84 protein-coding genes and 1 pseudogene (1 of these 85 running past the window's edge) are annotated in these 115,343 nt (G+C 64.0%); 45 read left to right on the top strand and 40 right to left on the bottom strand.

The window, feature by feature from the left end:
* Window positions 1–222: 222 nt before the first annotated feature.
* Genes ACXJ1Z_RS00735 through ACXJ1Z_RS00725 form a run of 3 tightly spaced genes read left to right on the top strand, consistent with a single transcriptional unit; the run spans window position 223 to window position 4,787 of the window.
* The gene (locus ACXJ1Z_RS00735; RefSeq protein WP_463778813.1) at window positions 223–1,509 is read left to right on the top strand and encodes an MFS transporter; all 1,287 of its coding nucleotides are present in this window, start codon (window positions 223–225) and stop codon (window positions 1,507–1,509) included.
* Window positions 1,506–3,710, top strand: coding sequence for a beta-glucosidase BglX (gene bglX / locus ACXJ1Z_RS00730; protein WP_463778811.1), 2,205 nt, complete (start codon window positions 1,506–1,508; stop codon window positions 3,708–3,710). The genes ACXJ1Z_RS00735 and bglX overlap by 4 nt, the downstream gene beginning before the upstream one ends.
* Window positions 3,711–3,761: 51 nt before the next feature.
* On the top strand, window positions 3,762–4,787 hold the full coding sequence (locus tag ACXJ1Z_RS00725; RefSeq protein ID WP_463778810.1) for a LacI family DNA-binding transcriptional regulator: 1,026 nt from the start codon (window positions 3,762–3,764) through the stop codon (window positions 4,785–4,787).
* Between the two features lie 18 nt (window positions 4,788–4,805).
* On the opposite strand, the gene ACXJ1Z_RS00720 is transcribed toward ACXJ1Z_RS00725, so the two are convergent.
* The 3 genes and pseudogenes from ACXJ1Z_RS00720 to ACXJ1Z_RS00710 all read right to left on the bottom strand — a co-directional run bounded on the left by ACXJ1Z_RS00720 (window position 4,806) and on the right by ACXJ1Z_RS00710 (window position 8,835).
* Window positions 4,806–5,627: an SGNH/GDSL hydrolase family protein gene (locus ACXJ1Z_RS00720; RefSeq protein ID WP_463778808.1), complete on the bottom strand. Its 822-nt coding sequence runs from the start codon at window positions 5,625–5,627 to the stop codon at window positions 4,806–4,808.
* A gap of 365 nt (window positions 5,628–5,992) precedes the next feature.
* Window positions 5,993–6,735 (bottom strand): annotated as a pseudogene (locus tag ACXJ1Z_RS00715) (DDE-type integrase/transposase/recombinase); the annotation flags it as partial.
* Between the two features lie 414 nt (window positions 6,736–7,149).
* Window positions 7,150–8,835, bottom strand: coding sequence for an arylsulfatase (locus ACXJ1Z_RS00710; protein WP_463778806.1), 1,686 nt, complete (start codon window positions 8,833–8,835; stop codon window positions 7,150–7,152).
* A gap of 305 nt (window positions 8,836–9,140) precedes the next feature.
* Here ACXJ1Z_RS00710 and ACXJ1Z_RS00705 point away from each other — a divergent pair, with 305 nt between their 5' ends.
* Window positions 9,141–11,465: a TonB-dependent receptor gene (locus ACXJ1Z_RS00705; RefSeq protein ID WP_463781132.1), complete on the top strand. Its 2,325-nt coding sequence runs from the start codon at window positions 9,141–9,143 to the stop codon at window positions 11,463–11,465.
* A 418-nt stretch (window positions 11,466–11,883) separates the two neighbouring features.
* On the opposite strand, the gene ACXJ1Z_RS00700 is transcribed toward ACXJ1Z_RS00705, so the two are convergent.
* Together ACXJ1Z_RS00700 and ACXJ1Z_RS00695 are read right to left on the bottom strand one after the other, a co-directional pair.
* Window positions 11,884–12,651: an energy transducer TonB gene (locus ACXJ1Z_RS00700; protein WP_463778805.1), complete on the bottom strand. Its 768-nt coding sequence runs from the start codon at window positions 12,649–12,651 to the stop codon at window positions 11,884–11,886.
* Between the two features lie 4 nt (window positions 12,652–12,655).
* Window positions 12,656–14,743, bottom strand: coding sequence for a TonB-dependent receptor domain-containing protein (locus ACXJ1Z_RS00695; protein WP_463778803.1), 2,088 nt, complete (start codon window positions 14,741–14,743; stop codon window positions 12,656–12,658).
* A 126-nt stretch (window positions 14,744–14,869) separates the two neighbouring features.
* Here ACXJ1Z_RS00695 and ACXJ1Z_RS00690 point away from each other — a divergent pair, with 126 nt between their 5' ends.
* The 3 genes from ACXJ1Z_RS00690 to ACXJ1Z_RS00680 all read left to right on the top strand — a co-directional run bounded on the left by ACXJ1Z_RS00690 (window position 14,870) and on the right by ACXJ1Z_RS00680 (window position 19,015).
* Window positions 14,870–15,655 carry a DUF4198 domain-containing protein gene (locus tag ACXJ1Z_RS00690; RefSeq protein WP_463778802.1) on the top strand — a complete coding sequence of 262 codons (786 nt, stop codon included), beginning with the start codon at window positions 14,870–14,872 and terminating at the stop codon, window positions 15,653–15,655.
* 34 nt (window positions 15,656–15,689) lie between these two features.
* Complete coding sequence (locus tag ACXJ1Z_RS00685) at window positions 15,690–16,178, top strand: EF-hand domain-containing protein (RefSeq protein WP_463778800.1); 489 nt, start codon at window positions 15,690–15,692, stop codon at window positions 16,176–16,178.
* Between the two features lie 317 nt (window positions 16,179–16,495).
* Window positions 16,496–19,015, top strand: a complete 2,520-nt coding sequence (locus ACXJ1Z_RS00680; RefSeq protein WP_463778798.1) for a TonB-dependent receptor — start codon at window positions 16,496–16,498, stop codon at window positions 19,013–19,015.
* A gap of 369 nt (window positions 19,016–19,384) precedes the next feature.
* Here the strand turns inward: ACXJ1Z_RS00680 and ACXJ1Z_RS00675 are convergent, their stop codons facing one another.
* Together ACXJ1Z_RS00675 and ACXJ1Z_RS00670 are read right to left on the bottom strand one after the other, a co-directional pair.
* Window positions 19,385–20,731 (bottom strand): HAMP domain-containing sensor histidine kinase, encoded by a 1,347-nt coding sequence (locus ACXJ1Z_RS00675; RefSeq protein WP_463781131.1) that lies wholly within the window; start codon window positions 20,729–20,731, stop codon window positions 19,385–19,387.
* Window positions 20,731–21,417, bottom strand: a complete 687-nt coding sequence (locus ACXJ1Z_RS00670) for a winged helix-turn-helix domain-containing protein (protein ID WP_463778796.1) — start codon at window positions 21,415–21,417, stop codon at window positions 20,731–20,733. Before ACXJ1Z_RS00670 ends, ACXJ1Z_RS00675 begins: the two co-directional genes overlap by 1 nt.
* Window positions 21,418–21,600: 183 nt before the next feature.
* Between ACXJ1Z_RS00670 and ACXJ1Z_RS00665 the strand changes: the two genes are divergently transcribed.
* The 4 genes from ACXJ1Z_RS00665 (at window position 21,601) to ACXJ1Z_RS00650 (ending at window position 28,905) form a co-directional block, all read left to right on the top strand.
* Window positions 21,601–21,972 carry a hypothetical protein gene (locus ACXJ1Z_RS00665; protein WP_463778794.1) on the top strand — a complete coding sequence of 124 codons (372 nt, stop codon included), beginning with the start codon at window positions 21,601–21,603 and terminating at the stop codon, window positions 21,970–21,972.
* 75 nt (window positions 21,973–22,047) lie between these two features.
* Window positions 22,048–24,687 carry a bifunctional lysylphosphatidylglycerol flippase/synthetase MprF gene (mprF, locus tag ACXJ1Z_RS00660; RefSeq protein WP_463778793.1) on the top strand — a complete coding sequence of 880 codons (2,640 nt, stop codon included), beginning with the start codon at window positions 22,048–22,050 and terminating at the stop codon, window positions 24,685–24,687.
* Between the two features lie 104 nt (window positions 24,688–24,791).
* A complete protein-coding gene (locus ACXJ1Z_RS00655; protein ID WP_463778791.1) occupies window positions 24,792–25,463 on the top strand; it encodes an AcvB/VirJ family lysyl-phosphatidylglycerol hydrolase in 672 nt (223 codons plus the stop codon).
* Window positions 25,464–25,611: 148 nt separating this feature from the next.
* Entirely contained in the window at window positions 25,612–28,905 is a 3,294-nt protein-coding gene (locus tag ACXJ1Z_RS00650; protein WP_463778790.1) for a trifunctional glycoside hydrolase family 18/polysaccharide deacetylase/glycosyltransferase family 2 protein, read from the top strand.
* Window positions 28,906–28,960: 55 nt separating this feature from the next.
* Here ACXJ1Z_RS00650 and glpK read toward each other — a convergent pair whose 3' ends face one another.
* Window positions 28,961–30,460, bottom strand: coding sequence for a glycerol kinase GlpK (gene glpK, locus ACXJ1Z_RS00645; protein ID WP_463778789.1), 1,500 nt, complete (start codon window positions 30,458–30,460; stop codon window positions 28,961–28,963).
* A gap of 199 nt (window positions 30,461–30,659) precedes the next feature.
* On the opposite strand from glpK, the gene ACXJ1Z_RS00640 reads away from it, so the two are divergent.
* Both ACXJ1Z_RS00640 and ACXJ1Z_RS00635 read left to right on the top strand, forming a co-directional pair.
* Window positions 30,660–32,225 (top strand): glycerol-3-phosphate dehydrogenase, encoded by a 1,566-nt coding sequence (locus tag ACXJ1Z_RS00640; RefSeq protein WP_463778787.1) that lies wholly within the window; start codon window positions 30,660–30,662, stop codon window positions 32,223–32,225.
* The gene (locus tag ACXJ1Z_RS00635; protein WP_463778786.1) at window positions 32,222–33,055 is read left to right on the top strand and encodes a DeoR/GlpR family DNA-binding transcription regulator; all 834 of its coding nucleotides are present in this window, start codon (window positions 32,222–32,224) and stop codon (window positions 33,053–33,055) included. Before ACXJ1Z_RS00640 ends, ACXJ1Z_RS00635 begins: the two co-directional genes overlap by 4 nt.
* Before the next feature lie 110 nt (window positions 33,056–33,165).
* On the opposite strand, the gene ACXJ1Z_RS00630 is transcribed toward ACXJ1Z_RS00635, so the two are convergent.
* The gene (locus ACXJ1Z_RS00630; RefSeq protein ID WP_463778784.1) at window positions 33,166–33,378 is read right to left on the bottom strand and encodes a hypothetical protein; all 213 of its coding nucleotides are present in this window, start codon (window positions 33,376–33,378) and stop codon (window positions 33,166–33,168) included.
* A 196-nt stretch (window positions 33,379–33,574) separates the two neighbouring features.
* Between ACXJ1Z_RS00630 and ACXJ1Z_RS00625 the strand changes: the two genes are divergently transcribed.
* The 4 genes from ACXJ1Z_RS00625 to ACXJ1Z_RS00610 all read left to right on the top strand — a co-directional run bounded on the left by ACXJ1Z_RS00625 (window position 33,575) and on the right by ACXJ1Z_RS00610 (window position 39,929).
* A complete protein-coding gene (locus tag ACXJ1Z_RS00625) occupies window positions 33,575–34,150 on the top strand; it encodes a hypothetical protein (protein WP_463778783.1) in 576 nt (191 codons plus the stop codon).
* A gap of 319 nt (window positions 34,151–34,469) precedes the next feature.
* On the top strand, window positions 34,470–35,141 hold the full coding sequence (locus ACXJ1Z_RS00620; protein WP_463778781.1) for a Crp/Fnr family transcriptional regulator: 672 nt from the start codon (window positions 34,470–34,472) through the stop codon (window positions 35,139–35,141).
* 424 nt (window positions 35,142–35,565) lie between these two features.
* Window positions 35,566–38,463 (top strand): PAS domain S-box protein, encoded by a 2,898-nt coding sequence (locus ACXJ1Z_RS00615; protein ID WP_463778779.1) that lies wholly within the window; start codon window positions 35,566–35,568, stop codon window positions 38,461–38,463.
* 308 nt (window positions 38,464–38,771) lie between these two features.
* The gene (locus ACXJ1Z_RS00610) at window positions 38,772–39,929 is read left to right on the top strand and encodes an acyl-CoA dehydrogenase family protein (protein ID WP_463778777.1); all 1,158 of its coding nucleotides are present in this window, start codon (window positions 38,772–38,774) and stop codon (window positions 39,927–39,929) included.
* Window positions 39,930–39,936: 7 nt separating this feature from the next.
* Here ACXJ1Z_RS00610 and ACXJ1Z_RS00605 read toward each other — a convergent pair whose 3' ends face one another.
* The 3 genes from ACXJ1Z_RS00605 to ACXJ1Z_RS00595 form a co-directional block, all read right to left on the bottom strand.
* Window positions 39,937–40,728, bottom strand: a complete 792-nt coding sequence (locus tag ACXJ1Z_RS00605) for a phosphate/phosphite/phosphonate ABC transporter substrate-binding protein (RefSeq protein ID WP_463778776.1) — start codon at window positions 40,726–40,728, stop codon at window positions 39,937–39,939.
* Window positions 40,729–40,754: 26 nt separating this feature from the next.
* The gene (locus tag ACXJ1Z_RS00600; protein WP_463778775.1) at window positions 40,755–41,714 is read right to left on the bottom strand and encodes a fatty acid desaturase; all 960 of its coding nucleotides are present in this window, start codon (window positions 41,712–41,714) and stop codon (window positions 40,755–40,757) included.
* A gap of 78 nt (window positions 41,715–41,792) precedes the next feature.
* On the bottom strand, window positions 41,793–44,171 hold the full coding sequence (locus ACXJ1Z_RS00595) for a TonB-dependent receptor (protein WP_463778773.1): 2,379 nt from the start codon (window positions 44,169–44,171) through the stop codon (window positions 41,793–41,795).
* Window positions 44,172–44,378: 207 nt separating this feature from the next.
* On the opposite strand from ACXJ1Z_RS00595, the gene ACXJ1Z_RS00590 reads away from it, so the two are divergent.
* On the top strand, window positions 44,379–45,200 hold the full coding sequence (locus ACXJ1Z_RS00590; protein WP_463778772.1) for a transporter: 822 nt from the start codon (window positions 44,379–44,381) through the stop codon (window positions 45,198–45,200).
* Between the two features lie 35 nt (window positions 45,201–45,235).
* On the opposite strand, the gene ACXJ1Z_RS00585 is transcribed toward ACXJ1Z_RS00590, so the two are convergent.
* Window positions 45,236–45,796 carry a peptidase gene (locus ACXJ1Z_RS00585; RefSeq protein WP_463778770.1) on the bottom strand — a complete coding sequence of 187 codons (561 nt, stop codon included), beginning with the start codon at window positions 45,794–45,796 and terminating at the stop codon, window positions 45,236–45,238.
* Between the two features lie 178 nt (window positions 45,797–45,974).
* Here ACXJ1Z_RS00585 and ACXJ1Z_RS00580 point away from each other — a divergent pair, with 178 nt between their 5' ends.
* The gene (locus ACXJ1Z_RS00580) at window positions 45,975–46,445 is read left to right on the top strand and encodes a lysozyme inhibitor LprI family protein (protein ID WP_463778768.1); all 471 of its coding nucleotides are present in this window, start codon (window positions 45,975–45,977) and stop codon (window positions 46,443–46,445) included.
* Between the two features lie 16 nt (window positions 46,446–46,461).
* Here the strand turns inward: ACXJ1Z_RS00580 and ACXJ1Z_RS00575 are convergent, their stop codons facing one another.
* From ACXJ1Z_RS00575 to ACXJ1Z_RS00540, 8 genes are all read right to left on the bottom strand, one after another.
* Window positions 46,462–47,352, bottom strand: coding sequence for an NAD(+)/NADH kinase (locus tag ACXJ1Z_RS00575; RefSeq protein WP_463778766.1), 891 nt, complete (start codon window positions 47,350–47,352; stop codon window positions 46,462–46,464).
* A 6-nt stretch (window positions 47,353–47,358) separates the two neighbouring features.
* The gene (locus tag ACXJ1Z_RS00570; protein WP_463778765.1) at window positions 47,359–48,339 is read right to left on the bottom strand and encodes an SPFH domain-containing protein; all 981 of its coding nucleotides are present in this window, start codon (window positions 48,337–48,339) and stop codon (window positions 47,359–47,361) included.
* Window positions 48,340–48,350: 11 nt separating this feature from the next.
* Window positions 48,351–49,511: a sterol desaturase family protein gene (locus ACXJ1Z_RS00565; RefSeq protein WP_463778764.1), complete on the bottom strand. Its 1,161-nt coding sequence runs from the start codon at window positions 49,509–49,511 to the stop codon at window positions 48,351–48,353.
* Window positions 49,512–49,558: 47 nt separating this feature from the next.
* Window positions 49,559–50,914 (bottom strand): DUF3999 family protein, encoded by a 1,356-nt coding sequence (locus tag ACXJ1Z_RS00560; RefSeq protein ID WP_463778762.1) that lies wholly within the window; start codon window positions 50,912–50,914, stop codon window positions 49,559–49,561.
* Complete coding sequence (locus ACXJ1Z_RS00555; protein ID WP_463778761.1) at window positions 50,911–53,727, bottom strand: DUF2339 domain-containing protein; 2,817 nt, start codon at window positions 53,725–53,727, stop codon at window positions 50,911–50,913. The genes ACXJ1Z_RS00560 and ACXJ1Z_RS00555 overlap by 4 nt, the downstream gene beginning before the upstream one ends.
* Window positions 53,728–53,807: 80 nt before the next feature.
* Entirely contained in the window at window positions 53,808–54,461 is a 654-nt protein-coding gene (locus ACXJ1Z_RS00550; protein ID WP_463778759.1) for a DUF3142 domain-containing protein, read from the bottom strand.
* Between the two features lie 59 nt (window positions 54,462–54,520).
* Complete coding sequence (locus ACXJ1Z_RS00545; protein WP_463778757.1) at window positions 54,521–56,656, bottom strand: PA5441 family protein; 2,136 nt, start codon at window positions 56,654–56,656, stop codon at window positions 54,521–54,523.
* A 121-nt stretch (window positions 56,657–56,777) separates the two neighbouring features.
* Window positions 56,778–57,743, bottom strand: a complete 966-nt coding sequence (locus ACXJ1Z_RS00540; RefSeq protein ID WP_463778756.1) for a TauD/TfdA family dioxygenase — start codon at window positions 57,741–57,743, stop codon at window positions 56,778–56,780.
* Window positions 57,744–57,792: 49 nt separating this feature from the next.
* Between ACXJ1Z_RS00540 and ACXJ1Z_RS00535 the strand changes: the two genes are divergently transcribed.
* Window positions 57,793–58,764: a hypothetical protein gene (locus ACXJ1Z_RS00535; RefSeq protein ID WP_463778754.1), complete on the top strand. Its 972-nt coding sequence runs from the start codon at window positions 57,793–57,795 to the stop codon at window positions 58,762–58,764.
* 8 nt (window positions 58,765–58,772) lie between these two features.
* Here the strand turns inward: ACXJ1Z_RS00535 and ACXJ1Z_RS00530 are convergent, their stop codons facing one another.
* A complete protein-coding gene (locus ACXJ1Z_RS00530; protein ID WP_463778753.1) occupies window positions 58,773–59,234 on the bottom strand; it encodes a hypothetical protein in 462 nt (153 codons plus the stop codon).
* A gap of 321 nt (window positions 59,235–59,555) precedes the next feature.
* Here ACXJ1Z_RS00530 and ACXJ1Z_RS00525 point away from each other — a divergent pair, with 321 nt between their 5' ends.
* A complete protein-coding gene (locus ACXJ1Z_RS00525; protein ID WP_463778752.1) occupies window positions 59,556–62,735 on the top strand; it encodes a TonB-dependent receptor domain-containing protein in 3,180 nt (1,059 codons plus the stop codon).
* Between the two features lie 68 nt (window positions 62,736–62,803).
* Here the strand turns inward: ACXJ1Z_RS00525 and ACXJ1Z_RS00520 are convergent, their stop codons facing one another.
* Complete coding sequence (locus ACXJ1Z_RS00520) at window positions 62,804–64,450, bottom strand: tetratricopeptide repeat-containing sulfotransferase family protein (RefSeq protein ID WP_463778750.1); 1,647 nt, start codon at window positions 64,448–64,450, stop codon at window positions 62,804–62,806.
* 78 nt (window positions 64,451–64,528) lie between these two features.
* On the opposite strand from ACXJ1Z_RS00520, the gene ACXJ1Z_RS00515 reads away from it, so the two are divergent.
* Entirely contained in the window at window positions 64,529–64,792 is a 264-nt protein-coding gene (locus ACXJ1Z_RS00515) for a hypothetical protein (RefSeq protein ID WP_463778748.1), read from the top strand.
* Window positions 64,793–64,816: 24 nt separating this feature from the next.
* On the opposite strand, the gene ACXJ1Z_RS00510 is transcribed toward ACXJ1Z_RS00515, so the two are convergent.
* Window positions 64,817–65,989, bottom strand: coding sequence for an aspartyl/asparaginyl beta-hydroxylase domain-containing protein (locus ACXJ1Z_RS00510; protein WP_463778746.1), 1,173 nt, complete (start codon window positions 65,987–65,989; stop codon window positions 64,817–64,819).
* Complete coding sequence (locus ACXJ1Z_RS00505) at window positions 65,986–67,044, bottom strand: hypothetical protein (protein WP_463778745.1); 1,059 nt, start codon at window positions 67,042–67,044, stop codon at window positions 65,986–65,988. The genes ACXJ1Z_RS00510 and ACXJ1Z_RS00505 overlap by 4 nt, the downstream gene beginning before the upstream one ends.
* Before the next feature lie 64 nt (window positions 67,045–67,108).
* On the opposite strand from ACXJ1Z_RS00505, the gene ACXJ1Z_RS00500 reads away from it, so the two are divergent.
* From ACXJ1Z_RS00500 to ACXJ1Z_RS00445, 12 genes are all read left to right on the top strand, one after another.
* Window positions 67,109–68,395, top strand: coding sequence for an aspartyl/asparaginyl beta-hydroxylase domain-containing protein (locus ACXJ1Z_RS00500; protein ID WP_463778744.1), 1,287 nt, complete (start codon window positions 67,109–67,111; stop codon window positions 68,393–68,395).
* A gap of 121 nt (window positions 68,396–68,516) precedes the next feature.
* The gene (gene rpiA, locus ACXJ1Z_RS00495) at window positions 68,517–69,209 is read left to right on the top strand and encodes a ribose-5-phosphate isomerase RpiA (RefSeq protein WP_463781130.1); all 693 of its coding nucleotides are present in this window, start codon (window positions 68,517–68,519) and stop codon (window positions 69,207–69,209) included.
* A 71-nt stretch (window positions 69,210–69,280) separates the two neighbouring features.
* Window positions 69,281–71,368, top strand: coding sequence for a transketolase (gene tkt, locus ACXJ1Z_RS00490; protein WP_463778742.1), 2,088 nt, complete (start codon window positions 69,281–69,283; stop codon window positions 71,366–71,368).
* On the top strand, window positions 71,365–74,172 hold the full coding sequence (locus ACXJ1Z_RS00485) for a bifunctional transaldolase/phosoglucose isomerase (RefSeq protein WP_463778741.1): 2,808 nt from the start codon (window positions 71,365–71,367) through the stop codon (window positions 74,170–74,172). The genes tkt and ACXJ1Z_RS00485 overlap by 4 nt, the downstream gene beginning before the upstream one ends.
* 11 nt (window positions 74,173–74,183) lie before the next feature.
* Window positions 74,184–75,167: a phosphogluconate dehydrogenase (NAD(+)-dependent, decarboxylating) gene (gene gnd / locus ACXJ1Z_RS00480; protein ID WP_463778740.1), complete on the top strand. Its 984-nt coding sequence runs from the start codon at window positions 74,184–74,186 to the stop codon at window positions 75,165–75,167.
* A complete protein-coding gene (zwf, locus tag ACXJ1Z_RS00475; protein ID WP_463778738.1) occupies window positions 75,164–76,588 on the top strand; it encodes a glucose-6-phosphate dehydrogenase in 1,425 nt (474 codons plus the stop codon). Before gnd ends, zwf begins: the two co-directional genes overlap by 4 nt.
* Window positions 76,585–77,403 (top strand): Cof-type HAD-IIB family hydrolase, encoded by an 819-nt coding sequence (locus ACXJ1Z_RS00470; RefSeq protein WP_463778736.1) that lies wholly within the window; start codon window positions 76,585–76,587, stop codon window positions 77,401–77,403. Before zwf ends, ACXJ1Z_RS00470 begins: the two co-directional genes overlap by 4 nt.
* A complete protein-coding gene (rpe, locus tag ACXJ1Z_RS00465) occupies window positions 77,400–78,077 on the top strand; it encodes a ribulose-phosphate 3-epimerase (RefSeq protein ID WP_463778735.1) in 678 nt (225 codons plus the stop codon). The genes ACXJ1Z_RS00470 and rpe overlap by 4 nt, the downstream gene beginning before the upstream one ends.
* A 2-nt stretch (window positions 78,078–78,079) precedes the next feature.
* Window positions 78,080–78,826 (top strand): HAD-IIB family hydrolase, encoded by a 747-nt coding sequence (locus tag ACXJ1Z_RS00460; RefSeq protein ID WP_463778733.1) that lies wholly within the window; start codon window positions 78,080–78,082, stop codon window positions 78,824–78,826.
* A gap of 160 nt (window positions 78,827–78,986) precedes the next feature.
* Window positions 78,987–80,018, top strand: a complete 1,032-nt coding sequence (gene rsgA / locus ACXJ1Z_RS00455; protein WP_463778731.1) for a ribosome small subunit-dependent GTPase A — start codon at window positions 78,987–78,989, stop codon at window positions 80,016–80,018.
* A 3-nt stretch (window positions 80,019–80,021) separates the two neighbouring features.
* Window positions 80,022–80,177: a hypothetical protein gene (locus ACXJ1Z_RS00450; RefSeq protein ID WP_463778730.1), complete on the top strand. Its 156-nt coding sequence runs from the start codon at window positions 80,022–80,024 to the stop codon at window positions 80,175–80,177.
* A 191-nt stretch (window positions 80,178–80,368) separates the two neighbouring features.
* Entirely contained in the window at window positions 80,369–82,531 is a 2,163-nt protein-coding gene (locus ACXJ1Z_RS00445; RefSeq protein ID WP_463778729.1) for a TonB-dependent siderophore receptor, read from the top strand.
* On the opposite strand, the gene ACXJ1Z_RS00440 is transcribed toward ACXJ1Z_RS00445, so the two are convergent.
* Together ACXJ1Z_RS00440 and ACXJ1Z_RS00435 are read right to left on the bottom strand one after the other, a co-directional pair.
* Window positions 82,525–83,940 carry a sensor histidine kinase gene (locus ACXJ1Z_RS00440; protein ID WP_463778728.1) on the bottom strand — a complete coding sequence of 472 codons (1,416 nt, stop codon included), beginning with the start codon at window positions 83,938–83,940 and terminating at the stop codon, window positions 82,525–82,527. The genes ACXJ1Z_RS00445 and ACXJ1Z_RS00440 overlap by 7 nt on opposite strands.
* Window positions 83,927–84,607 carry a response regulator transcription factor gene (locus ACXJ1Z_RS00435; RefSeq protein WP_463778726.1) on the bottom strand — a complete coding sequence of 227 codons (681 nt, stop codon included), beginning with the start codon at window positions 84,605–84,607 and terminating at the stop codon, window positions 83,927–83,929. The genes ACXJ1Z_RS00440 and ACXJ1Z_RS00435 overlap by 14 nt, the downstream gene beginning before the upstream one ends.
* A 97-nt stretch (window positions 84,608–84,704) precedes the next feature.
* Here ACXJ1Z_RS00435 and ACXJ1Z_RS00430 point away from each other — a divergent pair, with 97 nt between their 5' ends.
* From ACXJ1Z_RS00430 to ACXJ1Z_RS00410, 5 genes are all read left to right on the top strand, one after another.
* Window positions 84,705–85,784, top strand: a complete 1,080-nt coding sequence (locus tag ACXJ1Z_RS00430) for an ABC transporter substrate-binding protein (RefSeq protein WP_463778724.1) — start codon at window positions 84,705–84,707, stop codon at window positions 85,782–85,784.
* Window positions 85,781–87,286, top strand: a complete 1,506-nt coding sequence (locus tag ACXJ1Z_RS00425; protein WP_463778723.1) for an OprO/OprP family phosphate-selective porin — start codon at window positions 85,781–85,783, stop codon at window positions 87,284–87,286. The genes ACXJ1Z_RS00430 and ACXJ1Z_RS00425 overlap by 4 nt, the downstream gene beginning before the upstream one ends.
* Before the next feature lie 25 nt (window positions 87,287–87,311).
* Window positions 87,312–88,613 (top strand): CitMHS family transporter, encoded by a 1,302-nt coding sequence (locus ACXJ1Z_RS00420; protein ID WP_463778722.1) that lies wholly within the window; start codon window positions 87,312–87,314, stop codon window positions 88,611–88,613.
* A gap of 18 nt (window positions 88,614–88,631) precedes the next feature.
* On the top strand, window positions 88,632–89,330 hold the full coding sequence (locus ACXJ1Z_RS00415) for an alpha/beta fold hydrolase (RefSeq protein WP_463778720.1): 699 nt from the start codon (window positions 88,632–88,634) through the stop codon (window positions 89,328–89,330).
* A gap of 62 nt (window positions 89,331–89,392) precedes the next feature.
* Entirely contained in the window at window positions 89,393–91,672 is a 2,280-nt protein-coding gene (locus ACXJ1Z_RS00410) for an NADP-dependent malic enzyme (protein ID WP_463778719.1), read from the top strand.
* Between the two features lie 25 nt (window positions 91,673–91,697).
* On the opposite strand, the gene ACXJ1Z_RS00405 is transcribed toward ACXJ1Z_RS00410, so the two are convergent.
* Entirely contained in the window at window positions 91,698–95,822 is a 4,125-nt protein-coding gene (locus ACXJ1Z_RS00405; RefSeq protein WP_463778717.1) for a PAS domain S-box protein, read from the bottom strand.
* Window positions 95,815–96,171 (bottom strand): hypothetical protein, encoded by a 357-nt coding sequence (locus ACXJ1Z_RS00400; RefSeq protein ID WP_463778715.1) that lies wholly within the window; start codon window positions 96,169–96,171, stop codon window positions 95,815–95,817. Before ACXJ1Z_RS00400 ends, ACXJ1Z_RS00405 begins: the two co-directional genes overlap by 8 nt.
* On the opposite strand from ACXJ1Z_RS00400, the gene ACXJ1Z_RS00395 reads away from it, so the two are divergent.
* The gene (locus ACXJ1Z_RS00395; protein WP_463778714.1) at window positions 96,170–96,982 is read left to right on the top strand and encodes an MBL fold metallo-hydrolase; all 813 of its coding nucleotides are present in this window, start codon (window positions 96,170–96,172) and stop codon (window positions 96,980–96,982) included. The two genes, ACXJ1Z_RS00400 and ACXJ1Z_RS00395, sit on opposite strands and share 2 nt — an antisense overlap.
* 10 nt (window positions 96,983–96,992) lie before the next feature.
* On the opposite strand, the gene ACXJ1Z_RS00390 is transcribed toward ACXJ1Z_RS00395, so the two are convergent.
* From ACXJ1Z_RS00390 to ACXJ1Z_RS00380, 3 genes are all read right to left on the bottom strand, one after another.
* Window positions 96,993–99,377, bottom strand: a complete 2,385-nt coding sequence (locus ACXJ1Z_RS00390; protein ID WP_463778713.1) for a DUF3772 domain-containing protein — start codon at window positions 99,375–99,377, stop codon at window positions 96,993–96,995.
* 134 nt (window positions 99,378–99,511) lie between these two features.
* Window positions 99,512–100,399, bottom strand: a complete 888-nt coding sequence (locus ACXJ1Z_RS00385; RefSeq protein WP_463778711.1) for a hypothetical protein — start codon at window positions 100,397–100,399, stop codon at window positions 99,512–99,514.
* Window positions 100,396–101,388, bottom strand: a complete 993-nt coding sequence (locus ACXJ1Z_RS00380) for an isopenicillin N synthase family dioxygenase (protein WP_463778709.1) — start codon at window positions 101,386–101,388, stop codon at window positions 100,396–100,398. The genes ACXJ1Z_RS00385 and ACXJ1Z_RS00380 overlap by 4 nt, the downstream gene beginning before the upstream one ends.
* 145 nt (window positions 101,389–101,533) lie before the next feature.
* Between ACXJ1Z_RS00380 and ACXJ1Z_RS00375 the strand changes: the two genes are divergently transcribed.
* The 5 genes from ACXJ1Z_RS00375 to ACXJ1Z_RS00355 all read left to right on the top strand — a co-directional run bounded on the left by ACXJ1Z_RS00375 (window position 101,534) and on the right by ACXJ1Z_RS00355 (window position 106,003).
* Window positions 101,534–102,469, top strand: coding sequence for a LysR family transcriptional regulator (locus tag ACXJ1Z_RS00375; RefSeq protein ID WP_463778708.1), 936 nt, complete (start codon window positions 101,534–101,536; stop codon window positions 102,467–102,469).
* Between the two features lie 102 nt (window positions 102,470–102,571).
* Entirely contained in the window at window positions 102,572–103,552 is a 981-nt protein-coding gene (locus ACXJ1Z_RS00370) for a sterol desaturase family protein (protein ID WP_463778706.1), read from the top strand.
* Window positions 103,549–105,129 (top strand): tetratricopeptide repeat-containing sulfotransferase family protein, encoded by a 1,581-nt coding sequence (locus tag ACXJ1Z_RS00365; protein WP_463778704.1) that lies wholly within the window; start codon window positions 103,549–103,551, stop codon window positions 105,127–105,129. Before ACXJ1Z_RS00370 ends, ACXJ1Z_RS00365 begins: the two co-directional genes overlap by 4 nt.
* Window positions 105,126–105,551, top strand: a complete 426-nt coding sequence (locus tag ACXJ1Z_RS00360; RefSeq protein ID WP_463778702.1) for a hypothetical protein — start codon at window positions 105,126–105,128, stop codon at window positions 105,549–105,551. Before ACXJ1Z_RS00365 ends, ACXJ1Z_RS00360 begins: the two co-directional genes overlap by 4 nt.
* Window positions 105,552–105,667: 116 nt before the next feature.
* The gene (locus ACXJ1Z_RS00355) at window positions 105,668–106,003 is read left to right on the top strand and encodes a UrcA family protein (protein ID WP_463778700.1); all 336 of its coding nucleotides are present in this window, start codon (window positions 105,668–105,670) and stop codon (window positions 106,001–106,003) included.
* An 84-nt stretch (window positions 106,004–106,087) separates the two neighbouring features.
* Here the strand turns inward: ACXJ1Z_RS00355 and ACXJ1Z_RS00350 are convergent, their stop codons facing one another.
* The 8 genes in view from ACXJ1Z_RS00350 to ACXJ1Z_RS00315 are tightly spaced (at most 34 nt apart) and all read right to left on the bottom strand, a layout consistent with a single transcriptional unit that may run on beyond the window.
* Window positions 106,088–106,993: a Vgb family protein gene (locus tag ACXJ1Z_RS00350; RefSeq protein ID WP_463778698.1), complete on the bottom strand. Its 906-nt coding sequence runs from the start codon at window positions 106,991–106,993 to the stop codon at window positions 106,088–106,090.
* A 34-nt stretch (window positions 106,994–107,027) separates the two neighbouring features.
* Window positions 107,028–108,797 carry an allophanate hydrolase gene (gene atzF, locus ACXJ1Z_RS00345; RefSeq protein WP_463778696.1) on the bottom strand — a complete coding sequence of 590 codons (1,770 nt, stop codon included), beginning with the start codon at window positions 108,795–108,797 and terminating at the stop codon, window positions 107,028–107,030.
* Complete coding sequence (gene uca / locus ACXJ1Z_RS00340) at window positions 108,794–112,390, bottom strand: urea carboxylase (RefSeq protein WP_463778694.1); 3,597 nt, start codon at window positions 112,388–112,390, stop codon at window positions 108,794–108,796. Before uca ends, atzF begins: the two co-directional genes overlap by 4 nt.
* Window positions 112,387–113,019, bottom strand: a complete 633-nt coding sequence (locus tag ACXJ1Z_RS00335) for an urea amidolyase associated protein UAAP2 (protein ID WP_463778692.1) — start codon at window positions 113,017–113,019, stop codon at window positions 112,387–112,389. The genes uca and ACXJ1Z_RS00335 overlap by 4 nt, the downstream gene beginning before the upstream one ends.
* A gap of 10 nt (window positions 113,020–113,029) precedes the next feature.
* Window positions 113,030–113,857, bottom strand: a complete 828-nt coding sequence (locus ACXJ1Z_RS00330; protein WP_463778691.1) for an urea amidolyase associated protein UAAP1 — start codon at window positions 113,855–113,857, stop codon at window positions 113,030–113,032.
* Window positions 113,854–114,333 carry a CopG family ribbon-helix-helix protein gene (locus ACXJ1Z_RS00325; protein WP_463778689.1) on the bottom strand — a complete coding sequence of 160 codons (480 nt, stop codon included), beginning with the start codon at window positions 114,331–114,333 and terminating at the stop codon, window positions 113,854–113,856. Before ACXJ1Z_RS00325 ends, ACXJ1Z_RS00330 begins: the two co-directional genes overlap by 4 nt.
* A complete protein-coding gene (locus tag ACXJ1Z_RS00320; RefSeq protein WP_463778688.1) occupies window positions 114,330–115,160 on the bottom strand; it encodes an ABC transporter ATP-binding protein in 831 nt (276 codons plus the stop codon). Before ACXJ1Z_RS00320 ends, ACXJ1Z_RS00325 begins: the two co-directional genes overlap by 4 nt.
* Window positions 115,157–115,343 carry the end of an ABC transporter permease gene (locus tag ACXJ1Z_RS00315; RefSeq protein ID WP_463778687.1) on the bottom strand. 629 nt of this gene lie beyond the right edge of the window, so 187 of the gene's 816 nt are visible here — the last part of the coding sequence; its start codon lies off the right edge, out of view — the gene reads right to left on this strand; it ends in the stop codon at window positions 115,157–115,159. Before ACXJ1Z_RS00315 ends, ACXJ1Z_RS00320 begins: the two co-directional genes overlap by 4 nt.

Here is a 115,343-nt window from a genome sequence, read left to right as displayed (position 1 = left end):
ATCAATGTCGTGGGGCACCTGCCGCGATCCTCTCACCATGCGCATCCCGGGACGCGTCATTGTTCAACGATTGAAGCAGCAAATGACAATGTTGTCAATCACGATAAACCTGCATTTCCGTTTGACTGCAATGATGATGGCGCGAGCGTTGACAACGTTGCCATGTTCTGAAAAGTCTCGGAGTTAAGGCGTAAGTAGCGCTGCATGGTACTGGAGAGACTGATGGCTGTGTTGCAATCGGCTGCACCCGTGCTCGACGCGGTCGAGCCTGCGAATGCAGGGGCAGAACGCCTCGGGCGAGGGTACATCGCCCTCTACGTGACGGCGCAGATCGCCGCCTACCTCAGCTTCATTCCGCTGCTCTCGATCCTGCTGCCGCTTGCTGCCGCGCGCATCGGTGGGGCGGACAAGGCCGATGTCCTGGCGATGACTGTGTTCTGGGGCTCCATCACGGCACTGTTCGCCAATCCCATTGCCGGCGCGCTGAGCGATCGCACGCGTTCGCGGTTTGGGCGTCGCCGTCCATGGGTCGCGGTGGGCGTGGTCGGCACCGTCATTTCCTATGGCGTGATCGCCGCTGCCGATACGCCCAGTGCGCTGGTGGCCGGGTTCGTGCTGTTCCAGATCATGTTCAACGTCTTCTTCGCGCCGCTCAACGCGCTTATTCCCGATCGCGTGCCCGATGCGCAAAAGGGCTTGATGTCGGGCCTGGTCGGCCTTGGCACGCCGATCGGGTCGGTGATCGGCGTGCTGCTGATCGGGCAGGTGGTTCAGGATCCGGTCGCCCGCTTCGCGGTCATCGGCGTCATCATCCTGGCCGGCGCGCTTCCGTTCATCCTGCTGGTACCCGAAAGGGCGCACGTCGACCCGGCACCTCATGCCGACCTAGGCGAGACGTTGCGAGCGTTCTGGGTCAATCCTCGCAAGCATCCAGACTTCGCCTGGGCTTGGTTGTCACGGTTTTTGATCATGATCCCGTATAGCCTCGTGAGCGGCTACATGCTGTATTACCTCCAGGAGGCGGTCGGCTACGAGACGCTGTTTCCGGGGCACAAGGCCGAGGAAGGCCTGGCGACGCTGACCGTCATCTCCACCGCGTTCAGCGTGTTGTCCACTCTGGGTGGCGGATACCTCTCGGATCGGATCGGACGGCGCAAGATCTTCGTCATGGCGGCCGGGCTGGTCATGGCGATGGCAATCGCGATCTTTGCCGCCTTTCCGACCTGGCCGGGAATGCTCGTCGGCTATGCCGTGTTCGGCCTAGGTATGGGATGCTTTTTCGCCGTCGACATTGCGTTGATCGCGCAAGTGCTGCCTTCGCGCCGTGATGCGGGCAAGCACCTGGGCGTGTTCAACCTGACCAACATGTTCGGGCAGGCGGTCGCGCCGCTGCTCGCGGTGCAAGTGCTCAAGAGCACCGGCGGGAACTACGTGGTGCTGTTCGGCGCCGCGGCCGTGATCGCCGTCATGGGAGCGCTCGGCATCCAGCCGATGCGCAAGGTGCGATGAGCGTGGTGCACGATCTCTTGCGGCAGGCCGGTGACGATGCCGACGCCTTCATCGGTGCGTTGCTGGCGCAGATGTCACTGGAAGAGCGCCTCGGCCAGTTGTGCCTCTACACCGCCGATCCGGACCCGGAGACGGATGCTTTCAACCCCACCTTCGACAGCGCTGCCGAAGGCGATCGTCCCGCGCAGATCCGGCGCGGCGAAGTGGGAGGCATGTTCAACACCACCAGCGCCCAGCAGGCGCACGCACTGCAGCGGATCGCGGTCGAGCACACGCGGCTTGGCATCCCGCTGATCTTCGCGGCCGACGTGATCCACGGCTATCGCACGATCTTCCCGGTCCCTCTGGCGGAGATGGCAAGCTGGGACCCCTCGCTGGCGCAGCGCACCGCCCGGGCTGCTGCCACCGAGGCGAGTGCGGCCGGACTGGACTGGACGTTCGCCCCCGGCATGGATGTAGCCCGCGATGCCCGCTGGGGTCGGACCGTGGAGTCGAGCGGCGAGGACGCACTGCTGGCCAGCCGCTTTGCCGCCGCGCGAGTCCGGGGCTTTCAAGGCGACGACTTGCGAGACCCAACCGCGATCATGGCGACAGCCAAACATTTCGCCGCCTATGGCGCGGCCGAAGCGGGGCTGGACTACACCGCGGCGGACGTATCATGGCGAACCTTGCGCGAGCATTACCTGCCGCCCTTCCAGGCAGCGGTCGAGGCCGGCGTCGGCGCGATCATGACAGCGTTCAACGATGTCGACGGGGTGCCGTGCACGGCCAACCAGATGCTGTTGCGCACCATCCTGCGCGATGAATGGGGCTTCGAAGGGGTTGTGGTCTCGGATTACACCTCCGACTTCGAGATGATCGCCCATGGGTACGCAGCCGATCTCCGTGACGCCTCCTCGCTCTCGTTGAACGCCGGTCTGGACAGCATCTTGCAGAGCGGGTCGTTCGTCCACTACGGCGTCGAACTCGTCCGTTCGGGAGAGGTCGACGGTGCGATCATCGAGCGGGCGGCCGAGCGCATGCTGCGCGCCAAGTGGGCCCTAGGCTTGTTCCACGATCCATACACACGCCTGGCTAAGGCGCCTGCGGTGAGCATTAAGCCGCAAGCGCGGATCCTTGCGCGAGAGGCAGCCGCGCGCAGCGTGGTACTGCTCAAGAACGCGCGGGACACGCTTCCGCTTGCGCCGACGACGCGCATCGCCCTGATCGGACCGCTGGGCGATGATCCGGCGCATCTCAACGGATGCTGGAGCATCTTCGGCTCCACCGCTGAGTCCGTTACGGTTCGCCGGGGGTTGGAGCAGCAATTCGGCGCAGCCAACGTGCGATATGCTCGTGGCTGCGACCTCGACGCCACCGTCGCGGGAGGGTGCGCGGAGGCGATGGCCGTGGCCATTCAAGCCGACGTCGTGATCCTGGCGCTGGGCGAAAGCGAGCGGTGGTCGGGCGAAGCGCGCTCGCGATCGAATATCGGCGTGCCCGCCGCCCAGATGGAGCTAGCTCGCGCGATCCGCGCCTGCGGCAAGCCGGTCATCACGTTGCTGACCACTGGCCGGCCATTACCACTCGAGGAAGTATCGGAGCTGAGCGACGCCTTGCTGGTGACCTGGTTCCTGGGCACCGAGGCCGGCAACGCCGTCGCCGATGTCCTGTCCGGCCAGCAAGCCCCCCGTGCTCGCCTGCCGATGAGCTTTCCTCGCCGGGCAGGTCAGGTGCCGCTGTTCTACAACCACAAGGCGAGCGGCCGCCCTTGGCGCGACGACGGCAACCCGTTCTCGGCCGCATACATCGATGGTCCTCCCACTCCGCTCTACCCGTTCGGTCATGGGCTGACGTACACGCGGTTCCGCTTCGATCCGGCGCGCACTTCGGCCGCGACGATGTCGCAGGACGACGCGATCCTCGTCAGTGCGGATGTCACCAACGTGGGCCAACGCCCGGGCGAGACGCTGGCGCAGCTTTACATCCGCGATGTGACGGCCAGCGTTGTTCGGCCGGTGCGTGAGCTGAAGGACTTCCGATGGATCGCGCTGGAGCCGGGTGAGACGAAGACGGTCGAGTTCACGCTGACCGCGGCGCAGCTCGCCTTCTGGAAGCATGACATGCAGTTCGGAGTCGAACCGGGTCTGTTCGAGGTTTGGGTGGCGGACGACGCGCAGAACGGGCAGAGTGCCAAGCTCACCTTCGTAACCCGGACGTAGTATCGTCCGTGGGCACGATCAAACAAGTCTCATGTGCCAGGAATTCGCGCGTTGAAGTCAGTCACGATCGTCGATGTTGCGCAACGCGCCGGCGTGTCGATCAAGACCGTCTCGCGCGTCATCAACCAGGAACCCAACGTGCGCGAGCAGTTGCGCGAGACGGTCAGGCTCGCGATCGAGGAACTCGGTTACCGGCCCAATCCTGCGGCGCGCAGCCTGCCTGGCTCCAAGTCATACCTGATCGCGCTGCTCTACAAGAACCCGGTGTCGGACTATCAGGGCAAGATTCTGCGCGGGGCGATCGAGCGGGCGCGCAAGTCGGGCTACCAGATCGTCCCCGAGCCGGTCGGCGACGAGGATCGCGAGGATATCATCCTCACGCGGATGCTGCAGCACATCCGTGTCGATGGCCTCATCCTGGTTCCGCCGATCAGCGACAGCCCGCGCGCCCTGGCCGTCGTCGACCGATCGAAGATCCCCTACGTCCGCATATCCCCGCAAGACGACGCCTTCCGCTCCGCCTTCGTGCACATGGACGACGAGCGTGCGGCGTTCGAGATGACGATGCATCTGGTTGCCCTCGGCCATCGCCGGGTCGGCTTCATCGGGGGTGATCCGACCCACGCAGCGTCGCAGCAACGCGAGGATGGCTATCGCCGCGCCCTGTCGTCGAGCGAGATCGCGTGGCGTCCCGAATACGTGCAGCCTGGTGAGTTCACCTTTCGCTCGGGCTTTGAGGCGACCGAGACGCTGCTGTCTCTCGAAGAACGACCCACCGCGATCTTCGGCGCCAACGACGAGACGGCGCTTGGGGCGCTGGCCCAAGCCCATCGGCATCGTCTCGATGTGCCGGGTGATCTGTCAATTGCTGGCTTCGATGATTCCGTTTACAGCTCGGTCGCCTGGCCAAACCTCACGACCGTGCGACAGCCCGTGATCGAGATGGCCGAGGAGGCCACCGCCTTGCTGATCGAGGGACGCGCCGGTGAAGTCGGGGCCGATGGCCATGCGATCAACAAGGTATTGCCGTTTGAGCTGATCGTGCGCGAGTCCACCGCCAGCCTGACTGGGAGCTAGTCGCTTAGAGCAGGGTGATCACAGTCGCCAGCCCTTGATCAGCTTGGCCAGCGCACTGGCGACAGCCGCGTGGCCCGCAGCGGTGGGATGCCACCCGACCTCCGTCGCCGGATATCCTTGCGCCCAGGGCTTTCTCGAGCATGTCTCGTGCCCTTTCGAGAGGGTATTGGCGGGTAGCAGGTATGCGCCTTCCTGTTTTGCCACTCTCGCCGTCAAAGCGGCAAGCCGCCGTATCGTGGCTCGGCCCTGCGCCAGCTGCGGCGCATCCAGCGGCAAGCTGGCGCAGGTCCGGTCTTCTGGTATGACGCGGAGGTATTCGACGAATACCAGTCGGCTCGTCGGCGCACGTTTGCGCACTTCCCTTGCGATCAGGCGCATGTTGGCTTCCAGCACGGCCCAACTCGCTTCGGTCGTCGCGATCGCCGGCGGGCAGCTGGCAGAGATCGCCTCTGCACCGCTCCCTGCGCAAACGGCGCGCATCAGGTCACGCACATAATTCACGTCATTGCCGCCGATCGTCACGGTTACGAGGCGGGTGTTCGCGCCGACGGCATCGATCTGCGCTGGCAGTTCATTCCAGTTCGTCAGGATGTGCTCGGTCGTCGCGCCGCTGCAAGTGACGTCGACGAGATTGAGTTGAGCATGCTGGGCAAGAAGGTGCGGGTAATTATTGACGGTGCGCCCACAACGCTTGGGTGATTCAGGGACTTGCGGTCCAATGCTAATGCCGGCGGCATAGGAGCTACCCATGGCGACGTAGCGCGGCTTGCCAGGTGGTGCAGCCCCTATAGCGAATACAGCCATGCCGACGATTCCGATGGAACGTAGAAGTGCGCGCATCTCACATTCCTTTTCGGACCAGCCCGCGAGAGCTTCCTCATCCTGAGACGCCGTTCCGCACTGGTAGCTTCCACGATCCCCGATCGGATCGTGTCTATGAATGCATTGTATCGACAGACCTGAATTCGTCTACCGCCCTCATTTCGGCCATCAGCGGCCTCCACGGCGATCCCCAAAACGGAACTTCGTTCATGTGGGCTCAGACATAGCTGCGAAAGTCGTGGCCTAGGGCCTTGCAGCCTTTTGCGCTGCGCGGTCTCAACGGCAGCTCCCGCCAGAAGCCGACGTCAACCAGTGGCTTTCGGATCTGAGCGCACAAATGCCTGTGAACCGCCCCGGGATTGTCGGAGGCCATTCGGCTTAAATTATGCAGGCATGGGAGTGTCGTTCAGCATGGCGTAGTAGCGTTCCTTGGCTTATGGGGCGGGATGTTGCCGATGGGCGCGAGGGGTCGGCGATTGTTGACCGGTCCATCCATTCGAGCGTGGCGTATTCAACGGCTTCAAAGGATCGCCACGGACCTCGCCGGTGGATCACCTCGGCCTTGTAAAGGCCATTGATCATCTCCGCCAAGGCATCGTCGTAGCTGTCGCCGAAACTGCCCATCGATGGCTCGATGCCGGCTTCGGCAAGTCGCTCGGTATACTTGGTCGAGACATACTGGCTGCCGCGATCGCTATGATGGATCAGGCCACCACGATGCACCGGTCGCCGATCATGGATTGCTTGATCCAGGGCATCCAGCACGAAGCTGGCATGCGCCGTCCTGCTCACCCGCCAGCCCAGGATATAGCGGGCACGGCGCGGCCTTGTCACTGACCGTCGTCTTCATCGGCTTGCCCAGGATCACGCCCTGCAAGCCCAGCTCGCGCATCAGCCTTTCCACCGTGCAGCTGGCAATGTCGAAGCCCTCCCGCTGCATCTGCCGGCACACCTTGCGCCCGCCGTAGACCTTGAAGTTGGCGTCGAACACGCGCCCGACCTCGGGCTTCATCGCCTCGTCGTGCTGGGTACGTGGTGGCAGACGCGATGGATCGCGGCGCTGTGCCACACGTTCGTGGTAAGTGGATGGGGCGATCGGCAGAACCCGGCAGATCGGCTCTCCACCGCGATCAAGCCGGAGCGTAGCCGTTCGATATCGGGTTTTGCAGCTGCGAGCCATTGTGCCGAGAGAGGATCAGGTTTCGCTGTAGCGTATTCTTTCGGATGGGTGATGGTCCCGTACTTTTGGCGCGGTCGGACCATCTGCATCATTCAACGTGGCCAAAAGCCATTGCGTGCATGACGAGGACTTGGCGCCTTCTTTCGAAGCGCTTCGGCTCGGGGCCCTCTTTCATGATCACGCAGACGCCCGGTGAAGACCGGCAATCGGAACAGCGATGCGTGGGATCTTCGCGAGGCGATCCTGGTCCCAGCCGGCAACGAGCAAAGCCTGTATCATCTGAACGCTATTGCGAACGATGGCACCAGCGATCCAGACTGAACGCTGAGCCAGCTCTACCCGCCAATGCCCAGTCCCCAATTACCGCGTCTGCTCGGGCTTCGGGAGAGCGACGCCCTTGACCGCCGCATAACGGTCCCAGTCGGCCACGAGTTCGGCCAGCTTGCCGGGTTCGGTTTGCGCCAGGTCGCTCGTCTCCGCCGGATCCGTAGCAAGATTGAACAACTGCCACTTGCCTTCGCCGACACCGTCACGCGGGTAAGTCGCATCGCTCTTGGGCAGGTACACCGCCTTCCAATCACCCTTGCGCAGCGCCCGGCGGTAGAACAGCTCGGTGCCGATCGGCTCTGCCGGGCTATGGACCTCGGATGCCTGACCTGACAGCACTGGCACCAGGCTCTTGCCCTCGAACGGCAGGATTTCACGGCCCTTGTAAGTCTGCGGTTGGCTGATACCCGCAAGCGACAGCAGCGTCGGCGCGATGTCCGTCACCGTTATGTACCCGCGCGAGATCCGGTCTCCAGCGATACCCTTGCCAGCGGCGAAGGCCGTGACGCGAGTGCCGCCCTCGGTCGGATAGCCCTTGACCAGCCACGATGGCGAACTGTTCGCCTGCGCCCAGCCCGCTCCATAACCGACATACGATGTCGCCTTGCCGATGTTGGCGAGGCTGTTGTCGATCCCCAGCTTCTTGGCGCCGCCAGGAATGCCACGCACCTGGAACGGCGCATCGATCTCGTTGCCCTCGGGCCCGTTATCCGAGAGGAAGATGATCACGGTATTGTCGTACGTGCCTCGGCGTTTTAGTTCGTCGACGATACGGCCGACGTTCTGGTCCATCTGGTCGACCATCGCGGCGTAGACTTCCATCTTGCGTGCTTCGATCGCTTTCTCGTCCGCCGACAGGCTGGCCCAGGGTTTCACCTTGTCCAGCGTGTGCGGGTGCTGATCGAGCGGGATCAGGCCGAGCTTCTTCTGCCGCGCCAGCCGCTCCGCGCGTAGCGCTTCGTATCCGCCATCGTAGCGACCCTTGTACTTCGCAATGGTCTCCGGTGGCGCCTGCATCGGCCAGTGCGGCGTGCTGAAGGCCATGTAGGCGAAGAACGGCCGGTCCGCCGGCGCCGCGTCGAGAAAGCCGATCATCCGCTCGGCGAAGTAGTCTGCCGAAAAACGACCCTGCGGAAAGCGGACGAACTTGCCGTCCTCACGATAGGTCGCATTGGCCTTTGCCTTCTTCCACGGTCCGTCCTGATCCGCGCCGAAGTGGTTGCCCAGCCCCTGAAGCAGTGCGAAAGAACGATCGAAGCCCCGGGCCGCAGGGCCACGCTCGGCCGTCAGGCCCAGATGCCACTTGCCGGACATGAACGTGCGATAGCCACCTTGCTGCAGCAGTTCCGCGACCGAGGCGACCCGGTCATTGAGATAGCCTTCGTAGCCCGGGCGATTTGCCAGCGACACCGGACGCGATTCCACCATCGTGCCGATACCCGCTTCGTGATTGTCCACCCCGCTCAGCAACATCGAGCGCGTGGGCGAACAAGTCGGGGCCGTGTGAAAGCCGGTGAAGCGCACGCCCCTGGTGGCCAGCGCGTCGAGATTGGGCGTGTCGATCTCCCCGCCGAACGCGCCAAGATCCGACCAGCCCAGATCGTCGGCGACGATCACCAGGAAGTTGGGCCGGCTGGACTGTTGTGCCGCACCCGCCGGTGCCGGGGCGACAGCGGGGCTCTGCTGCGCGACCGCCGGTTGCGTCAAGAGGGTGCTCATCAGAGCGGCGGCAAGAATGGCGGCTTTGCGAGTTAGGGCGCTGCGGATCACGGCGGATATGTTCCGTTCGTCAGATGGTGAAAGACGCAAGGCTAGCGAGCGGCAAGCTACACTCCCACAAAGCTTTCTCTATACCCCATGTAGACAATCTTTCTTGCGGTGGGGATGAGATACTCTACCCAGCGGGTTGATATTTAGCGGAGCGCAGCCGCAAGGCGCTACTCCGCTGTTCTACGGGGATAATGATGGTCAAGCTTTCGCGCGTCGCAGCTTTTGCGCTCTTTTCGACCACGGCCTTGAGCGCGATGCCCGCCTTTGCCGCCGATGCCGCTGCGGACACCGAAGCAGCGCCTCCGGAGGCGGATGGCGGCACCGGCGGCAACGACATCATCGTGACCGCGCGCCGGCGCAACGAGCGCATCCAGGACGTGCCCGTGGCGGCGAACGCCTTTGGCGGCGAACAGCTCGCGGCCACCCGGACCTACAACTTGCGCGACCTGCAGCAGCTGACGCCCAGCCTGGTCGTTACCAACACCAATCCGCGCAATACCAGCATCAACATTCGCGGTTTAGGCAACAACGTGTCCGTCTACAACGACGGCCTGGAGCCGGCCGTGGGCGTCTATGTCGACCAGGTCTATCTTGCTCGGCCAGGGCAGGCGGTGTTCGACCTTTCGGACGTAGAGCGGATCGAAGTGTTGCGCGGGCCCCAGGGCACGCTGTTCGGCAAGAACACCTCGGCCGGCGCCGTGGTCGTCACCACCAAGTCGCCTACCTTCGATCCCGAGGCCGGCGGCGACATCACCTTCGGCAACTACGGCTTTCGGCAGCTGCATGCCTACGCCAGCGGTGCTCTGGTCGATGACGTGTTGGCCGCGCGCCTCTACGTCTCGAAGACCGATCGCGATGGTTACATGACCAACCGCTTCGATGGCTGGGACACGCAGGATTACCACGACCTGGGCGTGCGCGGGCAGCTGCTGTTCACGCCTACCCCCGACTTCAAGCTGCGCGTGATCGGGGACTATGGCCGCCAGCGCTCGAAGACGGCGGCGGCCGTGCTTACCGGGGTGATCCGGCAGTATGATAACGGCACTAATTTCGCCAACAACTACAACGACCGCTCCGCCCGGCTCGGCTACCAGCCGACCCCGATCGCCCCAGATGCGCGGCTCGTCGATGTCAACGCCAACCCGCGCTACAAGATGAACCAGTGGGGCGTCGCCGCGATTGCCGACCTGACGATTCCTGGCAACACCCTGACCTCCGTCACAGCATATCGGGCGTGGAACTGGTATCCGCACAACGATGGTGACGCCACCAGCCTGGATGCCGGCACCGACTTTCATCAGAGCAACGAACAGCGCCAATTCAGCCAGGAACTGCGCATCGCCTCCGAAGGGCCGCGCAAGATCGATTACGTCGCCGGGCTCTACTACCTGTGGCAGTCGATCGATGCTGAGGCGGTGAACGCCTACGGCCGCCAGGCTGCCGCCTGGTTCGTCGCGCCCACCGTCGACCAGACCGCCGCCGCCGCCGCGTTGAACGGCTACACCATCATCGGCCTCTCCAAGCCGGTGACCAACAGCTACGCCGCGTTCGGCCAGGCGATCTGGCATCTCACGCCGACTGTCGATTTCACCGGCGGCCTGCGCTACACCTACGAGACCAAGTCCGGCTTCTTCGACCAGTCCGCCACCGGCGCCAGCCTCGCCGGGTTGAACCCGGCGCAGCTCGCCGCCGCCAACACGATCCGTGCCCGCTATGGCATCGCCAATGCGTACACCGCGCGCACCCGCGAAGGCCGGCTTTCAGGCTCGGCGACATTGTCGTGGAAGGTGACGCCGGACGCGCTGGTCTATGCGACGTATGGGCGCGGCCACAAGTTCGGCGGGCTAAATCTCGCCAACATCACCACCACCGGCCCGTTTGCCGCCGACCCGGTGATCAAGCCCGAGACGATCGACAGCTACGAGCTGGGCGTAAAGACCGCCTGGTTGGACAACAAGCTGACCGCCAACCTCGCCGCCTTCTGGACCGACGACAGCGATTACCAGACGACGGTGGTCGATGTGGACCGCAACAACCAGTCGTTCTTCACCAATGTCGGCGCGGTGCGGACACGCGGCCTCGAAGGCGACTTGCGCGCCAATCCGGCACCGTGGCTCTCGCTCTATGCGTCGGGCGCCTACACCGACGCCAAGTACGTCAGCTATCGCAACTCGCCATGTCCCATCGAGATCATCGGCCAGACGACCTGCGACTTGAGTGGCCAGCGCCTGCCCGGTGTTTCGAAGTGGGCGGCCTCGACCGGCGGTGAGGCCCATGCCGGCGTGGGTTCGGTCTTCGGGCGCGACAGTGAGCTCTACTTCGGGGCCGACTACAGCTACCGGTCGAACTTCTACACCACCGCGAACCTGTCTCGCTATTCGCTGATCCCGAGCTACGCGCTCGTCAATGCGCGCGCCGGCTTGCGCACGCTGGACGGCCTTCTGGATGTCCAGGTATGGGCCCGCAACATCGCGGATTCGCTGTACTACCAGAGCCTGTCGGCGGGTACGACAGGGTCGATCACCGGCACGCTGGGCGATCCACAGACCTATGGCATTACCGTCAGGATGCGACTTTAAGTATCGGTGGCGCCTCACTTTCCTGAGGCAAGCAGCCGTTGCAAGGTGTTCGGCGGCTATTCCTTACCGAGGCGAAGCAGCGGCCAATCGTGTTAAGGTTCTGCTGGTGACCTCACGGCTAAGAGCCCGATGGGTTTTGCTCAAAGGCAACATCAACGGCGTTTGCTACCCCATGCCTCTGCGGCACAGGAGGGGCAGGGAAGGGCGCCTGTCGCCTTCATCGTAGTCATCTGCAGGCCACGATGCCGGACCCGAAAGCGGCCCTTTGTTCATTTCCATGATGGCGCCTGATCTCGTGCCAACGGACGCCAGCTTCGACCTGCCACCATTGGCACTCCAGCTATCGACGATCCGTCAGCTGTGGCTTGCCTACGGCAGGTCGGCAAAGACATTGTGTCGAGAACAATGAGCCGGCTGCTCATGAGGGCAAGGTAAAGGCGATAGGTGCATTGAATTCGATCCGATCACCGGGCAAATCGGCGGGTGCTCGGGGGTAGGGCGAGGAGCGGCGTAACATCGCCTCGGCCTCTTCGTCCAACACGGCATTGCCGGACCGACCCGTCACCGCGCCTTCCAGCAGCACGCCTTCGCGGTTGAGGACGAAGCGGACCTGCACCAGGCCTTCCTCGCGCCGCATGCGCGCACGACGAGGGTAGACCTTGTGGGCGTACAGCCAGGAGCGGACCGCGGCGGCATAGCTGCGGCCGTTGCCAGATGGCGCCTTGACGTTCAATCCATCTACGACGCCTCGCCTCGCCGCAGTCAAATTCGCCGAGAATGACGTCGATGACGTGGAACCGGTAGGCGATCTATGCGGTGCTGCCGGCGATGCTGGGGTGATCGTCGGAGCGGGAACGCTGATCGACGCGGCTGGGGCTGGCAATCGCGCAACGATCGGCAGGGCGGGCGGCACGACGGCGGGGGCCGTTTGTAGCATCGGTTCATCTGGCGGGGACGGAGGTGGTGGACTGGTGATCGCAGGAGAGGCTTGGGCCGGTGCATCCTCCTCGCCGTGATCCTGACCTTTGGACATTGCGAACGAGACCGTGGTCACGTTGGGCGCCTTGGGTCGCTCGTCCGTGCGCCGCATCTGCAGCCCGAGCAGCGCCGCAACGATCAATCCGTTGACCAGCAGCGATGCCGCCGCCGGTCCGCAGATGCGAAGGGAAGGTGCCGTCCGCGCCATCGCGTCAGAACGTGTTCGCGACGGTGAACTTGATGCTGCGCCCCTCGGCCGCCAGCGACGACAGGTGGCGGCGGAACTGCTTGTCGAACACGTTGTCCGCCGCGATCCGGAACTCGAAGCCTTTCGCCGAACCAGCCAGCGGTCGGAAGGTCAGGAACAGATTGTGGACGCTGTACCCGCCGGTGGGCAGGCCCGATCCCGCCGAGGCGAAGGCGCTGGGCGTGACCTTGTCCTGCCGCTCGGCGAACTCGCCGGTCCAGCCGCCGGTCAGCCCGGTGCGCGCGTCGGCGTATCCCAAGGTCAGGCGATAGTCGTTCGCCGGGATCGTGTTGAGATAGGCGCCCGTCAATCGGTCCTTGCCCTCGATGAAGGAGAGGTTGCCGCGTGCGAACAGGCCGCCGATGCCGTACTCGGCCTCGACCTCCAGGCCCTTGAAGCGCGAGCGATTGACGTTCTGGAAGTACGGCGTTCCGGGGGCGGCCGCGACGTTGACGATCAGGTCCTTGACGTCGTTCTGGAACAGCGTTGTCTTGGCGCGGAAGCGGTCGCCCCGGCCCAGCGTGTCGTCGAACGACAGGGTGAAGCCGACCTCGTAGTTGTCGGACTTCTCCGGCCGCAGGTTCGGATTGTTTGGACGCGTGACGCTGCGTGTGAACACTTCGTCGATGTTGGGCATGCGGACGGTGCGCGCGAGCGAACCGAACAGCCCGAACCAGGGGGTGACGTTGTAGAGCGCGGCCAGCTTGGGCGAGACGGCGCTGTCCTTCACGTTGTCGCTCAACACGGTGCCGCCGACCACGGTGGCGCCGGGCTGCAGATCGGTCCAGTCCACGCGGATGCCGGGCATGATCGTCAGCTTGTCGGACCAGACGATCTCGAGCTGGCCGAACAGGCCGTAGCGGCTCATGTCGCCTTCGGGATGGGTGCCCGCGCCCGGCGTGACCACGCCGGTGAGCGAGACGCGCGGGTTGCGCCGCTTCTGCTTGCTCCACTGGCCGCCGACGATCAGGAAGGTCTTCCAGTCGCCGCCCATGTCGAACTCGCTGGTGTTCTGCACTTTCGCTTGCCAGCTCTCGTACGAAAAATTGGAGTAGGCGAGCGGGCCCAGGAATGTCGTCTCGGTCTGGTGGACGTCGGATAGCGAATAGCCCGCCTGCGCCTCGACGTTGAGGACCTTGCTGCCGTCGAAGTCGTTGACGTAGCCCATTACGGCAGTCTTGTCGTGAACGCGGCGTCGCATCAGCGACGCGCCGGTCGCGGCGGAAACCTGATCGTAGACTTGCGGAGCGTCGCTGATCCAGTCCTGGTAGCTAGCCCAGATCGCATGCTTGCGATTGCCGCCGAGAGTCACCCGGCCCTTGACCAGCCAGTTGTCGGACAGGGTGGCGGATGCGGGCACCGTATCGCCATTGCCGCTCTTGTAGTCGTCGCTGCGGCGGTAGTTGTAGCTACCGAGCAGCTCGACACCCTCGACCAGCTCCACCGCGACGATCCCGGACAGGGTATGCGCCTGGGCATTGGTTTCGGTGGCGGCTTTCAGGCGCACCGCGATCGGATCGCCGTCACTTAGAAAATCCGAGGCGTCCTTGGTGGTGAAGTTGATGACGCCCGCCAGTGCGCCGGCGCCATAGAGGGTCGAGGAGGCGGGGCCGCGCAGCACTTCCACCCGCTTGTAAAGCTCGGGCTCGCTGAAGAACGCGCCCATGCGGTACTGCTCGTAGAACTTGGTGATGCCGTCGACGGTGATGAGCACGCGGTTGTCGCTGTCGCCGATCGCGGTGCCCAGGCCGCGGATGTTGAACCCCTGGCCCAACTGACCGACACCGCCCTGCACGTTGACCCCGGGCATGCCTTCCAGCAGGTCGCCGATCGTGGTCGCCTGGGTCTGGTCGATGTCCTCCTGGTCGAGGGTGCTGACCGCCTGCGGCGTGTCGATCGCGACCTTCTCGGTGCCGGCGGAGACGACCAGCCGGTCCAGCGTCATGTGTGTCGTCTCGGGCTTGTCGTCCTCCGTAACCTCTTGCGCCAATGCCATTGCGGGCGAGAGGAAAAGCGCGGAGCCTAGCAGCAGCGTCTGTTTGGTCTTGATCATCGTCCGGCCCCCCTGTCGGCCCATCATCGCCGACGCTGAGGCGCCGAACGACGCCGACCTACCACCTCGATTAATTATTGCAAGTGAGTCGCAATAGCTTTAGATGACAGGCGATAAGGGGGTACCATGAAGTCCATATTTCGATCCGCTGTCCTGATCCTGGCGATGGCCGCCGCGCCATCTGCGCAGGCGCACATGCCCTATGTGCTGCCCACGCAGTTCGACGTCGGCAAAGGTGACCACACGACGGTGCAATCGTCATTTGCCGAAGATGCCTTCGTGCCCGAAGTCGCGATGCGCGACGCGCCGTTCCATCTGGTCGGCCCCGCCGGAGACGCGTTACCAACACAACCGGTCACCCATCTGCGCGATCTGACGGTGTTCGAGGCGGCGTTGCCGCAGGACGGCACCTACCGCGTCACCAGCGGGCAGCGCGCCGGGCGGATCGGCAAGTTGTTCCGGCAAGGGGATACGTGGGCGATGCGCGGCGAAGGTGCCGAGGCCCCCGCCGGTGCCACCATGGTCGACGTGCAGAGCATGACCCTGGCGGACGCCTACGTGACGCGCGGCCAACCCAGCGTCGGCGCGCTCAAGCCCACAGGCACGGGGCTGGAGATCCAGGCGATCACTCACCCCAACGCAATCGTCGCGGGAAGCGGTGCCCAGTTCGTCCTGCTATTCGACGGCAAGCCGCTGCCCGCGACGCAGATCACCCTGTTCCGCAGCGCCGGTGTCTATGACGGGCGCAAGATCGCCGGGCAGGTGAGCAGCGGGGCGGATGGCCGGTTCACCCTCAAGCCCGATGACGCGGGCACCTACCTGATCCTGGTGCGTCACCGCGGCACCGCGCCGGCCGGCTCGCAGACGCCGTACCGCAGCTATACTTACACGCTCGCCTTCGACGCCGCCTGAGCGGCGCACATCCATCTTTTTGAGGATACGGATCATGAAACTGCAGCTATCCCTTGCCGCCCTTTTCGCCCTCGCTCTGTCCGGACCTGCCTGGGCCGCGCCGCACGACGGCGCCGCGTTCATCCACGACTATGATGGCGACCACGACGGCAAGGTCACCCACGCCGAGTTCGATGCCGGGCGCGTCGCGCGCTTCCGGGCGACCGATGCCAATCAAGACGGCTCGCTGTCGCAGGAGGAATACGTCGGCGAGTATCAGGCGCGGTTGGAGCAGCAGCTCGCGACATCGCACCTGGACGAAGAGAAGAAGACGGAGGAACGCCAGCGCCAGATGCGCCAGGCTCACGTCCGCTTCGGCGTCCTCGATCGCGATCACGACACGAAGATGACCCAGGCCGAATACGCTGCCTCTGGCACGCGTGCCTTCACCGAGCAGGACGACGACCAGGACGGCACCATCACCACCGCCGATGTTGCTGCGACGCAGGCCAGGCGCTTGGCCGCGCGTCGTACTGCAGATTGATGGTCCTTGGGGAGATATATTGCCTTAGATTAAGCATCCCAGTCGACAAGTTGCTGGGCTAAGCACCCTGAACTGGTCGCTTGTGGTGGCAAGTGTTGTTTGTCGGCAGCGAGCGTCGTGTAGTTCTGAAGCGGGTCCGTGCCATCACCGCCGCAAACCGGCGGGCGATTGTGGCATCGACTGTGACACTTTCTCTTCGCCTTGGCTGGATAACTGGCCGCGAGCATAAGGGGCTCTTGCCAAGGCAGAAATTGGCCGTATTCGCGCACTGAAATAGCGGCATGAGGCATTTGCCGCTACCAGTGAGGGGAATTTTGATGAGGTACGCATCGGCGAAGCTATTTCTATGTGCGACGACGGCGGTCGTTTTTGCACTGCCGGCGATGGCGCAGGATGCTGGTGGCGATATCGTCGTCACCGCGCGCCGCACCGAAGAGCGTCTGCAGGACGTGCCGATCTCGATCACGGTGTTCAACGACCAGCAGATCAGCAACAACAACATCGTCTCGGGCGCTGACCTTGCCACGTACACGCCGTCGCTTGCCGCGAACTCGCGCTATGGCGCCGAAACCGCTTCTTATGCGATCCGTGGCTTCACGCAGGAAAGCTTCACCTCTCCGTCCGTCGCGGTATACTTCGCCGACGTGATCGGGCCGCGTGCGCAAGGTGGTACCCCGGGCGGTAACGGCGCTGGCGTGGGCCAGTTTTTCGACCTGCAGAACGTGCAGGTTCTCAAGGGACCGCAAGGAACCCTCTTTGGTCGCAACACGACCGGTGGCGCCGTGCTGATCGTTCCGCAGCGTCCGACCGACAAGCTGGAAGGCTACGTCGAAGGCTCTTACGGCAACTACGACATGTACCGCGTGCAGGGTGTCATCAATATCCCGCTGAGCGACACGTTCAAGGTTCGCGCGGGTTTCGATCGCCAGAACCGCGATGGCTACCTCAAGAACCAGAACCCGGTTGGCGCTCGCGACTTTGGCGACGTCAACTATTGGGCCGCGCGCCTCAGCGTGCTGGCGGAACTGACGCCCGACCTCGAGAGCTACACGCTCGCACGGTATAGCCATTCCAAGACCAACGGCGTGGCTGCCCGACTGGCGGCGGCAAATGCTCCGGGTTGCCGTGATGGCATTTCGACGACCGCGTTCCCCGGCGTGCGCGCCGGCACCACCGCGTCGTTTTTGGCCCCGCTCAATTGTCAGAACCTGCAGGCGGCCCGTGCTCGCGGCGACGGATACTGGGATGTCGACACGAGCGCGCCGAATCCCTTCCTCGAGATCGACCAGTGGGGGGTGCAGAACACCACCAGCTGGAACATCAACGACAACATCACCATCAAGAACACCGCGAGCTACCAGGAATTCCGGCAGGCGCAGTCGTTCAACATCGGTTCCGACGCACTGACGATCCCGGCGTTGACGCAGCTTGGCACGCCCAACCAGTACGCGGGCGCGCCGTTCACCTGGGTCGGTCTGAACCCTGATCGCAACTTCGCCAACGTATCGCAATGGACGGCCACCGAGGAGTTGCAGATCCAGGGTCGGACTTCCGACGGCGCTCTCACTTACGTGCTCGGCGGCTATTACGAGAAGAGCTCCAACAACAGCCCGTTCCAGGGTTCGTTGTCGCCGATATCCTATACGGTCCAGGTGGCGCCGAACTTCTTCACGCTGTCGTCGGTTTCTTGCACCGACATCTCGGAATACCAATGCCGCCCGGTGAACACCCTTGGCGCTCCCGGCATTCCGGGGCTCATCCAGAACTCACTGACGCGCTACCAGTACCGCAATGCCGGCTTTTTTGGTCAGGCGTCCTACAACCTGAGTGACAAGCTCTCGGTTACTGGTGGTTTGCGCTACACGATGGACAAGGTCGTGGGTGAGGGTGGTACACGCCAGATCTTCTTCTTCCAGCCTAACACGCCCGTGTTCCAGTGCGCGGCTTTCCCGGGTCGTCCGGCGCCGTCGGGTGAAAGCTGCCTGACCCGGATCGAGCAGAAGTCGAACAAGCCGACCTGGTTGCTCGGCGTGGATTTCAAGCCGACCACCGACGTACTTGTCTATGGCAAATATGCGCGTGGCTATCGTCAGGGCAACGTCAACGCCTCGAACACGATCCCGATCGGATGGGGCCCGGAGAAGGTCGATTCCTATGAAATCGGCGCGAAGACGTCGTTCCGTGGCGCGGTAACGGGGTACTTCAACGTCGCGGCGTTCTACAACGACTTTTCCAACCAGCAGCTGACCGCCAACCTGATCCCCGATACGTCGATCCCGAACAACACGGCCTCGCCCTCGCAGGCGATCGTCAACGCGGGCAAATCGAAGATCCAGGGCATCGAAGTCGATGCCGCGATCAATCGGAGCGGCATTGGTGTGGCGGTCGGCTATACGTACCTCGACACCAAGCTGAAGACGTATTCGCCTCCCGCGTTCGCCGGCTATCTGACGCCAACCACCGGCGCGATCGTCGGTGGCGCCCTGCCGCAGTCGCCCAAGCACAAGATCGTCGTGACGCCTTCGATCAAGCTGCCGGTGGACAACAGCGTGGGCGATATCTCGCTGAGCGCGACGTACATCTACACCGCCAAGCAGGTCGCCGCTGCGGACTCTCCGCTGGGTCTTCTGCCTTCCAACCAAGTCGTCAACTTTAACCTGAACTGGAACAACGTGGCTGGAAGCCGGATCGATGCCGGTGCCTTCATCACCAACGCCTTCAACGAGAAGTACCCGATCTTCGTCAGCAACGGCTGGCAGTCGTATGGCGCGGAGAGCCTGATCCTGGGACAGCCGCGCATGTACGGCGTGCGTCTTCGCGTGAAGTTCGGAGACTGACTTTATCGATCGTGAAAGCGGGCACGTGAAGCTCGCTGGTTTGAGCGAGCGATTAGGCCGGGTGCGTCATGCATCCGGCCTTTGTCGTGCAGACCCGTTGAGTCGACGCGACGTCCCTTGATGATGCGAAGGACGGTGAAACGCAAAACGTCTCGCGCCGCCGATGTCCGGGTGTCCCGGCAGCTAAACGTTCGCGGGGGCGCTGCTTCGCGGAGCGGACGGCCGAACGGGTAAGGTGGTTTCCCTTTGGGGGTGGATCCTCGCCTTGGCGAACCGCCGGCACGCCCGGCACAGGGTCTCAAACCATTTGGGACTGCAAAGCATGCGTTCAGTTGTGCCGCGTTTCGGCGGCTCCCTCACGCCAGGCCGCTAGATGACTGCTGGTTGCGACAAGCCGATGGCGACTTCCAGGCCGGGGTGATTATTGCGCAGTTCGACGTCGCCACCGTGAAGGTGGGCGACGGCCTGCACCAGCGACAAACCCAGGCCTGCACCCCAGCCGCCGCGCGCTTCATCGAGCCGGGCGAACCGACGCAAGGCCTGCTCTTTTTGATGTTCGGGGATCCCGTCGCCTTCATCGGCAACCGCGATGGTGACGCGGCCTTCTTGGGCGCCGATCGAAAGGGTGATGGTCCCGGCGCCATATTTGATGGCGTTGTCGACCAGATTGCCGATGGCCTGATCCATCAACTGGCGATGAATCGAAAGGGTGATCGGTTCGGGCGCGACCATGACGATAGCGCGGCCTTCATCCTCCACCACCGGCGCATAGATCTCGGTGATCGTGGCGAGCATGTCGGCAAGATCCGTCGGCTTGAAGCTTTCCGTGCCCAGGCCCGCCTCGGCGCGGGTGATACTGAGCGCGGTCTCAATCATCGCCAGCAGCCGTTCGCTTTCAGCCAGAGCCTGATCGACCGCGGTTTGCGCGGCGGGTTCGGTCACGATGCGCGCGGTTCGATAAAGCGCGGACTGCATCCGGGTCAGCGGCGACTTGAGATCGTGTGCCAGGCTATCCGTGGCGATCTGCAGTTCGGAATTGAGCGCCTCAACCCGATCCAATGCCTGGTTCACCTCGGTCCCCAGACGAGCGAAGGCGTCGCCGGTGGCATCGGCCGGTACCCGGCGCGACAGGTTGCCTTCGCGCACCAGACCCAGCGTCATGATGGTGGCTTGCAGGCGATTGACGATGAGGCGGGTGGAGACAAACGCGGCGAATGCGGCGAACAGGATCGACAGCGCCAACGCCACCAGTGTCGCATGTTCGAGCAGCGCGATGAACTGCCGATCGCTTTCGACCACGGTGCCGGTGACGAGCAATCCGCCGCCGCTCAGGCGGGTGGCCTGCAGGAACATCGCTTCGGGTATCCGGTGACCTATGCGTAGCGCCTTGGCCAGCGCATAGGTCCTGGTCGGCGGCAGTTGAGAGCGTCCGGCCAGATTGCCGGCTAGCGGCTTGCCCGCCGCGTCGATGACAGAGAGCACCACGGGGCGTCCCGCCGCAGGTGCCGTGCGCACGGTAACCGCGCCTGTCAGCGCGGCCAGGCCGCCTTGCATGTAGATCGTCAGCAGATCGTCGCGCATCGTCTCGGCCACGGCGATCGCCTGCGCCCGGCTTTGCGAGCGCAGCACGGCGCCGACACCGAACAACAGGATGGCGGCGGCAAGGATCTGGAACAGGAAAACGAGCGCTGCGAAGCGGAACGTCGTCGATCGCATCACGGCTCGGCGCCGATCCGATAGCCGGCACCGCGAACGGTATGTAGCAGCGGCCGGGGCTCACCTTCGTCGATCTTCTTGCGCAGCCGGCTTAGGTGAACGTCGATGACGTTGGTGCCGGGGTCGAAATGGTAATCCCACACGCCTTCCAGCAGCATCGTGCGGGTCACTACCTGATCGACATGGCGCAACAGAAATTCGAGCAGACGGAATTCGCGCGGTTGCAGTTCGATGTTGCGGGCACCACGCTTCACGCGGCGCGACAGCAGGTCCATCTCCAGTTCGTCGCAGCGCAGCACCGTCTCCGGTCCGGCGGCCGCGTTGCCCCGGCGGGTCAACAGCCGAATGCGCGCGAGCAGTTCGGCAAAGGCGAACGGTTTGACCAGATAATCATCCGAGCCGCTGGTCAGTCCCTTGATGCGGTCCTCGGTCGATCCAAGCGCCGACAGTATGATGACCGGAGTGGTGATGCCGGCGCCGCGCAAGGCCGCCAGCACCGCCATCCCGTCCAGGCCAGGCAGCATACGGTCGAGAACGATGCAGTGGTAGCTGCCGTCAGTGGCGAGGAACAGGCCGTCGCGTCCCGTCGCCGCCTGATCGACCACGAAGCCTTCCTCGGTGAGGCCGGTCGCGATGAACTCGGCAGTGCTGGCATCGTCTTCGACCAGCAGGATCTTCTGGGACATCGCTAATCCTCGTCATTGCGATACATGCACTGATCGTTCGCACCTCGAGGCAGGTACCTACCAGAGATTGTCTAGGCATCATGTGAGAGCCAGATGAATTTTTGGTCATCTGTTCGCCAGCAGCAAGGTAAATCCGCTTTCGTATGGGGTGCACGCGGCAGGCAGGCGCGGGAGATCGACTCAGTGGTGCACAGCCCGAAGCATGACGAGGCGCGCCACAAGCGCGCGCCCCGCCGGTACGACGATGCGCTGGACGAGCGGACTTGTCGGCTGATCTGTCCCATTGCCTCGGGCATGGTGGGTGTTTGCCTGACGGGCATCGGCCTGTTGCGCGTGGCCTTCGCGATGCACGGGCGGCAGACGTTGGCGGACGATCTGCTGTCCATCGATGCGCTGTTGTTCCTGCTGGCGACGCTGTCGTCGTACTTCGCGCTGCGTTTGCAATCGAACTTGCGCCTGCACTGGCTGGAACGAACCGCCGACGCGACCTTCATCGTCGCCATGCTGCTGCTGACGATTGCCTGCTTCGTAATCACCTATTCCCTGGGCGTCTGACACCTGTGACAAGATTGCCAAAGGTTCACAAAGCGGCGACATGATGGCAAGCTGACGACCGCTATTCCTCGTTCCATGAGGAACCTGTGGCAATCGATCACGCGGCATCGCCGCTTCGTCACCGGCGGCGTCGTGCTGCTGGTCATCGCGCTCGGCTTCGTGGCGCTTTCCCGGCTTACGCACGAGATCCGGTACGACCAGGTGCGTGCCGCAGTCGCGGCGCTCACCGTCCGGCAGATCGCCTTGTCGCTGGGGTTCACCGCGATCAGCTATCTGGCGCTGACGTTCTACGACGTGCTCGCGCTGAGGATCATCGGGCGTCCGCAACCGTGGCGCACGGCCGCACTCGCATCGTTCAGCAGCTACACGCTCAGCCATAACCTGGGCCTCGCGCTGCTGACCGGCGGCTCGGCGCGCTATCGCATCTATGCAGGTGCCGGGCTGGATGGGCCGGACGTGGCGCGCGTGATAGCGATTGCGGCGGCAATGTTCTGGGCCGGCGTACTCACGATCGCCGGGTTGGCGATGGTCGTCCACCAGGGGCCGCTCCAGATCGCCAGCCTGACGATCCCCGAAACCTCGGCCCGGGCGATCGGCATCGTCGTGCTGTTGGCGACCCTGGCGGCGATCTATGCGGCCGGACGCAGGCGCGCTCCGTTCGCGATGGGCGGCATGACGCTGCCGGTGCCGAGCCGTGGCGAACTGCTCGCCCAGATCGCGGTGGCCTCGGTGGACATGACATGCGCGGCGGCCGCCTTGTTCGTGCTGCTGCCCGGCGCCGATCCCGCGCAGCTGCCCGCCTTCGTGCTCGCCTATGGGCTCGGGCTCGTGGCCGCACTGATCAGCCATGTGCCGGGCGGCATCGGCGTGTTCGAATCCGTGGTTCTCGCGGTGCTGCCCAGCGATCGCGCCACGCTGTTCGCCGCGCTGATCGCTTATCGCATCATCTACTACCTCCTGCCGCTGGCGCTCGGCGTGGTCATGCTGGTGTGGCACGAAAGCGTGCGCCATCGGCACGCCGGCAGGGTGATCGGCGGGATGCAGGCCGTGGCCAGCAACCTGTCGCCGCTGCTGCTCAGCTCTGCGGCGTTCCTGGGTGGTGCGATGCTGTTGCTGTCGGGATCTCTGCCGGCGATTCACGCGCGCATGGGGATGCTATCCGCCATCTTGCCGCTGCCGTTCATTGAGGCCAGCCATGTCGCCGCAAGCGTCATCGGAACCGCGCTGCTGCTGCTCGCGCCCGGCCTGTACCGCAGGCTGGACGGGGCATGCCTTGCTACGCGGGTACTGCTGGTGGCGGGCGCGGTATTCTCCCTGGCCAAGGGCATCGACTATGAGGAGGCGACCGTGTGCCTCGCGCTGGCCGGGCTACTGCAAGCCACGCGGCGTGCTTTCTATCGCCGCACCGCGCTGATCGAGCAACCGTTGACGTCCGGCTGGCTGACCGCGATCGCCATGGCGGCGGCGCTGGCGGCCTGGGCAGGTCTGTTCGCTTACCGCCATGTGCCATACAGCGACGACCTGTGGTGGAACTTCGCGCTGCATGGGGATGCTCCGCGCTTCATGCGGGCGACCCTGGCCAGTGCGGTAATGCTGACCGGGTTCACCATCTGGCGCCTGCTCGCGCCGATGCCGACACGCGCGCCCGACAAGATGGGGGATGCGGACTGGCACACGGTGCGGCGGATCATCGCCACCACCGACCGGTCCGAGACGATGCTGGCACTGACCGGGGACAAGCGGTTCCTGTTGTCCGAAACGGGCGACGCCTTCTTGATGTATCAGATCAAGGGCAGCAGCTGGATCGTCATGGGCGATCCGGTCGGCGCGCAAGGATCGTGGGCTGGCCTGCTGTGGAAGTTGCGCGAACTTTCGCACCGGCAGCAAGGCCGGCTGCTGCTGTACGAGGTGTCGTCCGACACGCTCGAACTGGCCATCGGCATGGGCTTGCAGATCGTCAAGTTCGGTGAGGAGGCGGTCGTCCACCTCGACACCTTCGAACTGGAGACGCCGCAACTGCGCAGTGTGCGCAAATCGCAAAGAGTGGCGGCCCGGGCCGGTGCCCGCTTACGCATCGTGCCCGCTGCGGCGGTCCCGGTGATCCTGGACGAACTGCAAAGCGTCTCGGACGAATGGATGTCCGCCAAAAACGCTCAGGAGAAGGGCTTCAGCCTTGGCCGGTTCGACCGTGATTATCTGTGCAACTTCGACATGGCGCTGATCATGGTGGAGGATCGCATCGTCGCCTTCGCCAACTTGTGGCTGACGGCAAACAAGAACGAGGCCTCGGTCGACCTTATGCGCCAGCGCTCCGATGCGCCGGCGGGCAGCATGGACTTCCTCTTCGTCAACTTGCTGCTGTGGGCCAAGGAGCGCGGCTATCGGCGCTTCACGCTGGGGATGGTGCCGCTGTCCGGTATCGAGGGACGACGCCTGGCGCCGACCTGGGCGAAGGCCGCCGCGCTGATCTTCCGCCATGGCGAGACGTTCTACGGCTTTCGTGGCCTGCGCGGCTACAAGGAGAAATTCGCGCCGACATGGGAGCCGCGATACCTCGCAGGGCCGCAAGGTGTTGGCCTGATCCAGGCCTTGCACGACGTCTCGCGGCTGATCGGTCGCGGTCAACCCGGCGCGACGCCTCCACCAGGACCCGATCGAGAACCGGGGGTGGAGATCGCGCCATCTTTTGACACCTGCAAGGAGGAACCCGCATGAACCGGTCTCGATCCAGGCACGCGCCTCGCCTTCGAACCAAGCGAGACAAGGTCCGTCGTACCAGGCGGATCGCGGGGTGGACCGCGCTCTTGTTGGGTGTCCTGATGATGATCGCGGCAGCCGCGCCCATCCTGCGCCTGTTCGGAACGTCACCTTACCTGATCTATCATCCGCAACATCAACGTATCCCGGTGGCGGCGGTGATGCTGTCCGGTGACATCGGCTTTCGCGGCGGCATGAGCGCGCCGGTCGCGACCGCCTTGGCGGATCGGGGTATGACGGTGGTCGGCGTGTCCTCACCCGTGGTCTTCGCGTACCATCACACGCAGGCCGAAGCGGTCGCGATCGTTCAGCAGGCGATACGCTCGGCGATGCGGATCAGCGGCGCCGACAAAGTGGTGCTGGTCGGACAATCCTATGGCGGCGATATCGTGGCGACGACCGCGCCCCATCTTGGCGCCGAACTGCTCTCCCATGTTGCGGCGATCGACCTGCTGGTGCCGGGTCGCAGCGTCTACTTTCGCGCCGATCCGACAGGACTGGAGTATCTTGGCTCTCCCGATGCGCAACCTGCGGCCGACTTGCGTGCGCTGCGCGGCCCACCCGTGGTCTGCGTCTATGGGATAGAGGAGACCGACAGCCTGTGCCCGCTGATGGGTGGCGCTGCCCAAGTGATTGCGTTGCCGGGCAATCACCACCTCAACCACGATCACGTGCTGCTGGTAAAAACAGCGTTGGGGGCGCTGCACCGGTTGATCCCGATCATCCGGCCCTGATCCAGGCCGAGCGATCTTCGCCCCGTTCGGCGCCGAACATGACTATTAATTAAGTCCGGAGTTACGATGCCGGCATGCAGCGTCGTTCATGTGTCGACGCCTTCCATTTCGTCACAATCCCGCAGTCTTTCGGAGTGTCGTCGTCGCCGTGACCAAGCCCATCTTCTTCGATCCCACCGGCCGCCGCAGCCGCTGGTCGCGCCGCAGTCTCTCCATCGCGCTGCTGCTGGTGGTTCTGGGCGCCATCGCCTTCGCCACCACGCTGGTCGCGGTGCCCCGTCAGCGCGAGCTCGACCTGCCGGTGCCACACTTGCACGCGGCTGGCTTCGCCAAGTCGAAGCTGGGGCACAAGCTGAACGCCTGGCTGCCCAAGCTGCAGGGCAAGTCCGGGCAGGCTCCGCTGGCGGTGGGTTTCTACATGCCGAACAACGATGCGAGCTTCCTGTCGCTCCAGCGGCACGGCAACGATCTGGATTGGGTCGTGCCCGCGCTGGTCAATGTCTCGGGGCCGCAACACCATGTCGACATCGCGCAGGACAGTCGTTTCGACCGGCTGGTCACGTCTACATCGCATCGGTTCAAGGTGCTGCCGATGGTGCAGAACTACGGTGATGATCAGTGGGATGGCGCCGGAGCCGCCGCGCTGCTTCACGACCCCGTGCAACGCCGGGCCTTCGCGCAGCAGCTGAGCCAGATGGTGGCGCAGCGTGGCGAGAAGGGTGTGGTAATGGATTTCGAATCGTTGCCCCGCCAGGCCATGGCCGACTACGTCACGTTCCTGCGCGAGCTGCGCGGGCAGATGCCGGACGATTCCCGGATCGCGGTGACCGTCCCTGCGGAGGACAACGACTGGCCGCTCGAGGCGATCTCCGCCGCTTCGGACAAGGTCATCATGATGGCCTACGACCAGCACTGGGAGGGCGGCGAACCGGGCCCCATCGCCCCACAGGAATGGTTCGTTCGCGAGGTGCAAAGTGCGCAGAAACGGATCGGAACCGACAAGATCGTCGTCGCGCTGGGTAGCTATGCCTATGACTGGCATGGCAACACAACCGACGCCCTTTCGATCGACGATGCCTGGCTGGCGGCACATGACAGCGATGCCAAGATCACGTTCGATCAGGCGAGCGGAAACGCCGGGTTCGCCTACAAGGAGGGAGACCAGACGCACACGATCTGGATGCTCGACGCCGCGACCAGCTGGAACCAGCTGAATGCCTTGAGCCGGCTGGGCATCCAGCAGGTCGCAATGTGGCGGCTGGGCATCGAGGATGGCGGGTTCTGGCAGGATCTGCAGGCCTTCAACAAGGGTAGCCGTCCCGATATCACGGTGCCCCGATCGGTCAGCGGTGCGGATGTCGAGGGATCGGGCGAGATCCTGCACATCACCGCGACCCCGCGCGACGGTGCGCGCCGGGTGACGTTCGATGCTGATGGCATGATCCACGACGAACACTACGACGCCTTGCCGACGCCCTACGTGGTTGCGCGCGCCGGTGGCGGCAATCCCAAGCTGCTGGCGCTCACCTTCGACGATGGACCGGATCGCGAATGGACGCCGCGCATCCTCGACACGCTGGAGGCCGAGCATGTTCCAGCGACCTTCTTCGTGATCGGCGAGTACGCCTTGGGAAGTCCCGACCTTCTCAAGCGGATCGTCGCCGATGGCGATGAACTGGGCAATCACACTTATACCCACCCCAATCTGGCGGAGGCCGGCGCACGCGAGACGCAGCTGCAACTGAACGCCACCCAGCGCCTCGTCGAAGCCTATACAAGACACAGCATGACGCTGTTTCGCGCGCCGTATTTCGGCGACGCCGAGCCGACCACGCCCGATGAGCTTGGCCCGGCGCTCAAGGCGCAACAGGCGGGTTACACGGTGGTCGGGCTGCACGTCGATCCCAACGACTGGAAGCGGCCGGGAACCGATGCGATCGTCAATCAGGTGATCGAGCAGGTCCATTCCGCCACTGCGGATCAGTCGATGAACGTGATCCTGCTGCACGATGGCGGCGGTGATCGCTCCCAGACGGTTGCCGCGTTGCCGCGTATCATCCAGACGCTCAGGTCCGAAGGGTATCAGTTTGTCACGGCCTCACAACTGATCGGCATCCCCCAAAGCCGGGCTATGCCCGCGATTTCGACCAGCGATCTGGCGGCGGTCCGGATTGATGTCGCAGCGTTCGTGATCATGATGGCGCTGTCGATCCTGCTGGTATGGTTGTTCTACATCGCGATCTCGCTGGGTATCGCGCGCGCGGTGATCATGGCTGGCCTCGCCTGGTTCCAGAGCCGTCGCCAGCGTGGTGAACCACCGACCTTCGAGCCGCGGGTTTCGGTCATCATCCCGGCCTACAACGAGGCGCGCGTGATCGCGGAATCGGTCGCGCGGGTGCTGGCGAGCGATTACCCCGCGCTACAGGTCATCGTTGCCGACGATGGATCAAAAGATGGCACCAGCGAAATCGTCACCCAGGCGTTCGGCGACGATCCGCGCGTGACGCTGCTGACTCTGGAGAACGGCGGCAAGGCGGCGGCGCTCAACCGGGCGCTGCAAGATGCCAGCGGTGAGGTCATCATCGCGCTCGATGCCGACACCCAGTTCGAGGCCGAGACGATCCGGCGCCTGGTCCGCTGGTTCGACGATCCGCGCATCGGCGCGGTCGCGGGGGATGCGCGCGTGGGCAACCGGGTGAACCTGGTCACGCGCTGGCAGGCGGTCGAGTACATCACCGCCCAGAACCTCGATCGTCGGGCGCTGGCCGGGTTCGATGCGATGACGGTGATCCCGGGTGCCGTGGGTGCGTGGCGTCGCGCGGCGCTCGACGCGGTGGGCGGCTATCCGGTCGATACCCTGGCCGAGGATCAGGATCTGACCATCGCCATTCAGCGCGCCGGCTGGCGTGTTACCTACGATCCGCGCGCGGTCGCCTGGACCGAGGCACCGGAAAGCTTCAAGGCGCTGGCCAAGCAGCGGTTCCGGTGGGCGTTCGGCACATTGCAGTGCTTGTGGAAGCACCGGGCGGTGATCGCGACCGGAAAGCCGCAGGGTCTCGGCCGCATTGGCCTGCCCCAGGCCTGGTTGTTCCAGATCGCGTTCGCCTCGATCTCGCCATTGATCGACCTGGCGCTGATCATGTCGATCGTCGGCACCATTCTGCGCGTACAGGCGCACGGCTGGGCGCAGACCCGGGGCGACGTCGGGCTGATGGGTGCCTATTGGATCGCCTTCGTCACCGTCGACGTGATCTGCGGATGGATCGCCTATCGGCTCGACGGCAACAAGGTCCGCTATCCCTTCCATCTGCTGATCGCTCAGCGCCTCGTCTATCGCCAGATCATGTACTGGGTCGTACTGCGCGCAATCGTGTCCGCTATCGGTGGCTGGGTGGTGGGCTGGGGCAAGCTGGAGCGTACCGGCCGGGTCACGAAGCCGTAACCACAAGGGTCGTGCTTCGTCATGACGTTCGCGTGCAAGATCGGCTTGCCTCACGTCATTCCGGCTGCCGGGTGAGTGTCTTTGCCAGCGCTGTGTGCCAGCCGGCGATCAGCGTTGCGCGTGCCGCCATGTCGATCTTCGGTTCGAAACGGTCGCCGCGAGCCCAGGTTCTGGCCAACGCTGCGAGATCAGGCCACACTCCCGTCGCTAGGCCGGCGTGAAATGCCGCCCCCAGTGCCGTCGTTTCCAGGTGGCGCGGCCGTTCGACTGGAACTTGGAGCATGTCGGCGAGGAACTGGCAGAGCCAGTTATTGGCTGCCATGCCACCATCGACCCGGATGGTCGCGGGTGGATCGCCGCCATCGGCGATCATCGCATCGGCCAGGTCCATGGTCTGATAGCCGACCGCTTCCAGCGCCGCGCGCGCCAGGTGCGCTTGCGTCGTACCCAGGGTTAGTCCGAAGATCGCTCCGCGCGCGTCCGGGTCCCAATGCGGCGCGCCCAGCCCCACGAACGCAGGGACCATGTAGACGCCGTGGCTGTCGGGCACTTGCGTTGCCATGTCGTTGGTCTCGCGAGCATGGGTGATGACGCCCAGTCCATCGCGTAGCCATTTCACCGCCGCTCCGGCGACGAAGATCGACCCTTCCAGCGCGTAAGTCATTTCGCCGTTCAGGCGATAGGCGGGGGTGGTGAGCAGGCGATGCTCGGAACGGACGGCCTGCGTGCCGGTGTTGAGCAGCATGAAGCAACCGGTGCCATAGGTCGATTTGGCCATGCGTGGGGCAAAGCAGGCCTGTCCGAACAAAGCCGCCTGCTGGTCGCCGACCATCCCTGCAACCGGGATCGCGGCATCGAACAGGCCATCGGCAGTGTGGCCGAAGATGTGGCTGTTGTCGTGAACCTCGGGCAGCAACGCGACCGGCACGTCGAACAGCGCACATAGTTCCGCATCCCAGGCTTGCGCATGGATGTCGTAGAGCAACGTGCGACCGGCATTGGTCACATCGGTGGCGTGCACGGCGCCGCCGGTCAGCCGCCACAGCAGGAAGCTGTCGATCGTGCCGAAGGCCAGTTCTCCCCGCTCGGCTCGGGCACGCGCGCCGTCGACATGGTCGAGGATCCATGCGAGCTTCGTCGCCGAAAAATACGGGTCGAGCAGCAGCCCGGTTTTCGCGCGAACGGTCGGTTCATGCCCCGCCGACTTCAAGTGTGCGCAGAGATCCGCGGTGCGACGGTCTTGCCATACGATCGCCCGGTGGATCGTTTCGCCCGTGGCGCGGTCCCAAACCACCACGGTCTCGCGCTGGTTGGTGATGCCGATGCCGGCGATGGCCGCAGCTCCCACACCGCTTGTCGCGATCGCCTCCCGCGCGGTCGCCAGGGTGTCGTGCCAAATGTCTTCGGCATCATGCTCGACCCATCCGGGCTGAGGATAATGCTGGGCGAATTCGGTCTGCGCGGTGGCGAGCGCCCGTGTCTGTACGTCGAACACGATCGATCGCGTGGACGTGGTGCCCTGGTCAATCGCCAGGATGTATTTTTCACCGTCCACGTCTCTCTTTCTCCAAAGTTCGCGCGGCGTCCATCGAGCCGGTTCTTGCCGCCAATCTTCGCGTCGCCAGCGGATTGCTTCACTGCTTGTCATTATGTTTCGAATGAACGTCAATAGTTTCGTTTGAAAGTTCGATTGAGTCACGCCATATTCGTTTGATGAGTTCCCGCCGGCATGCCCGGCCACGACGAGGCGTCCTTTGGTCAATCAAGCATCCAACCGGATTTGCAGAACAGCGCACGATGTCGATCTCCTGATCGTCGGCGGCGGTATCAATGGCGTCGGTATCGCGCGCGATGCGGCGGGCCGGGGCCTTTCGGTCATGCTGGTCGAGCAGGACGATTTGGCCAGCCACACCTCTTCGGCGTCGACCAAGCTGATCCACGGGGGGCTGCGCTACCTCGAATACTACGAGTTTCGGCTGGTCCGTGAAGCGCTGATCGAGCGCGAGCGGTTATGGGCCATGGCACCGCACATCATCTGGCCGTTGGAATTCGTGCTCCCGCAAAGCAATTCGCCCCGGCCCGCATGGCTGGTCCGGCTCGGGCTATTCCTTTACGATCACCTTGGGGGCCGCAAGAAGCTGCCCGCAACGCGCACGGTCGCGCTTGATCGTGATCCTGTGGGGCAGGGGTTGAAGCCGGGCAATCCGAAGGCTTTCGTCTATTCGGACTGTTGGGTGGAGGATAGCCGCCTCGTCGTGCTCAACGCACGCGACGCCACCGATCGCGGCGCGAGGGTGATGACGCGGACGCAACTGGTGGCCGCGCGCCGCGAGGCCGATGGTGCGGGCTGGACCGCCACGATCAGGGATGCAACCGGCAATCATGAAATCAAGGCGCGTGCGATCGTCAACGCCGCCGGTCCCTGGGTGGCCGACGTGCTCGGCAATGTGCCCGATGCACGGCGTGATCGCGGCGTACGGCTTATCAAGGGTAGCCATATCGTCGTGCCCCGGCTTTACGAGGGCGCACACGCCTTCATGTTGCAGAACCCCGATCGGCGTATCGTCTTCGCCATTCCCTATCAGGAACACTTTACGCTGGTCGGCACCACCGACGAGGCGTGGGAGGGGGCGCCCGGCCGCGCGACGATCAGTGAAGCGGAGACCGATTATCTGCTGGACACCGTGTCGCGCTATTTCGAGCGACCGGTGGCGAAATCGGACATTGTCTGGACCTATTCGGGCATCCGCCCGCTCTACGACGATCATGCGTCGAACGCCTCGGCCGTAACCCGAGACTATGTGCTCGATCTTGATGGCAGCGCCGATCGCGCTCCCATGCTGAGCATCTTCGGTGGCAAGATCACCACGTATCGCAAGCTCGCCGAGCATGCGATGGCCGAGCTCGCCCCGTTCTTCCCCAATGCGGGGAAGGCCTGGACGGCTGGCGCGACATTGCCCGGCGGCGACATGCCCGGTGGCGATTTCGCCCGTTATGTCGATACTCTTGGCGCGACTTACCCGGCGATGCCGTCCGATCTGCTGCGAAGGCTCGCGCGCGCTTATGGCACCTGTACCGACGCGCTGCTCGGCGATGCGCGGGTTCCTGCCGATCTGGGTGAGGATTTCGGTGCCGGCCTCCATGCGCGTGAGGTCGATTATCTGCGCACCTGCGAATGGGCGAGAACCGCCGAGGATATTCTGTTTCGCCGCAGCAAGCTTGGTCTGCACGTTCCCGCCAGAGCGGCAGAGCTGATCGACGCCTATTTGGCAAACAGCACCGCCCCCGCAGCCGGTAAACTGGAATCGGCATCGACGTGACTGGCGAAATGCCCATGGAAGGTGGCGGACACGGTGCCATCTTCGAGCAGGAGGCCATGGCGGAAGGCAGCGCCTCGCGTCATCGCCAGATCCTCGAACTGGCTCGCAGCACGGGCAAGGTCGGCGTCGAGGAACTCGCCGAGCGGCTTGGCGTGACGCCGCAGACGATCCGCAAGGATCTCAATGTCCTTGCTCGCAAGTCGATGCTGTCGCGGGTCCATGGCGGTGCGATCGTCACATCGGGCGTCGACAATATCGACTACGACACGCGACGTACCGTCGCGACCGGTGCCAAGGCGGCCATCGGCGAGGCTGCAGCGGCGTTGATTCCCAACGGTGCTTCGTTGTTCATCAACATCGGCACCACCACCGAGGCGGTCGCAAGCCATTTGGTCCACCACCGCGACCTGATGGTGATCTCGAACAATCTCAACGTCGTCGACATTCTGGACAACAACGACGGCATCGATCTTGTCGTGGTCGGCGGGCAGGTGCGCCGCCACGATCGGGCGGTCGTCGGCGCGCTCGCCATGGAGTTCATCCGCACGTTCAAGGTCGATTACGCGCTCATCGGCATTTCCGCGATCGATCCGGATGGCAGCTTGCTCGATTTCGCCGTCGACGAGGTGCAGGTGACGCGCACGATCATCCGGCAGGCGCGCAAGGTGATCCTTGTGGCGGATACGTCCAAGGTCGGTCGCGCGGCCCCGGTGCGTGCTGGCACCCTCGAGGACATCGATTACCTGGTGACGGATCGGATGCTCGACCCGGCACTTGCCGCGGCGTGCCGGGACGCAGGCGTTCACGTCATCGAGACGGATGGCCGATAGTAGTGCCGGAGGGAATCGTGTAATATTCCGGATTCTCGGGTACTTGGACTGTGCACTTCAGGTCGTGTACACGATCGGACGCTCGTTCATTTCTGACTACGTCATGCCGCCTAATTGCGGCGCCCATTTCGAAGAGCCAGCATTCCAAGTCCGATCAACGTCGCGACAATCGCCCCGGGCAGCACGACGAGCCAGAATCGATCGTCGCTGGCGAGGCTCCAGGGGGCGGCGTGACAACTGGCTGCGCCCGGAGCGTGACCGCAAGCGAGGCTGGTCACGAAGCCATATATCAGCAACGCGCAGCCGCCCACGAGGGTCGCCATTGCAAAGAGGAGGTAGGCCAGTACGCGCATAGCGGGTCGCTCATCCGCCTTCATCGGGAAGGGGTCAACCAGTGCGAACGGGCGCAACGGTTGATTTCACATGGCACGGCGTTATGCCCCGCCTCCTTGAGCCATGCGGAGCACCACAATCGCGCACCTGTTTTTTCCTGTCGCGCTCATGATCTCCACGGCCACGATGGCGACCGACGTAGATCCCGACCCATCCCAGACATCAGAGGTTGATGCGATCGAGTGCCGGCTCGATGCGTCCACTTACCATTCCTTTGCCTTCGGAGTTGAGGGCGAGGAGAAGATCGCTCGAAAACGAGGCTGGAAGAAGGTCCGCTCGGCAAACCCCTTGCTTCTCGAATTTGACCTGCCCGCGCCGATTACCGTGGCCAGCGGGTACACCACCCGGCGCATCGCGTTCACTGCGGACGGCATCCTGGCGGTGCTCGATCTGGCGGATCCCAATATTCTGGCGGCACAGGAGAAGATCGCCAACATGATGGGCCCCGAGCCGATGATCGCTGCAATCGTCGCCTCTGGCAAGGCCACCCGCGCCGAAGCGGAAGCCATGATCCAGTTCCGCAAGTTCCTGGGCGAGCAGATCGTGCAGGATGTCGTCGAACCGGCCGCGCAGCCGGGTGGTTACGGCACCCACACCAAGATCGCGCGCACAATCTCGAATGCGACCACCCATCCGGGCAAGACCTTCTACGGCTGCTCGTATCGCATGGACATTCTGGACGAGAATGGCGAGCCTTTGTAAAACGAAGCCGTACGCCGCCGCAGGGGGGGCGGGGAACAAAGGCTCGATCCTCGTCGGTCCGTCATTTTCCTTCGCGCATCTTGAACGCGGTCAGCCTGGCCTTCCTGATGCCCGCGTGAGCGTTTCCTTTACCTGACGGATATTCACGCCACCCGTCTCTCCTTTGCCACAAGGTAAGCTACGCGCTGTAATCAATCGACTTTTGCGAATGATTGGTGAATTAACATCCGGCAATTGACGCTGAAGTTCAAGTTCGTTTTAGGCTGTCTGCTCGATCCGGGGGCCGACTACCATTCCAGACACTCAAGTACTTGCACCCATGGTGCGCAAGCTGGAGGAGCATTCAAGCCTCCAGATTGCCGAACGTAACGCATTGCTGAACCTTCCGCATGAAATACTATGCCGGAAACGTGGCGAAGTGCTTGTGAGGGCAGGCGATACAGTCAAGCACTGCATGGTGGTTGTTGGCGGATTTGCTTTTCGCACTGGCCATATAAGAGGCAATCGACAAATTCTATCCACCCAGATGGTCGGTGACGTCGTGGATATAGAGAGCCATATTTTCGCGAAATCCAGCTTTAACGTAGAGGCCGCAAGTGCCACGCAAGTCGCCATGATTTCGCATGGCTCGATCAAGATGCTGATCGATCGCTATCCGAACATATCGGCAGCATTCTTGACCGACGTGATGGTTGATGCCGTCCAGTTTCGTCAAACGATCGCTCGCGTTGGAAGCGGGAATGCATACCGGCGGATCGCAAACCTGGTCATCGGTGTTGTTCGTCGCCAGACAATCGCGATGTGTAACGATGGTCCGACATACCATTGGCCATTTTATCAGGAGGATATTGGAGCAGCTACCGGCATGACTCACATCCACGTCTCGCGTGTTTTGAAGACGATGAAAAAGGAACAGGCTTTTACCATCGACAGACGATCAATTACGATTGTCGACTGGGAGAGGATGCATAGCTGGGCGGCTTTGGAGTGACTTCCAGGCGATAGGTTGTCGTTTGTTGGTAGCCTGCGCCTTCCCGGCTCAAGGTCGTGGGTGAGACCGTTTGCTACCAAGCGTGCAGAACCTAGCCGAAGTGGGCTCACACCCGGCGACGACGATCCGCTCGATCTACGTCGAAGGTGCCTCGACCGCACATCGCAAGATGATATCAAACCGCGTCAGATCGGTCGTCCAGCAGCAAATCGAGATGCCGACGGATAGCTAACGAAGGCCAGGGCCGGGATATATCGATGCATCCCGAACAGGGCAAGACGGCGGGTGCTCTGCGCCGTCCGCAAGTCATCCGGGCGCAATCGGCCACGAGGTGAGCCATCAGTTTAGATAAAATGTGATGTCGGACAGGCCGTGTTGACCTAGTGGATGTGGGAGCAACGATGTAGGTTCAACTTCCCAGGCTATGATCAAGATGGATGACTCTGAAGCGCAGCGTTTGGCGGTCCTGGCAAAATACGACGTGATCGATACGCCTCGCGAGGCGGCTTTCGACGAGGTGGCGGCACTGGCGGCGAAACTGTGCGATGCACCCATCGCCGTTGTCAATCTGATCGGTGATCGTCGGCAGTTCTTCAAGGCCGAGGTCGGTCTTGGCGTGCGCGAAACGCCGTTCGATAGTTCCTTTTGTGCCAAGGCGATTTTGGAGCAGGATTTCCTGCTCGTTCCAGACGCCACCCAGGATGTTCGTTTTAGCTGCAACCCACTGGTGGTAAGCGATCCCCAGCTGCGCTTTTACGCCGGTGCCCTGCTGAAGACCGAGGACGGCTTTGTCATCGGAACGTTGTGCGTTCTCGATTACCGCCCGCGGCAGCTGAGCGAGCTACAGCAAGATGCGCTCCGCGTGCTGGCACGACAGGTCATGGCGCAACTGGAACTGCGGCGCGCGCTGCAGGAACGCAGCCGGCAGCTCGCGGCGGCGGAAGCAAGCGAGCAACGTCTTCGCCATACACAGATCGAGTTGGCGGATAGCGAGGCACGTTTCCGCAACATGGCCGATAACACCCCTGTGATGATGTGGGTCACCGACCCGGATGGCTATTGCACTTACCTCAATCGCGTCTGGTACGAGTTCACCGGCCAGAAAGAAGAGGAGGCGCTTGGCTATGGCTGGCTCGATGCCACTCACCCCGATGACAGGCTCGTAGCGGAACAGGTTTTCATAGAGGCAAACGCGGCGCGCCGGCCGTTTCGCGCGGAATACCGGCTCCGGCGGTTCGATGGCGCGTATCGTTGGGCCATCGACGCGGCCAGCCCACGCTTTTCCACCGATGGCGAGTATCTCGGTTATGTCGGCTCGGTGATCGACATCGATGAGCGCCGCGAGGCGGAAGATGCCTTGCGCCACGCCAGCACTTTGTTGGCCGCGGTTATGGAAGCTGTTCCCGGCGTCGTTTACGCCAAGGATCAGGATGGGCGTATGATCGCGGCCAATCGCGGGACGGTGGAGTTGGTAGGCAAACCGCTGACCGAGATCATCGGCTACACCGACAAGGATTTTCTCGACGACCCCGCGCAGGGCGAAGAAGTCATGATCAATGATGCTCGAATCATGGCGGAGAACCGTACCGAAGTGCTTGAGGAAGTGGTGAGCCTGCCCGATGGGCGCGCAGCGACCTGGCTTTCGACCAAGGCGCCTTTCCGGGACGCCAGCGGGACCATCATCGGGCTGGTGGGGTCGTCCGTCGACATCACGGATCGAAAGCGTGCGGAGGAGCGGCTTCGGCGTAGCGAGGCCCAGTTGCTGGAGCTTAACGAAACGCTCGAGCGGCGGGTCGAAGCAGCCATGGCAGACCGCGATCGCACCTGGAATAACGCGCGCGATCTCTTGCTTGTTGTCGGGGTGGACGGCATTTACCGGGCGGTCAATCCGGCGTGGACAAAGATCCTGGGTTGGCGGCCCGAGGAACTTGTTGGTCGGTCGTACCTCGACTTCATCCATCCCGATGATCGACTGTCCGCCGCCGATGCCTTGGAGACGGTGTCTGCGCCCGAGATGCCGGTCCACGAAAACAGATACCGGCACAAGGACGGTAGTTTCCGCTGGATCTCCTGGGTTGCCGCCCCGGAGGCGGATCTGATCTATGCCTCCGGACGCGACGTGACGGCCGACAAGGAAAGGCAGATACAGCTCGAACAGGCGCAGGAGCAGCTTCGGCAGGCGCAGAAAATGGAAGCGGTCGGGCAGCTCACGGGCGGAATCGCGCATGACTTCAATAATCTGCTCACCGGTGTGATCGGATCGCTCGACATGATGCAACGGCAGTTTGCCAAAGGCGATATGAGCAAGATGGAGCGCTATACGAATACGGCGCTCACCTCTGCAAACCGCGCTGCCGCGCTTACCCATCGCCTGCTTGCATTCTCGCGCCGCCAGCCGCTCGATCCCAAGCCCGTCAACGCCAACCGTCTGGCGACCGGCATGGAGGAACTGTTGCGCGGGACGATCGGCGAGGCCGTGCGGCTTGAACTCGTTCTGGCGGGTGGATTGTGGCAGACGTTGTGCGATCCACATCAGCTTGAAAGTGCGATCCTCAACCTTGCCATCAACGCGCGTGACGCCATGCCGGAGGGGGGGACACTTACGATCGAGACCTGCAACGCGCATCTCGACGAAGCGTATGCTGCACGCCAGCGCGAGGTAAAACAGGGTCAATATGTCTGTATCTGCGTTTCCGATAATGGCGTGGGCATGACGGCGGACACGATCGGCAAGGCGTTCGAACCGTTCTTCACCACCAAGCCGATCGGTCAGGGGACGGGGCTGGGTCTTTCGATGATCTATGGCTTTGCGCGCCAGTCGGAAGGTTACGCGAAAATCTACTCGGAGCCGGGCGAGGGCACCACGTTCAAACTCTACCTTCCGCGCCATTACAGCGAGGGCGAAGAAGAGTTGGATCAACGGGTCGTGCGGAGCGATGAACACCGCACGGAGCGGGGCGAGGTCGTTCTGGTCGTCGAGGACGAGAGCGCCGTTCGCGCCCTGGTCGTCGATGTGCTGGAAGAGCTTGGGTATCGTGCGCTGGAGGCCGCCGACGGGCCCTCGGGTCTGAAGCTGCTCCAATCGCAGCTGCGTATAGACCTGCTTGTCACCGACATCGGTTTGCCGGGTCTCAACGGGCGTCAGCTCGCCGACGCGGCACGCGAACGCCGCCCCGGCCTGAAAGTGCTGTTCATGACCGGCTACGCCGAGAACGCCACTATCGCTAACGGTTTTCTGGACCCCGGCATGGCGATGATCACCAAGCCGTTTCCCATCGACGCGCTGGCTGCACGCATCAAGGGAATGATCGAGGCGACCTGATCCGATGTCGGTTTCCCCTGGCGCGCGGGTCGTCTCAAGGGACGGGTTCCGGGATCAAACTTGCGCTGTATTGTGAGATCGAATAGCGTCCAGCGCGTTGAACTGACCCAACAAGTCGCTGTTATCAGGGTAGATCGTCGACCGGTGGGGCCAATGTTCGGCAGAACGTAAGAGCATTCAGATGGGCGGCCGATCAATCGGCTGACCTTCGCGTGTTCGTGCCGTCCTCATGGTAAGCCGGTCCCACTGGCAGCATGAGTCAAACCAGATACTGACGAACCGATCCGCGCTAGATAAAGGCGAATACCATGGACGCCGACTTTGACTTCGCGCTGGGAGACAGCGCAGACACCATTCGCGATGTGACCGAGCGTTTCGCCCGCGAGCGGATAGCGCCACTGGCCGCGCGTATCGATGCCGACGATTGGTTTCCCCGCGACGAGCTGTGGACCGCGATGGGTGAGCTGGGTTTGCATGGCATCACTGTCGCCGAAGAGTTCGGTGGTCTTGGTATGGGCTACCTCGAGCATGTGCTGGCTTGCGAGGAAGTGTCGCGTGCTTCGGCCTCGATCGGGCTCAGCTATGGCGCGCACTCGAATTTGTGCGTCAACCAGATCAGCCGGTGGGGCACGCCCGAGCAGAAAGCCCGGTATCTTCCCAAGCTGATTTCCGGCGAGCATGTCGGGAGCCTGGCGATGTCCGAGGTGAATGCCGGGTCGGACGTCGTTTCGATGAAGCTGAAAGCGCAGAAGGTGGATGGCGGCTGGCAGCTTACCGGCACCAAGTTCTGGATCACCAACGGCGCCTATGCCGACACGCTGGTGGTCTATGCCCGGACCGATCCCGACGCCGGATCGCGCGGCATCACGACGTTCCTGATCGAAAAAGGCATGGCTGGCTTCTCGATCGGGCAAAAGATCGACAAGATGGGCATGCGCGGCTCGCCGACGTCGGAGCTGGTCTTCGACGGCTGCTTCGTACCGGACGCGAATGTCATGGGCCGGGTCGGTGGCGGGGTCGGTGTGTTGATGAGCGGGCTCGACTACGAGCGTGTGGTTCTGGCCGGCATCCAGCTTGGCATCATGCGCGCGTGCCTCGACACGGTTCTGCCGTTCCTGCGCGAGCGCAAGCAGTTCGGCAAGCCGATCGGCGCGTTCCAGCTGATGCAGGCCAAAGTCGCGGACATGTACGTGGCGCTGCAATCTGCCAGGGCCTACGTCTATGCGGTGGCGCGGTCCTGCGATGCCGGGCGCACCACGCGGTTCGACGCGGCCGGCGCAATCCTGCTCGCGTCCGAGAGCGCATTCCGGGTTGCCGGTGAGGCCGTGCAGGCGCTTGGCGGGGCGGGCTATACCAAGGACTGGCCCGTCGAGCGTTACTTGCGCGATGCCAAGCTGCTCGACATCGGCGCTGGCACCAACGAAGTGCGCCGGATGCTGATCGGCCGTGAGCTGATCGGCGCCTGATCCGCGCTCAGTCGGCCACCAGGCTACGCGGCAAGGAAACCCCATCGGCGTCGGTCAACGTGGCGAGCGCCTGATACCGTGCCAATGGCACCCGCGCGATGCCTTTCAGCAATAGCGTTTCGCGTGCCTGATGGAGGTCCGGTGCGGCCACCGCCCATTGCAATGCCCGTCGCAGGAGGTCGACCTCAAGGTCGGTCGCCTTTCCGGCTGTCACGAAGGGCAGGCCGGGTGACGACGGAGTGTGGCCGACGACACGCAAGCGGCCGGTAAGATCAGGCATAAGGCGTTGCAGGTGGGCATACGTCACCACATCCAGAGCGGCGACATCGGCATCGCGGTTGGCAACGGCCTCGGCGCTGGCCAGGTGCGACCCGCTGACGATCGCGCCAGCAAAGATCGGCGCTGCGTTCGTCCACGGGGCAAGAGCGGCAGCCAGCAAGTTGCACCCCGAGTTCGAGGCCGGCTCGTTGATCGCAACGGTCGCTCCTCGCAGATCACGAACGTCATCGATGTGGCTGTCGTGCGAGACGACGATAACGCTGCGATAGTCCGGCCCGTCACACCCCGGCGCGTCATAGCACGGGGTGGCGACCAGGCGGAGGCGGCCCTCCCATCTGGTCGCCAGGGGAAAGCCACAAGTTTGCGCCAGCAGCAGATCGGGATCGTCCCAGATGTCGCCAAGCGGGCGACGTCGATCGAGCTGCCACGGAACCTGCTCGACACCATGATCGTGTAGCCATGCGGCGAGCCCACGCCACAGCGCATCGTTGGCTTCGAGCAAACCGGGAAGGTCGTACATCCCGAGCGATGCGGGGCGCTCGACAATCATTGCGGGCTGACGGGACGGTGGTCGGGGTGGATCAGGCTGTCATGCCCTCGAAAGAGGAAGCGGCGTGCGATCTCGCCATAGCCGGCATAAACGAGACCACCGTTTTCCTGTGCGAACCCGGCGCGCCGATTTCTGTAGTAGCCGGGCAGCTTGTACCAGGCGAGGCCGGGCTTGCGATGATGCGCGGCATGCAGGTTGTTGAACAGGAACAACAGGGCGAATGGGCCGGCGCGTTCGACCGTGGCGACACGGTGGTCTGGCAGTGCGGCGGCGCGATGCTCGGCGAAGGAACGCAGCAGCGTCAGCGACAGGCCCGGATAGACGATCAGCAGCGCATATGTGCCGAGGCCGATGCCGCAGCGGTCGAGCCACCACGCTATGGCAGCGACGCCGATGAGATGAGGCACCCAGTCCCGCAAGGTGGAAAACGGCGCGCGAACCAGCCGCTGCAGTTCCTGCGCCAAAAAACGCAAGACCATGATCGCGGGCCCTAGCAGCAGGCGACCCGCCAGAGTTGCCTGCGCCGTCTCCAGACACAGGCTCAGACGTCCCAGGATGCCGCGACTATGCGGAAGATAGCGGGATTCCGGATCATCGAACGGATCGGTTATCGCGGGCGTCGCATGATGCGCGATGTGTGTGCGGCGGTAGATGACGAACGGCAACCATAGCGCGAGCGGCACCGCACCGATCAGCGTGTTTACCGCATGCGAACGGCTGGGGTGGCCATGAATGATTTCGTGCTGCAGCGATCCGTGCCAGGCGATCAGCCAACCACCGATCACCACGACCAGCCACGCCGGGAGGCGGTGCGCACTCGCCGTGAGCACCAGCCATCCCACATAGATCGTCACCGCCAACAACACTGTCGGCCATTCGAGCCGCTTGATCCTGGCCAGCTGCCGGGTTGCCCCGGAGCCGCTTTCGATCCGCGATTTGCCATTCCCACGAGTCATGGGAATTACATAACCAGATAAGTAGACAATGCAAATAGGGCTTAGCTATCGCTTTGCCAAGCAGGTCTATCTGCGCGATCAAAAGCGTGTTGACGCCTCGATTCCGAATTCGCGGGGGCGTCCTGGGGTGAACCGGTCGATGCCGAAGTCTCCGAAATAGCCGAACCGCTGCAGCTGCACCGTCTTATCCAATACGTTGGTACCGAATACCGCGACTTGCCACGGGGCGTTCACCGGCACGAAATCCACCCGGAAACCGAGCAAGGCATAGGCGGGCAAGCGGCAGACATAGTCTGCGCCGGACTGGCAAGCGGGCTTCCTGCCCACGCCGCGCACGTCCACAGTCGGCGTCAGCGTGCCATGCGAACCCAGCTCGATGTCGTAGGACGCGACGGCGCTGAAGGTGTACTTGGGCGCCGAATTGACCGGGGTGTCCTTCGTCAGGGCCACGGCATTTGGGCGAATGCTGTCATATGCCTGCGACAGGTACGATACGTTGCCTCGCAGGGTCAGCGCGCGAACGGGTCGCAAGGTGAACTCGCCTTCGAAGCCGGCTTCGTGAGCGGACGCCGCGCTTTGCACCTGACGGGTCGAGACATTGCCGACCAGCACGTTCACCCCTGCCTGAATATCCGAGTACTTCTGGTAGAAGCCCGAGAGGTTGATCGTGGCGCGACGGTCGAACAACTCGGCTTTGATCCCGCCCTCGTAGGACCACAGCTTCTCGGGGTCGTAGGATGAGGGAAAGCGGCCGTTAGCCGGCTGTGAGCCGAGCTGTTGGTTGAACCCGCCAGCGTTGTAGCCGTGCGCCGCCGTGACGTAACCGAACAGCGCATCGTTGAAACGATAGGACAGTTGCAGCTTGGGATCGAAGCCGTTCCAGCTGGTGCTGTCGCTTGCGGTGAAGGCCGCGCCACCACAGTTGGCGATGCCACCCAGAAAGTCACCGGTGAAATAGCCACACTGGGTCGGTACGCCGTCGTAGAGGAAGGTGTTGGACCTTCCGGCGAAGAATACGTAGCTCGACCCCTTTTTGCGGTCGTGCGTATAGCGTGCTCCCAGCGTCAGTTCGAGTCGCGGGGTGATCTTGTACGATGCCTGTGCAAAAGCGGCATAGCTGTCGTAGTCCAGCGAAGCATCATAGACATAGCCCAGCGGGTCGATCCAGTCGGGACCGGTATCCTGCAGGAAGCTGGTTTTCTGATGGAAGTAGAACAGGCCGGCCAGGAAAGTCAGTTGTTCGTCGTCTCCAAGGCTGCCGCCCAGCGTCAGCTCCTGCGTGAACTGGCTGGTGCGGGTGTCGTCGTATTCGGCGTAGATATCGTCGGGAGCGTTGTTGATCGGGGTGTAGAACTTCGCGCTCGATCGACGGTAAGCGGTAACCGAATGGAGTGCGAGACGATCGTTCAGTTCATAGTTGAGCCGCAAGTTCAGCGTCTTTGCATCGGTGTCGTTGAAGGGGGCACGCCCCGTGTATCGCGCGATGCCGCTCCTCGCATCGCCGCCGGTGGCGATATCGGTGATCGCGGCACTGGTGGGAGCGTTCAGCGTCGCCCCGCCATAGACCAGGTAGTCTTTGCCGAGCACCGGAAAACGAGTGCAGTATGGCACCGCATGCAACGCATCGTAGTTCTGGATGTAGCCTGCCGAGGGCAGGCAGCCGAGCGGGATCGTGGCGCCGCCATCCGTGCGTGAGCGGTTGATTTCACCCAGCAGGTCGGCAGTGAGCGGTCCTTGCTCCGCTCGCAGCTGTAACCGGATCGAGCGATTGTCGATATCGCCGCTTCGCCCATCGTCGAGGACGTGCTTGATGTAGCCATCGACATCCTGCGTGCGGAAGCTCAGCCGCCCAGAAAGACCATCGGCCAAAGGCACGTTGATCGCGCCTTCCGTTTCGAGGCGATCGAAAGAGCCCAGGCGTACCCTGGCATAACCTTCGAAGCGATCGGTAGGGCGCTGCGTCGTCAGCAGCACGGCGCCGGCCGTGGTGTTCTTTCCGAACAGCGTGCCTTGCGGGCCCTTCAGCACCTGAAGATTGGCAATGTCGTAGAAATAGAGGTCGTTCCCCTCCAGCCGGCTGACATACATCTCGTCGACATAGAAGCCGGCCTTGGCATCGGAATTGACCTGATTGAAGGTCTGGCCGATGCCACGAATGGTGAAGCTGGTGCCGCCCGAAAGCAGCGGAACGAGTTCGAGGTTGGATACCGCCCCGCGCAAGTCCTGAAAGCTGCGGACACTTTGCTGCAGCAGATCATCGCCGGAAAGGACTGTCGCCGACACGGGCGTGGTCAGCAGGTTTTCCTCGCGCCGACGTGCGGTCACGGTGATTTCCGCAGATGGCGAAGCCTCTTGCGAAGCGGCCGGCACCGACGTGTCTTGCGCCGCCGCAAGGCTGCTGGTGCCAAGGCATCCGGCTACAAATGTCGTGTACCACGCGGTTCGTGTGCTGATCATGATCGTATTCCCCCTGCTCGCCCGATGGCCTGTAAAAGCTTAATCTACGAGATTGGTAGTGAATTCGAGATCGTTGCCCTTTGTGCACTGAAAGCTGATTTATCACCGCAGGACCGGTCCATCCGCCTATGGATCGGACGTTGGATTCGTTCCTGCTTGATTATGTCTCGATTGTGTCGCTAGGCCTTGGGAGGGGGAAGCTTCACCATGTTCAATCGATCCGCCTTCGCGATCGGCGCCTTGCTGACGCTATTGGCCAGCGCGCCGGCACTGGCACAGCAGTCCGCACCGACGCAGCGTGACTACTGCCCCGACCGTCCCGGTCTGGGCACGCCTGCTTGCATCATCGCGCCGGGCAAGGTGTCGATCGAGACCGGCATCGCTGACTGGACACGAGAGGATACGTCGGACGAACGCGAAGACACACTGCTGTTGGGGGATACACTGATCAGGGTGGGCCTGGGCGATGCGCTTGAGGCGCAGATCGGCTGGACACCGTTCGGACATGCCCGAACGCGCGACAAGGCGAGTGGCGACGTTTCCAAAGTCGATAGAGCGGGCGACGCGCTGATCGGTCTCAAAGCCAACTTCAGCCACCCCGATGGCAAGGGCGTATCGATCGCGGCACTGCCGTTTGCCACCATTCCCGTGGGACGATCACCCATCGGCGCAGGAGACTGGGGAGCCGGTCTGATCGTCCCCGTCAACTTCCAGGTCAACGACGCGGTGAGTCTGCAACTCTCACCTGAGATCGATGCCGCGCCGGATAGCGACCGCCACGGCCGCCACCTGTCCTACGGCGGGGTCGTGGGGCTTGGGCTGGCTGTCAGCAAGACGGTCAATCTAACCGCTGAATTCGCTTCGACCAGGGACAACGATCCCGAGGCGCATGCCACACAAACTTACGCGGCCTTGTCGACGGCATGGATGGCGTCGCCCAATCTCCAGCTGGATGCCGGCTCGACGATCGGCCTCAGCCATGATGCCGCTGATCTGGAAGTCTACGTCGGCATCTCGCGACAACTTTGATCGCCAGCAGAGGGAGGCAGCGAGCCGAAGCAGGCTCAGCGTGAACGCGCCCCGCCGCGACCACCGCCACGATTGCCACCGCCCCGGTTTCCGCCCCAATTACCGCCCCGGTCACCACCATTGCGATAAGTCGCGCGTGGCTGTCCGCTCACGCCGCCGTTGCCGATCACGGCTGGTGGTGCACCCGCGTCGTTTCGCCGGCCTTGCCATTGGCCTGCCGACGGACCACGATCCGGTCGGCGCGGGCCCGCGCGATCGCGGTTCCACCGGCGACCGTCATTGTTGCCGAGATCGTGCCGTCCCGCCCGATAGCCGCCCCGCTCTCCCTGCCAGTAGCGACGTTGACCATCATTCCAGCGAGACCGTCGCCCGCTCCGATCGAAAACGTAGATACCGTTTCCGGGATAATAGAAGTCGTTGTACCAGCCGCCGCCATAGGGGCTGCCGTATGCGATGGAAGGGCCATAGCCGCCATAGCCGCCATAGTAGTCGGAGGCGTAACCACCACCGATACCATAGCCGCCCATGCAGCCGCCCAGCGTGATGCTCAAGCCGAGCGCGGCGATTGCAGCCCAGCGCTTCTTGAAAGAAGCCATGTCCAAGTCCTTGTGTTTGCACATCCTTAGCGGGATGGCGTGCTGACAAGGATTTAGGATCGAACGCGCGCGCTTCAACGTGTCTGTCGTCTTGGCTAGGGGTGCAAATGCCGCGAACGCACGCTTTTCAGAGGGCGTGACGCCGCATAGCGCGCGGGATTGCCTCGCTCCGTCCCGCATGGCAGGTCGGCCTTATCCAACCACGATCGAGGTCGCCGGAGTGCGCGCTTTCACCCTGTTGTTCGGCTTGCCCGGTTTGCTGGCGTCCACGATGACGATAGCGGCGGCGTCGTCCGATGATCTCGCCGAAGTGGAACTGCGCCGCTGCCTGGCTGCGCCGGAGGGTTCGTCGACGAGCGGTCAGACGACCTGCGAGAGCGCAGCGGCCCGCCGTTATGATCGGCGCATGAACGCGGCCTATGTAGCGCTCATGCGCAGGCTTCCTGCTGATGCCGCCGCAAGGTTGCGAACGTCACAGCGCGCCTGGCTTGCATTTCATGTGGCAGAGCAGGCGGCCTTGTCGGCGATGTACGAGACGCGCACGGGCACGATGTACGTTCCCATGCAGGCCGCCGCGTCCACGAGCCTCCTTCGCGATCGCGCGCTTCAGCTGGAGGCATCTTTGCGGGTATCTTCGATCGACGAGTGATCGCGCCGTCATCGTTTCAGCGAACGAGGTGGAGGCACCGGGCCGCCGGCCCGAGCTGCATCCTGCGCCCCCAATCGAAGCTGAGAAAATCCTGCTCGATCCCGTCCGCGAATACCACGCCGCCCTCGTTCATCCGCGACGTGACCGAGAGGCCCGTATCGATCAGCTTTCCGAAGCGCAGGCTGGTGCCGGTCGATATGCTGGGGAAGGGCTCGCGCACGAAGTACGCGACGGCGCGTTCTTCGGAGCCGAGGGCGACCTGCTCACCCGTCGCTTCCATGATCGAACGCGCCCACCCGGTGGCGCCGGTGCCGGACGCCACGATCATCCCGCTCGATGATTGGTATTCGCTGACCTGCGCGACATCGAGGGTGTAGCGCGCGGACTGGTGGCTGCGATGCCCGACGAATATCTCGTTGAGCGATAGCAGCCGCTCGCCGGTGTCGAGCACCGCTTCCACCATCGTGCGTCGCTCGACCGCGATGGCATTCGCCGCGCTGGCGAGCAGGACCGGACCAAGCCGCGCGATGGGTATCCGCACCAGCACGCCGTCATAAAGATCCGGCGCGGGGTTGATGCCGATCACCGGTTGCCCGTCGAGGTACTTGGCGACGTTGGCGACAAGGCCGTCCTGCCCGACGACGACGATCACGTCCTCGGGACCGAACAGGAAACGGTCGAGGTCGTCCCGCCGCACCGTGGCCTGGCGCCAGTTGTCGTGCAGGGAAGCGCGCGCCATCCGCAGCGTCTCTTGAAAGCGATGATGCTGGCGCTCGACGTCCTCGATACGCTGGCCCCGCGTTTCCAGGAAGAAGCGCGCCTGTCCCGGCGTCGCATGGCGGGCCAGCAGCTGCTCGTAGTCGGTGTCGCGGTGGACGAACACCGCGCGGGGGGTGGCCGTCGCCATGAAGCGCTAGATGCGATCGAGGGGGGCGGGCTTGCGGAATTCACCGACGACCGAGGCCAACAGATCGGGCGTGATGTTGAGGTGCTCGATCGTGTCGAGCTTGCCGGCAAATTCGCGCGCGGCAAGACCCATCAGCACGCCCGGTGCGAGGTCGCGATAGATCGCGATGCGGGCCTGCTCGGCCTCGGCCTTCGCGCTTTCGACGGTGCGGATGCGCTCTGCCTCGGCGGCGGCCTCGACCTGGCTGGCTTCGGCGATGCCGGTTGCGCGGGTGCGGGCATTGCCAGCTTCCTCGGCAATCAGCAGCTTCTCGCGACGGGCCAGTTCGGTCTTGTTGGCCAGTTCGTTCTCGGCGATGGCGCGCTCCTTTTCGACCGCGAGCGCGCGACGTTCGAAGGTCGCCTGATCGGCCTTTTGCTGCAGCGCCTCGAAAGTCGGCGTCTGCAGTGCGCGTTCCAGTTCGCTCGACGGAGCCAGGCTCGTGAGCCGCACTGCCGCAACCGCGATGCCGATCCCGGCAAGCGACGGATCTGCCGCCAGCGCCGCCTCCAGCCGCAATCGCAGCGGATCAAGGCCGGCATCGAGTAACGCACGGACCGGCGCCTCGGCAAGGTACTGCAGCGCGGTCTGGTTCACGAGGCCGGTCAGCCGGGTCTCGATCCGTTCGATCGGCTCGCTTTGATACTTGCCGGTGACCAGGCCGATGCTGAAGTCGACACGCTCGGCCAGCTTTACCGGATCGACGACGTGCCACGTCAGCGTGCCTTGCACCGCAAGCGACTGGAAATCCTGGCTACGGCCTTTGACGAACAGCGTCATCTCGCGGTCGTCCATCGGCACTTCGGCGATACTGGCGGTTTCCGGGCGGAACCAGAACACCAGCCCGCGCCCGCTCTGGCGCACCTCGCCGTTACGATAGCGGATGACATAATTGCTGGCGTCGCTGCGCAGCTGAGCCAGGAAGCCCAGGTTCTTCACATAAGCCATGCAGGGCCTCTCTATTGCGGGTGGGTCAGCTTGTGGCGCCTGAACGGATAGGCGAATTGGGCGCGGTACCCGGTGGGTACTTGCTCGGGAACGCCATAGCCCTCCGGCCAGCGACCCTTGGGGAAATGGTAGGTGCCGAACAGGCGGTCGAGCCAGGGAAAGTGGATCGCGAAGTTCACGTCGATCGCCTCTTCCTCGAGCCCGTGGTGCCAGTGGTGAAAGCGCGGCACTACCAGCCATTTGCCGAGCCGATCGAAATCGCCGCGCAAGTTCGCATGGATCAGCGACGAGTAGATGTAGACGACCGCAATGTAAGCCTGCAGCGTCGAAGGCAGGAAGCCCAGCGTCATCATCGGCAAGGCGGTGAAGCCACGCAGCGCCACGATCTCGAAGAAGTGCATCCGCGCACCGGCCAGCCAGTCCATCGACTTCGCGGAATGATGCACCGCGTGAAAACCCCATAGGAACGGCACGCGGTGGAAGGCGCGGTGGAACCAGTATTGCGCCAGATCCGTCAACACCATGATCTCGATGAACTGCACGATCCATGGCTGGCCACCGACCATCGCGCGAAAGCCTGCGAACCCGCCGGTATGCGCCATGACCGCCTTGGACGGCGCAAAGGCCAGGAAAGTCAGGGCCTGCACCATCATCGAACTGATGAGGTAGTAGAACAGATCCTCGCGCCACTCGGTGCGGAACAGCCGCTGGGCGCCCCGGCGTGGAAACGCCCGCTCGATCGGGGCGAACATCAGGCCGGTTATCGCCAGGTTGACGATGAAGAAGTCCAGCCCGAAGAACACGCCCCAGGTACGCATCTCGTCCGCTTGAACATCCGCGCCGCCCAGCAGCGCTGCGACGATGCCAATGCCAAGTGCCGTGAAGCCGATCGCCTTGGCCGGACGCAGCAGCAGGCTGAGCAGCGACAGCGCATAGCTTGCCAGCAGGATGACATGGACCCCGACGCGAAAGCCCGGAAGATCACGCAGCTTGGCCAGTTCCGGCATCGCGAAGATGCCGGGCCAGCGCAATGCCACGACGAAGCCGAGCCCGGCGATCGCCAGGATCAGCGCGAAGAAGCCGGCGAACCATCCACTGCCGAAGCGGCGCGCTTCGATGGGCGCCTGCAGATCGTCGCGCAGGGCGCTGAGGCCAAAGTTTTTGCTCTCCATATCGCGCGTCCTAACCCGAGTTGGCGTCGGAAGCGAGAGGCGCCGGATCAGGCCGCGGGCTGACGTCGCCGTGCAAGCTGCCACACCATCGCCGCCAGCAGCGCAGTGCCGGCGAGCAGCACGCCCCATAAAGCGAGGCGCCGCCACGGCGTGCCCTCGTCCCGCCTGTCGATGGTGACGACGACGGAATCGGCTTGGCCAGCGGTTTGCGCCATCGGTGGTGTGGCTACCCTTGAGCCGCTGGCCTGCATCAAATCCGCCGCTGGCAGGAATACCGATTGCGCATCGGCCTTCCCCACGGCCAACGTGAACGGCGCCGGGCCACTGGCGAGAAAGATGATCCGGACCGGCGCCAGCAGGGCTGCAATTGCCGGTGGCGCGGTGAAGCCAGGCGTGCGTGCATCCGCTTCGATGCGGATGGTTCGAAATCGGCTTTCTCCCATATCGAACTCGGGGTTTGTGAACGTGCGGCGATCTCGGGTGATGCGCGATACCGATCCCGAGGCGATCGGAGTCCACGCGTCTTCTTGCCGGTTGCGGCCCAGTATCCGGATGGGAACGATCGTGTCCTCGCCCTTGGCCCTGATCTGCAAAGCGGAAACGCGCGCGCCAAATGGTATGGTGAACTCGATCAGGCGCGGGTCGTTCAAAGTCGGTATCGCCAAGTGCGCTCGTGGCGGCACGGAACTGCTACGATTGCTTTGCGTGACCACGCGCGCCGAATTGATGGCAACCGGTGACAGTAGTCGGGATGAAGCCGTCCACGTGATGCGCAGGTACTGGTCTTGCAGCGATTGCTCTGAGAACGGGATGGACATGGCGCCCGTCCGGTCGGAGGTGCGATACAACACCTTTTCCGTCAGCGGCTGCCAATCGTTCAGATCGGTACTGCGCTCGATCGTGAAGGTGACAGGCTGACCCGCCGGAATGTCGACGTCCAGCGACAGCGCCGAGGCCGGACCGTGAATATCCCGTGCGTCTAGCAGGACGCCCAGCAATTGGGGGTGGCCGGCCGCCTGCGGCGTTCCATCGACGCGGACGACGCTGGCGCGCTGCCGCTCGTCGATCCGCAGCGACACACCGGTTACCGCCAGCGCGTCTGCGGCTCCCAGGATCGGCATGACACGCAGTGGCACGACGCGGTGCTGGACCGCTGCCGGCACAGTGTAGAGGGCAATGGGAACCGGCTGGCCATCGGCGTCGAACATCCGAATATCCGCCATGTCGGCGCTTTGGGCTGCGATCAGTGCGCGAGCCGGCAAATCGAGCTGTTGCAGGGCCGACCCGGCGGCAGGGGTGACCGGCAGACGGACAGCATAGGATGCCGGCGTGTCGCCCTCCGCTGCCAGCGCAGGGACGCCGCCGATCCAGGCCAGGGCCAGCGCGAACAGTCGGACGATCATGAGACTGGCTCCAGCTGGTCGGACGCCGGCGGCGGTATCGTGGCGGGTGGAATGGCTTTCCTCGGTGGCAATGGAGCGAAGTAGCCGACGACCAGCATCAGCACGCCCACGACGATGAAGGTGACGATGCGCGCGCCGCCGTCCGCATTGGACAGGTCGACCAGTAGCAGCTTGACCACGACCGCCGCCAACAGGCCGCCTCCCGTCAGCCACATCGCACGTAGGCCTCGTCGGTGCGCGATCAGCGTCAACGCCAGCGCGAGTAGCGTCCACAGGATCGACAGGCCAGTCTGCACGACAAAGCTGCCAAGCAGTGCCTCCGGATCCCACGCGACGTCGAGGATGTGATAGGCGAGACGCAGCCACACGGTGTTGATCGCTACGAACGCAAGCGCTGCCACAGCGATCAGCGAACGCCGGTCGGCCAGCCATGCCACGCCTGCGGGGCTCGGCTGCAGTTCCGCAACCATGCGTCGCCACAGCAAGAGCGCGGCCAGCGCGAACGCTACGGACAGATCGACGGGATTGAGCAACGGCAGGTAAGGCAATGGCTGCGTGCGTCCCGCCGCGAACAGCGCGGTGATGAAGGAGCCGACAAAGGTGAGCGCGGCGATAGGGATTGCGGCTCGATAGGCATAATCGACCGCATACTGGTCCAAGGGCCAGCGAGTTCGACGCGCCGCCTTGCCGGCCCATACCGTAAGCACCGTCAGAGCGGCGGTCATTCCCACCAACAGCACGACCGAGGCCCAGGACGTCCGCCACAGGTCGGCGATGTCGCATCCGAACCACAGGCAGTCCAGCAACAGCGCGACAAGCAGCCAGACTCCGCCGATGTGGCTGGCGCGCTGGAGCGGCATCGCCCGAGGTTCAGCGCTCTGGTCGTTCGCCCATAGCAGGCGATAGTGCAGCAGCACGCCGAGCAGCCAAGCGAGCCACTGTGGCGTCTCCAGTACGAACGATCCAGCGCCCCATTGCACGATCAGCGCCAACACGAGCGCAAGCAGGGTGACGCGGCTCGGCCAGGTTGCGACAGGCCAGGATGCCTTGCGGCCGATAACCGCCGCGATGCCCGCGCTCGCGATGAACGCCAGCATCGTCAGCAGCGTGGTCATGTTCGGGTCGATCGCGGGCAGGGGAATTTGACCTGCTATTGCCGGGGGCAGCAGACGATGCAGTTCGAGCACGCAAGCGAGGCACCAGAAGGCAAAACCGAAGAGGAATGCGGGCGTGGCCAGGCCCAACTCGATGGCGGCATAGCCGCGCGCCCAGGCCGAGCCGCTGTGATCCAGCGGGCGACGCAGCCACCAGGCTACCACGAAGGCTGGAAGCGCGATCAGCACCGCGCCCAGCGTGGCGGGGTTCAGCAGAGGCAGCGGCGAAACCAGGTCACCGATCCCCCCGAGGGTGACCAGCCCACCGGCCAGGACCAGAAGCAGCCCGAATGCACGGGGCAACCAGCGAGCCTGTCGCATCCCGACCCAGAACGCGCCCGCGCCCTCAAGCGCCCAGACCGTCGCCGCCCAGCGCACGCCGAGCGCCAGCGGCACTGCCAATGTGACGAACCCGACTGCGACCGCGATCAGCCCATCGGCAAGAACGCGATTGTCACCGCGTCCGCGCCTTGTCACGAACACGGCCAGCGCCAGGTACAGAGCGCCGAAGCCCAGAGCGGAAAAGGCGCTGCCCAGCGGCATGTCGCGTACCAGGCCAACTTGCAGGCCAAAGCCGACCAACGCCGGTCCGAACAGCAGGCTGCTGTCCACGACGTTGCCGAGCCGGGCGGGCGTGTTCCGGGCGTTCAGGACACCGGCGCCGACATAGATCAGCACGAACAGGATGAGGAAGAACTGGCACACCGCGTACTGCGCCGGATCGTACACGAGCACGCCCCACAAGACCGCGATGCCGAAAGTGGCGAAGAAGCCGATCAAGTTGACGATCCGCCACGATCGCCGCCACGCGATGCCCAGGACAGCGAGGTTGAGCACGGTGTAGTACCCGAACAGTCCCAGGGGACCGCCTTCACCTGCGAGCAGAACGGGTACCGCGAACCCTCCGACGAACGAGGTGGCGGCAAGCGTCTGCGCGTTCTGCAGCAAGGCGAGCGCGCACCCCAGTGCGCAGACCACGATCATGATCGGAAAGGCGGCCTCGGGCGCGACGACGGCGAACAGGCGGGAGGCGGCGAATACCGTGAGGTACAGGACGGCGACGCCACCACCTTGCAACGTCAGCGCGAACTCCGGTTTCTCGCGGCGCCGGACAAAGCCGACCCACAGCAATGTGATGCCCACACCGGCGACCATCACCAGCCGCAGTTCGATCGGAAACAGCCCGGCATCGGCGGCGTAGTGTGCCAGAAAAGACAGTCCGACGAAGAGGATGACCAAGCCGACCCGTACGATCGTGTTGCCGCCCAGCAGCCAGCCTACCGCCGCTGCGAACACGCGCTCGATCAGGTTCGGCTTGCGCGGTGGTGCAGGTTTCGGCGGCAAGGTCGGGACTTGGCGCTTCTCGACTGCTGGAGCGGCTGGCTCTGGTATCGCCGGCGCCGGCGCCGGCGCCGGTGCCAGCGCCGATGGCGCCACCGTTGCGGGGGCCGGCGCAGCCGAGGGTCTCGCCACCGGTTGACCCGCCGCCCGAGAAAGCTCCTCGCGCAAGGCATCGATACGCTCAGCCATATCCTTGCGGATGATCGCGCGCAGCCAGAAGCCGAGCAGCGCACCGAGGAACGCGCTGATCGTGGCCGAGCCGAAACCATCCGTCGCCCAGCCCAGCAACGCTCCGCAAACCAAGCCCCAAAGGATCATCTCGCCACTGCTCTCCCCAGCCGGGTTCCAGCCCGACAGGTTCGGACCATACAGGCTTGCAGGTGATCTCCTAATCGCGATCACGCATCTGATGGTCCGAGCAGGAAGACGACGTAGCCGCGAAAGTTCGGGTCGGTGTCGAGTGCCGGTGGTGCAAGCCAGTCCCCGCCTTCCACCAGGCCGATACGATACGGCATGCTAAGCGCGCCCAGGCTGACGAGATAGCGTTCATATCCGGCAATCGTGTGGCGGCCCTGGTAGGTTTGGATAACGATGTCGTCGATGATCGCGGCAAGCCTGCGCAACGGTTTGGGATCTCCGCCCGCGCTCCAGTCCATTAGCCCGGTGATCGAGAGCTTCCATCCTCTGGGTAACCGTGATCTTACCTGCGTCAGGAACGTGGCGTAGCGATCGAGACCGCGCGTGGCCGCGTCGAAATCTATCTGCAGTCCCTCGATTCGGTTGCCGGCGGCCTCCCACCGCGCGAGCGTAGCCAGGATGGCGTCGTAGATCGCGTCCTGCCAGTTCAGCCGTTCGACGCGCACTACCAGCCAGAGGGACGGGCCGGGGACCTTCGGGGTGGCGCGAAGCGGCTCGAAGCGGCTTTCGCGTCCACGGCCGATTTCGCCGGCCAGCACATAGACCGTCTGTGCCTGCCTGAGCCAGGCCGGTGCCGCGACGTGTGGCCACAGGAAAAAGGCGCGATAGCCTCGCGGATCGACCGGCGCAGGCATTCGCTTGCGGCAGCAGGCGAGAAACAAGGCTGAACCCGCCAACAAGAAGGCGCGGCGGTTTACCAGTAGACGGTCAGTTCGCGGGCCCATCGACTGTCAGGATACTCGCGCTTCAGCCGCTTGGACCATGCGCCACGCTGGGCCTTGGGCACGTCCGCCCCGCCGCAATCGTTGTTTCCGCTGGGCGCGTAGCAGCGGACCGAACGATAAAGCGCATACGCGGCCTCGTCGGGTGCAGTCGCGCCACCGGCCAGGATCGTCGCGTACAAGGCCGATCGTGGCATAATCCTGCCCTGAAATTGCGTTGGTGTGCCACCAAGTTCAGCGGCTCCTGGCTTGTCCGCTGCGGTGAGATAGCCGTCGAATCCGTTGAGGCGCCAGAATTCGCCGAGGCATAACCGGGCACGCGCCTCGGCAGGTCGCGCAGCCAGCGTCGCGACCGTGGTTGCAAGCGCCGGGCAGGGGAACTCCTCTTGCCATCTGCCAGCTTTGAACAAGCCCGATGGCGGGGCGAAATCGGGGTCCGGATCCATCCAGCCGCTGTACCAGCCGCCGCTTACGGTTCCCTTGATGGAAGCGCCGGTGCCAACCAGCGCAAGATCCTTTAGAAAGTCTCCATAACGACCTTGCGACAGATTCTTGCTCAGCAAAGTGAAGGTGGCGATCTCGCGCTCCCTCGGTGCGGTTTGGCCAGACCCGGCCTGCTGGCGCAGCAGGTCTGGGCCTGCGACTTGCGCAAGCAGGATGGTGCGGATCTCCGGCTCGGTGATCGGACTGGCGGGAGCGAAGATCGCCGCGAGGTGTCCCCTTCGTTCCCAGTTCATCGCCAGCGCCAGCTGCGCGGCAGGCTGCTGATAGAGGTCGCGAGCACCGTTCGCGATCCGGCGAAAGGCCGCCTCGGCGCTTGCATCGCCAAGCTTTTCGAGAGCCAGCGCACGCAGCATCTGGCGGCTGAACTCGAGTGGACTATAACTCCGCGCATTGGTCGCTTCGGGTATCAGGGCGATCGCCCGGCGATAATCCTTGGTGATGTGGTAGGCGAAGCTCGCCTGGACGAAGGCATAAAGATCGGGCTGTTTGGCAAAGGTCGGTGCCTGCGCGGCAAGATTTGCGGCAGTCAGCGCTGCCGGAGGTTTGTTGACCAGGTACTGGTCCGCCGCCCCTTGCCGCATGCGCAGTAAGTCCCAAGTGGCCAGGAGCAGCGGCGCATCGACGTTTTCGTTTACGCCGAGGCCGAAAAAGACCTTTGTCTCCACCTCGTCGATCAGTTGGGGCGACTGCGCGGGGTCGGCCATCAAGGTGGCGTAAGTCCGTGTCAGCGATCCACCGTCACTCAACAGCCACGCCGCCCGCCGGGTGAGACCTGCCGCCGACGCGGCGTAGCGACCGGTGCGATAAGCGGACAGATAGTCGAGCAGCGCGGTGCGACCACGCTCGGCCGCTGCGCGGTCCACCTTGTCGCCCCCGGCATAGCCACCCCATTCGTCGAACGCATTGGCTTGCGCCGCGGCCAGTTCGTTTCGCGCGATCATGTACCTTGCGGTTTCCGCCAGCCACGGGTCCCGGACCGATACAAGCAGCGCGAAGTGCGCACGCGCCGTCGCGAAATCTTCGGCGTAGAAGGCTTGTGCGCCTTGCAGATAGCTTAGCCAGGCTAGTCCAGCCTTGCCCTGGATGTTTGGCCAGGCGACGCCGCTCTTGTCGCCATCGCACGCTGGCTTTATCAGGTCGCGGGCACCCGAAAGCGCCGCGCGCTCATCCGGCGCAAGCCCCTTTGCTTGCGTCAACGCATCGCGAAACGCGGCATCCCCCGTACCTAGCGTCTGGCAACGGGTGCCGACATATGACTGTTCCTGGGCAGCGATATCTTGAGCCTGGGGCGTTTCCTGCGGCCAGAAGGCGGCTTGCAGTGTATCCCAGGTCATGAAGACATGACCGAAATCGCCATTGTCCCAGTCCCATTCGGGATAGATCAAGCGGCCTTGAGCTTCAGGCTTGATCGGCTTTCGCGCCAACAGCGCCAGGTTCACACGCGTATCGTTACGCGGACCGATTACGGCGGTGCCGACACAGTCGTAGGACGAGACCGCCAGCGACCAGGTCGGCGTACAGCCATAATCCCCACTGGCGCCCGCCATGCCCGGCCAGGCCGACACACCGATCATCAGGGATGCCGCAACTGCCAATCGCCGCAATGAAGCTCTCCTTACCGGCGGTATTCGCGCCACGCCTGCGGATGACAGTACGAAGCCTGAGATTGTTGGCAAGTGATCTGACGCCTGCCGCGCACGACGATAGCTTGCAGAATTCTTCCGATCAGCGAGGCCAATCAGGGGGCAGCGGCGGGGTGAAATCGTGCTGCCGCCATGCCGGTCGCGGTGGCTCTTCGGGATCGCGATTGGCGAACCCGACGTATCCGAAAAACGTGGCGATCATGCGCTCTCCAGGCTCCGTGATCGCAGTGCGTCCATGCATGAACCGCGTGTTGTCGAGCATCAGTACGTCGCCCGATCGCCACGACACCGCCACACCTACCCTCTCGGCGGTAGCGCGGATGGCTTGCAACCACGCCTCGGGCACCGGCCTGCCGTCGTCCAGCAGCGGAAAATCCGGGCGGCGATTGTTGAATCGGGCAAAAAGGAGGAAATTGCCGAACGCCGGCTGGTCGCAGAACATCGGCCGATGCAAGGCCGGCCGCGTGAAGATGCGGACTATTTCGCCATCCAGCTTACGAAAGAAGTAGGGGCAATTCTCTGGCGGCGACAGCAGTTGTGCGTCGCTGGGTGTCGGCGTGCTCAGCCAGAAATCGAGAAGCCCCGGCCATGTCGGCTTGATATACAGTAGGCGGCGCCCTTCCAGCCCGCGTCTTACGACATTGGGCAGGGCGCTCACCAGTTCTACGCCATCGCAGATTGTCGTGGCCCCGCCATCGCGGGGCGCCGACATGCACGCAAAGAATGCCGCGTCCGGCTTCCACGGCTCACGCGAAAGCTCGGGATGGAATGAAAAGGCGCCGGTCCCGCCATCGACCGTGTGCACGTTGCGGACGGCATCGAGGGGGCGTCGTCCCGGGCTTTCGTTGATCACGGAGGTCGCGCAGAACTGGCGGGCGAACTGGCCGAACCGATCGACGTCGACGGCGAAACCACGCAGCAGCAAAGCCCCATGCGTCTTGTAAAGCGAGATGATATTTTCGTGATCAAGGGCGAGGATGTCACGCGTATCGTCCGCTTCTATCAGGACGTACGGTCGAGACGGTGCAGGCAGGCTGACGTTCGGCATGGTCGCAGCAGGTAGCCGCTGATCGGCGATTGTGCCATAACTTCCAACGATGGCCCTTACGCTTGACGATCTGCTTAACTCGCCGGACCTCTACCTGCATTCGTTTGAGGGCGAGGATGCGCTGTTCGTGCCGATGAGCCGCGCGGCCTATCACCGTTCGATCTTCCTGGATGGACGTATCTTGCCGGAAAGCGAGGGCTCGATGCGGGTACCAGTGGCGATGCTGCAGGGGCATGCACGTCCGAATGCGTCGACTGGCTGGATCTTCCACGTGGCGCACTGCGGGTCGACCTTGCTGGCGCGCGCGCTCGATACCTTGCAAACCAATCTTGTCCTGCGCGAGCCGCTCGCCTTGCGCCAAGTGGCGATCACGCCGAATGCCGATCGGCTCGCACTGGTGACGACGATGTTGCAAAAACGGTACCAGCGGTACTTGCCGACCATCGTCAAGGCGAATGTGCCGGTCAACTTCATCCTGCCCCGGTTGATGGCGATCGATCCCGCAGCGCCGACCATCTTTCTTTATCTCGGGCTGCAGGATTATCTTTTGGCGATCCTGCGCAGTCCCGATCATCGCGCCTGGCTTGGGCGGGTGACCCAGCAGCTGGCCGGGCATCTGGGTGACCTCACCGGGCTCGCCGACGCGGAGCGCGCGGCTGCCCTGTGGTCGGCTCAGATCCAGGCTTACGCAGCGGCGCTTCCAAACCTCGATGCAGGCCGTACGCTCAATGCAGAAACTTTCTTCGCCGAACCCGGACGCGTGTTGGCTGCCACGGCAAAGCACTTCGCCGTACCGTTCGACAAGCCGGCAATAGACGCGATAACCGCCGGCCCGCTATTCGGGTCCTACTCGAAGAACCCTTCGCTCTCGTTCGACAACGCCGCGCGAATGGCACGGCGCGAGGCGCTGTTGCCGGACTTGGCGGACGAGATCGCACTGGCGAGAAGCTGGCTCGATCGACGGTCGGTCGACGTGGAAGCGGCATTGGCAGGTCTTGCACGGGCTTCGCTCGACGATTGACGGTCGCTTCAGCGCAGGCGCATTCCCCGTACGGACCGCTGTCCGTCGATCGCGATGAAGTAGTTGCCAAGCGCCCCCTTGCGGATCCGAACCTTTTGCCCCGGCTTGGGGGGAAACGCCACGGGATCGGTCGTCGTCCACAAGGCGTCGCCATCGGCGATCCGAAATTCGATGCGACCGTTCGCCGCGGCCCTGGCAGAGCTTATCGTCGTCTGGATTTCCTTGACCTCGTCGCGCGATGCAGTCCGCGGATCGTCGCTGCGGTCATCCCGATCCCCGCCGTCGAAGAGGCCGATCCGCGGCAGTGTAAATCCGAACAAAGACCTGCGAGCGGTGCGAACCTCCTGGCGATCGACGATCGTGATCTCTTTTGATTGGACGGCCGCCTCCAGTCCATGCGCAGCGGCGTCGAAGCAATCGGCACGATCCGCCGCGGCCGCTATCGCCCGACATTTTGCGAAAGAGTCCATGACGCGTGTGCTCGCTCCCGATGCCGCATGGGCTTCCCTGGTGCAAAAAAGTAGCACTATGCCGGCGGTGATCGTGCGTGCGTGCATCAAAGTGTCCCCTCGTCGCGACACGTGTTGGCTACGCCGCGCGAACGAAGTTGTGAAGCAAGATCAGACGACTGTGACGTCTTTGCTACAGGCCGCGTAATTTAATTCCACGTTTCAGCAATGCCGATTGCGGTCCGATGAAACCGAGGTAGCCTCTGGTCCATGGGGTAACGATAATGGCTGAGAAAGTTCGCACGCGGACCCACTCGCCGGCATCGGACCCAAACAGGGGACATGTTCATGCACATTCGATTCCGCACGCGCTTGCTCAACACAACGCTGCTGGTGGGCGCGGCACTTGCCGCCACGCCGGCCTTCGCACAAACCGCCGATCCCGAGAGCCAGCCCAAGAACGGCGTTCAAAGCTCCGATGCGGCAGCACCTGCCGCCGGCACGTCGAGCCAGGATTCCGCACCGCCAGCAGCAGAGAACAGCACTGGCGACATCGTCGTTACGGGCAGTCTGATCCGCAACCCAAACCTCGTTTCTTCCAACCCCGTCAGCGTCATCGGGCAGGAAGAATTGAACCTGCGCCAGGTCAACAACGCCGAGCAGGTGTTGCGTGACCTTCCCGGCGCAGTGGCCAGCATTGGCTCGGCCGTCAACAACGGCAATGGCGGCGCTTCCTTTGCCGACCTTCGTGGCCTCGGCAACTTCCGCAACGTCATCCTGCTCGATGGAAACCGCATCGTTCCGGCCAGCGCAACCGGCCGCGTCGACCTCAACAACATTCCGCTGGCGCTGGTCGAGCGCGTCGAAACGCTCACCGGCGGCGCTGCGACGACGTATGGCGCAGACGCAGTTTCGGGCGTCATCAACTTCATCACTCGCAGCGACTTTTCGGGCGTCGAGCTGAATGCGTCGGAGCAGATCACCGAGAACGGCGATGGCGAGTACAACCGCATCGACCTGACCGTCGGCAGCAACTTCGACGACGGCAAGGGCAATGTCGTATTCTCGGTCGGCTACCAGAATGCCGATCCTGTCTATCAGTCGGACCGTAAGTTCTCACGCAACAGCTACACCTCGACGTCCGGTGGTGTCGGCGGTTCGGGTACCACAGTGCCAAGCCGTTTCACGGCGGGCGGCCTCGCCGGTGCCTTCCTGGTTCCCCCAACCGAAACGACACCGGGCGTTCCCAATCCGGCCTTCGTCTCGGGTAACCGGCAAATCAATCCTGCTACAGGTGCCTTGGGGGCGGTCACCCCGTTCAACTTCAACCCGTACAACGTCTTCCAAACGCCGTTCGAGCGCTTCAACATGTACGGCGCCGGCCATTATGAAATTGCCGACAACATCGAGATCTACACGCGCGGTCTGTTCTCAAAAAACACCGTCAGCACGATCATCGCGCCGTCGGGTGTCTTCGGTACCGTTCTATCGATCCCGTTCTCGAACCCCTACCTGCCGGCAGCCGCGCGGACGACGTTCTGCAACAACAACCCGACATTCAACGCGGCGGGCGTGCAGCAAGGACAGCTGACCACGGCCCAGTGCGACGCCGCCGCCCTGGCGACAAGCATCACCGATCCCAACTTCCGTTACTTCAACGTCGCGACGAATCGCCGCACGACCGAAGTGGGCCCTCGCCAGTCTGACTACACGACGCAGATCTTCGACTACCGCGCCGGTATCAAGGTTGGCATCACGGAATCGATCAGCCTTGATCTGTCGGGTGGCTACGGCGAGTCCGAGAACCAGCAGACGATCCGGAACTACGTGCTGGCGTCGCGCGCCCGGTCGGCTGCGTTCGCGACGAACACCACCACCTGCCTCGGTGGCGCTCCACAGGGCGCGGCTATCAATGCTGGTAGCGGCTGCGTTCCGATCAACCTGTTCGGCCCGGATGGTTCGATCACTCCGGAGCAGGTCAGCTATCTGACGGCTAACAGCACGTCGACCAATCGGGCGTCGCTGGCACAGGCACGCGCCTTGCTCACGGGCGACCTGGGCGTCACCTCGCCCTTGGCTGCGGACGCAGTCGGCTTCGCACTCGGCGGCGAGTTCCGCAAGTATCGCGCTTCCCAGGATTCCGACATACTGTCACAGACCCCTGGTGAACTTGGCGGTGCAGGTGGCGCCACTCCGAACTTCACCGGCGGCTACCAGGTGTGGGAAGCCTATGGCGAGATAATCGCTCCCCTCATCGCCGATCGCCCTTTCTTCAAGAGCTTGTCGGTCGAAGCGGGCCTTCGCTATTCGTCCTATAAGATCAATGCAGCTGGATCGCCCGGCTACGATACCTGGACTTACAAGGGCGCAGGCACCTGGGAGCCGACGGATGGCCTGAAGTTGCGCGGCACATACCAGCGCGCAGTTCGCGCGCCGAACATCACCGAACTGTTCACGCCGCTTACGACTGCGCTTACCAACTTGTCGTATGACGCGTGCGCGGGCGACGCACCGACCACCAATGCGAACTTGCGTGCAGTGTGTCTTGCGCAAGGTGCCCAGGCATCGCAGATCGGCAACATCCAGCGGCCTACCGCGGCTCAGGCCAACTTCACCGCCGGCGGCAACTTGGCTCTCAAGCCCGAGAAGTCTGACTCGTTCACGCTTGGTGTGGTTTTCCAGCCCACCGTCGTGCCGGGCCTGTCCATCACCGTCGACTACTACAACATCAAGATTACCGATGCGATTTCGCAGCCAACCGCAGGCGACGCCTACAACTTCTGCTTCGGAAACGCAGCGGGAGCCGGCATCACCGCCGCCAGCGCGACGGACCCGTTCTGCACGCAGATCCGCCGCAATCCGGACACGGGCGCTCTTGATGGCGACGCTGCGACGACGCCGGGCTTGTTCATCGAGTCTAGCAACCGAGGACGGATCAAGACCGACGGTATCGATTTGGGCGTGAACTACCGTCGCGACCTCGGCGTGGCGAAGCTGAACCTCAGCTTCCTTGGAAACTGGACCCACAAGTCCAAGTTCCAGGCTACCCAGGTGTCGGATATCCGCAGCTGCGTTGGACTGTATGGTCAGAACTGCGGTTCGCCGGGTTCGGCGGGTCCGAGCTCCTCTGCTGGCTCGCTACAGCCTGAATTCACATGGAACCAGCGCACAACGCTAACGTTTGGCGCAGTCGACTTCTCGCTTCTGTGGCGTCATATCAGCAAGATGAAGGTCGAGGACGGCGTCACCACCTACGAGGGGACGCTCGAGTCGGGATCGCTTGCCGGCAAGGACGTCAACTTCGGGCGCATCAAGGCTTACGACTACTTCGACCTTTCGGCGCGGGTTGGCGTGAGCGACAACTTCGACTTGACGATGACTGCCATGAACATCTTCAACAAGCAGCCTCCCATCGTGGGTGGCACCGTGGGTTCGACCTCGTTCAACAGCGGCAACACCTACCCATCGACGTACGATGCGCTGGGCCGTCGCTTCGCCGTGGGCGCTCGCTTCAAGTTCTGAAGCTGGCTTTTACTGGATACAAGTAAGGGGGTGGGCCGATGGCCCGCCCCTTTTTGTGTCTGCGTCGATCAGGGTTCAAAGCCGAAGCGTGCCACCCAGGGAGCCAGGATCGGCAACGCCGGCGAGAGCTGCGTGGCGTAGCGGCGCCATTGCCCGCGTCCGTCGTACAGGCCACGCCGCACTTGTGTGACGCTCGCCGTCTGGACGCCACGAGCCTGTGCGGTTCGATCGAAGTCGCGGAATGCGTCCGTCCATTCGATGCCGATGAACGCCGCCATGCCGCGCACCGTGCTGTCGAAGTCTGTCACCAGCCGATCGTAGCGAACGGTATGGAAGGCCAGCGGCAGTCGATCGCGACAAATTTCGGTCAGTTGCATGAGCGCGGCGTAGTGCCCCGCCGCCTCCGTCAACTCGCTGAATGCCCATGCGGCGGGGCTCGGCGTGAAATTGATGCGATAGCAGCTCAACACCACGTCGCGCGGGTCACGCCGCATGATCAGGATCTTTGCCGAGGGAAACAAGCGGGCGATGATCGGCAGCTTGGTCCCGCCTAGCGGGTTCATGTCGACGAATATCTTGCCCGCGACATCATCGGCATAGTTGCGGACCCGCTGCCAATAGGCGGTCCGCAGTGCCGTAACGTGCGCAGGCGCCAGCGCGTCGAGATCGGGCATCGTGCCATCGTCCATGACCAGCACGTCGTCCACATCGGCCAGAGTGTCGCGTTCTTCGAGGGCGACGACATTGGGTGCGCTGGCCAGCACGTTCTCGACCAGAGTCGTGCCGGACCGCGGATAGCCGATGAGGAAAACGTGCGTCGCGGCTTCGCCGTCGACCGGATCGACCGTGGGCAACGCCGATCGCGCTGGTGCGGCGGCCACTTGGGCGGTGATCTTCTCGATATACTGCCGGTGAGAGGGGCGACCTGTTCCAGGACCGAGCGCCGAAGTGTAAACCGATCGAAAGTTGGCTTGTGCCTCGTCATAGCAGGCAAAAGCGGCTTGGGGGCGGTCTTGTCGATCGAGTGCGTCTCCCAGCAAGGTCAGGGCGCGGGTGCGATCATCACCTCTGATACCCGTCGCGAGAAGATCGGTCAGCCGGCGCTCAGCCTCGGCGCCTTCGCGCGCCTCGATCTCGACTGTCGCCAAAGCGCAAGTTGCCGCCACGTCGTGGGGCTGGTGTGACAAGGCACGTGTCGCCAGTGCAAGCGCTTCGGCAGTCTGACCGCGCTTTGCCGCTGCGTCCGCGAGCCGGCCAAGCGCGGGCGCAAGCTGTGGATCGATGGCCAAGGCCTGGCCATAGCTGACCGCCGCGCCGGGGGCGTCACGAAGGGCTTCCAGCGTGTATCCACGTTCCAGCCACGCAGCGGCATGCGTGGGCGCGACTGTCACGACCCTGTCGAGCACGACCAGCGCTTCGTCGAGCCGACCTTCCTTGCGCATAACCGCGCCGATCGCACCAAGCACCATGACGTCGCCGGGGGCGAGCGTGAGCGCCTTGCTCAGCAAATCGTGGGCACCGGCATAGTCGCCCGCTTCCTCACGGCGCCAGGCGGCTAGGTTGAGGAGCATCGGATGGGGATTTCCGCGCTTCAGTGCTGCTTCCGCCAACTCGGCCGCGTGTGCGATATCGCCGGTGTGCAGGGCTTGCTCGATCGCGATCAGAGCCTTGGTTCGTGATCCTGTCGAGGACTGGCCCGAGATTGTCTTGCGCACGAGGCGGAGATGCTCCCCTAAACTTTACGGTTCACGCGACATGTCTTAATATAGCGATGGTTTGCAAGGAATACGACCATGTTGCGATCTTTGGCCATTGCCACGCTGATGCTTACCGCCACGGCCGCCGGCGCCGCTCCGGCGCAAAAGCCCGACGAGCACGAAAAGTCCGCTGACGACGCCGAAAAGGTGATTTGCAAGCGTTTCAAGGAAACTGGATCGCTGGTCAGCAGCCGCCGGGTCTGCAAGTCGAAGCGGGACTGGGAGCGCGAACGCGACGCCTTGCGGACGAACAACGGCATCAACTCCTGCGCCAACCAGGTGGGCGCCGGTACATGCTGATCCGGCGCTGACCAGATTGGAAGCTCAGGCGCCGGCCTGATCCTCCGCCGCGCCGCCATAAGCCGCGATGCCTTCGTAAAGCGCGGTAAGGGCGGCACGTTCGGCTTCGTCCAGATCGGCGCGCCAGATTTCGAACAGCAACACGACCCGCATTTCTGTGGAGTCGTTCCAGGCTTCGTGTTCGATGGTGTCGTCGAAGATCAACACTCGGCCTTGCTCGACTGCATGCGTGTGATTGCCGACCCGCAACCGGCATCCCGCGGGTACGATCAGCGGCAGGTGACAGATCAGGCGGGTGTTGATCATGCCATGGTGCGGCGGGATATGCGTCCTACCCCTAAGCGCCGAGAACAGCACCATCGGCGAGCGACCAGCGATATGAGGGATCGGCAGCGCGGCAAGAGCGGCCATCGTGGCGGGGAAGCGTGCGACGTTCTGCGGCACCGGCTCGCCGTTGCGGTACAGATGAAAGGCGCTCCATCGCGGATCGCCGAGCAACGCGTGGCGCTTTGCCGGGCGGTTCGGCTCGGCCATCACATACGGGTCGACCATGTTTTCGTTTTCGAGCAGAGCCAGCAGTTCTTGCCGGATACCAGGCGTTGCTGCCTCCAGGTCCGCCACCCAATCAAATTCTGCGCGTTGGAAAAAGGACCTTTGCGCTAAGCCCGGATAATAGAAGCTCGTGGGTTGCTGCAGCTGCACTTGCGCTCGTCCGGCCAGAATTTCCAGTGCCTCGGTGAAGCATGGACCAGCCGCTCGGGGAACGACGCCGCGAGCGTTCATGTGCTCGTCGAGGTGTGCCTCGAATACCCTCCCGCTGCCAGCGACCGCGGCTTCTGCGCGCCTCAGCATCGTGATCAGATCCCCGCTCAGGCGGCCGGCACGCGGCGCCTGGGTCAGCGCCGCCTGGTACCAACTGACCGCTGCGCGCAGATCGTTGGCCTTGGTAAGCAAGTCGCCGCGCATGATCAGCGCGTAGAGGTTGGTCGGCTCGGTCGCCAAGACGCCGTCCAGGGCAAGGTGTGCAGCGTGAAGGTCTCCCAGCATGGCGCACGCTTGCGCCAGCAACAGGCGCATCTGGTTAGTGGCGCGGCCCGCGGCTTCGATCGGCTGTAATGCGGCGCTCGCGGCCGGAGCGTCGCCCCGTCGCAGTGCGGCGATGCCGGCCTGCAGCGCGGCGACATCATCGCCCGTCAAGCGGAAACCTCCGTGACCAGCGGTGCGGGGGGATTGAGTGCGATACCAAAGGTGTTGGCGACCACCTCGGTCCAGCGCACCACCTTGTCGATCTCGTCGGCATGGGTCTGTTGTGCCAGCCGATGTTCGGCCTCGCGTTCGGGTGCGGCGAATGCCGTATCGAATTTCGAATGTCGGGTGAAGGCCGGGCCGGAGACCACTTCGGCCAGACTCGCCGGGGAGAGGGGGAGCGCGAAGTGCGTGGCCAATCGCGCCATGGCGATCGCCGGATCGGTCATGAGCGCAGCGCTGCTCAGGGTTCTTACACGACCGGGGCCGAACTGCGTCACCATCCGCGCGAAAAGCGCTTGTTGAACGAGCCATCCCACCGCCGCGACCTGAAGATCGCTTTGCCCCAGATGATCGCGTGGGGTGAAGCCCAGATCGATCAGCTTGTCGTCCATCAGGCCGAGCAGCAGCGTTCGCGCCCACAAGCGGCCGTCGAGACCCTTCTTGGCGATGGACGCAAGGTAGGTTCGTAGCGGCGCATAGAGCAACAAGGCATGGGATTCGGGGCGAAGCGTCAGCATGGCTGGCGCCATGCCGTTGGCGATGTTCGATGGTTTCACCACCACAGCTTCGCCGGTGGCGAAGGGGCGCGCCATCAACGTCAGGACATCGTCAAGCACGCTCGCCATATCGGGGCCTTTGCCGCCACGCCGCCGCCAGCCGATAAGATCGTTGAAGATCACCGGCTCCTTCAGGCCCATGGCCCATCCTGGCCTGTCGAAAGCACGCGCCACCAACGTCGAGCAGCAGTAGGCCGAATGGAACACGAAGTGCAGCGGCGCTGGCTCGGAAGCATGGGCGACGGCATCGCCGCGCCGGACGACCAACGGTTTGGCGCCTGCAGGAAGGAACTCGTCGGTCAGAAAGGTCGCGCTGCGATGCGCTTGGCGCGGTACGGCCAGGAAATGCACGGCATCGTGCCCAGGATCGTAGCGGTGCGCGAGCCATTCGGCATCGGCGAGCAAGGGGCGATCCGAGGAGAGGGTCGAGTTGAAACCGCCGGGCATCGCCCTTGGTTCGCAGGACCACGCGGGTTTGTCCAGTCGCACAGACCGGGCTATAGCCTTGGCGATGAACCGACCAGAGATCGATGCCATCTTGCGTGCCGCAGCCGACATGCAGCGGGCAGGGCGGCGCGACCAGGCGGTGCGGCTTTATCACGATCTGCTCGATCGTCACGGAGAGCATCCGATCGCATTGAATGCCCTGGGTGTCCAAGCTCTGGCCAGCGCCGACTTCGGCGTCGCGGCCGACTTGTTCGCGCGCGCGATTGCGGTCGATCCCAAGGCCGTCGATCTGTGGTTGAATCTGGCGACAGCCCACCGCCGAGTGGCGGACCTGGCTGGCGAGCAGGCCGCATTGGAAGGCGCGCTCGCGCTCGATCAACGCCACTTCATGGCCTTGGTGCGGATGGCGGAACTTCTGGAGCGATCCGGCTCCCATGCGCTTGCGGCCGAGCGCTGGAGCGGTGTCCTGGCGATGGCGCCGATGATCGATGAGCGCACGCCGGCGTTGGACGCCATGCTCGAGCATGCGCGTGACTTCGTGGCTCGTCAGCGATCGCAGTTCGCCGAGGCGATCGACGCCGGTCTTGCAGATCTGCGCGAGGCGCGACAGCCCGAAGAATTGCGGCGGTTCGATGCCTGTATCGATCATCTGGTCGGCCGGCGCCAGATTTACGCGAACGTTTGCGCCGGCTTGCATGTGCCGTTCCTTCCCGCCGACGAGTTCTTCGATCGGCGTCATTTCGCGTGGCTGGATCGGCTGGAGCAAGCGACCGAGACCATCCGCGATGAACTGACGTCGCTCCTTGGCGGCGTCGACACCGGCTTTGCGCCCTATGTGGCGATGGAGCCCGGGTTGCCGGTCAACAAATGGACACCGCTCGACAATCGGATGGACTGGAGCGCTCTCCACCTGTGGCGCGATGGCGTGCGCAACGATGCCGCTTGCGCCCGCTGCCCGGTGACGGCGAGTCTGGTGGAGGCGCTGCCGCTGGCCCGCATCCCGGGGCGGGCACCGACGGTGTTCTTCTCGTTGCTGCAGCCAGGTACGCACCTTCCGGCGCATACGGGGGTGAGCAATATGCGCACGATCATCCATCTTCCCCTGGTGGTGCCGGAAGGCTGCGCTTTTCGCGTGGGCGGCGAGACGCGTGAGTGGCGCGTCGGCGAGGCTTGGGCGTTCGACGATACCATCGAACACGAAGCCTGGAACCGATCGCAAGAGCTTCGCGCGATCCTGATCTTCGATGTCTGGAACCCGCATCTGACGAAGACCGAGCAGGATCTGCTTTGCGCCTTCTTCCCCCTGGCCGATCGCAATGGCTACAGCGCTTCTGGGGGCTCGGACCGATGATTTCACGCGATAACGGGCGCGGCCCGGCGGATCGGATGCAAAAATACGAACGATATGCCGGATGATTTCGTGCCCAGGTCAACCGAAGTGCGAGCCCGGAAGTTCAATGACGATGAGCACCATGACACCTGCCGAGCAACAGAAACGCGCTGCCGCGATCGCTGCGGTCGACGAGGTCGCTTCGGGAATGCTCGTGGGCCTGGGCACCGGGTCTACCGCCGCATACGCTATCGCCGAGATCGCGCGCCGGGTGCGTGAGCAGAACCTGTCCATTCGTGCGGTGGCGACATCGGCGCGAACCGAGCAGATGGCGCGGGCGGCCGGGATCATCGTCGTAAACATGGAGCCGATCGCCATCATCGACCTGGCCATCGACGGCGTGGACGAGATCGATCCGCAACTGCGGGCCATAAAGGGTGGGGGCGGTGCGATGCTGCGCGAGAAGATCGTGGCAGACGCGGCGCGGCGCATGATCGCGATCGCGGATGCTTCCAAGCGGGTGGCCCGGCTTGGTCGCAGCCCGGTGCCCGTCGAAGTGCTGCCGATGGCTGCGGCACTGGTCCTGCGCCGGGTGGCGGAACTGGGCGCGTCGGCTGCGATCAGGATCGCCGCAGGTGAGCCATACCGAACCGATCAGGGCAATCTCGTCATCGACTGTGGTTTCACGGCGATCGACGATGCGGCCGATCTTGCCGATCGATTGTCGCGCATTCCCGGCGCGTTGGGGCACGGGTTGTTCCTGAGCGAGGTCGACACGATATACGTCGGCGAAGCGAACAGCGTCGAACGGTGCGACAGGCTCGACAAAAAGTAGGATCGTGGCACCGCAGTGCGGCATCCTTCCTTGTCATCCATCGTTTGACCCCCGAAACCGCAAGGATCCTCATGGCCGACATGCCCACATCCACCGATGCCATTCACGAGGATGGCTCTCCGGACCGTCTCGCCATCGATACCATCCGCACCTTGTCGATGGATGCGGTGCAGAAGGCGAACTCCGGCCACCCCGGTACGCCGATGGCGCTCGCACCAGTTGCCTACACCTTGTGGAAGGACTTCATCCGCTACGATCCGGCAACCCCGGACTGGCCGAACCGTGATCGATTTGTGCTGTCGGTAGGCCATGCCTCGATGCTGCTGTACTCCGTCCTGCACCTTGCCAGCGTCGAGGAGATCGACGCGGACGGCAACAAGACCGGAAAGCCGGCGGTCAGCCTCTCGGACATCGAGCAGTTTCGCCAGCTCGGATCCAAAACCCCGGGTCATCCCGAATATCGCATGACAACCGGGGTCGAGACCACCACCGGTCCGCTGGGTCAGGGTTGCGGCAACTCGGTCGGCATGGCGATCGCGGAGCGGGCTCTGGCATCGCGCTTCAATCGCGAGGGTTTCGAACTTTTCGATCACGACATCTACGTGCTGTGTGGCGATGGCGACATGATGGAGGGCGTTTCGGCGGAGGCGGCATCGGTCGCCGGGCATCTCGCTCTGTCGAACCTGTGCTGGATCTATGACAGCAACCACATCACCATCGAGGGCGGTACCAGCATCGCCTTTACCGAGGACGTCGGCAAGCGGTTCGAGGCGTATGGCTGGAACGTCATCCACGTCGACGACGCCAACGAAACCGCCGCATTCGGCGCGGCGATCGAGACGTTCAAGGCGACCGACGATCGCCCCACCTTCATCGTCGTCCACTCCGTGATTGGGTGGGGCAGCCCGCGCGCAGGTAGCGAAAAGGCGCATGGCGAGGCGCTGGGCGAGGAAAACGTCCGCGCCACTAAGAAGGCATACGGGTGGCCGGAGGACGCGCAGTTCCTGGTTCCCGATGGCGTCAAGGAACACTTCACGAAAGCCGTTGCCGGCCGCGGCCAACCCGCGCGCGAGGCATGGGAAGCATCGTTCGAGAAGTATCGCGAGACGTTCCCGACCGAAGCTGCGGAACTGGATTTGCTGCGCAAAGGCAAGCTGGCGGATGGCTGGGATGCCGAGATTCCGACGTTCCCGGCCGATCCGAAGGGTGTGGCCTCACGCGAGAGCGGCGGCAAGGTGCTCAACGCGATCGCGCCTCATGTGCCCATGCTGATGGGCGGCGCGGCCGATCTGGCGCCCTCGACCAAGACCAACCTGACATTCCAGGGTGCGGGATCGTTCGAGCCGAATGATTACGCGGGCCGCAACTTCCACTTCGGCGTGCGTGAACACGCGATGGGCTCGATCGCGAACGGTATGGCCTTATCCTATCTGCGGTCATACACCGGTACGTTCCTGGTCTTCGCTGATTACATGCGCGCGCCGATCAGGCTTGCCGCAATCATGGAACTGCCGGTCGTCTTCGTGTTCACCCACGACAGTATCGGCGTCGGAGAAGATGGGCCAACCCATCAGCCGATCGAACATCTGGCAACTCTGCGCGCGATCCCCGGCCTGGACACGATCCGCCCCGGCGACGCCAACGAAGTCGCGGCCGCTTGGAAGGTCGCGCTGCAGCATGCGAACGAACCGACGGCACTCATCCTGTCGCGCCAGGCGATCCCCACGCTCGATCGGGAGAAGTATGCCTCGGCCGACGGCCTGGAGAAGGGCGGCTATGTTCTGGGCGATTGCGAAGGAGACCCGGAGATCATCCTGATCGGGACCGGCAGCGAACTGCCGATGGTCGTCGCCGCGCACGAGAAGCTTTCCGGCGAAGGTGTCAGATCCCGGGTCGTCTCGCTGCCAAGCTGGTACCTGTTCGAGAAGCAGGACGATGCGTATCGCGAAAAGGTGTTCCCCAATGCCGTAAGAGCGCGCCTTGCCGTCGAGCAGGCCGGATCGATGGGCTGGGATCGCTATGTCGGCCATGATGGCGGCACCATCACCATGAGCACGTTCGGGGCCTCGGCTCCGCTCGCGAAGCTGCAGGAAAAGTACGGCTTCACCATCGACAACATCTGCGCCGTCGCGCGCAAGCTTATCGAGAAGAACGCATGACCAGTCGCCTCAAGCAGCTCTCCGATCTCGGCCAGGCCCCCTGGCTTGATTTTGTCGACCGCAAGTTCCTCGCCGACGGGGGCTTGCGCAAACTTATCGAAGAGGATGGCGTGACCGGCGTTACGTCCAACCCGTCCATCTTCGAAAAGGCGATGGGGCATGGCGAGGCCTATGACGAAGGGTTCGACGCCTTTCTTGGCAAGGCCGATGCCAGCGTCGCCGACACTTACGAAAGCCAGGCAATCGCGGACATCAAGGCGGCGGCCGCCGATCTTCGCCCCGTTTACGACCGGCTCGATGGCAAGGACGGCTACGTCAGTCTCGAGGTTTCACCCTATCTTGCCAACGGTACCGAAGAAACGGTCGAGGAAGCCCTCCGGCTATGGAAGGCCGTCTCGGAGCCGAACCTGATGGTGAAGGTGCCGGGGACCAAGGCCGGTACCAAGGCGATCCGCACGCTGATCGAGGATGGCCTGAACATCAACGTCACGCTGCTGTTCTCGGTGGAGGCGTATCAGCAAGTCGCCGAGGCTTATATCGCCGGGCTTGAAGCGCGCGTGAAGAAGGGCGAGGCGATCGACCGGATCGCCAGCGTCGCCAGCTTCTTCGTCAGCCGGATCGATGCCGTGATTGACAAGCAGGTCGACAAGCGCGTCGAAGCAGGTGACGCCGAAAGCGATACGCTCAAGGCCTTGCGTGGCAAGGTGGCCATCGCCAACGCCAAATTGGCGTACGTGTGGTATCAGGACATGATCGCGTCGGACCGTTGGCAGGCGCTTGCGACCAAGGGCGCGATGCCGCAGCGGCTGCTGTGGGCTTCTACCGGCGTCAAGGATCCGGCGTATCCCGACACGCTCTACATCGATACCTTGATCGGACCCGACACGGTCAACACGATGCCACCCAAGACGATGGACGCGTTTCGCGATCATGGGGCGGTCGCGGACGTTCTCACCACGGACGTTGACGCCGCACGCCATGTCATCGACGAGACCAAACGTCTTGGTCTCGATCTGCCTGGTGTCACCACCGATCTGGTGGCGGCGGGTGTCACGCTGTTCGCCGATGCGGCGGATGCCTTGTTGGGCGCCGTCGCCGAAAAGCGTGCGACGTTCTTGGGCGACCGTCTCAATAGCATGGAGGCGATCCTCCCCAAGCCGTTACAGGATGCGGTCGATGCGCGGCTCGAGACGGCACGCGCCGATGCTTGGTCACGTCGCCTGGCAAAGGGCGATGCTTCGCTGTGGACCGGCAAGGACGAGGGCAAATGGCTCGGCTGGGTTGCTGCGGCGCGCGGCGAGCAGGTCGATCCTGACGCGTTGAAATCGCTTGCCACCGATGCGCGTCGCTTCAAGGACGCGGTGCTACTGGGCATGGGGGGCTCCAGCCTCGGGCCGGAGGTTATCGCGCTGATCCTCGGTTCGACCGAAGGCGGGCCCAGGCTGCACGTGCTCGACACTACGGATCCGGGCCAGATCGGCACCGTACTCGCGGCGATCGATCCTTCGAACACGCTGTTCATCGTCTCGTCCAAGTCCGGTTCGACACTCGAGCCTGAATTGCTGCGCGCGTTCTTCTGGGACAAATCTGGCGGCAAGGGCGACCACTTCGTCGCCGTTACCGATCCCGGATCGAAGCTGGAGAAAACTGCGAAGGATGACGGCTTCGCGCGCGTGTTTCCGGGCGATCCGGAAATCGGTGGGCGGTATTCGGTGCTATCGGCATTCGGAATGGTGCCCGCAGCGGCGATGGGTATTGACGTCCACGCCTTCTACGAATCGATCGCGCCGATGGTTTTCTCCTGCGGTGCCGACGCGCCCCCGGCGCACAACCCCGGCATCAAGCTTGGTGTGATCATCGGCGAGGCGGCCGTGTCCGGCCGTGACAAGTTGACGATCCTTCCCTCCAAGAGCCTGGTGCCGTTCGGAGCTTGGTTGGAGCAATTGCTGGCGGAGTCGACCGGCAAGCAGGGTAAGGGTATCGTTCCGGTTGACCTCGAGCCGCTGGGCAAGCCGGAAAGCTATGGCGACGACCGGCTGTTCGTGCATTTCCATCTGGAGGGTGACGAGGACGCCGCGCTTCATGACGGATTGAAGGCGCTGACCGATGCGGGACAGCCGCTGGTGACCATCCGTCTCACGAAGCCCGAGCTTATCGGCCAGGAATTCTATCGTTGGGAGGTCGCCACCGCGATTGCCGGCGCGGTGATCGGCATCGATCCATTCGACCAGCCCGATGTCGAGGATGCCAAGATCGCCACTCGCAAATTGGTCGACGCCTACGAAGCTTCCGGGGCGCTCGAACCCGAAAAGGCGGCAGCGGAGAACACCGACTTCGCCGTGTTCCTGGCAGCGGACGACGAATTCGCGCCGACCGATCCGATCGAGCTGTTACGGCTTCACTTCGCCAGCCTGGCCCCGGGCAACTATGCCGGCTTTCTGGCGTATATCGAACGCAACGAAGCCGACTCCAAGGCCATTGCCGCGATGCGCGAGGCGGTTCGCGACGCCAAGGCAGTCGCGACGGTCGCGGGCTTCGGACCCCGGTTCCTTCACTCCACCGGGCAAGCTTACAAGGGCGGTCCCGCAACAGGCGCATTCCTGACGATCACGCGCGATCCCGAACCCGATCTGGCTGTCCCCGGCCACAAGGCCAGCTTCGGAACCGTGCAGATCGCACAGGCGCGTGGCGATAACGATGTTCTCGCCAGTCGTGGCCAGCGCGTCCTGCGCGTTCATCTCAAGCATGGCGGCGGCGGCATCGCCGCGCTGCAGGCCGCTGTCATCACCGCCGTCCAGAACTGAGGAACAGTCCCATGCGTATCGCAATGATCGGCCTCGGCCGGATGGGGGCCAATATCGCGCGTCGTCTGATGCGCGGCGGGCACGAACTCGTCGTATTCGACCGCAATACCGAGGCGGTAACGGGTCTTGCGGGTGAGGGCGCCACGGCAGCCACCTCGCTCGAGGACGTGGCGGCCAAGCTGCAGTCCCCGCGCATCTTCTGGGTCATGCTCCCCGCCGGGACGCCGACGGAAAGCACGATCGAGACGATCGCCGGCCTGGCCGAGCCCGGTGACATCGTCATCGATGGCGGTAACACCTTCTACAAGGACGATATCCGCCGGGCCGCATCGCTCAGGGAAAAGCAACTCCACTATGTCGATGTCGGCACGTCCGGCGGTGTGTGGGGGTTGGAGCGCGGGTACTGCATGATGATCGGTGGCGACAAGGTATCCGTCGATCTGCTCGACCCTATCTTCGACTGTCTGGCGCCCGGCTACGGCACGATCCCGCGTACCCCCGATCGCGTAGACTCAGACGAGGATCCGCGGGCCGAGAAAGGCTATATCCACGCAGGTGAGGCCGGCGCGGGCCACTTCGTCAAGATGGTGCACAACGGGATCGAATACGGTCTGATGCAGGCATATGCGGAAGGGTTCGACATCCTCAAGGGGAAGGTCTCGGACAAGCTGCCCCCGGAGGAACGCTTCGACATCAACCTGACCGACGTCGCCGAAGTCTGGCGTCGGGGCAGCGTTATCTCGTCCTGGCTGCTCGATCTCAGCGCGATCGCTCTTGCCAAGGATCACCACCTTGAGGCCTTCAGCGGTCACGTTTCCGATAGCGGGGAAGGTCAGTGGACCATCGATGCGGCGATGGAAGAGGCGGTGCCGGCCTATGTCCTGTCGGCGGCGCTGTTCGCACGGTATCGCAGCCGGGTCGACACCACGTTCGGTGACAAGTTGCTGTCGGCAATGCGCTATGGCTTTGGCGGCCACGTCGAACTGCCCCAATGAGTGCTGCCGACACCGCGCCCGCCGCGACTTTCGTTATATTCGGTGCCCTGGGGGATCTTACCAAGCGGCTGCTGGTCCCCGCGCTCGCGAACCTTCAGCGTGAGGGATTGCTGAACGCGGACACCACCTTGTTGGGGGTCAGTCATCACGATGGCGACGATGCGCAGCTGGTCGAGGCGCTCGGTGAGTTCGTGAAGGATGATGCGGGATGGCAGGCGCTAAAGACGAAGGTCCATTACCTCAAGGGCGACTTCAGCGATCCCGCCGCGTTTAAATCGCTCGCCGAGAAGGTCAGCGGAAACGCGGTGTTCTATCTCGCGACGGCGCCGGGCTTTTTCGGGTCGATCGTCGACCAGCTTGGTGAGGCCGGATTGCTGGACCAGGCGGGCGGCTTTCGTCGGGTGGTGATCGAGAAGCCTTTCGGCACCGATCTCGCTTCGGCGCAGGCGCTCAACAAGCAGATCCTGGCGAGAGGCGGTGAGGATCAGTTTTATCGTATCGACCATTTCCTGGGCAAGGAGACGGTCCAGAACATCATGGTCGCGCGTTTCGGAAATGCCTTGCTGGAAGCGGTGTGGAACAATCGTTACGTCGATCACGTCCAGATAACCGCTGCGGAGACGGTGACGGTGGGCACCCGCGGCAAGTTCTACGATGCCACCGGCGCGCTGCGCGACATGGTTCCCAACCACTTGTTCCAGTTGCTGGCGATGATCGGGATGGAGCCGCCGAACAGTTCGGATGCCGAGGCGATCCGGACCGAAAAGGCCAAGCTGATCGCCGCCGTTCGTCCGATCGCTCCCGAGGATGCGGCGCGCGGGCGCTATGAAGCGGGATTGATCGCTGACAAGCCGGTTGTGGCTTATCGTGCCGAGGCCGATGTCGACCCCGCCAGTCGCACCGAAACCTATGTCGCGTTGAAGCTTGCGGTCGAGACGTGGCGCTGGACCGGGGTGCCGTTCTATCTGCGGACGGGCAAGGGGTTGACCTCGCGAGATACCGAGATCGTCATCCAGTTCCGCGACGTGCCGATGTCGCTGTTCCCGCGCGGTGCGTCGCTCCCGCCAAACCGGCTGATCCTGCAAATTCAGCCTGAGGAGGGCATCAGTCTCGAATTCGTCGCCAAGAAGCCCGGGCCGGTTGTCGAGACGGCGCCCGTCTCGATGGACTTTCACTATGCCGACGCCTTCGACCTTGGTCATCGCACCGGCTATGAGACGCTGTTGTACGACGTGCTGATCGGCGACCAGACCTTGTTTCAACGTGCCGATCAGATCGAGGGCGGTTGGCGTGCGGTGCAGCCGGTGCTGGATGCCTGGCGCGAGGGTGAACCCGAAGGCTATGCGCCCGGCAGCGCTGGTCCTGCAGGGGCGGACGCGCTGCTGGAGCGTGATGGCCGGCAATGGCACGCGCTGTCATGAGCGGCATCACCAAGCTGTTGATCTCCGATATCGACGGTACCCTTGTCAGGCACGACAAGACACTTAGCGACGAGGTAGTCGACGCCGTGGCGCGGGCCCGGCAAGCGGGGCTGGCGGTCAGCCTGGTGAGCGCTCGCCCCCCGTCGGGAATGCTGTGGATCGCCGAGCGGTTGGAGTTGTCGGGGCCGATCGGCGCCTTCAACGGTGCCACGATCGTCAAGCCCGACGGCACCATCGTGTCCGCGGAGCACATCGATCCCGCGGTGGCTGCCACCGTATTGCGCCTCATCGATCAGCCGGGTGTGACGCCGTGGTTGTTCGCGGACGGCATCTGGTACGCGAAGACGACGGAAAATAAGTATGTTCCGCGCGAACGCCTGGCTGCTAATGTCGAGCCCGAGATCCGAGCCGATTTCAGCGATCTGATCGAACGCGCCGACAAGATCGTGGCCGTAAGCGGCGATCATGATGCTCTTGCGGCCTTGGAACGCAAGGTAGCAGATGAGGTAGGCGAGGACGCCAACGTCGTGCGATCGCAGCCCTATTACCTCGACGTCACCTCGCCCAATGGCAACAAGGGCGCCGGCGTCACGACGTTGGCAAAGGATTACGGCGTTACGCTGGGTGAAGTTGCGGTGCTGGGCGACCAGAACAACGACCTTGCCATGTTCAAGGTCGCGGGGTTCTCCGTCGCGATGGGGCAGGCGCCGGACAACGTGCGCGAAGCCGCAAGCGAGGTCTCTGCGTCGAACGAGGAAGACGGCGTGGCGGACGCTATCGAGCGCTTCATCATGCCTCGCATTGCCCGTTCATGAGCAGGCCGCTGCTGATCGCGCCGTCCGTGCTGGCGGCCGATTTCGGTCGTCTCGCGGAGGATGTTCGCGCTGTCGAACGTGCGGGCGCGGACTGGATCCATGTCGACATCATGGATGGCCGTTTCGTGCCAGAGATATCGTTCGGACCCGCCGTGGTGCGTGCAATCAAGCAGGCGGCGAGCAAACCACTCAACGTCCATCTGATGATCGTCGAACCCGAACGGTCGATCGAGGCCTATGCCGAGGCGGGTGCCGATCACTTGCTGGTGCAGGCGGAGCCGGGTTCCACGGTGCACTTGCACCGCGTGCTCAGCCGCGTGCGTGAACTGGGCAAGCGCCCAGGCGTGGTGATCGATCCGGCGACCCCGCTGGTGTGGATCGAGCATGTGCTGCAACTGGTCGACATCGTGCTGGTCATGACCGTGAACCCGGGTTTCGGGGGCCAAAAGTTTCTTCCTGAAATGCTTCCCAAGATCGCAGCCTTGCGGGCACTATGCGAAGAACGCGGGCTGTCGCCGCACATCGAGGTCGATGGTGGTCAGGATGCCGCGACCGTCGCGTCGGTTGTCGAGGCCGGTGCCGACGTGATCGTCGCCGGTACGGCGATCTTCGGCAAGGACGACTACTCGGCAGCGATCGATCAGATCCGACGCTGCGCCAACACCCGGGAATGACCATGAAGACGATGATCGCGTTCGACCTCGACGGAACTCTCGCCGAAAGCAAGCAGTCCATTCCACCTGAGATGGCAGAGCAACTCGAAAGTCTGCTCAAGGTGGCGGACGTCGCGGTGATTTCGGGTGGCGACTGGCCGCAATTCCAGAAGCAGGTGGTCTCCCGCCTGCCGCAGGGCGCCGACCTCGGACGTTTGTGGATCATGCCCACGACCGGCACCAAGCTCTATCGCTACGACGGTGAGTGGAAAGCGATCTATGCCGACGTGTTCAGCCCCGACGAGCGCAAGAAGATCGCCGCCGCGCTCGATCAAGTGATGCGCGAGAAGGGGTACGATCAGGCCCAGATCTGGGGTGAGCAGATCGAGGATCGCGGCAGCCAGATCACCTTTTCCGCGCTAGGCCAGGACGCTCCGCTGTCCGCCAAGAAGGACTGGGATCCCGACTTCGCCAAGCGCAAGGACATGCAGGTCGATCTCGTCAAGCTTCTGCCCGGCCTGTCGATCAATCTTGGCGGAGCAACCTCGATCGATATCACTCGCGAGGGCGTCGACAAGGCTTATGGCATGCACCAGCTGATCGAACACGCTGGCATCACGTTCGAGAACATCCTGTTCATGGGCGATGCGATCTTCCCCGGGGGCAATGACTATCCGGTGAGCGCGGCGGGGATCGACGTGATCCGTGTTCGCGATCCCGAGGACACTGCGGTTGCCATTCGTGCCGTGGTGGCGTGCCTGAAGGATTGAGGACGGACCCGTCTGCAAGGCCGACTTCCATAGCTGGTGTGAGGACGGACGCTTGGCGGCACGGTGTCAAAGCTCAGCGATTTCGGCTAAGACTCCTATGACGCCCTGATGCGTAGTTGATCGTTCCACCCAGCCGTTCGTGGCTGCATCGAAAGCCAGCATGACAGTCACCGATACCAGCGATCGTACGCTCACCGAATTGGGCTGGCGGCCGTTCTTCAGCGAGCAATTGTCCGAGGAGGAGCGCCGCGATTGCCTGCCGGTGCGCGTGATGGCGGTGCATCGTGGCATGGTCACCGTCGCGGGGCAGGGGCTGGAGAAGACCATCGTCTCCACGCTGCCGGATCAACGCGGGCCAGAAGATCGCCCGACGGTAAGCGACTGGTTGCTGATCGATCGCGAGACGCATCTGGCCCGTCGCATTCTCGATCGCGCCAACCTGTTCAAGCGCCCCGCGCCGGGGGACGATCGACGCATCCAGTTGATCGCGGCGAACGTCGACACCTTGTTCATCGTCACGTCCTGCAACCAGGATTTCAATGTCGCCCGGCTCGAACGGTATCTGGTGCTGGCCCGCGAAGTGCAGGTGAATCCGATTATCGTGCTGACCAAGATCGATCTTGCCGACGATGCTTACCGGTATCTCGGCCCTGCGCGAGCCTTGCAGGCGGGGCTTGAGGTCGAGGTGGTGGACGGGCGCGATTTCGCCAGTATCAAGCATCTTGCCGCACGGTGCGGTCCGGGTGAAACGGTGGCTTTGGTGGGCTCGTCGGGAGTTGGCAAATCGACGCTGATCAACACCTTGCGGCAAAGTCCTAGCATCGCCACGCAACCGGTGCGCGAAGACGACGGCAAGGGGCGCCACACCACGACGGTGCGCGAGATGCACCGGCTCGCATTGGGCGGTTGGCTGGTGGATACACCGGGTATGCGCGAACTGCAGCTGTCCGAAGCGACCACCGGGCTGGCCGAAGTGTTCGACGATATCGCGGCGATGGTACTCGATTGCCGTTTCACCAATTGCACCCACGAAGCCGAGCCGGGCTGTGCCGTGCGCGATGCCCTGTCGCAAGGCACGCTGGACCGGGCGCGCCTGGGCCGCTGGCGCAAGCTGTCGGCCGAAGACAACAACATGAACATGGACCTGCCCATGCGATCGTCGCGCGGTGGCAGGTCGCCGAGAAGGAACTGAACCGTGGCCGATCTATACCTCAAAGCTCTCGAATCCGAGCGCAAGAGCCTGTGGGCCGAGTGCCGGTTGAAGGGTTTGCCAAAGGGCACGGCGCCACGTTTACGGATCGAGGAAATCGACAAGCTGCTGGCGGAGCACAAGCAGAAAAAGGCTCGCTGATTGCTCGGCGTTGCTGGCGTTCTCGCCACTCGTGACGACACGGTACCTTTACGGCTTCCCCGCCGAGCAGGTGTGGCTAACTTGCCGCGCTGAGCCGCAGTTTACAAAAATCAACAAGACCGACTTGCGAGTGACTTGCAATAGCATAATCCGAAGGTAAGAGCGCCGGGTCTTTACCTGGGGAGATTACCGTGTCGCTTTGCCTCGCCATCCTTGCCGCCGCTGCGCCCGCTGCCGCGGGCGAGGAACCCGACCGACCCGGATCGGAGATCATCGTTACCGGCGAGCGTACCGACGGCGACGATGGTTATGCCGTGAAATCGCAATCGACCACGGCACGCTTCGCGATCGGCCAGCGCGAAACCCCGCAATCGATCAGTACGGTCACGCGCGCGCAAATAGAGGATTTCCAACTCAACGACATCAACGCGCTGCTGACGACCGTCCCCGGTGTCAACGTGCAGGCGGCCGAAACCGACCGTATCTATTACTCGGCACGCGGCTTCGACATCCAGACGTTTCAGATCGATGGGATCGGCCTTCCATTCGCGTTCGAGGTGCAGACCGGATCGATCGACACCGCGATCTACGATCACATCGATGTCGTGCGCGGGGCACCGGGGCTGCTGTCCTCGACAGGAAACCCGTCGGCCGTCATCAACTTCGTGCGCAAGCGTCCCGGCAAGACGTTCCAGGCCAAGGCAAATGCGCAGTACGGCTCGTTCGATCACCTGCGGCTCGATGCCGATGTCAGCGTGCCGATCACCAGTGACGGATCGGTGCGAGCGCGTGCGGTGGGCGTGTACGACGATGGCGATAGCTACCTCGACCGCTATCACCTGCGCCGTTGGACCGGCTATGGCATCGTCGAGGCGGATCTTGGCCCACAGACTACGCTGACGGGCGGCTACGGCTATCAGAACCATCAGAGCCGGGGCGCGATGTGGGGTGCGCTCCCGCTCAACTATACCGACGGCAGCCGCATCGATCTGCCGCGCTCGGCTAACACCGGTCCCGATTGGGCCGGGTGGAACGTGATCGATCGACAGATCTTCGGCGATCTGGTCCATCACTTCAATGAGGACTGGTATGCGAAGGTCAGCGTCAACCGTCGCGCCATCAGCGAAGACGATCAGCTGTTCTACGTCTACGGCAATCCCAGCGCGGCGTTTTCCGACGGCGTCGATCCGGCGCTCAATGTGCCCACCATCAACGGCAATGTGCGCGCTTATCCGGGGGCGTTCCGGGCGCAGACCCGCAATCTGACAGCCGACGCCTACGTCGCGGGTAAGGTTACGCTGTTCGGCCGTGCACACGATGTCATGTTCGGGCTGAACCGCAGCGCCCAACGCTATGTTCAGACGTCGAGCTACGATCGCGACGCCATCGGCGCGGTCGCGCTGACCCTTACGCAAATCTACGATGGCAGCTTTGCGCGGCCGAACTTTCCCACGGTCTACAACACCAGCTTCCTTGAAAGCGGGGACACCACTTCGCGTCGCGAGACCGCCTACGGGCTGGTGCGGATCAACGTCGCCGATCCGTTGAAGATCATGGTCGGCGGCAACGTGACACACGCCAAGAGCGAGGGTTTCACTTACGGCGCCGATGCCAACTATTCGCGGACGCGCTTTCTGCCGTTCACCGGCGTGACGCTGGATCTTAGCGACAGCATCAGCGCCTATGCGAGCTATGCGACGATCTTCAATCCACAGAGCCAGACCGATGCCGCCCGCCGCCTGCTCGACCCGATTACCGGAGACAACATCGAGGGCGGCCTGAAGGGCGAATGGATGGGCGGGCTTCTGAACGCCAGCATCGCGGTGTTCCAGGCGCGGCAGAAGAATACCGCTGAAGCGGATGGCTTCGATCCAGTGATCGGGCAGACGCTGTATCGCGGTGTCGATGCGACGTCGCAAGGTGTGGAGTTCGAGTTCAGCGGCCAGATCGCACCCGGGCTGCAAGCGACCGGGGGGTATACGCTGATGCGGGTTCGCGGTGAAGAGGACGAACCGGTGCGCACGTTCGTGCCGCGCAATACCGCCCGACTGAACCTGAGCTATTCGCCGCCGGCGCTCGAGGCCCTGAAGCTTGGTGCCTCGTTCCAGTATCAGAGCCGGATCTACAACGAGCCGGGCGCGGTCTCCGTCACGACCGGGGAGCCGATCCGGATCACGCAAAAGGCCTATGCGCTGCTCGATCTGTTGGCTCGCTATAATCTCACTGATCATGTCTCGCTCAGCGCCAACGTCAGGAACGTGACCAACACTAAATACATTGGCGCGTTGAACTTCGATCAGGGCTTCTACGGCGCGCCGCGCACGGTGCTTGGTACCATCAGCTTCCGCTACTGATCCGGTTCGGCGACACCGGCTTGCGCGAACGAAAGTTCGACGCGCAAGCCGGGCCGTGTGTTGGTGAACCTTACACCGGCGCCGAGGCGCTGCGCTGCGGAACTAACGATGGCGAGGCCGAGGCCGCTGCCTTCCTGTCCCACGCTGGTCGTCAGGCGTACGAAGCGCGTACCGATCCTTTCGAGATCGGCCTCCGGCAAGCCCGGCCCGTCGTCGGATACGGCGATGACGGTACCATCCGGGGTGTGGGTGATCGAGAGCATCACCAAGGCTCCCGGCTGGCTGTAGCGGATCGCGTTATCGAGCAGGTTCGACAGGATCTCGAACAGCAAGGTGCGATGGCTCGCTATGATGATTTCGCCATCGGGCGTGTGAAGATCGACTTCGATGCCGGCGTCTATAGCTTGCGCGATGCGGCGGTTGATGACGACGATCGCCAGTTCGCGCAAAGCCACCTGCTCCAGCGGAGGCGACGCGCCGGCTTCCTCGGCGCGCGCCAACGCCAGCAATTGCGTGACCAGATGCTCGAGCCGATTGGCGGCGTCGGCGATTTCGCCCAGGGCTTGCGGATCGCCGCGCCGGGCAAGCGCGACTTGCACCTTGAGCACTGCAAGCGGCGTGCGCATCTGGTGCGATGCATCGGCTGTGAAGCGCCGCACGCCGGCGGTGGCGGTGTCGAGACGGACCAGCACGTTGTCGAAGGCGTCGGCTAGGGGGCGCAATTCCGCCGGTAACGGTCCGGCTCGGAGCGGCGACAGGTCCGGCGTCGCGCGGGTGTCGCGTTCGATCACCGCATCGCGCAGGCGGGCGAGCGGCTTGAGGCTCCAGGCGAGGGCCGGGCGGATGAGCAGTACCGCCATGCCGACGAGCGCCACTTCGCCGATTATCAGGGCATAGATCAGCCGCCAGCGCAGCGCGTTGCGACCGTCCAGGGTTTCGGCCACCTGCACCACGATCGGCTCGACGATGCGCGGCAGAGTGCGCCGTATCTCGGCAATGCGTATGCCCTGGCCGCGATACTGCGCATAGCGGAAGCGTGGTTCATCGAGCGCCAGTTCCGCGATGCGCGGAGCCGGCAGATCGCCGTACCCGGTAAGCAGCCGATCGCCGACCGCGATGCGATAGTACACGTTGTCCCGTTCGGGGCTTTCGAGCATTCCGAAGGCAGCCGGGGGCAGGTCCAGCGTGACCTCGCCACGCTCGACCTCCACTGTCTCCGAGATCGCGCCGAGTGCGCCACCCAGCACGCGGTCGTTGGTGCGACGCACGACATCGGCGATGAGTGTCGCGCCGGCAAGACCCAGCAACACGGCGATGACTAGCAAGGGTGCGATCATGGCGACCAGCAGCCGCGTGCGCAGCGCTAGCGAGCCGCCGCGATCGCTTTTAAGCGGTTCAGTGTCCGCCATGGGCACCGGTATCGAGAAGATAGCCGACGCCGCGGATGGTTCGGATCATCGGCCCGTCGGGCGCCAACTTGCCGCGCAGGCGGGTAATGTTGACCTCGATCGCGTTGGGGCCGACCGGCTCGTCATAGCCGAACACTTCGGCCTGTAGTGTCTCGCGAGAAACGATCTGGCCGGCGCGGGTGGCGAGCGTATCCAGCACGGCCCATTCGCGGCGGCGCAAGTCGAGCACCCGGCTGTGGACACGGGCCTCACCGGTCGATCGGTTGAGTGCCAACGAGCCGACGATCAGTTCGGGCGTGGGATCGCCGGCGCGGCGGCGGCCCAGCGCGCGGATGCGGGCTTCCAGCTCCTCTGGCGCGAACGGTTTGCGCAAGTAATCGTCCGCGCCAAGGTCCAGCCCACGCACCCTGTCGTCGAGCGCGTCGCGCGCGGTGAGCATAAGTACGGGCACACGCTCGCCGCGCCGACGCAAGGTCGAAAGCACCTCGAACCCGTCGATCCCGGGCAGCCCGACGTCCAGCACCACCAGCGCATAGGGTTCATCGGGAACGATCAGCAGCGCGTCCTCCCCGGTCGCGACGTGATCGACCGCGTGGCCGGCGGTACGCAGCAGCGTGCCGATGCTGCGGGCGAGCGCGGCGTCGTCCTCTACGATCAGGATGCGCAACGAATTGTCGCTGCGTGAAAGGTTGATGACAGGTTGCGAGGGTAGCCCATGCTGGCGAGCTTACCCGAACTCAGAGACGGGAAGCCAGAGGAGCTTGATGATGCGTTTCGTGTTGATGCCGTTGTTGTTGGTCGGCCTGGCCGTGCCTGCCGCGGCGCAGCAGCGACCGGTGGGTTATCCAAGATCCTACGACGACCTGATCGCAACTGCGCGCGCGGAGCGCGTCGTCCGCGTCTATGGCAATGCCGATGCGACGGCGATGACCGCGCTGGTGGCCGCGTTTCGCCGAGCGTACCCCGGCGTCGCAGTGCAATATCAGGATCTTGGATCGACCGAGCTCAACCGCCGTTTCGTGTCCGAGACCCGCGCCCGCCGGATCAGCGCCGATCTGGTCTGGTCCTCGGCGATGGACCTGCAGGCCAAGCTGATCAACGACGGCTATGCGCAGGCTTATCTCAGCCCGGAGAAGCCCGCTCTGCCCGCCACTGCCGTGTGGAAGAACATGGGCTATGGCGTGACTGCAGAGCCGGTCGGGATCGTCTACAACAAGCGGCTGATTTCTCCCGCTCAAGTTCCGCGCACGCATGAGGCATTCGAGCGGTTGCTGCGCGATAGCAAGGCCGCTCTGACCGGCAAGGTCGCGACCTATGATCCGGCGCGCTCCAACGTCGGTTATCAGTATCTCGTCGAGGATTACGCGATCACCCGCGACACGCGTTCGCTGCTGCAGGCGATGGCGGCGACCCGGCCGCTGCTAGCGCGCACGACCAGGCCGATGCTCGATGCGGTGGCACAGGGACGGGTGGCGATCGCCTACAACGTGGTCGGCCCGTACGCGTTGAGCAAGACACGCAGCGATGCCCGGGTCGGCGTAGTGTTTCCGCGTGACTACACCATCGTCGCCTCGCGCGTGGCGTTCATTTCTCGCGAGGCGCGGCATCCCGCCGGCGCCAAGCTGTTTCTCGACTTCCTGCTCTCACGCACCGGGCAGTCGTTGCTGGCGCGCCAGTGGCTGCTGCCGGTGCGCGGCGACGTGCCGGCGCCACGGCTGGCGCCGGGCAAGGCGCGGGCGATCCGCGTCGGGCCACAACTGCTCGTACATCTCGATACCATCAAGCGTCGGCGGTTCCTGGCCGACTGGAACACGATCCTCAGCGAAGGGGCCAAAGGCAAATGAAGTTCATCACCACCAGTTGCGCGTTGATCGCGCTCGTGGCCGCCACGCCGGCACTGGCGCAGGCCCCCACAGATGAGGATCTCGCCGCGCTGGTCCGCGCGCAGGCCGCCGAGATCGCGGTTCTGAAAGCGCGGCTCGATCGGATCGAGGCTGGGCAGGCGACGACTGCTGCGGCGCCTACATTGGCCGCAGCGCCCCCGGCAGCGTCTGCTCCGCCGCAAGCCGCCGCGCCCGGCAGAAGCAATCGCCAGACCCGCACAGCCGTCAGCACGGCGCCTTATGCGCCGCAAATCGTGCCGCCCGGTCCCGCCGAGCGCGACATCGCGCGTGCGCAGGAGGCCAACGATGCCGGCGTGACGACGGAGTGGGGCTCGGGCCTGCCGGTGTTCCACTCGGCGGACGGCGTCTACACATTCAAGCCGCGTGGCCGTATCCTCACCGATGTCAGCTCGACCTTCGGTTCGCGCTACGGCGATCGCAACCTGACCACCACCGGCATGCGTGCGCTGCGCCTCGGCGTCGAGGGCGGCGTCGGAACGCACTTCTTCTATCAGTTCGAGACCGACTTTTCGGAGAACGAAGTCGATATCGTCACCGCCTTCATCGGTTGGCGCAACCGCATCAAGCCGGGCCTCGACTACGACGTGCGCGCCGGACACTTGTTCAACGATCGCGCCTTCGAAGGCTCGACCGGCTCCGACTCCACCCCGTTCCTCGAACGCGGCCCGGTCTCCACCGCGATCATCCCGCAGCGTGGCTTCTACGGCATCGGCATCATGCCGCGCTTGTTCTGGAAGACCGGCCACGCCTCGCTGACCCTGACCGGCGACCGCGTCGACGGCAACCAGAGCGTCAGCGACAGCCGCACGGTGCTGGCCCGCGCACACTGGAACCCGGTGAAAACCGATCGCTCCGTGCTGCACCTCGGCATCTGGGGCTTTGATGAGCACTTGTCAGACGCGGCCACGACGCTGACCCGCAACACTGTCATCGGCGGTCGCTTTAACGGCGCGCTCCGCGTGTCGAGCGGTCCGCTGCTCGGAGGCACCGGCACCACCGGCTATGGCGCCGAGCTGGGCGGCTACGTCGGCCCGATCTGGGTCATGGCCGAAGCGGGCCGCCGCAACGCCCGGCTCGACAACGACCGCCCTGACTTCGTCAGCAAAGCCTGGAGCGTGTCCGGCGGTTGGTTCGTCACCGGCGATCTTCCACCCTACAACCCGCGGCTCGGCAGCTTCGGCCAGCCGCAAGTGCTGCGCCCCCTGTTCGAGGGCGGCCCCGGCGCGATCGAGCTGACCGCGCGGTACGAGAGCCTCGACTACACCGACCTCGTCCTGGGTGGCGAAGGTTGGGCGGCGACGATCGGCGCCAACTGGTACCTCAACAGCTTCACCCGCCTGCAGCTGAACGCCATCCACTGGAACACCGACAATCGCAGCGGCGCCTTCGCCGGCAAGGACAACGGCCAGACCGTCAGCACGCGCATCGGCGTGACCTTCTGACCCGCATTCCCAAAGGACAATACCGATGAGTCTCGCCCTCTACGGCTTCCTGATGGTCGCCACCTTCATGACGCTGATCATGACCAAGCGGATGACGCCGCTGGTCGCGCTGATCGTCGTTCCCACCGTCTTCGCGCTGATCGCCGGCTTTTCGACCGGGCTGGGCGACATGATGATCGACGGCATCAAGAACCTCGCGCCCACCGGCGTGATGCTGCTGTTCGCGATCCTGTTCTTCTCGATCATGACCGACACCGGCCTGTTCGACCCACTGGTCAACCGCCTGCTGCGCGTGGTCCATGGTGATCCGATGAAGATCCTCATCGGCAGCGTCGTGCTGTGCGCGCTCGTCAGCCTCGATGGCGACGGCTCGACGACGTACATCATCACGATCGCCGCGCTGCTGCCGCTCTACAAGCGGTTCGACATGAACCGGTTGTACTTGTGCTGCCTGCTGATGATCACCAGCGCGATCATGAACCTGACACCGTGGGGCGGGCCGACCGCGCGTGCGGCCAGCGCCCTGAAGCTGGACCCGGCGCAAGTGTTCCTGCCGCTGATCCCCGGCATGATCGCGGGCATCGCGTTCCTGATCGGCCTGGCCGCCTGGTTCGGCCGCAAGGAGCGTCTGCGCCTCGGCCACGTCAAGACCAACGAACCTGTGGCCTTCACCGGCATGGCCGTGTCGCAATTCCCCGAGGCGCGCCGGCCCAAGCTGCGCTGGGTCAATGCGGCGCTGACGGTGGCGCTGCTCGCCGGGCTGGTCTCGGGCGTGCTGCCGCTGGCGATCGTGATGATGCTCGCCTTTGCCGTCGCCATGATCCTCAACTATCCCAAGGTCGCCGAGCAGAAGGAGCGCATCTCCGCACATGCCGGCAACGTGCTGGCGGTGGTCTCGCTGATCTTCGCCGCCGGCATCTTCACCGGCATCCTGTCGGGCACCGGCATGGTCGAGGCGATGAGCCGCGAAGTGGTGGGCTTCATCCCGCCCGTCCTGGGCCCCTACATGGCGCCGATCACCGCGCTGCTCAGCCTGCCGTTCACCTTCTTCATCTCAAACGACGCGTTCTACTTCGGGATGCTGCCGATCCTGGCCGAGGCGGGCGCGCACTATGGCATCGAGCCGATGGCGATCGCGCGCGCCTCGCTGATGGGCCAGCCGGTCCACATGATGAGCCCGCTGGTGCCCTCGACCTATCTGCTCGTCAGCCTCGCCGGCATCGATCTCGCCGATCACCAACGCTTCACGCTCTTGCCGGCCATCGCGGTCTGCGTGGTGATGACGATCGTCGGCATGCTCGTCCTCGCCTTCCCGTTCGTCGGCTGACCTGAGGAAACCCGCACCATGATCTCGAAACCCGTGCCTCTGGTCCTGCTGCCCGCGATGGGCACCGACGGCCAACTGTGGGCGAGGCAAGTGACCGACCTCGCCGACATCGCCCATCCCGAGCTGGGCGACCTGACCGCCGACGACACCCTGGCGGGAATGGCGGCGCGGGTGCTGGCCCACGCCCCGCCGCGCATCGCCGTCGCCGGGGTGAGCCTCGGCGGTTACGTCGCGCTGGAGATGATCCGCCAGGCGCCCGAGCGGATCGAGAGGGTCGCGCTGTTCGCCACCCGCGCCTCCATGCAGACCCGCCCGCGCACGGTGACCGAGCAGGGCATGCTCGCCACCGCGCCACATTCCGATCCGATGCTGAGCAAGAACGTCAGCGGCCCGGTGCAGGCCATGGCCGAGCGGGTGGGCGCGCAAGTCTTCGAGCGCCAGCAGCATGCGTTGCTTGCTCGTCCCGACATTGCACCGGCGATCGACGCAGTGACGGTGCCGACACTGATCGCAGTGGGCGATCGCGACCGCATCTGCCTACCCGAGGACGCACGCGCGCTGGCAGGTCGCATTCCGGGCGCGCGGTTCCACATCCTGGCCAACTGCGGCCACCTCGCGCCGATGGAGCGGCCTGGTGAAGTCACGATGCTGCTGCGTGAGTGGTTGCTGGACGGCACAACCCGGCGCTGGTCCTTGAAATCGCGGACATCTAGTTAGACGCAAGGCATGCAGGGCTGTAACCTGCTCCTCCAGCGCCAAGATCGACTACGGGAAAAGACATGCAGGACGACTTTCGCCGCGAGGCGCTCGATTACCATCGCTTTCCAAAGCCCGGGAAGCTGTCGGTCGAGCCGACCAAGCGCATGGCGACCCAGCGCGATCTCGCACTCGCCTATTCGCCCGGCGTCGCCGCTCCGTGCGAGGCGATCGCCGCCAATCCCGTCGCCGCGCTGGACTACACCGCGCGCGGAAACCTGGTGGCGGTGATCACGAACGGCACGGCCGTGCTGGGTCTGGGCAACATCGGCGCGCTTGCCAGCAAGCCGGTGATGGAGGGCAAGGCTGTCCTGTTCAAGAAGTTCGCCGACATCGACGTGTTCGACATCGAGGTCGACACGATGGACCCGGACAAGTTCGTCGAGGCGGTCGCCCTGCTCGAACCCACGTTCGGCGGCATCAACCTGGAAGACATCAAGGCGCCCGAGTGCTTCGCCATCGAGCAGCGCCTTCGCGAACGGATGAACATCCCGGTCTTCCACGACGACCAGCACGGCACCGCGATCGTCGTCGCCGCCGGCGTCACCAACGCGCTTCTGCTGCAGGGCAAGGCGCTGAAGGACATCCGGTTGGTCTCATCGGGCGCAGGCGCGGCGGCGCTGGCCTGCATCGACCTGCTGGTCTCGATGGGCCTGCCGATCGACAACGTGACGCTGACCGACAAGGACGGCGTGATCCACTCGGGGCGCAAAGGCATGCTGCCCAACATGGCGCGCTATGCCCACACCACCGATGCGCGCACTTTGCCCGAAGTGCTGGGCGGGGCGGACCTGTTCCTCGGCCTGTCGGCGCCCCGCGTGCTCAAGCCCGAATGGCTCGCCTCGATGGCGCCCAATCCGGTGATCTTCGCGCTCGCCAACCCCGAGCCCGAGATCCTGCCCGAGCTGGTACACGCGACGCGCCCCGACGCGATCATCGCCACCGGTCGATCGGACTTTCCCAACCAGGTCAACAACGTCCTGTGCTTCCCCTACATCTTTCGCGGCGCGCTGGATGCCGGCGCGACCGAGATCAACGAGGCGATGAAGATGGCGGCGGCGGAAGCCATCGCCGCGCTCGCCCGCATCCCGCCCGATGAGAGCGTGGCCGAAGCCTATGGCGGCCAGTCGCTGCGGTTCGGGCCTGACTACATCATCCCGACGCCCTTCGATCCGCGCCTGATCCTCAAGATCGCGCCCGCCGTCGCCGAGGCTGCCGCGCGCACCGGCGTTGCCGCGCGCCCGATCGCCGATATCGCCGCCTATGCCCGCGCGCTGGAGCAGAAGTCCTGGCGCTCGGGCCAGCTGATGCTGCCGGTGTTCGCCGCCGCGCGTGGCACCCAGCGCCGCATCGCCTATGCCGAGGGCGAGGATGAGCGGGTGTTGCGCGCGATTCAGACTGTGCTGGACGAACGCCTGGGCAAGCCGGTGATCATCGCCCGGCGTCGCATCGTCGAGAAGCGTATCCAGTCGCTCGACTTGCGCTGGCGGCTCGATGAAGACGTCGAACTGGTCGACCCGGAACAATCCGACGGCCTCTTGCGCTCGCTGGTCGCGCCCTACCAAGCCAAGGTCGCGCGGCAAGGCCTCGCGCTGCAGGAGGCGGAGCGGCTACTCTATCGTCGCCCATCGGTGGCGGCGGCGATGCTGCTGGACCAGGGCCACGTCGATGCCGCGCTGGTCGGCGGCAACACCGACTGGTGGGGCCAGGTCAAGCTGATCCTCCCGCTGATCGAGCGCGCTGCCGACGTAAAACGCGTGCACGCGCTGACCGCGCTGATCTTGAGCGAAGGTACGCTGTTCCTCACCGACACCCACATGGTGCCCGACCCTTCCGCCGAGGAGATCGCGCGCATGACGGTGCTGGCCGCAGAGGCGATCCGCCGCTTCGGCATCGAGCCGCAGGCCGCGCTGGTCTCGCACTCCAACTTCGGCTCCTCGCGCTCGCCTAGCGCGCGCAAGATGCGCGAGGCGACCCGACTGGTGCACGAAATGGCTCCGCAACTGGTCGCCGATGGTGAGATGCACGCCGACGCCGCGCTGTCCGAAGCACTGCGGTCGAAGCTGGTGCCGTCGTCGCCAATCAAAGGCTCGGCCAACCTGCTGGTGATGCCCGGTCTCGATGCCGCCAACATCACCCTGACCGCATTGCAGGCTTCGGCCAGCGCACAGACGGTCGGGCCGATGCTGCTGGGCCTGTCGCGGCCGATCCACGTGCTGAGCCAGACCGTGACCGCGCGCGGCATCGTCAACCTGACGGCGATCGCTTCGGCCGAGCTTCGTCAGCGAGTGGTCAACGCCTGACGCGCTATTAGGGACTCTCTTGGCCCTAGGCCGAATTGCCGCGTACGGCCTCGATCGCGCGCGCCAGTTCGGCGATCGAGTATGGTTTCTGCAGCAGCGGGAATCCGTGGCTGCCCTCCGCTACGATCACGCTGCTGTATCCCGACGCCAGCAAGACCGGCAGACGAGGATAGAGACGGGCGATCTCTTTGCCCAGCTCGATCCCGCTCATGCCCGGCATGACGACATCGGTGAAGACCAGGTCGAAGCGTTCCGTTTCCGTCACCAGCTTCGCGAGTGCTTCCTCGGCGCTGCGAGCGCGGACAGTGGAATGGCCCATTTCGCCCAAGGCCAGAGTGGCGAATTCGTTGACCTCGTTATTGTCTTCGACCACCAGAACGCGCGCGCCAGGCCGGTGGTCGGATTCGGCCAGCGCTGCGGGGCGTTCGGCAACGTCATCGCCTTTCGTGCGCGGCAAATAGAGCGTGAAGGTCGATCCATGGCCGGGCTCGCTGTCGACCAGGATTTCGCCCCCCGACTGCTTGGCGAAGCCGAACACCTGCGACAGGCCAAGGCCGGTGCCTTCGCCCACCGCCTTGGACGTATAGAACGGTTCGAAGATCTGATCGAGCACCTCGATCGGAATGCCCGAGCCATCGTCGGTGATCGAGACCGCGATGTACTTGCCCGCAAGACCTCCATGGCTGCGTGAAGCGGGAATCATGTCCGCCGGGGAGACCGCGATGGTCAGCTTGCCGCGACGATCCATCGCATCGCGGGCGTTGACCGCCATGTTGATGATCGCGGTATCGAACTGGCTGACGTCGGCGTGAACGTGGCACGGTTCCTCGGGGAGCCGGATGTCGACCTCGATCATCGATCCGGTCAGGGTTCCCATCATTTGCTGAAGCGAGCGGATCGCCGCGCTGACGTCGAAGATCTCGGGCTTGAGCGACGAGCGGCGTGCGAATGCCAGCAGCTGCGCGGTCAGCTTGGCTGCGCGATCCGCAGTTTCGGCGATCGCATCGATGTAACGCTTGCGACGTTCCTCGGTCAAACCAGGCTTGCGCAGCAGGTCGGTGGAGCCGCGGATCACCGTCAGCAGGTTGTTGAAATCGTGGGCGACACCGCCGGTCAGCTGCCCGATCGCCTCGACCTTTTGCGATTGGCGCAGTTGATCCTCGGCGACGCGCAAGGCGGCCTGCGCATCCTTGTCTGCGGTGATGTGACGACCGGTCGCGTAAATCTCGCTCTCGGTCGGCGCGGCGACCCACGAGAACCAGCGCACCGAGCCATCCTTGTGTACGTAGCGATTTTCCACCGTCGGCAGTGGTCCGGCGGTGGCGGTGACGAGTGCCTGCTCGGTCAACGCGATATCTTCAGCGAACACGTAAGCGGTGATCGGCTGCCCGAGCAGTTCTTCGCGACGATAGCCCAGGATGAGGCTCCAGGCCGGGTTCACGCGCTGTATGATCCCGGTGAAGTCGACCACCACCAGCAAGTCGGGCGAGGTTTCCCACAAGCGGTCGAGTTCGCGGGTGCGTTCCAGCACGCTGGTCTCGAGCGTCTCGTTCAGCTCCTGCAGGTTGCGTTCGATCGTCTTGCGGTCGGTCTGGTCCAGCAGCGCGCCCAGCATGCGCACGGCGCGACCGGCATCGTCACGGATGATGTAGCCCCGGTCCCGAACATCGGCATAGCTGCCGTCGCCACGGCGGAAACGGTACTCGTCCGTCCAGTCGGTGCCGGTTCCTTCGATCAGGACATGAATGCTGTGATCCACGCGTGACCGGTCGTCAGGATGGATCTGTGCGATCCACCAACCGCCGGTCGGCTCGACATCCTGCTCGGCGTGACCGAATGCGGTCTGCAGCGCTTCGTTCCAAAGGACGTGATCGCTTTTCAGATCCCAGTCCCAGATCGCATCGTTCGTCGCCTTGATGGCGAGGCGGAACCATTCCTCGGCTTCCGCAAGCCGGGTGCGGGCCATGCGATCGGCGGTGACATCCTGTACCGTGCCGATCAACCGGGCCGGCGCGCCGTTCACGAACATCGCCATGCCCTTGGCCAGGATGCTGCGTAAGACGCCATCCTCGTGGCCGATGGTGCGGTATTCGAGATCGAATGTGCCATCGCCGGCGGGATCGAGGGCCGCGCGCACAGTGGCGTCGGCATAGTCGCGATCATCGGGATGGAGCCCGCCCAGGAAGCTGCCTTCGTACGTAACCGGCACGCCCGTAGACAGACCGAACAGCGCCCGGCAGCGATCGTCCCATTCCAGCTCGCCGGTCTGTGGTTTGTAGTCGAAGCCGCCCAGCTGGGCGGCTCGGGTGGCCAGCTCAAGGCGTTCCCGGCTCAGGCTCAGCCGCTCTTCAGCCAGTCGCTGTTGGGTGACGTCGACAGCGGTACCGACATAGGTGAGGGGAAGGCCGTCATCGGACTCTATACAACGGCCGCGTACCAGCATCCATCGGGTGCCACCATCGAGGCGGTGGACGCGATAGCTATGTTCGTAGTCCGCGCACCGATGCTCGATCTCCTGCACATGGGCTTCTAGCGAGGACTGATCGGAGGCGAACACCTGCCGGAAGACGTCACCGATGGGCAGCCCTTGCGACGCCGCTTGTGGGGGCAAACCATAGAATTCCGCGAAGCGCGGATCGCCGGTCAGCGTCCGCGTCGGTACATCCCACTGGAAGAAGCCGATCAGGCCGGTTTCGAGCGCGGTATCCAGTTGCAGCCTGCTGGTTTCCAGCTCGAGTTCAGTGGCATGCTCCTCCGTCATGTCGCGCAGGCTTTTGACGAATCCCTTGGTCGCGCCGATCAGCGGCGTGACCGCGCCTTCCGCGAAGAACCGGCTGCCATCCTTACGGATATGCCATCGCCGATCCGGCGATCGGCCTTCCGCCTCCGCCCTGGCAAGTTCGATGCGCGGGCGATCGTTGGCATTATCCTCGGGCGTGAAGATCAGGCCGATGTGGCGGCCGCGCGTTTCGGCCTCGGTCCACCCCATGATGGTCTCGGCGCCCTTGCTCCAGCTGCTGATGATGCCGGCTTCGTCCGTACTGATGATCGCGCTGTCGATTGCGGAATCGACGATGTGGCGATAGCTGGCGCTGGATTCCTCGACTTCGCGAAGGGCCTGCGCCTCGGCGCTTTCGGTGAAGCTGGCGGCGATCAGCCCGGCGAGCAACTGGGCTATGAGGATATCGCGCGAACGAAACGCATCCCGTGCGGCGGCCAGCAGCTTGAGCACGCCAAACGCACGACCCTGCCGCGTGAGAGGCACCGCGATCATCGAGCCGATGTTCTGGGTTGACGCCAGCGAACTGTCGACCCGCTCGTCGGCGGCTGCGTCTGCGGTGATAAGGGTGGCCTGCTCCCTCAGCGATTGCCCCCCGAACGAGGTTGCGATCGCAAGGCGATAGCCCACTGCGTCAGCCGTCCCGTTCGTGGCGCGGTAAACCAGATCGCCGCCATCGCGGGTCGCCACCACGACGCCGTCGGCGGGATCGACCGCCTCCAACGCTGCATCGATAAGCGATTGCAGGACGGTAGAGACATCGCCGCCGCTGGCGATCGCCGTGTGCTGTGCGCTCAACATCGTTCGCAGGGTCGCCGAATCCCGCGCGGCATATCGCTGGCGCCGGAGTTGATCCGCGATGGTCTTGTCGCGGGTATCGATCGCGGTACGCAATTCGATATGCGCGACCACCTGGCGCCCCAGCGCCTGGAGCGCGACGATCTGTTCCTGATCGAGCCCGCCGGGACGAGCCACGGTGTCGATCGCGCACAGGCTTCCCAAAGCAAACCCCTGCGAGGTTACGAGCGGCACTCCCGCATAGAAGCGGATCGCCGGTTCGTTGACAACCAGCGACATGCCCGCGGTGCGCTCGTCGGCGGACAGATCCTCGATCACGAAGACATCCTCCTGCTCGATCGCCAGCGCGCAGACCGAGGTGTCGAGTGCGGTTTGTTCGGCATCGACGCCAATCTTGGCCTTGAACCACTGACGACAATCGTCGACCAGGCTGACCAGTGCGATCGGCACCCGGCAGATGGTCTTCACCAAGGCTACGGCGTCGTCGAACTCCGCCTCGGGTGGTGTATCGAGAATAGCGAAGCGGCGAAGCGCGGCCACGCGCTCATCCTCGGCCCAGGTGCGATCACGCATGGTAGAGGTCGATGGTGGAGACGGCTTCGCCGTTCCCGGATAAGGCGTCGCGTGCGAACATCGGCGTCGGATAGGCGCAACGTTGCCGGGTGTCACCAGCCTTCAAGGATAGGTCATGAGCGAACCTGATGATTGTGTCCTGGGTTGGATCAATCGCAATTGATAAGGTCGTTATTACAATTTGCGGGAAAAATAATACCGGGTAATGATGCCGCATGAAAACACCTTCATCGAGCCGCGCACCGCGTCGTTTGCCGACAGCCGCATCCACCTGTCGCGCGATCACGGTTGCGAGCGCGCTGGTCCTGCTTGCTGCTGCCGCTCCCGCGCCGATCGCGCCGAAGTTCATGCCATGGATCGACGGGACGACGGCGGGCGAGCCGGAGACTCAAGTGCAGCGTGTCGATGGCGACACCTTCGTGATCCGGCAGTCGCTCAGCACCAACTTCGAAGCGCCGTTCCTATACCTCATCTTCGGCAAGAACCGGGCGTTGTTGATCGATACCGGGGCAGGTGGGCTAAAGGTACGCCCCACGATCGATCGGTTGATCGAACAATGGCGCGGTGCCCACGCGGACGCCCCGGTGTCCTTGCTTGTCGCCCACTCGCACAGTCACGGCGATCATCATGCCGGCGACGACGAGTTTCGCGATCGACCCGACACGCGGATCGTTGGTTTGACCCCGCAAGCTGTCTCCGCCGCCTTCCACATCGCGCGCTGGCCCGATGACCTCGGTCACCTCGACCTAGGCGGTCGCACGCTCGCCATCATCCCGACGCCAGGGCACGAACCGGCCCACATCATGGTCTATGACGCGCGCACGCAGCTGCTGTTTTCGGGTGACATGCTGTATCCCGGCCGGCTCTATGTGCCGAGCGACCAGATCGCCACGTTCCGCGCGAGTACCGATCGTCTTGCCGCTTTCGCCAAAACGCACCCCATCCGAGCGTTGCTGGGCGCGCATATCGAGATGACGACCACGCCGGGCAAGGACTACGAGCGGGAAGCCGCCGTGCACCCAGCGGAACACGCGCTGCCGCTTTCGCCCGCGACGATCGGCGAGCTGCAACGCGCGGCGCACGCAGAGCCGGCGGTGCCGGTGATAGATCGCCATGCCGACTTCATCCTCTACCCCGTCCCTCCAAGACCGGCCGGATAGCGGCAACAGTTCACGGACGATCGCCATCGCCAGCCGGGCGATCTTCCGGCGAGGTGAAGCGGGCATGGTCCGTAGGCGCGATTTCCAGCCTTTGTGCCGTAGTGCCGATGTCGATTTCTTCAGCCCTGAACCGGGCGAGCAGTTTGCGCAGGACGTTGCTCCGGGCGCCGTAGCCGTCGCGAGGCGAAGGGACGTGAGCGAAGCAGTTGAAGGCGATGCGTCCATCCGCGATCGTATCGATAAAGGCCTTGGCCTGGGGATCTTCCAGGATCAGCGGCTCTTGCGCGAACGTCTGCAGCACGATGGCTATGACGCGCTCGGCATCGGCTTCGAGAGGCACCGAAAACTGGATCTGAATGCGACCAAGAGGGCTGGCCAGAGTTTTGTTGAGCACCGACTTGGTGATGAGCTCGGAGTTGGGCACGATCAGCGTGGAGTGATCGTTCAGGGTGATCTCGGTCGATCGAACGCTGATGCGCTTCACGTCACCCTCGTCGGTGCCGACGCGGATCCAGTCGCCGATCTTGATGGGGCGCTCGGCCAGCAGGATCAGGCCCGACACGAAGTTCTGGGTGATCGCCTGGAGGCCGAAACCGATGCCCACCGACAATGCCGACAACAGCAACGCGATTCGCTCCACACCGATGCCCAGCGACGCGAGCGACCAGATGATGGCCAATGCGATGCCGACGTAACGGGTGACGAGGCTTACCGAGTTCCGCCCCGATCCATCCAGGTCGGTAGCGGGCAGATAGCGGCCGTCCAGCCAGCTCATGAACGCGCGGACCAGCCCGAGCGCGACCACCAGCACGAGCAGCGAGCGCAGGATCGCGCCGGGCGAGATCTCGATACCGCCGATCGCCAACCCTTGCGAAAGCGAACCCAGGCGACCGAACAGGCTGGCCAGACCGTCGCCACCGCCCAGCGGCGACATGAGTGATCCCAGACCCAGTAGCACCAGCATCAGCCGAAGTGTGCCCGACAGCAGGACTCCGAACTGGTCGATCAAGCTGGGACGAAGACCGACACTGCGCACGAGGGAGTGGCCCAGCCGGCTGTCGCGATTGAACAGCGTCACCGCGACGTCGTCGGCGCCGTTCATCATCAGGTAGATGGCCGATCCCAGCAGGACGATCCAGATGATCAGCCGCGCCACGAAAAGGCCCAGGCTGACATAGCCCGCGGCCACGCCCAGCAAGGACCCGGCCAGCAGGATCCAGGCCACCAGCACCAGTGCACCCAAACCGGCGCCGTCCACCACCGCCTGCGCCGCGTCCTGATCCTGCTCCTGCCGCTCGGCGCGATCGGCGCGCAAGCGGCCAAGGACGAGCAGGAAGCTGCCGATCCACAGCAGATGCAAAAGCGCTTCGATCACCTCGGCCGCGCTGTGTGCGGCCTGGCTCGCGCCGATAGCCTGGTTGACCGTATCGAGAAGGATACTCGCAAACGCGATGGCCGCCAGCGGCCAAGCCATCGGTCGCAGGCGAAGGGCGGTTTCATCTGAGATCGGCGCCACGCGCCAGGTCGGCTGTTGCCGCATCAGCAGCGCTCCCGACACTGCGACGACGAAGGCCGAAAAGCCGGCTGCCACCACGAGTCCTTCGAGCACCAGGTTCCAGCGCGCGGGCAAAGCCTCGCTCCAGCGCAGGCCCTGGACCAGAACCCATACCGCCAGCGTCGGGGTAATCGTACCCACCACCAGTCGCCACAGCGCGAAACCCGATCGGCGCACGCGGTGGCCCGGCGCGGAGCCGATCAGGTAGCGTTGACCCAGTGCGCGCAACCTGATCCGCGCGGGAAAGATCAGCGCCGCAGCCGCGACGACACCCAGGATCGCCTGCCACGGCACGCCATCGCGCCACGGATCGACGAGCAGCCCGATGCCTTGCGTAATGAACAGATCGACCCGGCGAATGTCGCGGGGCAGCGCTGCGAGTACCTCGCTCCAGAACTCGGGCAGCAAGGGCGAGCCGACGCGGGTAGACAGCGTTTCGTTGAGTTGCTCGGCCTGACTGCGCTGCATCTCGTCGATCAGCTGTTGTGCCTCGACATCGACCAGCCTTCCGCGCTTGATCGCCGCATCCAGGGCGGCGCGGTTCTGCGCCAGCCTTCGTCGCTCGCGCTGAATTTCAGGCGCTTCGGCAGTGCCGTCCGTGGCGGGCCCCAGGCCGGCGATCCGGGCGTCGATCAAGTCGAGCTGGTCTTGCAGGCTGCTTGCCGAAGCGCGCACCGCCTGTTGCGCCGCCAGTGCCTTGGCCCGTAGCGCGGCATTGTCGTCCGGCCCGATTCCACGATCGAGCGCGCTGTCGACGCCGCGCACGTCGTTTTCAGCCTGGGTGATCTGCGCTGCGACATTCGCCAGCGACAGCGTTTGCGCCCGAGCCGCGGGCACCATCGTCGATAAGACGGGGGCAAGCACAAGCAGGGCGAGCAGGAAGCGTAAGATCCGTATCATCGCCGCCCGTGTAGCCCCCGCCGCGTATGCGCCGCAACCGTGGTCGAGCCGGCGCATGCACGGGTGATCGCTCTCTATCGCATGCGAACGGCGTGGCGGGTCAGATGCGCGTTTTCGCGCGCCAGCCAGTCGCGCGCCGCTGCGGTGGTCGATGTCGCCTGACCGAACGTGAAGTCGGGCCAGCACACGTCGACGGCAAACCGCAATCGGCGGGGGTGGTCATCCACTATATCGGTCATGACGATGGTCCCGTCTTGCTCTACCGAGAAGTCGCCAGCAAACATGCCTTGGCCCAACCGCGTGGGCTGCGTGCTATGGCTGACGGTGGCGCCATCGATTGCGATCGAGACCTCGTAATCTTCGACGTCGACCGCCGCGACCCCGCCTTCATCCAGCGCTTGCGCCAGGTTTTCGACATCACCCAGCCTCCGGACCGCTTCGGGGCTGCGGGACAATGCGAACGCCATGTGGTTCTCGGCGACTACCAGGCCTCCGTCCACCGCGACTTCGTGGTCGGTGTCCGCATGGGCCATCGCGATCAGTCGCAAGCCAAGCAGCGGACCGCGATCGGCCTGCTGTCGCCAATCCTCGACATAGGCGCCGGAAGGCGCGAACTCGATCACGCTGTTACCCATGAACGCCAGTCGCGCCGGTTCAGGCCATTGGTTGCGTGGTTGGTAACTGGTGGCAATCCGCCAGGACAGCTCCTGTGAACCGTGATCCCATACAGTGTCCCCGATCCAGCCTTGCCGATCCGCGACACCGGTCTCAGGTCCGTCCGGCAGTCGCAAGTCGATGGTGAAGCTGCGGGATTGGAACCAGTAGACCACCGTGGTCTCGTCGGTGACGCCCGTGCACAACTTGATGCTCTTGCGCCGGAACGCGCCCAGTAAATGGCGGGGCAAGGACAGGGGCGCATCATCCTTGGGTGGCAGCACCGCGATCAGCTCGGCCAGCGTCATGCCGGTGAAGGCCCGAAGGTGTCCAGCGGCAAGGCATCCGCCAGTATCAATTCGCCCGCGGCGATCCGACGCTTGAGATAGGCGAAGGTCTGCGCGGTCTGGTTGTAGAGGTGTTCGCCACAACGCAGCGCCGGATAGCGCGGTTCCTCGCTATCCACGACCGGCGCGATCACGGTGTCGTAGTCGCAGCTGAAGAACATCGGGTACGAATAGCGTTCCATCGGTACCTTGCGCACCCGATGGCGAGTGGCGACGTAACGGCCGTTCGACAGGATCTCCATCATGTCGCCGATGTTCATGATCATCGTATTGGGGATCACCGGCACGTCCATCCAGCAACCCTGCTTGTCCAGCAATTGCAACCCCGGTGCGGTGGCGAACAACAGCGTGAAGCATTCGTAATCGGTGTGTGCGCCGATACCCGGCCGATCCTCTGCCGTAGTATCGACCGGGTATCGGATCAGCCGTAACTGGCTGGGCGGATGACGCAAATGTGCGTCGAAATGCGCCTCGTCCAGCCCGAGCGCCATCGCGAATGCTCCGAAAATCTGGCGACCGATCGCTGCTGCGTGATCGTAGTAGGCCTTAACGTCGTTGCGAAACCCGGGCATCGCTGGCCAGGTGGTCGGTCCCAGCAGCGGCCGGCGGCCTACCAAGGAGGTGTAGTCGTGGTTGATATCGTAGGCTTCCTTGAGGTCCGTGGTGCCGCCGCCGAACTGTTCTTCGCCCACCGGCACATAGCCGCTGTGGTTATGCGAACGGCCGATATAGCTCGCCATTTTGGCCGGCATATCTTGCGCAAAATAGCGCCGGGCGCGGCAATCGAGACGGCGGAATAGGGCGGGATCGAACTGGGCACCAGTGATGTGGAGGAACCCGTGCCTAGCACTGGCATCGTCCAGCGCACGGGCGACGGCGAGGCGATCGCTGCGGTGGCCGCTCGCCAGGCCACTAATATCGACCAGCGGTATGGTCGCGTGTTCGCTCATGCTCACCGTTCTCGTCTCGACGCTTCGTAAATTGGTTATGTACTGACCGAGGCATAGCGATAGAGTAGCTTGTTCGATGAATCGCATCGATCTGATCTATGACCATGTATCCTTTGCGGCATACTTGCCGAGAAAGGCGTGCCGCATGCCCGACCGTCCGCCGCTGATCGACCGCAAATTCGCCAATCGGGTGGACTGGAACCTGATGCGTACGTTCGTCGATATCGTCAGGGCCGGCGGCATCGGCGCCGCCGCGCGTCACCTCAACAAGCAACAGCCCAGCATCAGCGCCGCGCTCAAGCGGTTGGAGGATCATGTCGGCGCAACCTTGCTGCGTCGCACCGCCAGCGGGGTGGAGATGACCGCCGCAGGCAAGGCGATGATGGCCTTGTGCGAAGACATGCTCGAGTCCGCGCGGATGATGCCGCACCAGATCGCGCAGGCGACCAAGCGGGTCGAAGGCATCGTGCGCATCCAGATCGTCTCGGCGCTGGTCTCGGCGGAGTTCGATGAGGCGATCGGCAGCTTCCATCGCCGCAATCCCGAAATCCATATCGAGATCCGGGTTTCCCCGTGGCGGCAGGTGCTCGATGCGCTGGAGCGCGGCGAAGTCGAGATCGGCGTGGGTTACGACAGCGCCGTGCGCGGGAGCCTGGTTTACGAGCCATTATTCTGCGAACGCCAGCAACTGTACTGCGCGCGCAGTCATCCCTTTTTCGGCCGCCGGGTCGCCCGTCTCGGCGAGCTCAAGGATGAAGGTTTCGTACTGACCGGCGACGATGAGATCGAAACGATCACGCATGTGCGGCGCCGCTACCGCCTTGGTACCCGGATCAGCGGTCTTGCGGAAGACATCAACGAGGCGCGTCGGCTCATCGTGCAGGGCGTTGGTATCGGCTTTCTACCGGTCCTGTCGGCGCAAGACGAAGTGACGAAAGGACGGTTGTGGCCGATGCTCGATGCCGATGCCGAGCCGACGTACGACATCTTCCTGCTCGCTCGGTCCGAGCCTGCGCGCGATACAGCGACTCAGCTATTCCTTGATGAAGTCGTCCGCCGCATCCGCGCCCAGCGATCCTGATCTCCCGAGGCATAGATTCCAGCTATGGCTTTCATCGTGAAATAGCATCTGCCTGCATGCCCATCCGAGGCGCAGTTTGCCCGGACTGGAACGAGGTCGATCATGCAGAAGGCATCACTGGACATAGCCGCTCACGACGGTGGAACCGCCGCCCCGCGCTCAGGCCTGGGCCAAACGCTGGTAAACCTCCTGCCTCCGGCGATGCTCGCGCTCGTCGTACTGTTCTGGGCCCACGCGCCAACCAATATCCTCAAGAACCCCTACACGCTAGTCGTGATGTCGCCGCTGATCGTGGTCGCGGTCCTGCTGCTGGAAATGGCGTTTGAGCGGCACGAGGGCTGGCGCATGAACAAGCGCGAGTTCTTCACGGACCTGTTCTACGTCGTCCTTAGCTCCACCGTGATCGCCTGGGTCTCGAAGACGCTGGCCGATGACCCGTTGACGGCGGCGAAGGTTTCGCTGGGGATCACCACGAAGTGGGCCGCGCAAATGCCGTGGCTCGCGCAAGTCGCGATGGTGATCTTCATCATCGAGTTCGGTCAGTACTGGATGCATCGTCTGATGCACAACTGGACGCCGTTCTGGCTGACCCACGCCCCGCATCATCACCTCACGCAGCTCAATGCCGCCAAGGGCGCAGTGGGCAACCCGATCGAGCTGTTCCTCATCAGCCTGAGCGTTCTGGCGCTGTTCGACTTCGATACCACCGCACTGTTCTGTGCCTTCAACGTCGGGGGCGTCATCTCGACCTTCGCGCATGCCAACGTCAGGGCCAATCCGCCGATCTGGTACTCGTTCTTCTTCACGACAATCCGCCACCACAGTCTGCATCACTCGACCGACTACGACAGCACGCGCTCAAACTACGGCAACTCGCTGATCCTGCTCGACCGCATCTTTGGAACCTATCGCGAAGGCGAAGCCGAGGTCGTCGGTCAGGACGACCGTCGGCGCCTGTCGATCCGCGAGCAGGCGCTGTTTCCCTTCCAGCCGCTGATCGCCAATTACAATGCCAGGCGCGCGACACCTGGGAATGGCGAGGGCAGCCACCACGAACCGCTCGGCGGTACCGCCGCAGCATGACCATGACGGGCATCCGGTCATCGAAAGCGGCGCGCGACGCGCTGAGCCGGGGTGACCTTGGTGTGACGCTGCGGCTGGCCACCGCGTTGGTCGCTGCCGATCGGCATGACGCGGAGGGCCATTTTTTACTCGGGATCGTCGCTGCCAGCGCTGGTCAGGTGACGGCCGGCATCGAGCATATCGAAACCGCTGTCGCACTGGATCCACGCGGCGAATACCGCGCGCATCTCGCCAAATTGTTTACGCTGGCTCGCCGGGATGGTGATGCGGCCGCCATGCTTCGTGCCGCCGAGGCGTCACTCCCGACCGATGCGTTGGCGCTGGATACGATGGGCTGTGTCTATGCCCGGCTTGGTGATCACGAGGCCGCACTTCCGCATTTCGACCAAGCTGTGCGGATCGCGCCCGATAATACAGAATTCCGTTACAACCGGGCCACTACGCTCAACTTCCTGGGTCGCGTTGACGAGGCCGAGGCGGAGCTCGAAGCGTTGATTGCCATCGCTCCTGCAGATGCGCGCGCGCACCATCTGCTGGCGAGCCTGCGCCGGCAAACCCCCGCGCAAAATCATGTCGCGCGGCTCGCTCGCACGCATGAGGAGACGCGGGACAACCGCGACCGGCTTCTGCTGGGCTACGCTCTCGCGAAAGAGTTGGAGGATGTCGGCCGTCCTGCGGAAGCGCTTGAGCGCTTGTGCGCCGTCAATGCCGAGCATCGCCGAACCTTGTCGTACAGCTTCGCCAAGGATGCAGAGACGTTCGACGCGATCGAGGCGAGTTGGCCGGCTGTGGCGAATGCCCCTGCAAACGAGCCATCGCTGGACGCGCCGATCTTCATCATCGGCATGCCACGCACCGGCACCACGCTCGTCGACCGCATCCTCTCGTCGCACCCCGAGGTCGAAAGTGCGGGCGAGCTTCAGGCGATGCCGCTCGCGGTCAAGCGCGCGGCGGGAACGCGCACTCGCACCGTCCTCGATCCCCAGACCATTGCTGCGGCAAGCGGCGCGGACATGGGTGCGATCGGGCGCGACTACTTGCGCATCGCCCATCACCACCGTCGCGAGTTGAAGCGTCGCTTCGTCGACAAGTTTCCGGGAAATTTCCAGTACGCCGGATTCATCGCGCGCGCACTGCCATCTGCACAGATCGTGTGCCTACGTCGCAATCCCATGGACACGGTGCTGAGCAACTTCCGCAATCTGTTCGCCACCACCTCGCGCTATTACGACTACAGCTACGATCTGCTCGACATCGCCGCCTATTACGTGCGGTTCGATCGGATGATGGCTTTCTGGCGAGACGCTTTGCCGGGCCGTGTTCTGGAGGTGCGGTACGAGGATCTGGTCGCCGACCAGGAAGGCCAGAGCCGGCGGCTGATCGATCATTGCAGTCTCGATTGGTCTGACGGCTGCCTGGCGTTCCACACCAACAGCGCGCCCGTCTCGACTCCCAGTGCCGCGCAAGTACGCCGGCCGATCTATGCGGACTCGGTCGCGCGTTGGAAGCAGCATGCCGATGTGCTTGCCCCGGTCCGGCGCTTCCTCGAAGACGCTGGCATCAGGCTCGACGGATGATGGCGTTCCTTGAAACCATGATCGGGAGCGTGTCGTTCATGAACAAACGTCGATATTGGGCGATCGGCATCGTGGCGGCGTCGTTGGTGGGATTGACGGCACCGGCCGCGGCATCGTCGACCAAGACGCGGCTGGTGTCGTGTGGAACACAAAGCTGTCTGCTGGTCACCGGGCATCGTGAGAGCGTTGCCGTTCAGGTGTCGATCAACGGTCATCCCCTTGATGTCAAAGGTGGACGTAGCTGGAAGGCGGTTCTTCCCATCGCCACAGTGCGCGGCTGGTCCATGCCGTTCGACAGGGGCATCGAAGTCGCAACCCTAGCTCCAACTGCGCCCGAGCCGACCCTGGAACGGGCGGTACTGCCGATCGGCTTGCTGGGACATGCACCTGACTTGGCATCCTTGGTTATTACTTTGCACTAGGCTGAATAATACCGTATGAATTAACGGCGGAACTTAGTTCGATCATTGTCATTATCGTTTCTCGAAGCTATCTAGGCTTTCGAGCCGCCTTAGAGTGGCCTGTTGGTTTACAGGAGATGATGATGAAGATCGGTATCGCGGCTCTGGCCGCCATTGCGTTCGCCACGACTGCGTCCGCCGCCCCCGCTGAAAATCCTTTCGCGAAGAACCAGACGGTACTCAACCTCGCAGGTCTCGACCTGTCGACTCCCGATGGCCAGCAGCGCCTCGCTATCCGTATGGACCAAGCCGCACGCTCGGTTTGCGGCGATCGCCTGGCGACCGTGCACCTTGATGCCGAAGCCAAGTCGCGCGAATGCCGCGCCTCGGTACTCGCCGACGTGCGTTCGCAGATCGAGACGCGCACGGCGTTGGCCGATACCTCGCGTGTCCGGGTCGCGTCAGCGCGCTAAGTCTCGCAAGGGGTGCCGGCTTTTTCCGGCACCCGCAATGCCGACGTGAATAATGCGGGCGAGCCTTGGCTCAGCCCGCATTATTCATTGCGCGAGTGATTTGGGATCGCGCCACCAGGACAGCGTATGCAGGTCGTGGGCGGTCGTCCACACACCGGCCTTGGTATAGCGTAGCGCACCACTGCCCGAAGCCTTGCCCTTCCGCGATACGATCGCCAGCGTCTTGGGATCGATCACCACGAACATCTGGTCGTCGGTCGTGCGTAGCCATACTTTGCCGCCGCCGGTGTCGATATCGCCATATTTCAAGTTGTCGCCCACCTTGATCCGGCCGCGGAGCGAATTGGTCCGCGGGTCGATCACCGCGAGCGTGCCGTCGCCTTGCTCCTGTACCCAGACACCGCCTTCACCTACCGCCAGGAAGCCGGGTTGCTTGCCAAGCGCGATCGTGGCGACGACCGTGTTGGTCACAGGATCGATGCGTTGCAGCGTCTGCTCCTTGCCGCTGACCGCCCACAACGCGCCTTCGCCGAACGCGAGATAGACCGCACCTGGCTTGGTCGGGACGCTGACGATCACCTGGTTGGTCTTGGGATCGATGCGCGAGATCACGCCCTTGGCGTCGGTCGCCACCCAGATCGAACTCGCGCCTGCGACGACATTCATCTCGCCATCAGGAGCGGCAAGACCTGTCGCGAGGATCGCCGCCTTCTTGCCCGACTTCACGTCGACGCGGTTTAGCGTCTTCTCCTTGCAATCCGCCACCCAAAGCGACTTGAACGCCACCACCATCGCTCCGCAGGCGCGGGACATCGGCGCTTCGGCGAGCTTACCCTTCAAGGACCATTGCTCGACCTTGTTGCGGTTGGTTGTCCAGACGCTCTTGCCATCGACCGCAAGGAAATCTGCGAACCCGGGCACCTGGATGATTTGCTCCTCAGGTTCCGCCGCTTGTCCCGGCATTGCCGTACCGACCGCTAAGACGGCCATGATCCCAATCCACAAGCCCCGCATATGCGACTCCTTACGCCTTGGTTGCGATGTAGGCGCGCCAGCCGCCCAGGTGCGTGATGTCCTCGGCTCCCGTCAGCGCGCGTGGTTCGGAGACGAAACCCTTGACGGTGGTGCCATCCGCCAGCGTGACGTTGCCGATGGCAAGCGGCGCGGGTACTTCGACCACGAAGCTGCCGAACTCGGCGACGTCCAGTTCGTAGACCTCGACCTTGATCGCCGCGCCCTCGTCGCTGTGCACCAGAGCCGGCTTGGGCGGAACGCTGTCGGCGATGGCATAGAGGCGATAATTGGGCGCGGTCTCGAACGCGCCGACGAACTGCGCCTCGCGCGACGTCAGCTGCCAGTGCAGCGGCATGTCCTTCAAGTGCGCGCCGACGACGGCCAATTTCACGGTCTGCATCTTGCCCTCCAGGTCGAGTGGCGGCGGTGGCGGAAGTGCCGCCGCTGCGAGGTATGCGTCTGCCGCATCGAGCAACGCGCGGTCGGTGTCGGCCGGGCCGATCAGGGTGATGCCAAAGCCAGTGCCGCTGGCGCGGACGCCCGCCGGCACCGCCAGCGCGGCCATGTCGAGCAGGTTCACGAAGTTCGTGTAGAGCCCCAGGTTGCTATTGAGCGCGACTGGCGCCGCCAGCATCTCTGACACGCGATACGTGGTGCCGGTGGTGGGGAAGGCGAACAGGTCGACGCTCTGCCACAGCGTGTCGGCGTGGCGCTTGATCTCCGCCATGCGGTAGATGCCGTTGAACACGTCGACCGCGCTGTAGTTCAGGCCTTGTTCCACCACCTCGCGCACGGTCGGGTCGATCGCGCCGGGATTGTCAGCCAGGATCTGCGCCATCGCGGCAGTACGTTCGGCCACCCAAGGACCGCCGTAAAGCAACTGCGCCGCCTCCAGCAGGGGGGCGAGGTCGATCTCGACGATCTCGGCAGAGGCTGCGAGTGTCTCCAGCGCGCGATCGTAAAGGTACTCGGCCTCGCTATCGCCGAAGAACACGCGCTGGTTGCGGCGCGGTACGCCGATGGTCTTGCGGGCGATCGGCGCGTCCGCGAGCGGCTTGGAGAACGGATCGCCGGCGTCGAACCCGGCAAGCACCTGATCGACCAGCCGCGCGTCGGCGGTGTCGTCGGTGAACACGGTGATGCAATCGATCGAGCGGCACGCCGGCAACAGCCCCTGCGTACTCCAGCGGCCCTTGGTCGGCTTGAAGCCGATCAGGTGCTGGAAGGCGGCAGGCACGCGACCCGACCCTGCCGTGTCGGTGCCGAGCGCGAAAGCGACTTGTCCGGTCGAGACCGCCACCGACGATCCGGAACTCGACCCGCCACTGACGTAAGCAAGGTTATAAGGGTTGCGCGGCACGCCGTAAGGGCTGCGCGAGCCGTTGAGGCCGGTGGCAAACTGGTCAAGGTTGGTCTTGCCCACGCACAGCGCGCCGGCGGCCAGCAACTGTTCGATCACGGTTGCCGACGTTTCGGGTTCGAACGCGAAGGCGGGGCAAGCGGCGGTGGTTTCCAGTCCGGCGACATCGATGTTGTCCTTCGCCGCAAAGGGCACGCCGGCCAGCGGTAGCACTTCGCCAGCCGCGACTCTTGCATCCACCACGCGGGCGGCGGCGAGCAGGGCTTCGGGCTCGGTGCGGCTGATCCAGACCTGTGGCTGAAGCGCGTTATAGGCGTCGATGCGAGCCAGCGTCTCCTCCGCCACCGCTACGGCGCTGGTGGTGCCGGCGTTGACGGCGGCGGCGATCGCGGACGCGCTGCGGCGGTCGTGCGCGCTCATGAGTGGCGCCTCAGCGCGAGCATGGCGGCGCCGGGTTGCAGCGACTGCTTCTCCTGCATGTAGAGCGCAGCGACCGTGCCCGTGCCGGGGCTTTCGACCGGAAATTCCATTTTCATCGCTTCCATGACGGCGATCGTGTCTCCTGCTTTTACCTCGTCCCCCACGGCGACGAGCAGTTTCCAGACGCTGCCGCCGAACGGCACTTCGATGAGGTCCGCGCCCTCGGGCACTTCGATCGCGGCGGGCGGGGCGGCATCGGCTTCGTCGCCCGACACGCGGTCGAACTCGCCGCTTTCCTGCCAGGCGGCGCGTTCGGCATCGAAGGCGGCTTCGCGCTGAGACTGGAAAGCACCGATCGAGTCCGCATTGTCGCGCAGGAAGGCGCGATAGTCGGCGAGGCGGAACTCGGATTCCTCAACCTTGATCGAGCGGCGGCCTGCGGGGAAGTCGCGGCGCCATTCGGTCAGTTCGTCGGCGCTGACCGGATAGAAGCGGATCTGGTCGAAGAAGCGCAGCAGCCAGGGCTTGCCGTCGACGAAGGCGTCGGTCTGGTTGTGCGTGTTCCACACCTGGATGGTTCGGCCGAACAGCTGATAACCGCCTGGGCCTTCCATGCCGTAGATGCACATGTAGGCACCGCCGATGCCGACCACGTTGGGCGGAGTCCAGGTGCGAGCCGGGTTGTACTTCGTGGTGACCAAGCGGTGACGCGGATCGACCGGGGTTGCGACCGGCGCGCCGAGGTACACGTCGCCCAGACCCAGTACGAGGTAGCTGGCGTCGAACACCACGCTTTCCACGGCGTCGGCGTCGGGCAAACCGTTGACGCGGCGGATGAATTCGATGTTGTCCGGGCACCATGGCGCGTCATCGCGCACGCCGCTCATGTACTTCTCAATCGTCTCGAGAATGGCCGGGTCGCGCCAGCTAAGCGGCAGGTGGACCACGCGCGAAGGGATCGTGAAATCCTCGAGATCGCCCAGCCGCTCCTCGGCGGCGATCAGCGCGGCGAGCGCAGCGGCTTGGTCCATCGCCTCCCCGTCGAAGTGGAACTGCAGCGAGCGGATGCCGGGAGTCACGTCGATCACGCCGGGCAGTGCTGCGCGCTCCAATTCCTGCAACAACGCCTGGACGCGAATGCGCAGCTCGATGTCGAGGACGATCTCGCCATATTCTACCAGGATGTTGCGGTCGCCCTGCTGCCGGTAGACGGTCCGCGGACGCAGGCCGTCCTGAGCGGGCAAGTCCGCGAGGATGGGCGAGAGCGTCGCGACATCACGCGCTGCGTCCACTGGAACCGGGATCTCACCCGCGAGCAAAGCCTGCTGCGCGATGTCGGCAGCGGCGGCATCCTCGATAGTTACGGGCACGAAGCGGATGCGGTCACCGGCTGTGAGTTGCCCGATCATCCATCGATCGGCGGCGATCACCACGAAGGGGCATACGAAGCCGCCGAGCGAGGGGCCGTCGGGCCCCAGGATGATCGGCATGTCGCCGGTGAAGTCGACTGCGCCGATGGCGTAGGGGTTGTCGTGGATGTTGGAGGGGTGGAGCCCCGCCTCGCCGCCGTCCGTGCGCGCCCAGTGCGGCTTGGGGCCGATCAGGCGCACGCCGGTGCGGTTGGAGTTGTAGTGCACCTGCCACTCGGCGGTGACGATGGTGTCGATGTCCTCGCCGGTGAAGAAGTCGGGCGCGCCATGCGGGCCGTAGAGGACGCGTATCGCCCAGGGCTCGGTCAGGTCGGGCAGGGTCGCGGCGGGCAGGGGTTCGCCAACCGGATCGGTTCCGAGGTGCAGCGTGTCGCCTGCCAGCAGCGGCCGCGCGGCGTGGCCACCGAACTGGCCGAGTTCGAACGTCGCCCGGCTGTCGAGATAGGGCGCGATGTCGAGGCCGCCGGCGAAAAGCAGGTAGCCGCGCATGCCGCCGCCCGAGGCGCGGCCCATCGCCAGCGTCTGGCCTGCCGTAACGTCGAGCGCCGCGCCGCGCATTACGGGCGCGCCGTCAAGCGTCGCGCCGAAGTCCGCGCCGGTCAGGCAGATGCGGGCCGATGCGTTGAACAGCAGCGTGGGACCAGCGGCGGTGATCTCAAGGCCAGTGGTGCCCTCGGCGTTGCCGAGCAGGCGGTTGCCGAGGCGGAACGACTGGTCATCCATCGGACCCGAGGGGGGCACACCGATCGCCCAGAGGCCTTGACGGCCCGGCCAGTCCTGAACCGTCGTCGACGTGCCGCCGCTGATCACGCGCACGCTGCGCGGGTGATAGCCGATGGTGTCGAGCACGCGGGTCGAAACTTCGCCGGTGACGAAGGCGTCGCAGCGCACAACGTCGCGCAGCCAGCGCAAGTTGGTCTCGATGCCGTCGACGCGGGCTTCGTCGAGCGCGGCCTGCATAGCAGCCACCGCTTCCTCGCGGGTGGGCGCATGGACGATCAGCTTGGCCAGCATCGGGTCGTACCAGGCGCTGACGGTGCTGCCGGCCATGACCCAGGTCTCGGCACGGATGTTCGCAGGGAATTCTACGGCGGTGAGCTTGCCCGAGGTGGGGCGATAGTCGAGCGCGGGGTCCTCGGCATAGAGGCGCACTTGTACCGAGTGGCCCTTTAGCTTGGGCGGCTCGGCGGCGAGGAAGGTGAAATCGCCTGCGCCGCCGCGCACCATCCATTCGACGAGGTCGATGCCGGTGACTTCCTCGGTGACGCCATGCTCGACCTGCAGGCGGGTGTTCATCTCAAGAAAGAAGAACTCGTGCCGCTCGGCGTCATAGAGATATTCGACGGTGCCGGCGGACCGGTAGCGCGCGGCTTCTCCCAGACGCACTGCCGAAGCGATCAGTTCGCGGCGTACTTTGGCGGGGAGGTTGGGCGCGGGCGCTTCCTCGACCACCTTCTGGTTGCGGCGCTGGAGCGAGCAGTCGCGCTCGCCCAATGCTATCACGCGGCCCTGGCCGTTCCCGAAGATCTGCACTTCTACGTGGCGGGCGCGGCGGATGTAGCGTTCGAGGAAGACGCCCGCATCGCCGAAGCTGCTGGCTCCCTGCCGCTTGACGGTGGCGAAGCTCTCGCGCGTCTCGGCCTCGTTCTCGCAGACGCGCATACCGATGCCGCCGCCGCCGGCTGTTGCCTTGAGGATGATCGGGTAACCGATCTTCGCGGCGGCGGTGACCGCCTCCTCCTCGTCGGTGAGCAGGTCGGTGCCTGGCGCCAGCGGCACATCGTGGCTCGCCGCCAGCGCGCGGGCGCTGTGCTTGAGGCCGAAAGTGCGCATGTTCTCGGGCGTCGGGCCGACGAAAACGATGCCGCTGGCCGCGCAGGCTTCGGCGAAATCGGCGTTCTCGGCAAGGAAGCCATAGCCCGGATGGATCGCGCCTGCCCCGGTCGCCCTGGCGGCTGCGAGGATAGCTTCGACGTTCAGGTAGCTTTCGGTAGCGGGCGCTGCGCCGATGCACACCGCCTCGTCCGCTTGCGTGACATGCAGCGACCCTGCGTCCGCCTCGGAATAGACCGCGATCGAGCGCAGGCCCATCCGGCGTAGCGTGCGGATGATCCGGCAGGCGATCGCGCCACGATTGGCGATGAGGACGGTGTCGAAACTCATGCTGCCACGATCATCCGTACTGGCGTGGGATTGAACCCGTTGCACGGATTGTTGATCTGCGGACAGTTGGAGACGACGACGACGACGTCCATTTCCGCCCGCAGATCCACATTGAGGCCCGGCGCGGATATTCCGTCGACGATGCCCAGCGACCCGTCGGGTTCGACAGGAACATTCATGAAGAAATTGATGTTGGCGACGATGTCGCGCTTGCCCCGGCCTTCCAGCAGGTTGGCTTCGAGGAAGTTCTCGACGCAGGCGTGCTGCGACTTGGTGTGATGGCCATAACGCAGCGTATTGCTCTCGCACGAGCAGGCGCCGCCGATGGTATCGTGATACTCGACCGCGCTGGCGGCGATCGTCATCATCGGTCGGCCTTCATTGCTGCGCAGCACGGTGCCGGTGCGCAGAAACAGGTTGCCCTGCGCCGAGACGGTGTCCTGCATCGAGTAACGCTCGGCATCGTCGGCGGCGCTGTAGAGCAGGAAGTCGACTGCCTGGTTGCCCTCCAGGTCGACGATGCGCAGCGTCTCGCCCTTGTTGATGTGGTACAGCCAGGGGGCAAGGGCGGGCACGATCTCATCGTGCCGAACGGTGCCGGAAAGACCGGCGAGGTGTGGATCGCTCATCGGATGTCCCTCAGCGGCGGAAGTAATCTTCGACGTTCTCGAAGGCGCGCAGGCCTTCGGGCGTCGCATTGCGGGCCGCATCGTTGGCGGGCGTCACGGGACCGCGCCAGGCGGTGAGCCGAAGCGGCGTGACAGTGTAGTCGGGGCGTGGGTCGAGCACGTGCGGGCAGTTCGCGATGACAACGATCACGTCCATCTCGGCGCGCAATACAAGCTCGCGACCGGGCCCGAACGGGCCGATCACCGGGGTGATCGCGCCATCCGCTTCGATCCGCGTGCCCTTGAACAAGTTGATGCAGGGGTGAACGTCGCGGCGCTGCAGACCGTGCTTGGCGGCGCCGAGCAGGAACCGGTCGCGACCGTTGGGATAGGGGCTGCTGTTGCGGCCTTCGCCATACCGCGCAGCATTGGTTGCAGCATTCGACGTGCCGGCGAAAGCATCGTGGGTGCCGGCGCCGTCCTCCAGCAGCGTCATCATGACGCGGCCCATGTCGGACAGCAGCAGCTTGCCGGCGCCGAGATAGGCGTTCCACTGCACCTTTACCGTGTCAGCGACGTTGAGCCGTTCACTCGGGAGCTCGGCATTGAAGACCAGCAGCGAGGCGCAGGCATCGCCCTTGAGATCGATCATCCGCAGCCGCGATCCGCGCGTCAGGCGGCGCGTGGCATAGCCTCCAGGCGCAATGGTCTCTTCCCACAACAGGTTCTCGGTGAAGACACCGGCAGGCAGATCGTCGGCGGTTGGTGGCAGGATCGGCATCGCTTCGACCCTGGTGCCTGCCATCGAGCGGGCGTGGTCGCGAGCGGCGAGCGGATTTGCGAGGGTTTCGATCGTCATGCGGAAGCGCCCTCGGGCTTGCGGCTGGACTCGCCCTGCTCGTGCAGCGGCGGCAGCAGCGCGGTAGTGGTTACGAGTTGCAGCTGCTGCACCCCGCGCACGCGGCGCAGCGCATCGCACAGATCCTGCAACCGCACGGCGGGGCCCTGCACCAGCAGCACTTCGAGCGACTGGTCTTCCTCCAGGAAAACGTGCTGGGCCGAGATCACTTCCTTGAGATAATCGGCCTGAGTCTCGGCCAGTTGGTGGCGCACGCGACCGCGATCGGCCCGATAGACGATGGTGACAGTACCGGCGAGCATCTCGTCAGGACGAATGAAGGCTTCGTGCTCGGCAAGCGCGTGCCGGATCAATTCTGCAATCAATTGCGAGCGTGAAGGCAGTCCACGTTCTTCCACCATCAAGTCGAGCTGTCTGAACAAGTCGGCGGGAAGGCTCATGCTGAGCCTGGCGAGGGTGGCAGGTTCGGAACTCATGCCGCATCCTCATTGTTATTACTAAAGGTGTCAAGCGTAATACCCGCTGTGCTTGTTGTGGTACCTTCCGGCTCGTCGGCGGTGGGGATATCGTCATCGTCGTCACGCTTGCGCAACGCCAGGTCGTACACGGCGGTCGCGCCGAAGCGGTGCGGGGCGTGAGGGTCATGCCGACGCTTGTCGAGCGCCAGTACACGCGTACCCAACGAAAACGCTTCCTTGATGTCATGCGTGACCATGATGATCGTCAGCTTGTAGTCCCGCCATAACCGGGTGATCAGCTTGTGCATGTCGACGCGGATACCGGGATCGAGCGCACCGAACGGTTCGTCGAGCAGCAGGATCCGCGGTCGTTTCAGCAGGGCCTGGGCGATGGCGAGGCGCTGCTGCATGCCTCCCGAGAGCTGCGCAGGATACAGGTGCAGGCTGTCACCCAGACCGACAGCACGAAGCATTTCGGTCGCTTCGTCGTTGGCGGCACGGCGGGCAGCGCCGAACAGGCGGGCCGAGAAGGGCGCCTGGGCGCACTCCAGACCCAGCACCGTGTTGCGCAGCGCCGAGAGGTGCGGGAACACCGAATAGCGTTGGAACACCACGCCACGGTCGGGGCCGCATTCCGGTGCCAGAGGCATACCGTCGAGCAGGATCGCGCCGCGAGTGGGGCGCTCCTGGCCCAGTACCACGCGCAGGAAACTGCTCTTGCCTGCACCCGAAGGACCGATGATCGAGACGAACGAGCCTTCCTCGACATCGAGGCTGACGCGCTCGAGCACGACCTTGTCCCCGTATTCGACCCAGAGGTCGCGCAAACTGAGCAGGGCGGTCAATGGTTTGCTCCGTGTGCCCAGGGAAAGAAGCGGCGGCTTAGGAATGTCAGCGTGGTGTCCATGAGAATGGCGAGCAGCGCGATCCACGCGACGTACGGAATGATGACATCCATCGACAGGTAGCGACGGACCAGGAAGATACGGTAGCCCAGCCCGACATCCGACGCGATCGCCTCGGCCGAG

Source organism: Novosphingobium sp. TK46, assembly GCF_055361525.1.
The sequence above is the reverse complement of the archived record's forward strand: the minus strand, read 5'-3'. Positions and strand labels throughout refer to the sequence as shown.

Bases quoted from the DNA above. Each gene is read 5' to 3' on its own strand.
- rpiA (WP_463781130.1), top strand. From the start codon at position 68,517: ATGACACCTGCCGAGCAACAGAAACGCGCTGCCGCGATCGCTGCGGTC.
- ACXJ1Z_RS00700 (WP_463778805.1), bottom strand. From the start codon at position 12,651: ATGGCGCGGACGGCACCTTCCCTTCGCATCTGCGGACCGGCGGCGGCA.
- tkt (WP_463778742.1), top strand. From the start codon at position 69,281: ATGGCCGACATGCCCACATCCACCGATGCCATTCACGAGGATGGCTCT.
- ACXJ1Z_RS00685 (WP_463778800.1), top strand. From the start codon at position 15,690: ATGAAACTGCAGCTATCCCTTGCCGCCCTTTTCGCCCTCGCTCTGTCC.
- rsgA (WP_463778731.1), top strand. From the start codon at position 78,987: ATGACAGTCACCGATACCAGCGATCGTACGCTCACCGAATTGGGCTGG.
- ACXJ1Z_RS00355 (WP_463778700.1), top strand. From the start codon at position 105,668: ATGATGATGAAGATCGGTATCGCGGCTCTGGCCGCCATTGCGTTCGCC.
- ACXJ1Z_RS00560 (WP_463778762.1), bottom strand. From the start codon at position 50,914: ATGATCGTCCGACTGTTCGCGCTGGCCCTGGCCTGGATCGGCGGCGTC.
- ACXJ1Z_RS00360 (WP_463778702.1), top strand. From the start codon at position 105,126: ATGATGGCGTTCCTTGAAACCATGATCGGGAGCGTGTCGTTCATGAAC.
- atzF (WP_463778696.1), bottom strand. From the start codon at position 108,797: ATGAGCGCGCACGACCGCCGCAGCGCGTCCGCGATCGCCGCCGCCGTC.
- ACXJ1Z_RS00675 (WP_463781131.1), bottom strand. From the start codon at position 20,731: ATGCGATCGACGACGTTCCGCTTCGCAGCGCTCGTTTTCCTGTTCCAG.
- ACXJ1Z_RS00550 (WP_463778759.1), bottom strand. From the start codon at position 54,461: ATGCCTGCGCCGGTCGATCCGCGAGGCTATCGCGCCTTTTTCCTGTGG.
- ACXJ1Z_RS00460 (WP_463778733.1), top strand. From the start codon at position 78,080: ATGAAGACGATGATCGCGTTCGACCTCGACGGAACTCTCGCCGAAAGC.
- ACXJ1Z_RS00605 (WP_463778776.1), bottom strand. From the start codon at position 40,728: ATGTACGACCTTCCCGGTTTGCTCGAAGCCAACGATGCGCTGTGGCGT.
- ACXJ1Z_RS00335 (WP_463778692.1), bottom strand. From the start codon at position 113,019: ATGAGCGATCCACACCTCGCCGGTCTTTCCGGCACCGTTCGGCACGAT.
- ACXJ1Z_RS00705 (WP_463781132.1), top strand. From the start codon at position 9,141: ATGCCCGCCTTTGCCGCCGATGCCGCTGCGGACACCGAAGCAGCGCCT.
- ACXJ1Z_RS00535 (WP_463778754.1), top strand. From the start codon at position 57,793: ATGGCCCTTACGCTTGACGATCTGCTTAACTCGCCGGACCTCTACCTG.
- ACXJ1Z_RS00620 (WP_463778781.1), top strand. From the start codon at position 34,470: ATGGTGCGCAAGCTGGAGGAGCATTCAAGCCTCCAGATTGCCGAACGT.
- ACXJ1Z_RS00330 (WP_463778691.1), bottom strand. From the start codon at position 113,857: ATGACGATCGAAACCCTCGCAAATCCGCTCGCCGCTCGCGACCACGCC.
- rpe (WP_463778735.1), top strand. From the start codon at position 77,400: ATGAGCAGGCCGCTGCTGATCGCGCCGTCCGTGCTGGCGGCCGATTTC.
- ACXJ1Z_RS00505 (WP_463778745.1), bottom strand. From the start codon at position 67,044: ATGCCCGGCGGTTTCAACTCGACCCTCTCCTCGGATCGCCCCTTGCTC.
- ACXJ1Z_RS00585 (WP_463778770.1), bottom strand. From the start codon at position 45,796: ATGGCTTCTTTCAAGAAGCGCTGGGCTGCAATCGCCGCGCTCGGCTTG.
- ACXJ1Z_RS00595 (WP_463778773.1), bottom strand. From the start codon at position 44,171: ATGATCAGCACACGAACCGCGTGGTACACGACATTTGTAGCCGGATGC.
- ACXJ1Z_RS00610 (WP_463778777.1), top strand. From the start codon at position 38,772: ATGGACGCCGACTTTGACTTCGCGCTGGGAGACAGCGCAGACACCATT.
- ACXJ1Z_RS00570 (WP_463778765.1), bottom strand. From the start codon at position 48,339: ATGGCTTATGTGAAGAACCTGGGCTTCCTGGCTCAGCTGCGCAGCGAC.
- ACXJ1Z_RS00615 (WP_463778779.1), top strand. From the start codon at position 35,566: ATGATCAAGATGGATGACTCTGAAGCGCAGCGTTTGGCGGTCCTGGCA.
- ACXJ1Z_RS00630 (WP_463778784.1), bottom strand. From the start codon at position 33,378: ATGGCGACCCTCGTGGGCGGCTGCGCGTTGCTGATATATGGCTTCGTG.
- ACXJ1Z_RS00525 (WP_463778752.1), top strand. From the start codon at position 59,556: ATGTTCATGCACATTCGATTCCGCACGCGCTTGCTCAACACAACGCTG.
- ACXJ1Z_RS00325 (WP_463778689.1), bottom strand. From the start codon at position 114,333: ATGAGTTCCGAACCTGCCACCCTCGCCAGGCTCAGCATGAGCCTTCCC.
- ACXJ1Z_RS00415 (WP_463778720.1), top strand. From the start codon at position 88,632: ATGATCTCGAAACCCGTGCCTCTGGTCCTGCTGCCCGCGATGGGCACC.
- ACXJ1Z_RS00625 (WP_463778783.1), top strand. From the start codon at position 33,575: ATGGCGACCGACGTAGATCCCGACCCATCCCAGACATCAGAGGTTGAT.
- ACXJ1Z_RS00400 (WP_463778715.1), bottom strand. From the start codon at position 96,171: ATGAACTTCGGCGCGATCGGCGCGGGAGCGGCAGCAGCAAGCAGGACC.
- ACXJ1Z_RS00720 (WP_463778808.1), bottom strand. From the start codon at position 5,627: ATGCGCGCACTTCTACGTTCCATCGGAATCGTCGGCATGGCTGTATTC.
- gnd (WP_463778740.1), top strand. From the start codon at position 74,184: ATGCGTATCGCAATGATCGGCCTCGGCCGGATGGGGGCCAATATCGCG.
- ACXJ1Z_RS00430 (WP_463778724.1), top strand. From the start codon at position 84,705: ATGATGCGTTTCGTGTTGATGCCGTTGTTGTTGGTCGGCCTGGCCGTG.
- ACXJ1Z_RS00410 (WP_463778719.1), top strand. From the start codon at position 89,393: ATGCAGGACGACTTTCGCCGCGAGGCGCTCGATTACCATCGCTTTCCA.
- ACXJ1Z_RS00350 (WP_463778698.1), bottom strand. From the start codon at position 106,993: ATGGCCGTCTTAGCGGTCGGTACGGCAATGCCGGGACAAGCGGCGGAA.
- ACXJ1Z_RS00565 (WP_463778764.1), bottom strand. From the start codon at position 49,511: ATGGAGAGCAAAAACTTTGGCCTCAGCGCCCTGCGCGACGATCTGCAG.
- uca (WP_463778694.1), bottom strand. From the start codon at position 112,390: ATGAGTTTCGACACCGTCCTCATCGCCAATCGTGGCGCGATCGCCTGC.
- ACXJ1Z_RS00580 (WP_463778768.1), top strand. From the start codon at position 45,975: ATGGCAGGTCGGCCTTATCCAACCACGATCGAGGTCGCCGGAGTGCGC.
- ACXJ1Z_RS00440 (WP_463778728.1), bottom strand. From the start codon at position 83,940: ATGGCGGACACTGAACCGCTTAAAAGCGATCGCGGCGGCTCGCTAGCG.
- ACXJ1Z_RS00500 (WP_463778744.1), top strand. From the start codon at position 67,109: ATGAACCGACCAGAGATCGATGCCATCTTGCGTGCCGCAGCCGACATG.
- ACXJ1Z_RS00600 (WP_463778775.1), bottom strand. From the start codon at position 41,714: ATGACTCGTGGGAATGGCAAATCGCGGATCGAAAGCGGCTCCGGGGCA.
- ACXJ1Z_RS00735 (WP_463778813.1), top strand. From the start codon at position 223: ATGGCTGTGTTGCAATCGGCTGCACCCGTGCTCGACGCGGTCGAGCCT.
- ACXJ1Z_RS00375 (WP_463778708.1), top strand. From the start codon at position 101,534: ATGCCCGACCGTCCGCCGCTGATCGACCGCAAATTCGCCAATCGGGTG.
- ACXJ1Z_RS00370 (WP_463778706.1), top strand. From the start codon at position 102,572: ATGCAGAAGGCATCACTGGACATAGCCGCTCACGACGGTGGAACCGCC.
- ACXJ1Z_RS00695 (WP_463778803.1), bottom strand. From the start codon at position 14,743: ATGATCAAGACCAAACAGACGCTGCTGCTAGGCTCCGCGCTTTTCCTC.
- ACXJ1Z_RS00395 (WP_463778714.1), top strand. From the start codon at position 96,170: ATGCCATGGATCGACGGGACGACGGCGGGCGAGCCGGAGACTCAAGTG.
- ACXJ1Z_RS00380 (WP_463778709.1), bottom strand. From the start codon at position 101,388: ATGAGCGAACACGCGACCATACCGCTGGTCGATATTAGTGGCCTGGCG.
- bglX (WP_463778811.1), top strand. From the start codon at position 1,506: ATGAGCGTGGTGCACGATCTCTTGCGGCAGGCCGGTGACGATGCCGAC.
- ACXJ1Z_RS00365 (WP_463778704.1), top strand. From the start codon at position 103,549: ATGACCATGACGGGCATCCGGTCATCGAAAGCGGCGCGCGACGCGCTG.
- ACXJ1Z_RS00710 (WP_463778806.1), bottom strand. From the start codon at position 8,835: ATGAGCACCCTCTTGACGCAACCGGCGGTCGCGCAGCAGAGCCCCGCT.
- ACXJ1Z_RS00655 (WP_463778791.1), top strand. From the start codon at position 24,792: ATGATGATCGCGGCAGCCGCGCCCATCCTGCGCCTGTTCGGAACGTCA.
- ACXJ1Z_RS00485 (WP_463778741.1), top strand. From the start codon at position 71,365: ATGACCAGTCGCCTCAAGCAGCTCTCCGATCTCGGCCAGGCCCCCTGG.
- ACXJ1Z_RS00425 (WP_463778723.1), top strand. From the start codon at position 85,781: ATGAAGTTCATCACCACCAGTTGCGCGTTGATCGCGCTCGTGGCCGCC.
- ACXJ1Z_RS00575 (WP_463778766.1), bottom strand. From the start codon at position 47,352: ATGGCGACGGCCACCCCCCGCGCGGTGTTCGTCCACCGCGACACCGAC.
- ACXJ1Z_RS00515 (WP_463778748.1), top strand. From the start codon at position 64,529: ATGTTGCGATCTTTGGCCATTGCCACGCTGATGCTTACCGCCACGGCC.
- ACXJ1Z_RS00470 (WP_463778736.1), top strand. From the start codon at position 76,585: ATGAGCGGCATCACCAAGCTGTTGATCTCCGATATCGACGGTACCCTT.
- ACXJ1Z_RS00405 (WP_463778717.1), bottom strand. From the start codon at position 95,822: ATGCGTGATCGCACCTGGGCCGAGGATGAGCGCGTGGCCGCGCTTCGC.
- ACXJ1Z_RS00555 (WP_463778761.1), bottom strand. From the start codon at position 53,727: ATGATCCTTTGGGGCTTGGTTTGCGGAGCGTTGCTGGGCTGGGCGACG.
- mprF (WP_463778793.1), top strand. From the start codon at position 22,048: ATGAGGAACCTGTGGCAATCGATCACGCGGCATCGCCGCTTCGTCACC.
- ACXJ1Z_RS00590 (WP_463778772.1), top strand. From the start codon at position 44,379: ATGTTCAATCGATCCGCCTTCGCGATCGGCGCCTTGCTGACGCTATTG.
- ACXJ1Z_RS00670 (WP_463778796.1), bottom strand. From the start codon at position 21,417: ATGTCCCAGAAGATCCTGCTGGTCGAAGACGATGCCAGCACTGCCGAG.
- ACXJ1Z_RS00680 (WP_463778798.1), top strand. From the start codon at position 16,496: ATGAGGTACGCATCGGCGAAGCTATTTCTATGTGCGACGACGGCGGTC.
- zwf (WP_463778738.1), top strand. From the start codon at position 75,164: ATGAGTGCTGCCGACACCGCGCCCGCCGCGACTTTCGTTATATTCGGT.
- ACXJ1Z_RS00690 (WP_463778802.1), top strand. From the start codon at position 14,870: ATGAAGTCCATATTTCGATCCGCTGTCCTGATCCTGGCGATGGCCGCC.
- ACXJ1Z_RS00420 (WP_463778722.1), top strand. From the start codon at position 87,312: ATGAGTCTCGCCCTCTACGGCTTCCTGATGGTCGCCACCTTCATGACG.
- ACXJ1Z_RS00530 (WP_463778753.1), bottom strand. From the start codon at position 59,234: ATGGACTCTTTCGCAAAATGTCGGGCGATAGCGGCCGCGGCGGATCGT.
- ACXJ1Z_RS00540 (WP_463778756.1), bottom strand. From the start codon at position 57,743: ATGCCGAACGTCAGCCTGCCTGCACCGTCTCGACCGTACGTCCTGATA.
- ACXJ1Z_RS00385 (WP_463778711.1), bottom strand. From the start codon at position 100,399: ATGACGCTGGCCGAGCTGATCGCGGTGCTGCCACCCAAGGATGATGCG.
- ACXJ1Z_RS00390 (WP_463778713.1), bottom strand. From the start codon at position 99,377: ATGGTGCCCGCGGCTCGGGCGCAAACGCTGTCGCTGGCGAATGTCGCA.